Origin of the sequence: Lentzea rhizosphaerae (assembly GCF_042649515.1) — a bacterium.
In the GTDB taxonomy this organism is placed as follows: domain Bacteria; phylum Actinomycetota; class Actinomycetes; order Mycobacteriales; family Pseudonocardiaceae; genus Lentzea; species Lentzea aerocolonigenes.
On sequence record NZ_JBHRZI010000021.1, the window covers coordinates 1 to 111011 of the forward strand.

Below are 111011 nucleotides of genomic sequence, written 5' to 3' on the forward strand. Positions count from 1 at the left end.
CCAACGAAGTGCGCAAGTTCGGCGAAGACCTGCTCTACCGCCTCTACCAGAACGACCCGGAACCCCGAGACCCCGAGCCCGCGCCGCCCGGCAACGAACACATCATGCGGTGGAAGAACGGACGGCTGGAGATCCGCGCGAAGCTCGACAAGGTCACCGGCGCCAAGTACGAGGCACTGATCGACCCCTTGGCCAAGCCCCGCCCGAACACCGCCGACGAGGGCCCGGACCTGCGCACCCGCGAGCAACGCGAAGGCGACGCCCTCGCCGAGCTGATCGACCTGATGCTGCGCGCCGACCAACTGCCCGAACACGGCGGCGAACCAGTCACCCTGACCCTGACCATGCCCTACGACGACCTCGCCAACCAGGTCGGCCACGCCACCCTGGACAACGGCGACCGTGTCCCGGCCGAGCAGGTGCGTCAGTTCGCCTGCAACGCGGGGATCATCCCCATGGTCCTGGGCGGCGCGGGCCAGCCGCTCGACATCGGCCGCAAAACCCGCACCTTCCCCGCCGCAATCCGCCGGATCCTGGTCACCAGAGATCGAGGCTGCGCCTTCCTGGGCTGCGGCAGACCGCCACGGCAGTGCGACGCCCACCACATCCGCCACTGGGCCAACGGTGGAGATACCTCCGTCGACAACGCCGTCCTACTCTGCCGCCACCACCACACCCTCATCCACCAGAGCAAGTGGGAAGTCAAGCTGGTCACCGGCATCCCGACGTTCTACCCACCGACCTGGCTCGACCCGCAACAAAGACCCAGACGCAACCTCATCAACACCGCCTAACCACGGCCACGCGGTGGCGATGAAGGCCGCCAGGCTACGGGGCGATGTTGATGAAGCCCGCCTGGCTGCGGGTAGGCAGGCTGGTGAAGACCCGTCCTGGCCACGGCGAGACGGCCTGATGAATGCTGCCTTGGTCACGGCCAGGTGCCTCCAGGCGCCTCGTACGCGGCGACGCCCAGGCCGGACAACGTGCCCGCGAGCCGCCAACGCCTGACCGCGACGAGGCACCCGCGCCAACGCTGACTGACCGGCGGCTGCGTGGGCGGTGGCCGTTTCTTCCTCCTGTTGCGCTACCCGTGCAGCGCGCTACTCCTGCCGCGTGGGGGCAATTCCGCGAACGTAACCCGCGGGGACAATCTCTCGAAGGAAACTAGTGAGGTCAACCCGCGAAGGTTAACCTGCGGGGCAGCAACCCGGTGAGTCAATCCCGCAGGGTCACATCTAGCGCAGCTAATCGCCCGAACCCGATGTCGAAGCCGAAGGTAAACGGGAATGGCGTAGGCAAGCCGAATCTCCCGCAGCAACGCTGGCAATGGCGAAACCAAGCACCCCCATCAACCGCGATGGCGAAGCCGAGCCGGACAGGGTAATGCGAACGCGGGCAAGCGGTAATGACGAAAGCCGAACAACCCAACGCAACCACGCACGCTTGCGATTGGGGCTTGACTTTGGGAGCGAGGTGCTACGCTGGTTGGATCGGCCGGGCTCCTTATGCCCGGCTTTTCAAGGCCGATGAGCGCCTCGCAAGGGCCCCGAAGTCAAGCCCCAATCGCAATCGTCGCGAAGCGACGATGAAATGACCCGGCTCGTCATACGACCCAAAGCACCACCAACGCAAGGCGACCCGCCCGCGCTGCAACGCAAGCCGGCCCGCGCCCCAAACCTGAGCATCATCAAAAGCCTCAGCAACGTGGCCAACCCCGCGCCGACCGTAACCGGTTCCATGCACCTCAAGGGCTTCTGGTCGCGCCAAAAACCGCCCACCATGTCAAGTGGACCAACTATGGGAGCGCTCCCTCACAACCGCCCTGACAAGCGCAGATACTCCCAAGTTCATCCCCTTGAACAGGTGGTCCAGACCAGTTAACGTGCTCGCCATCACGTTCCCCCTGCACGTGAATGGAGCACCATGAAGAAGTTCCGCTGGCAGTTGCTGACCGCCGCGCTGGCGATCGCGACGGTGGCCGGAGGCGTTCTCGCCGCTCCGGCCAGCGGCGCGACGGGCGTGACGGCGGCGTTCACGAAGACGTCGGACTGGGGCACCGGGTACGAGGCCAAGTACACGATTTCCAACAGTGGTGGGTCTGCGCTCACTTCGTGGACCGTCGAGTTCACGTTGCCGAGTGGGCAGGCGATCGCGTCGCTGTGGGACGGCAGTTATGCCGCGAGCGGGCAGAACATCACCGTCCGCAACACCTGGAACGGCAATGTGCCCGTTGGTGGCACGGCTAGCTTTGGCTTCACCGTGCGCGGTTCGGGTGGCAGCCCGACCAACTGCAAGATCAACGGGGGGTCGTGTGACGGTGGGCAACCGCCGACCACGACTACGACGACTACCACCACCACCACGACGTCGAACCCGCCGTTGCCCGGCAACGGTCGTGGCGCGCCTTACCTCTACCTGGGTTGGGGCAACCCGCAGAGCGCTACTCAGGTCATGAGCTCTACCGGCGTCAAGTGGTTCACCCTCGCGTTCGTCCTGTCCGGCGGCGGGTGCACCCCGTCCTGGGACAGTCAGCGTCCGCTCACGGGTGGGGTCGACCAGCAGACGATCAACGCCATTCGCTCGGCCGGTGGTGACATCGTGCCTTCGTTCGGTGGCTGGAGTGGCAACAAGCTCGGGCCGAACTGCTCCACGCCTGAGGCTTTGGCCGGCGCGTACCAGCAGGTGATCAACGCTTACGGGCTCAAGGCGATCGACATCGACATCGAGAACTCCGACGAGTTCGAGAACACGACCGTCCAGGACCGGATCATCACCGCTCTGCGGATCGTCAAGCAGAACAACCCCGGCATCCAGACGATCGTCACGTTCGGCACCGGCACCACCGGGCCGAACTTCTACGGTGCGCGGCTGATCGACCAGGCCAAGGCGTTGAACGCGAACATCGACGTGTTCACGATCATGCCGTTCGACTTCGGCAGCTCCAACATCCGCACCGACACCATCGGTGCGGCCACGGGGCTGAAGAACAAGCTCAAGTCGACCTTCGGCTGGAGTGACGCCGAGGCGTTCAAGCACGTCGGCATCTCCGGCATGAACGGGTTGTCCGACCAGCGCGAGCTCACCACCGTCGACGACTGGACGGCGATTCGCGACTGGTCGAAGTCGAACGGGCTGGGGCGCCTCGCGTTCTGGTCGGTGAACCGCGACCGCGGCGGCTGCGACGGCCAGGTGTCGGCGAGCTGCTCGGGCATCCAGCAGGCCGACCTCGCGTTCACGAAGGTCACGGCCGGTTTCTGATCGACCACCAGCCGTCAGCGCCATTTAATCGGTGGCGCTGACGGCTTAGCCTTGTCCCATGCGACGACGACGACGTTGATCTTCAACTGATCTTTCCCGAACCGCGACGGCGTTCGCGTGGTGCACGCACGTCGTGCCGATCTACGCGCTGTACGCGTTGTTCTTCGACGAGAGCGGTCTGTCGGACGCTCAGATCTCGGTGCTGCTCGCCATCTGGTCGGCCACCGCCGTGGTCTTCGAGGTGCCGTCCGGCGCGATCGCGGACCGGTTCTCGCGGCGAAACTCCCTGGTCGCCGCCGGTGTGTTGCAGGCGCTGGGCCACGCCGCCTGGGTGGTGTTCCCGTCGTTCTGGGGTTTCGCGGCCGGTTTCGTGCTGTGGGGCCTCGGTGGAACGTTGACGTCGGGCTCGTTCGAGGCGCTGCTGTACGACGGGCTGGCGGCCAACGGTGACGAGGAGCAGTACGGGCGGCTCAACGCGCGGATCGACACCATCGAGCTGATCTCGCAGGTTCCGGTCGCCGTCCTCGCCACCGCGTTGTTCTCCCTCGGCGGCTACGAGTGGGTCGGCTGGGTCTCCGTCGCCATGTGCCTCGCGTCGTCCGTGGTCGCGTTGCGGTTCCCGGAACCTCCGCGCGAGTCGGAGGATCACGAGAGCTACTTCGCCACGCTGCGCGCCGGGCTCAAGGAGTCCGTGCCGATCAAACGCGCGGTGATCGCGGTGGCGCTGGTGTACGCGATCGACGCGTTCGAGGAGTACTTCCCGCTGCTGGTCCAGGACTGGCACGTGCCGACGGTCTGGGTGCCGCTGGCGACGATCGGGGTACCGCTGCTGGGTGCCGCCGGTGCGTCCCTGGGCGGCCGGTTGCCGTTCCGCGGCTGGGTTCTGTTCGCTTCCGGCGTGCTGTTGATCGTGGCGGCAGCACTCGCCGTACCGGTCGCGATCGTCCTGTTGGGACTCTTCTACGGGCTCTACCGGTTCGTGCTGGTGCACGTGGAAACCGAGTTGCAGCACCGGATCGAGTCCGACGCGCGGGCGACGGTGACGTCGGTGGCGGCGATCGGGTCGGAGTTCGTGGCGTTCGCGATCTACGGGTTGTGGGTGCTCGGCTCGGCGGTGGCGGTCGGGGTGCTGATCCTGGTGGTGGCCTTGGTGATCTGGCGGAGGTGATCGGCGTCGCGGGCGTGGACCAGCAGCCGGTCGGGGTTCAGGTCCAGCGCCACCGGGAGGTCGTCGAGGTGAGCCAGCACGCCGACGCGGGGACGTGCGGCCAGGGAGCGGTACCTGGCCACCTGCTCGCTCCGGCCTGCGAACACGAACAGGCCGTCGCCGTGCTCGGCCGCCAGCTCGGCGATCTCGGGGGAGCGGGTGCAGGCGTGCCAGAGGTACGGCCTGTTGTGCCACAAGGATTTCAGCGCCTGGTAGTGCTCGATCGTCAACGGCAGCCCGTACTCGATCTCCTTGCCGAACCAGCCGAACACCTTCGCCGTGTTCCCGCGCCCGAGCACGAGGTCGGTGCGGTGCGGTGCGAGGAGGTCGAGCGTCGCGTACTCGGCGGCGAGCCTCGCGGGATCGTTCGTGGTGATGAGCGTGGTGGCGGTGGAGAGCAGGATGGTGGTCGTCCTCGCCGCGATGTGGGCGAGAACCGTGGCGGGGCACGACGAGTTGTAGGGCGGGTTGTGGTGCTCGCCGACCGCGAAGACGTCGAAACCTGCGGCCTCGGCCTCGATCGCCAGGGTGACGATCTCGGAGGGTTCGAGGTCGCCCGCGGTGAAGACACCGATCTGCACGTCGTTCAGTGTGCTCGCCGCAGCCGGATCGTCCAGAGACAGCCCAGCAGAGCGATCCCACCACCGGCGGCCAGCGCGGCGGAGGTCGAGACGTTGGCGACGAGACCGAGCAGGATCGGTCCGCCGCCGAGCCCGAGGTCGAGGAACGCGCTGGCGGTCCCGGATGCCGCACCTCGTTGGTGCGGTTGCGCCGTGGCGAAGATGGCGGCGAAGAACGCGGGCGTGCTGAACGTGACGCCGACGCCGAGCACGACGCTGCCCGCGATCAGCAGGTGCGGGACGGCGGTGAGGGCCAGGCCGGCCGCGATGACGGCCAGGGCGATCGCGCCGAGCCTGAGGGGCGGCACGCGGTCGGGGACCTTCGCGAAGACCAGGCGGCAGACCACGACCGTGGCGCCGTAGAGGAACAGCGGCAGGCTGGTGTTCTCGTAGCCGATCTCCTGAGCCCGCAGCGCGGAGAAAGCGAGGAAGCCGCCGGCGGCCGCGAGTGACGCGCCGAGGGCGGCGCTCGGCCCGACGGCGGGGCGGTGGATCAGCTTTGTGGACGCGGCCTGCCCCGGTGTGCCGGTCTCGCCCATCGGGAGCACGGCGAGGGCGGAGGCCAGGCACAGTGCGGCGGCGGCGAACCAGGCCGTGGCGAACGATCGTTGCGCGAGGACCTCGCCCAGCGGCGGGCCCGCGGCCAGACCCAGGTAGAGGCCCAGTGAGTTGAGGCTGAGCGCTTCGCCGAGGCGGTCGGGCGGGGCGATGTCGACGAGTGCGGCGAACCCTGCGACGAAGAACGCCGCTTCCGCAACGCCCAGCAGGAGCCGCAGGGCGATGACCGCGGGCAGGTCGGTGGCGAACGCGGTCAGCGCGAGCCCGGCGGCGGCGAGGGCGGCGCCGCCGAGCAGGAGCGGTCTTCGCCCGAGGCGGTCGGTGAGCCGGCCTGCCAGCGGGCGGAGGAAGAGCGCGGAGATCGCGAAGGCACCGAACGCGACGCCCGCCGCGGCCTTGGTGCTGTGCAGCGGCCCCGTGACGTACAGGGGCAGGGTGTGAACCGCGATGCCCACCGCGGTGAAGTAGCCCAGGTCAGCGGCGGTGAGCAGGGCGAAGCGCGGGGTCAGCAGGCGCGCCATCGCACCAGGGTGCGCTACGCGGTGCTGTTCCGCACCTCAGACAGGAACGCTGCGAACGACCTCAGGCCGGGGTGCAGCGCGCGGAGGCCCTCGACGTCGACGGGCGGTTCCGCGCGGCCGTCGAACACCTTGCGCAGTTCCGGGTCGTTCACCTGGATCCGCGCTACGACGGACGCGCCGGGAACGCTCGCCGCCGGGTTCCGAGTCACGGCGCGGACGTCCCAACCCGCCGCGACGAGGTGCCGCGTGACTGCACCGCCCTGCTTTCCGGTCGCGCCGGTGACCACCACGGTCTTCATTTCTGCCCCCAGAAGGTTTTCTGCAAACTATCCGATCTCGGTCCAGTGCGGCCACCTGGCCGATTCCGCAGGCCCCGGTGTAACGGCAAGATCTTCCGATCAGATCAAACGGCACAAGCCGGACATCACGGAGGCCGCCGTGCTCATCGCTCAGATCTTCCTCCCCGTGGCGCTGGGCCTGGTCATGTTCGGCCTGGGCCTCACGCTCACGACCGCCGACTTCGCCAGGGTCGCGAAGTATCCCAAGGCTGCGGCCATCGGGCTGGTCTGCCAGATGATCGTGCTGCCGGCGATCTGCGTCGGGCTGGTGCTCGCGTTCGGGATCAAGGGCGTGCTCGCGGTCGGCATGATGTTGCTGGTGGCCTCGCCGGGTGGTGCGTCGGCGAACCTCTTCAGCCACCTCGCCGGCGGGAACGTCGCGCTCAACATCACGCTCACCGCGATCAACTCGGTGCTCGCCGTGTTCACGCTGCCGCTGGTGGTCGGGCTCAGCACCGCCTACTTCCTGGGCGATCAGGCGGCGCTCGGGTTGCAGCCGGCGAAGTTCCTGCAGGTGTTCGCGATCGTGCTGGTGCCGGTGGCGATCGGCATGTGGGTCCGCAGCAGGTACGAGGCCTGGGCGTTGAAGATGAACAACCCGGTGCGGATCGCCTCGGTCGTGGTTCTGGTGCTCGTCATCGTCGCGGCGATCGTGACGGGGTTCCAGCAGCTGGTCGACAACATCGCGACGCTCGGGCCGGTGGCGCTGCTGCTCAGCATCCTCAGCCTGACGGTCGGGTACTTCGTGCCCAAGGCGTTCAAGGTCGAGCGCGACCAGGCGATCGCCAGCGCCATGGAGATCGGGATCCACAACGCCACGATCGCGATCACGCTGGCGCTGACGGTGCTGAACGACGAGGCGATGGCGATCCCGGCCGCCGTGTACGGGGTTCTCATGTACCTGCCCGCCGCGGTGGCGGCGCGGTTGTTGTCGCGGAACCAAAAGAGGTTGCACACGCAGCTAGGTTGATCGTGACATGCGTTCAACCACAACCATCACAGCGGCCCTTCTCGTTGCCGCAACAGCACTTCCCGCCCACGCCGCGGGAACCACCGTCCGCACCGACACAGGATTCGTGTCGGGCACCGTCACCAACACCCAGCGCACCTTCCAGGGCATTCCTTTCGCCGCACCGCCCACCGGGGAGAACCGGTGGCGTGATCCGCAGCCCGCGCAGCCCTGGCAGGGCGTCCGCAAGGCCACCGCGCCGGGTCCGCGGTGCGCGCAGGACGAGGGGTTCGGCAGTCCCGCCAGCGACAGCGAGGACTGCCTGTACCTCAACGTCACCACACCGGACAAAGCACGGAACCGGCCGGTCATGGTCTGGCTCCACGGCGGCGGCTTCACCAGCGGCGCAGGGTCGGACCTCGGCGCGGACCAGTTGGTGCGCAACGGTTCCGTCGTCGTCACCGTCAACTACCGGCTCGGCGCCTTCGGCTTCTTCGGCTACCCGGGACTCGAGGGCTCCGGCGCGTTCGGGCTGAAGGACCAGCAGAAAGCCCTCGAATGGGTCCAGCGCAACATCAGAAGCTTCGGGGGCGACCCGCACAACGTCACCCTCTTCGGGGCGTCGGCGGGTGGCCTGTCGACGTGCGCGCAGCTGACCTCGCCGAGGACGAAGGGCCTGTTCCACAAGGCGATCATCCAGAGCGGACCGTGCCAGCTCGGGCTCCCGGCGGGGGAGAACCGGGTCCAGCACACGTGGGCGGCCCGCACGGACGTCGAACAGGCCGGAGCGAAGGCACCGCACGGGTGCACGGACCTGAAGTGCCTGCGCGGGCTGAGCGTCCAGCAGGTCAAAGCCCTGACACCGCTCTTCTCGTCACCCGCGTACGACACGGAAACGTTGCCGGACAACCCGATCACGGCGTTGCGACAGGGTCGCTTCCACAAGATCCCCGTGCTCGCCGGCACCACACGTGACGAGCTGACGGTCTTCGTCGCGGTGTTCTACCCGCCGCTCGACGCCGCCGGGTACGAGCAGGTCCTCACTGAGAGTTTCGGTGCCGCGAAGGCGAAGCGGGTTCTCGAAGCCTACCCGCCGGCCGGTGGCGACGAGCGGGTGCCGTTGTCGGCGGCACTCACGGCGATGACCTCGGCGTGCACGACCGACGAGCTCAGGAGCCAGACCGGGGCGTACGGCTACGAGTTCGCCGAACCCGCACCGCCGATGATCTTCCCCGGCATGCCGGAGTTCCCGTACGGCGCCTACCACGGCTCGGAGCTGCCGTTCCTGCTGAGGTACGGCAACGTCGAGCTCACCGCCGCGCAGCAGGAGCTGTCGGACGAGATGGTGCGGGCGTGGACCCGGTTCGCGCGGACCGGACGTCCCGGCTGGGCACGCCAGGACGTCCGGCTGTTCGCGACCGGGCAGGTCGCACCGACGGACCACCGGTGCGACCTCTGGTCCTCTTAGGACAGTTCACCCCGTTGCGGCGCGCGTCCGTGCGACTTGCCGGGCGCGCGCACGCCGTTCACCGTCGAGGTGTCGAACGCGAACGTGATCACCGCGGTGGCGATCGCGTCGGCGTTGACGTCCAGAGCGGTCAGGTTCAGGTTCGCCCTGGTGTCACACGGCTGGTGGTAGCACGGGTCGAAGGCGACGCCCGCGGTTCCGCCGTACAACGCGGCCTGCTGCGCCGTCTTGATGCCTTCGGCGCCGGTGAACAGGCCGCCCGCCGGGATGTTCACCGCGATGAACGGACCGTAGTCCGAACGCCCGGAGAACTCGGTGTCCTCGAACGGCAGGCCGCGGTCGGCGTAGAACTTCTCGAAGACGTCCTCGATCTGCGCCGACCCCGGCGGGATCGGGACCGGTGCGGTGCCGCTCGAGTCGTCGCCGTCGTAGACGCCGAAGAAGTGGTTCGGCGAGCCGACCATGTCGAAGTTCAGGTACAGCGCGATCTTGTCCTGCTCTGCCGGTGACAGGTTCGCGACGTAGTGCTCGGACCCGAGCAGGCCTTCCTCCTCCGCGCCCCACCACGCGAAGCGGACCTTGGCGTTGGTCTTGACCTTCGACATCTGGATCGCGGTCTCCAGCAACGCCGCCGAGCCGCTGCCGTTGTCGTTGATGCCGGGGCCGTCCTGGACGCTGTCGAGGTGCGCGCCGGCCATGACGACGTTGTTCGCGTTGCCGTACTGGGACTCGGCGAACACGTTCCACGCGGTCCTGGTCTCCTCGGTGAAGTCGACCTTCACCCGGACAGTGGCGCCGGGGGTCAGCACGATGAGCTCCTCGGCGGCGGCGTAGGTCGCGAACACCACGGGAATCGCGAGACCCGGCGTGTCACCGATCGGCGTGACCAGGCCGGTGCGGCCGGGCTGGCCCTCGTTGAACAGGATGACCGCTGACGCACCCGCGGCCTGCGCGTTCAGCACCTTCACGTTGAACCCGCACGTGCCGCGCTGGAGCATCGCGATCTTGCCGGGCGTGAACCCGGCGAAGTCGGCGGCCTCGCAGCCACTGGTGCTGGTGTTGGGCGCCGGAGCGGGCGGGACGATCACGTCGACGGGCTCGATGACGCCGGTGACGTCGCCCTCGAACGTCGGGGTGAAGCCGTTGCGGTTGAAGTCGGTGTCCCGCGCGAAGATGCGGGCGACCGGCGCGATCCGGTCGAGCCGCGAGTTGTCTTCCACGTACGGGAAGTCGAAGGCCTGCACGGTCGGCGAGTAGCCGGCCGCGTTCAGCTGCCCCACCACGTAGTTCACCGACACCTGGAACCCAGGACGTCCGGCCGCGCGGTCGCCGTGCGTGTCCGAGATGGCCTGGAGCGCGTCGAGGTGCCGCAGCACGCCGTCGAGCGTCACGGCCTTCGTGAGCTTGGCCGGGGAGTTGTTGCTGGGATCAGCGAGTGCTGGGCCGGTCACGGCGAGTGGCAACGCCAGTGCCAGTGCCGAGAAGAGCGCGAGACGTCTGCGCCGATAGCGTTGGGTCATCGGTGTGCCTCCATGCGTCCATCGCCGCCGAATGCATCCCCTGAAGTCCTTCGCTGTCCGATGTGTCCTGTGTTACACCCTTTGCCACTGGAGGTGGGTGTTTGTTCCGGTTGCTGGAGACCGCCGTCCGCGTCGAACCCCTGGAAGGAGAAGGGCTCACCAACGTCCTGCACCTCGTGACGCTGGCCGACGGGCGCAAGGCCGTGCTGCGGCAACCGAAGGTGGCGCGCGACCTGCCGAAGTTCGTGGTGCCCGGCGCGCCGGAGATCCTCGCGCACAACGGACGTGGTGACGTGCTCGTCGAGTACGTCGAGGGCAGGACGCTCGCAGACGCCCTGCCGGTGTCCGAAGAGGTCTGGCTGAGCATCGGCCAGGCGTTCCGGAAGATCCACCGCGTCGGCCTGCTGCACAACGACGTGAACCTCCACAACATCATCGTCGGCGACGGCCGGGCCACACTGATCGACTGGGACAACCCCGGCCAGGGCAACCCGCTCGACGAACTCGCGGCCTTCGAGGAACATCTCTACCTGCACGGAGCCTCGCTGCCGCAGGCGTTCTGGACCGGGTACGGCTCGATGCCCGACCCGAACCTGCTGCGCGTGCACCGGATCGCGGGCTGCATCGGGTGGCTCGCCAGCGAGGACTGGCGGGAGTGGGAGGGCGACGGCACGTTGCCGGAGCGGAAGAAGACGATGGTCCGGAACTGGCGCAAGCTGCTCGCGGCGTGGCTCGCCGACCAGCTCCGGACCGACCTGCTAACGGCTGAGGTTGCGGTACTTCAGCACGGACAGCGGCCAGAACACCGCCACGAACAGCGCGGGCCACAGCACGGCCAGTAGCAGCGAGTGCTGCGCCGCCCACGAGTCGCCACCGACACCGGGGTTGCCGAACAGCTCACGTGCCGCCGCCACGGTCGACGACAGCGGGTTCCACTCCGCCACCGCGCGCAGCCAGCCCGGCATCAGCTCCGGCGAGACGAACGTGTTCGCGAACATCGTCAGCGGGAACAGGAACATCCACGACGCCTGCGCCGCCTCCGGCTTCACCAGCAGGCCCAGGTAGATGCCGACCCACACCAGGGCGAACCGCAGCCACAGGAACAACGCGAACGCCACCAGCGCGTTCAGCAGCCCGTCGTGGAACGACCAGCCGATCACCAGGCCGCACAGCGCGAGCACCAGCAGTTCCAGCGACGAGTTCACCAGGTCCGCGATGCTGCGCCCGGCCACCACGCCGGTCTGCGACATCGGCGAGGCGCGGAACCGGTCCGTCACGCCTCGGTCGGCGTCCATCGACACCATCATCAGCGTGGTGCCGACGCCGAACGCGATGGTCTGGCCGAACATGCCCGGCAGCAGGAACTCGATGTAGTCGCCGCCACCGAAGACGTTCATCGCGCTGCCGAACACCAGCCCGAATATCAGCACCGAGATGATCGGGTAGGCCAGGTTCGCGAACACCCTGACCGGTTCGCGCAGCCAGTGGATCAGGTCGCGCTTGGCCACGACCCACGAGTCGATCGCCGCGTACCTCACGCCGGCACCTCCGAAGCCTTGTGTCCCGTGATGGCCAGGAAGACCTCGTCGAGCGTCGGCCTCCGCAGCGCGATGTCCTCTGCTTCCACGCCTTTCGAGGCCAGCGCCGACGTCACCCGCGTCAACGCCGCCACCCGGTCGGCGACCGCCGCGCTCACCCGGAACCCGTCGGCGTCCACCTCGGCGTCCGGCCCGAGCACGTCCCGCACCAGCGGCAGCTCCTCCGCGGTGCGGACGACGACCTCGATCCGGTCGCCGCCGAGCTTGGACTTGAGCCCCTCCGGCGTGCCCTGTGCCGCCACCTTGCCGGTGTCCAGCACGACGATCTGGTCGGCGAGCTGGTCGGCCTCGTCGAGGTACTGCGTGGTCAGCAGCACCGTCGTCCCCTCGGCGACGACCCGTTTCACCTCGCGCCACACCTCGCCGCGGTTGCGCGGGTCGAGACCGGTCGTCGGTTCGTCCAGGAACAGCACCGACGGCCGCATGATGAAGCTCGACGCGAGGTCCAGGCGCCGGCGCATGCCGCCCGAGTAGTGCTTGGCGCGCTTGTCCGCCGCGTCGGTGAGCCCGAACTGCTCCAGCAGCTCATCGGCCCGAGCCGAGGCCTGGCGCTTCGAGAGGTGGTAGAGCCGACCCCACATCACCAGGTTCTCCTTGCCGGTCAGCACGTCGTCCACCGTCGACTGCTGACCGTTCAACGCCACCTGCCGGCGCACCGCGGGCGCCTCGCGCACCACGTCGTGGCCCGCGACCTCGGCCCGTCCGCCGTCCAGGCGCAGCAACGTGGCCAGGATGCGCACCGCCGTCGTCTTGCCCGCGCCGTTCGGGCCGAGCAGCCCGCACACCGTCCCGGCGGGCACGGCCAGGTCGAACCCGTCGAGCGCCGCCTTCTTGTCGAACCTCTTCCGCAGGCCTTCCGCGAGCACCGCGTGTCCCACGAACTTCACCCCCGTGGATTAACTGCTTACGTTGTACACAGAGTGTACGTTGTACACGGTTCTAGGATTCACAGGCAAGGAGTTTGTGAAGAGGGGGCTGCGTGAAGCAGAGCGACCGGGATCGGAGCATCCGCCTGCTGTGGGAGGCGCCGGCCGAGCCGACCAGGGGGCCCAAGGCGGCGCTGAGCCAGTCACGCGTCGTCGAGGCGGCCATCAAGGTGGCCGACGCCGAGGGGGTCGACGCGCTCACCATGCGCCGGGTCGCCGAGACGCTCGGCAACACCGCGATGTCGCTGTACCGGCACGTTCCCGGCAAGGCCGAGCTGCTCGACCTGATGGTCGACGCGGTCTGGGGTGAGACCGACCCGGCCCCGGCCGGTCCGTGGCGCGAGGGGCTCGAGTTCTTCGCGCGGCAGATGTGGGCGATGTACCGCGCGCACCCGTGGATGCTGCAGCTGACGACCTCGCGGCGGATGCCCGGCCCGCAGGCCATGACCAGGATGGACGCCGCGTTCGCCGTGGTCTCCGAGCTCGGCCTGCGGTCGGAGGAGATCGTCGCGGTGGTCACGACGGTCGCCCAGTTCGTCGACGGCGTCGGCAGGACGATGGCGGACCGCGTGCAGGCCGAACGGGAGACCGGTGTGTCGGAGGAGGACTGGTGGAACGGCCGTGAGGCGCTCTGGGAGCACTTCACGCCCGAGCGGCTGCCGATGATGACCCACATCTGGAACTCGGGCGGCTTCGAAAGTCCGCTGGACGAGTTCGAGTTCGGTCTGGCGCGGGTTCTCGACGGCCTCGCGGTGTTCATCGACGCCGAGGAGCGACCGCTGGTTCGTCGAGAGACGTGCCTGTAGCCATTCGAGACACCTTGAGTCGTCCGATCGAGTGAAAAGCGCTGCTCAGGGCGGTACTCGCGGGTAGTTGCACGGTTACGTAATGCCATTGTTATCGGCAATCAGAATGAACTCGTTCGCGGGCTGAACCAAACACTCCTATCTGCGCGTTTTCCTTGTGACACCGTTTCGCCGCGGGGGTCGAATCGGGACGACGAGGAGGTCGTATGACAGCTGGCGCGCACGACGCGGTCACCCTTGGCTGCTACGCGCTCGGCGTTCTGGACGCGCACGAGAGTCTTGGCGTGGAGCAGCACCTGAGGGGCTGTCCGTCCTGCCGTGAGCAGGTCGCCGACTTCCATCGGATCCGCATGGCGCTCGACGACATGCCTCGTGAGGCATTCCTGCACGAGCGCGAAGCCGACCTGCCCATGCCGTCGGAACTGGTGCTGCAGCGAGCGCTGCGGCAGATCAGGCAGGAATCGGTCATCCCGCAGCCGCGGGTGGCCGACCAGAGCCCGAGAGCCAGTCCGCGGCCGGTGGAAGAACTCCCCGAACCGCAGCACGCCAAACCCCGGCGCTGGCCGGGATACCTCGCCGCCGCGGCTGTAGCCGCGGTGGTCGCGTTCGGGGGTGCTGCAGTGTTCATGCAGAACCAGGGGCCGGGCACCAGCGTCGCCTCCACCCGCACGGGTGAGGCGACGGCGGGCGGGATCAAGATGGTGGCGGAGATCGCGCCGTCGTCGCAGGACCGCTACCTGTTGACCGCGAACATCGACGGTCTGCCCGCAGCGCAGAAGTGCAAGCTGATCGTGATGGGTACGGACGGCACGAGGACCGAGGCCCACGTGTGGACCACGACCGAGAAGCAGCGGGTCGACGGTTCCCAGATGCGGGTCAACGTCAGCGGGTCGACCGACAAGGTGAAGTCGATCTCGGTGGAGAGCGCGGACGGCAAGACGTTCGTGGTGGCGAACCTGTAGGGGACGGAAACACCAGAAGGGCCCGGATTCGGTCAGAATCCGGGCCCTTCTTACATTGATGTAATTCTAAAGAGCCTGCAATGTGAGCCAGCCGCCGACGACGATGACCATCGCGGCTGTGCCCACGGGTGCGTAATGAGACAGGACGCGCGTGGCACGTCCGTCCAGGAATTTCTCGACGCGTTCACGGGCCTTCACGAGCACCAGGCCGACCGCGGTGAGGGTGGCGGCCATGCCGAATCCGTAACCGACGACCAGCAGGACGCCGAACCACGTCCGGCCCAGCGCCATCGCCCCGAGGAGGACGACGAGCGCGGAGGGTGACGGGACGAGACCGTTGGCGGCGCCCATGCCGATCAGGCTCGCGCGGCTGTACCCGTGCCCATGACCATGACCGTGCCCATGACCGTGCCCATGACCGTGACCGTGCCCATGTCCGTGCCCATGACCGTGACCGTGCCCATGTCCGTGGCCATGTCCGTGTCCGACGCCGGCCAGTGCCGGTTCGCGGGTCGTCGACAGGGCCGAGCGCAGCAGCATCACGCCGATCACCGTGATCAGCACGCCGCTGACCAGGCCGAGCCAACGCAGGACCGACTCACCGGCCAGCGCGCTGGAGGCGCTGATGACGAGGCCGAGGACCAGCACGCCACCGGTGTGCGTGGCCGTGACCGACGCACCGACGATGAACGCGTCCCTGGGCCTGCCCTGACGGCCGGCCAGGTAGGCGGCGATGAGCGTCTTGCCGTGACCGGGCAACGCCGCGTGCGACGCACCCAGCAGCAGCGAGAGCAACAACGCCAAAAACCCGAGCCACGGCGTGAGTTCGTCGCTGCCCAGGATGTCGTTGAGCTTGGCCGCCGTGACGCTGAAGGACTGGACGGGGGAGCCGGAGGCCTTCTTCGGCTCGGACCCGCTGCCCGGTTCGGCGTTGAACGTGACCGAGCGGACGTCCAGCGGGTTGCTGAGCAGATCCTCCGGGTACGTCCGCAGCTCGTCGCTGATGCTCTCGGTCGGCACCTGCGAGTTCGTGAGCCTGATCCCGCTGCCGGCGGCGGTGATCTCACGCCAGCCGACCCGGTCCGAGTTCGACTCGTCGTGGAACTCCAGGCGCGCGGGCCGGTCGAGGTCCACCTTCGCGGTGAACTCGCAGACCAGCCTGGTGGTGCTGAGATCCGCCTGACCCGTCGGGTGCTCCTTGGTGGCGTTCGAGACGGTCCAGCTGATCTGCCTGCCGTCCACCGTGGACCTGTCGGTCCTCGACACCTCGTCGCACCACTGCCGGGCGTCGCGGGTCTTCAAGTTCTCCTGCAGCGTCGGGATCTCTGCCACGTCGACCACGGATCTCAGATCGATCCGGTCCGGGTGCAGGTGCAGCCCGTGGTAGTGGTTGACGCTGAAGTTGCCCAGCGGGTGGGCGGACGCCTCGCCGTTGATGAAGAAGATGCCCGCCAGCAGGAGGGCCACGACCAGGACGGGCCGCACGACCCAGCTGGACAGGCTCACCGGCCGCCTCGCAGCTCGGCGAGCTTGCGGCCGGCCTTGAGCGCCTGCAACGGGGAGAAGTTCGCGTTCAGCCGCAGCGCCTGCACCAGCGCCTCCTGCGCCTCCGCGACCCTGCCCAGCGCGGCCAGGATCATCCCGCGGTGGTAGGAGAACGTCGCGTTCTGCCAGCCCAGCGCGTTGGCGCGGTCCGAGTACTCGAGCGCCTCGGCGTCGCGGCCGTTCATGTGCAGGGCCCACGACATCGCGTCGGCCACGAACACGCTCTGCCGGCGGCTCCACTCGGCCTCCGCCCGGCGCAGCGCCTGCATGCCGTCACCGCGGTCCGCGGCCACCAGCGCCGCGGCCAGGTCGTCGGACGCGCCCTGCGACTCCATCAGCCGCTGCTGCTCCGAGAGCACGTCGTACTGCTTGGCGGCCTCTTCGGTCCTGCCGTTGGCCTCCAGCAGCTCCGCGTACTCCTGCAGGTACTGCGGCAGGGGAGCGCGGGACACCAGCCTGCGGTAGTCCTCCAGCGCCGCCGGGGCGTCGCCCCGTGCCGCCGTGACCTTGGCCATGCCTTGAGTGAGAGTCATGTCGTCTCCTCTTGCCGCCAGTCCCTGCTCGTAGTGCTGCGCGGCTTCGTCGAGCCTGTTGTGGTCGAACGCGAGTTCACCCAGCCGGTAGCGGCAGAACGCGATCTCCTCGGGCGTCGCGGCAGCGGTCAGCGCGCGCTGCATCGCATCGCGAGCGCCGTCGACGTCACCGTGGAGCTCGAAGTGGAAGGAGGCACGCGCGAACGACGCCGTGTTGGGTTTGAGGTCGAGCATCTTCTGCACCGCGTCCTGGGCACCCGCGTCGTCGCCGAGCTGCGTCAACGCGTCTGCCAGCACGCCGTACGCCTCTGCCGAGGACGGCAGCGCGGCAATTGCCTTCGTCGCCCAGTCACGGGCGGCGTGGAAGTCGTGACGGGCGTTCGCGAGCGTGCCCATGCCGATGGCGGCCAGGCCCGTGTCGCCCGCGTTCTTGAGCGCGCCCTCGGCCTTCGCGTAGTACGAAGGGTCTGCCGTCACGCGCGCGAGCTCCACATAGGACGCACCCAGCTGCGCCCAGGAAGCCTTGTCCTGCGGCAGGCTGTGCAGGCGCTGCTGGAGCTGGTGCACCACGCGGTGCATCTGGTTCTGCTGCGCCACGGCCGGAACAGGGGGCGCGCCCCCGGCCCTGCTGTCGGCAGGACCGGAGGCGGCGAGGTGGGCAAGCGCCGCGGTGACCAGGAGAACCACCGCGACGGCCTGCCGTTGTTGGTACTTCACTTCGAGTGCGACCCGTACTTGCGGATCTGCTGCTGACGCTTGCGCCACAACCAGAAGCCCGCGCCGAACACGAACGCCGAGCCCACCGCGGTGGTCATCGCCATCGGGTCCAGGCTGCCGATCTTGCCGACCGGGTTCACCGCGACGTTGGCCGTGTTGCCCGAAGCGTTGACGGCGGTGCCGTTGCGGGGCAGGCCGACGTACGGGAAGTTCGCCTCGAACGGCTGGTCGTTCGCGTCGACCTTGTCACCCGTGGCGAGCGCCTCGACGATCTTGCCGGACGCCGCGGCACCCTCCACCGCCTGCACGGCGATGTCCACCACGTCGTCGGTGAGCCGGCGGCCGTTCGGGAAGCCCTGCGTGTCACCGGCGAGCAGGCCGAGACGGTTCGGGTTGGCGTTCGGGTTGATCGACATGTTCAGTCGCAGCATCTCGGACGGGCGGAACTGCCTCTGGTCCACGTCGGCGTTGTTGACCTGCGAGTTCAGGTCGGCGTTGATCTGCCCGCCGAGCTTCTTCGTGATGCCGGTCAGGAAGATCTCGGCCAGGTCGTCGCGCTGGCCCTTCGGCGCCGGGATCTTGTAGATGGCCTCGATCAGCTTCGGCAGCTCGGGGTTGACGACCCGGTCGACGAGCTCCTTGACGCCGGCGTCCTGGTCGGGACGCAGGCCGTTGAACGCGTCCTTGAGGCCCGCGGGGGCCACGACCTCGTTCACCAGCGGGTTGCCCAGCCGTGAGACCTGCACGAAGTCACCGACGGCCTCGGCCTTGCCCGGCGACAGCTTCAGCGTGCGGCGCTGCGTGGTGCTCCAGATGCCGATGTTCGGGTTGCGGTTCGCGTCGTTCTTCACCGCGAGCGCGTGCTTGGGCAGCTGGATCGCGATGGTGTTGACGTTGTAGCCGCGCAGCGTGTCCTGGCCGACCTCGCTCAGGTTGCCGCCGTAGAGCAGGTCGAACACCCTCAGGTCCGCGAAGAACGCGTCCTCGGACGGGCCGACGTAGACCTTGCCGCCGCCGGGGATCTGCACGATCGCCTGGTCGCGCAGCTTCTTGAAGTCCGGCATGGAAGCGGGTCCGTTGGGCGACGGTGCGACCGGGGCGTTGTTGACGAGCTTGACCTTCTGGCCGTTCTCGTAGATCGCCTCGAGGTCGTAACGCTGGCGGAACAGCAGGTTCTCGTCGTCCAGCGACTCCACGACACCGTTGGTGTACAGGAACGTGTTGTTCTTGCGGCGGTCGTCGTTGTGGAACTGCCAGCGCAGGACGACGTCCGGCTTCGCGTCACCGTCGTTGTCGATGTTGAAGTCGTACTGCGCGTCCTCGGCGAACGGGAAGAAGTTGGGGCCGCCGTTGGGCTCCTGGAACCCGGACCAGTTCCCGACCAGCGTGACCGTGTCCTTGTGGTCGGGGCTCACGAACGCGTACAGGTCCGTGTTGTCCACGGCCGGGTCGCCCGCGATGAGCGGGGCCTCGCGGTGCGACGAGGCGGTGGCGTTGGTACCGCCGAACATGGCCGCGTTGAGCAGTGTGGCGGCCACCAGCGCGGCCGCAGCCACCTGGCCGCGCCGACCGCTGAGGACGTGCGGTGATGACATTGTCTGGGACCTTTCGATGTGCGCGTTCAACGGCTCGGAAAAGTGATCAAGCACTGTGCATCAGCAGCGACGGTTCGCTGGAGTGGCTCGGATGGCTTGCGTGTTCGGTGGTCCACCTCGCTTGGGTGAAGTCGCGAATGCCTTCGACGAGCCGGTCGACGTCCTGTTCGGGACGCACGACCAGACGCGCGAAACGGCTGTTCATGCCGAGCTTGTTGCCGCACTCGCGGATGAAGACCTGGTGCCGGGACAGCAGGTGGTCGCGAAGCTCCCGACCGTCCACGCCGCCACCGAGCTTGACCAGCAGGAAGTTGGCCTGCGAGGAGTAGACGGTCAGGTCGGGGAGGCGGGAGAGCTCCATCCCCATCCGGTACCTGTCCCGTGACAGCAGACGCAGGCTTTCCGCGTACTCCGCCTCGTGCTCGGCGAGCATGAACACGACGGTTTCCGCGAGAGAATTGAGGTTCCACTTCGGCAGCGTCTGGCGCATCTTCCCGGCCAGACCGGGATTCGCGACCAGATAACCGAAGCGGATGCCGTGCAACCCGAAGTTCTTGCCGAGGCTCTTCAGCACGACCACGTTCGGCCGGATCGACGCCTCCGCCGCGACCGACGGGTTCCGCTCGACCTCGACGAAGTCGATGAACGACTCGTCGATCACGACCAGGTCCAGGTCGGCGAGCTCGTCCATGAACCGGACGATCTCCCGCCGCGGCAGGTAACCGCCGTCGGGGTTGTTCGGGTTGCAGATGACCGCGACCTTGCTGCCGCGGGCACGGATGAACTTGATGTACTCGTCGACGTCGAGCTCGAAGTTGTTGCTCTCCTGGAGCAGGAACATGTCGACGCGCTTGTTGCTCTCCATCGGCTGGTCGGTCCAGCGGCCGAACGTCGGGATCGGGATCGCCACGCTCTCGTGGATCCACATGTGGTCCATCCACGTGATGAGCTCGGTCGACCCGTTCGACATGGCGATCGTCGCCGGGTTGAGCCCCAGGACGGTGCTGAGCTGCTGCGCGATCTTGGACGAGTCGCTCGGGTAGAACTTCAGGACCGCTTCGAGGTTCTTCGAGAGCTCCTCGAACATCTCGGGCGTCGGGAAGTACGGGTTGCACGGGATGCAGAAGTCGACGAGTTCACCGGCACCGGTCCGCGACAGCTCGAAGTAGGACGGGCTGTGCGCGGTCTGCTGGAAAAGACCCGAGTCCACACCGTGCCGCACGCGATCACTCCATCCCTCGGTCCGCTTCCGACACCGGGGCATACGTGCCGATGTTCATCACGGTTCACGGGTGCGCATCGGGAAGGTCTCGACCAGGTCACGCACCGCAACCCGAGTGACGTTCGCCGCCCGGCGGTCGTTCGGAGCAGTGCGCATTCCTGCCCGGGAAGGCTCTGACCGGCGGCTGGACGGGTACCCGAGGGTGTACCGGGACCGTCGCGGAGCGCAGTCGTCACCGCCACTGCGGGCGTCCTGCCCAGGATTGTCAGTGCAGGCAGATACGCTGCTGGCAGTCCGCACACGACCAGGGAGAAATACCCGTGACCGCAGAGACCCTGTACGGGGCCGACGACCTGACGCACCTCGAAGGACTCGAGGCCGTCCGCAAGCGGCCAGGCATGTACATCGGGTCGACCGACAGCCGGGGCATCAACCACCTCTTCAGCGAGATCGTCGACAACTCCACCGATGAAGGCGTCGCGGGCCACGCGACGAAGATCGTGGTCACGCTGCACGCCGACGGCAGCGTCCAGGTCGACGACGACGGCCGGGGCATCCCGACCGACGTGCACGCGAAGTCCGGTCTGTCCGGTGTGGAACTGGTGTTGACCAAGTTGCACGCAGGCGGCAAGTTCGGCGGCTCCGGCTACAAGACCTCCGGCGGCCTGCACGGCGTCGGCGCCTCGGCCGTGAACGCCCTCTCACACCGCTTCGACGTGCTCGTGCGCCGCGGCGGCAAGGTCCACGAGATGTCGTTCGCCCACGGCGTCCCCGGCGTCTTCGACGGCCCTGGCCCGAAGGCGAAGTTCACCCGCCAGGGCGGCCTTCAGGTCACCGGCAAGATGAAGCGCAACGAGTCGACCGGCACGTCGATCCGCTACTGGTACGACGCCCGCTACTTCGAGAACAACGCGGCGCTGGACGTCGAGACCGTCCGCATGAAGCTGCGCAACACGGCGTTCCTCGTACCGGGCGTGACGTACGTGCTGCGGACCGCTTTGGAAGACCAGATCTCCGAAGAGGTCTTCCACTACCCGCACGGCCTGACCGACATGGTCGAGTTCCTGGCGCCTTCGGGTGATCGGGCGGTGTCGGGAACTCTGGTCATCACCGGCTCCGGCACCTACTTCGAGAACGCCGCCGACGAGAACGGCGTGATGCGGTCCAAAGTGGAGCGATCCGCCGAGATCGAAGTCGCGTTGCGGTGGGGCACCGGCTACGAGCGCACCGTCGAGTGCTTCACGAACACGATCCGCAACATGCACGGCGGTACGCACAGGCGTGGCTTCGACCGCGCTGTGCTGAAGGCGGTGCAGGACGCGATCTCCAAGACCCGAGGGCTGCTCAAGCCCAAGGAGGAGATGCCGACCCTGGACGACGTGCTGGAGGGCATGACAGCCGTCATCCACGTCCGCATCCCGGAACCGCAGTTCACCTCGCAGACCAAGGACGAGCTGTCGACCGCGGGCATCACGAAGGTGCTGCAGGGGATCGTCGACGCACAGGTGCGGGCGTGGACCGAGGACCGCAAGACCAAGGTCGAAGCGAAGACCGTGCTGCAGAAGGTCGTCGACGCGTCGCGCGTCCGGTTGACGCAGAAGCAGCAGAAGGACGCGGCTCGGCGGAAGACGGCGCTCGAGGGTGCGGCGATGCCGGCCAAGCTCGTGGACTGCCGGACGACGGGTGTTTCGCGTAGCGAGCTATTTCTCGTGGAAGGCGACAGCGCCCTCGGAAGTGCGAGAATGGCTCGCGTTTCCGAGTACCAGGCGCTGCTCCCGTTGCGCGGCAAGATCCTCAACGTCCAGAAGGCCTCGCTGGCCGACACGTTGCGCAACGCCGAGATCGCCTCCATCGTCCAGGTCCTGGGCGCCGGCACCGGCCGCACGTTCGACATCTCCCAGATGCGGTACGGCCGCGTGATCCTGATGGCCGACGCGGACGTCGACGGCAGCCACATCCGAACGTTGCTGATCACGTTGTTCGCCAAGTACATGCGCCCGGTGATCGAGGACGGGCGTCTGTACGCCGCCATGCCCCCGTTGCACAAGGTCATGACTCGCGGGCGCAACGCCGAAACGCACTTCACCTTCACCCAGCGCGAGATGGAGAAGAAGGTCGCGCAGCTGGAGAAGGCCGGCAAGCAGGTCGTCACGCCGGTGCCGCGGTTCAAGGGTCTGGGCGAGATGGACGCGGACGAGTTGTGGGAGACCACGATGAACCCCGCCAGCCGGTCGGTGCGTCGCATCACCATGGACGACGCGGAGGCCGCCGAGGAAGCCCTCGAACTGCTGATGGGCGAGAAGGTCGAGCCGCGCCGCAACTGGCTCGTCGAGTCCGCCGCACGGGTCGACCAGTCGGCCATCGATCTCTAAGCCTCACGGAAAGAGCTGGAAGACAGTCATGGCACGCCGCAAGGGACCCACGACCAAGGTCGACCCCGCCGCGTTCGACCGGGCCGGCGCCACGGTGCTCGACAACTCGCTGAAGACGGAGATCGAGGACTCCTACCTGGAGTACGCGTACTCGGTCATCCACTCGCGGGCACTGCCGGACGCGCGGGACGGGCTGAAGCCGGTGCACCGTCGCATCCTCTACTCGATGCACGAGAACGCGCAGCGCCCGAACACTCCGTACGTGAAGTCGTCACGCGTTGTCGGCGACTGCTTCGTGCGCGGCGCTCTCGTGTCGACGCCGGAGGGGTTGCGTCCGATCGAGGACATCGAGATCGGCGATCTCGTGCTCGACGGCCGCGGCACACCGGTGCGGGTGAGCGAGGTGTACGAGAACCCGGTTTCCGACCTCGTGCGCATCACCTGGTCGAACGGCCGCACGATGCTCGTCACGCCGGGGCAACGGTTCCGGACCGTCGAGTCAGACCTCTCGATCGGCTGGACCGCGGCGGCGGACCTGGTGGGCAGGCAGACGATCGCTTACGGCGCGGACAGGCAGGCCGGTCTTGCGTCCGACGGAGGCGACCTCGGTGCTTACGTGCAGGGCCTCCTCGTCGCCGAGGGGTTTGCCGTCGACCGCAAGCGTGCCGCTGACGGGCGGGTGCGCATCCACATGTGCGATGTCGAGCCGCTCGACGTGGCGCACGGCTGGGCGATCCTCAACGACGTCAACGTCACGCGTGGTAAGCGCGTCGCGAAGAACCCGAAGCACAAGGATCAGCACATCCTCACGTTCGCGCGTCACGAGGCGTTGCTGGAGGTCGCGACACCGCGCAGCGACCGCAAGGTCGTCCCGTCGAGCGTCCTGGCTGACCGGTCCGCGTGGGCTCCGTTCATCGCCGGCTTCTTCGACGGCGACGGCTACGTGCGTAAACAGAACCGCGAGATCGTGCTGGTCAGCACGAGCCAGAGGTTGATCGACCAGCTGCACGGCATGCTCGCGGACAGAGGCATCCACGGACACCATTGGTCACGGGTCAGCACGACCGGGCACAAGACGTTGCTGGGCCTTTCGATCACGGGGCGGGACGCCGCCGCGCTCGCACTGGCGCTGCTGCCCTGGACGAAGGTCGGTCACAAGCAGGACGGTCTGCGTCAGGTGCTGTCCATCGGCTACCGCTACGGCGGCAAGCAGGGCAACGACCGGTTGCCGTGCGCACCGGTGATGGCGGAGTTCTCGGCTGCTCATCAGGGAGGCGGCTGGTTCCGCGACGTCGACGGTGTGGCGTTCCGGGCGTCGTTGGGGGCCGACGTCCGTTACGGCAAGGATCGCCACGGCAAGGCGCTCGCCGAGCGTTTGTTCCCGCTCGGGCGTGCCCACGAGAACGGCTGGATCGAGAAGCTGCACCGGATCGGCTCGCCGGTCGCCGCGCACCTGGAGGCGTTGTCCGGTTTCAGCTTCCTCGAGGTGACGTCGGTCGAGCCCGTAGCACCGGACACGACCTACGACATTCAGGTCGAGACCGAGGAACACGCCTTCGTCGTTGACGGCCAGGTCGTGCACAACTGCATGGGCAAGTACCACCCGCACGGTGACACGGCGATCTACGACGCGTTGGTCCGCCTCGCGCAGGACTTCAGCCTCAACGAGCCGTTGATCGACGGCCACGGCAACTTCGGCAGCCCGGACGACGGACCGGCGGCCAGCAGGTACACCGAGTGCCGGATGTCGCTGGTCGCCATGCAGCTCGTCAGCGAGCTCAACGAGGAGACGGTCGACTTCCGGCCGAACTACGACGGCTCGCTCGAAGAGCCGTCGGTGCTCCCGGCCGCGTTCCCGAACCTGCTGGTCAACGGCACGTCCGGCATCGCGGTCGGCATGGCCACCAACATGATCCCGCACAACCTCCGCGAGGTCGTCGGGGCAGCGCGCTGGCTGATCACGCACCCGGACGCCGACCTCGACAAGCTGATGGAGTTCGTGCCGGGGCCGGACCTGCCCACTGGCGGCATCCTGCTGGGCCTCGACGAGGTCAGGAAGGCCTACGAGACCGGTCGCGGTGTGGTCCGCATGCGGGCGAAGGTCGAGATCGGGCCGCTCGAGGGTTCCCGCGGGCGTCAGGCCATCACGGTCACCGAGCTGCCGTACGGCGTCGGGGCCGAGCGGATCGTCGAGAAGATCACCGACGAGGTCAACAAGTCCAAGCGCCTCACCGGCATCGCGGACGTCAAGGACCTGACCGACCGCGAGAACGGCATCCGGCTCGTCATCGAGTGCAAGGTCGGTGTGAACCCGCAGGCGCTGCTCGCGGACCTGTACCGGCTCACACCGATGGAGCAGTCGTTCGGCATCAACAACCTGGTGCTGGTGGACGGGCAGCCGCAGACGCTCGGTCTCAAGCAGCTGCTGGAGGTCTTCCTCAAGCACCGCTACGAGGTCGTCACGCGGCGCACGAAGTTCCGCCGCCGCAAGCGCGAGGAACGCCTGCACCTGGTCGAGGGTCTGCTCAAGGCCCTGCTCGACATCGACAAGGTCATCAAGCTGATCCGGGGCAGCGAGAACGCCGCTGCCGCCAAGGACGGCCTGATGAAGCAGTTCAAGCTGTCGGAGATCCAGGCCTCCTACATCCTCGACACGCCGCTGCGCCGGCTCACCAAGTACGACAAGCTCGAGCTCGAGAACGAGCAGGACAAGCTGAACAAGGAGATCGCGGAGCTGACCGCGATCCTCGACGACGAGAACGTGCTGAAGAAGCTCGTCTCGCAGGAGCTCGCGAACGTCGCCAAGGAACTGGGCGGCGACCGCAGGACCAGCCTCATCGACGGTGACCTCAAGGAGGTGCTCGCGGCGTCGAAGCCGGCGGGGCCGCTGGAGGTCGCGGACGACCCGTGCCAGGTCATCCTCAGCGCCACCGGGCTCGTCGCGCGGACCGCGGCGGAGTCGGAGGAGGTGTCCGAGGGCAAGCGCCGGGCGGGGCGGGTGAAGCACGACGCCGTGGCCGCGGTGGTGCACTCGACCGCGCGCGGTCAGGTCGTGCTGATCACGAACCTCGGGCGTGCGTTCAAGACCGACGTGCTGCCGTTGCCGGTGCTGCCGGAGCAGAGCGGGACCGTCAGCCTCAGGGGCGGTATGGCGGCGAGTGAGCTGGTGCCGCTGGAGAAGGGCGAGAAGGTCGTCGGCATCGCGCCGCTCGACCCGAAGGACTCTCCCGGCATCGCGCTCGGCACGAAGCTCGGCACGGTGAAGGTGTGTGTGCCGGAGTGGCCGGTGCGGTCGGACGAGTTCGAGGTCATCACGCTCAAGGACGGCGACGAGGTCGTCGGCTGCACGTGGCTCACGGACGGCAGCGAGACGCTCGCGTTCGTCAGCTCGGACTCGTCGTTGCTGCGCTACGACGCGAAGCTGGTCCGGCCGCAGGGCCTCAAGGGCGGCGGCATGGCGGGCATCAACCTGAGCGGTGACGCGCACGTGGTGTTCTTCGGGGCGATCCGCACGGACGACGACGAGCACGGCGAGCCGATGGTCGTCACGTCGTCCGGGCAGAGCGTCAAGGTCACGCCGTTCAGCGAGTACCCGGCGAAGGGCCGCGCGACGGGTGGTGTGCGGTCGCAGCGGTTCCTCAAGGGCGAGTCGCACCTGGTGCTGGCGTGGATCGGCAGCAGGCCGGCGGGTGCGGACGACAAGGGGTCGCCGGTCGAGCTGCCGGACGTCGACCCGCGGCGGGACGGCTCCGGCCACGCGCATCCGGGTCCGGACGTCATCGGCCACCTGATCGAGAGGGACTAGCGCGACGCCGGCGAGGGCTTCGGCCGACGCCCTCGCCGGCGAGCGTCAGAGGAGGCAGAACGCCGCCGTGGCGTCGTCGCTCCGCTTGTAGCGCGGCCACCGGGAGCCCTGGGCGTTGGCCGCGCCCGCCGCTCACCTCATCCGTTCACGGTCTCCGCGCTCCGCACCAGCAGGTCGAGCGCCCGCCGCCGCTCCGTGAGCTCCCCGAGGTGCCGCCGCACCAGCTCCCGCTGCGCCGCCACGTCCGCCTCGGCCCACGCCCGCAGGAAACCCGACTCCACCTTGCACCGGACGTCCACGAGCGCCGCCCTGCGTTCCGTTCCAGAGGGGCGCAGGCCGTTCCTGCGGTCCTCTTCCGTCAACGTGCGGTGGGCCGCGATCCGCTTCTCGCCCCAGTGGTAGTACGGCGCCTCGACCGGGTCGTCGTAGTCGAGTCCGGCTCGGGCGGTGCACCGGTGCCACGCTTGCGCGGCCTGCCGCACCGCGGGCTTGTCGCGGGATGCTCGCCAGGCCTCGTCGTCCAGGCGTGGCAACGGGTTGGTGGTGGGCTCCGCGAGGGCGCGGTTCGCGGAGCCCAGGCAACCGCCGTCGGGGCCGTCGTTGAGAAGGGAGTGGAGGCGGGAACGAGGATCGATCTGGAGTTCCCACGGGATGACGCGCACCGGCGGCTTGTCGAGCGAGTAGCCCCACTCCCACGCGGTGTGCCTGGACGCAAGGCCGTACCGGTCGTCCTGGGGTGCGCGCATCCTGCCGGTGGGGAACGGGGGCAGGTCGGCGCCGAGCTGTCGCACGCACCGTTGGGCCATCAGGTACTTCGCCCGTGCGACGACCACCATCTCGTGCTCGCTGAGGTCGTACGCGTCCAGCGGATACGCCACCGCGTCGAGGTCCATGTCGTCGGGAAGGACCTGCTGCTTCTCGCCGCAGAGGCAGAGAAGCAGCAGGACGATCACCGTGAGGCGGGTCAACACACCAGGTAGGCCCGTTCGTTGCGGTCGTTCTCCCACCACGCGACGTTGCGGACGCCGGTGAACGGCTCCGTCTGGTACACCACCGTCGAACCCTCGTAGACCTTCGTGTAGGCGCCGCCGACCTGGTTGTCCCAGTACGAGCTGGCGTTGCGGCGCACCACGCCGGTGAAGTCGTGCCAGCCGCAGCGCGCCCAGCCCTGGTAGCGGCCCTGGCAGTCGGAGTGCTGGTAGAACAGCACGAAGCCGGGGTCCGGGTTCACCGTGCAGGCGAGCGGTGCGGCGGACTTCTCCTCAGCGGCGCCCGCCACGGCCGGTGCGAGCAGGCCCAGTGCCGCGGCGGCGGCGAAGGCCAGCGCGAGCATTCGGTTCCTGGACAAGACGAGTCCCCCTCGTTGGTGTCGGATCAGCGCCATTGCTGCGTGCCCACGCCGCCGACGCAGTCCCACTGCTGGGCGCGGGCGCCGTTGAACGTCTGCGAGTCGGCGATCTCCAGGCACTTGCCGCTGTTGTGGTTCACCCACGTCGTGGTGAAGTCCAGCGCCGCCGGTCGGCCTGAGCGGTGGGAGCCGCCAGTGCCGCCGTGATCGCGATCGCCGCCAGCGCCGTCCAGAGTCTTCGCATGATCAGTTCCCCTCAGTTCGTTGTGGTCACACGACTTCGAGACCGACGTCCTTCGGACACCGTCTGTCTAGTGCGATCGGGTTGTCTTCGTTCGGTCTCCGGATGCTGAACGACAAGGAGTGAACAATGCGAGAGGGATCCGACACTGGGGAGGTCGTTGGTGCCACGGGGAGAACGTCCGCTGGATCCGGGGGACACGCCGCTGCTGCGGTTCGCGGCGGATCTGCGGAGGCTGAGGGAGAAGGCGGGAGGTCCGCCTTATCGCGAACTGGCCCAGCGCGCGCACTTCTCCGCGGCTGCCCTGTCCGATGCGGCGAGCGGGCGGAAGCTGCCGAGCCTCGACGTGACGGTGGCGTACGTGCGCGCGTGTGAGGGCGATGTCGAGTCGTGGGAGCAGCGCTGGCACGAGATCACCGCCGAGTTGACGGCGCAGACTCCGCCGCCCGAGGACGATTCTCTCGCGCCGTACCTGGGGCTCGGATCGTTCCAGCGCGAGGACGCCGACCGGTTCTTCGGACGTGAGCGGCTCGTCGAGGAGCTGCTGGACACGTTGTCGCGCACCAGGTTCGTCGCCGTCTTCGGTGCGTCGGGCTCGGGCAAGTCGTCGCTGTTGCGCGCGGGTGTGCTGCCCCGCCTGGAATCCGCGGTGCTGGGCACGCCGGGGTCGTCACCGGTGCGGGAGTGCGCCCGGTGGCTGGACGAGATCGGCGGGCCGGACGCGGTGCTCGTGGTGGACCAGTTCGAGGAGATCTTCACGCTGTGCCAGGACGAGGAGCAGCGGGCGGAGTTCGTGGCGATGCTGACCGGTGCGCCGTGCCGCGTCGTCATCGGGGTGCGGGCGGACTTCTTCGCGCACTGCACAGGTTTTCCCGAGCTCGTCGACGCGCTGCGCGACGGCCAGGTCACGGTGGGGCCGATGACCGCGGCCGAGCTGCAGCGCGCGATCGTGCAGCCCGCCGTCCGGGTGGGGTGCGTGCTGGAGAACTCGTTGCAGGCGACGATCGCCGCGGAGGCGACCGGTCAGCCCGGTGTGCTGCCGCTGTTGTCGCACGCGCTGCTGGAGACGTGGCGGCGAAGACGCGGGAACACGTTGACGCTGAGCGGTTTCCAGTCCGCGGGCGGTCTCGCGGGCGCGCTCGCCCAGACGGCCGAACAGATCCACAGTGGACTGACGCCGCGCCAGCAGGTGCTCGCGAGGAACCTCTTCTGCCGGCTCACCGCGGTCGGCGAGGACATCGGTGACGTCAAACGGGTCGTGCCGCACGACGAGCTGGACGACGACCCGGACGTCGGTGTCGTGCTCGAACGCTTCACCGCCGCACGGCTGCTGACCGCGGGCCGCGACGGCGTCGAGCTGGCACACGAGGCGTTGCTGCGGCGCTGGCCGAGGCTGCGCGACTGGCTCGCGGAGGACCACGAGGGACTGCGGCTGCACCGCAGGCTCACCGAGGCGGCGCAGGCCTGGGAGTCGCTGGGGAAGGACCCCGGCGCGCTGTACCGGGGCGTGCGGCTCGCGCTCACCCGCGACTGGGCGGCCGGCCACGCGGACGTCCTCAGCACGCGGGAGCACCAGTTCCTGCACGCCAGCGCGACGGCGGAGCTGCGCCGGGCCCGTCGTTCGCGCCAGCTGGTCGTGACCCTGGCTGTCCTTCTCCTGCTCGTCGTCGGTGCGGCGGGTTACGCCGTGCACGCCGAACGCACGGCTGCACGCCAACGGGACGTGGCGCTCTCCCAAATCGTCGCGGGCAAAGCGGACGCGTTGCGCCGCTCGAACCCGATGCTCGCCGCGCAGCTCAGCCTCGCGGCCTACCGCCTCGCGCCCACCGACGAGGCGCGCACGAGCCTGCTCGAGACGTTCCCGCTGCCGTTCGCCCGGCTGCGCGGCCACGCCGGTCACGTGAACACCGTGGCGTTCAACGGAGTCGGGAGCATGGTCGTCACGTCGAGCCACGACGGCACCGCGAAGCTGTGGGACGTGGCTCAGCAGAAGGAGATCGCGACGCTGACCGGTCACCGCGGCACCGTGAACGCGGCGGCGTTCAGCCCGGACGGCCGCACGGTGGCCACGGCGGGCTGGGACTACACGGCGCGCCTGTGGAACTCCGACGACCGCGCCGGCCGCGCCGTGCTGAGCGGCCACACCCGCGAGGTCAACGCGGTGACGTTCAGCCGCGACGGCACCCTGGTCGCGACCGCGAGCACCGACCGGACCGCGAAGGTCTGGAACGCCCGCACCGGCGAGGAGGTCACCACGCTGCGCGGCCACGCGGACGGCCTCGTCTCCGTGGCGTTCGGCGCGGACAACGACGTGGTGGCCACGGCGGGCTGGGACCGCCGCGCCGCCGTGTGGCGCCTGTCCGACCCGGAGCACCCGGTGTTCCTGACGGCTCACACGGCGCCGGTGGTGTGGCTCGCCTTCAGCCCGGACGGCAAGCTGCTCGCCACCGCGGGCCAGGACGGTCTCGTGGTGCTCTGGGACACCTCGGACCCGCGGACCCCGCGCCAGCTCAGCACGATCAGCGGCCACGACGGGATCGTCCGCTCCGTCACCTTCCGCGGCGACGGCCGGATGCTCGCCACGGCGGGCGTCGACCAGACCACGCGCCTGTGGGACCTCGCGGACGCCCGGTGGCCCAGGCGGATCGCCACGTTCACCGGCCACGGCAACGCCGTCGTGTCGGTCGCGTTCGGCCCGGACGGGAACACGCTCGCGACCGGCAGCGACGACGGCACCGCGCTGCTGTGGAAGGTGCCCAGCCGGCCGCTCGCCGACGTGGACGAGGCGGGCAGGTGGGTGTGCGAGACGGCGCATCCGGTGATCACGCGGGCGGAGTGGGACCGCTACTTCCCAGGTCTGCGCTACGAGCCGCCCTGCACGTGACGCGCCTGCTCGACCACAAGAGCGCGGCGCCGTCGTGATCGCCACCCACGAGCAGCACGTCGCGCAGCGCTGCGACCGGCTGGTGCGGATGCGTGACGGCCAGGTCGTCGGCGACGTGGCCGTCACGCCGGGCTCACCCGGCCTGCTCGCCGACGCGGTCGAGCTGCGAACCTGAGTCGCCGTCCCCGGCGCCGTACCGTGTGGACGCGTTGCCGGACTGTCCACGCTGGACCAGGTCTCACTGTCCTCGCGACTCGGTCCGCCGCAGGACGCGGTCGAGCAGCTCGGCCTCCTCGCGGCCTTCCTCGTCGGAGGACGTGAGCGCGAGCAGGAAGGCGATGATGACGCTGAACCCGGCGCCGCTGATGATCAACGACGTGATCAGTTCCTCGGAGTTGCTGACGGCGACAGGGGCGAGCTCGTCGATCTGGATGTTCATGGCGTGCATGCCGGTGTAGTGCATGCCGGTGACGGCGAGTCCCATCACCAGGGAGGCGCCGAGGACGGCGAGCGGGCCGCTGACGTTCCTCGTGAACCACAGGGCAGCGGTGGCGGCGACCACGGCGATCGCGATGGAGAGCGCCACGACGACGAGGTCGTAGGTGATCTCGCCGTTGATCACGATGGCCGACATGCCGGTGTAGTGCATCGCGGCGACGCCCAGGCCCGTGACGAGTCCGCCCGCCGCGAGTGTGCGGAGGCGTTCGTCGCCCCGGCGGAGGGTGAGGAACAGTCCCGTGCCGACCACCAGCACGGCGACGACCATGCTCAGCAGGGTGATGGGGATGTCGTAGGCGACCGTCGTGCCCATCCACGTGCCGAGCATCGCGGTGAAGTGCATGCCCCAGATGCCGAGTCCGCCGATGGACATCGCGGCCACCGCGAGCCATCCGTTGCGTGCCGCGCCGGCCGCGTTCCGTGCGCGTTCGCTGGAAAGGAGGCCCAGGGCTGAGCCGATGCACGCGATGATGTAAGCCGTGATCGGCGTGAACGTCCCCATGTCCATGCGGGGATGGAAACATTGCAAATCTATGTGACGCAAGACCTTTGTGGACACTTGTCGCCGGAACAGCGGTGATACGAATGTCGTATGCGTCAGGTGTGTCGCGCAACGTGAATGAGAGGCCCAGGTGTTCATCAAATTCGATGCAGCCGACGGTGAGGCGCTGGCCGACTTCCTCGCCGGTGAACGCTGGCCGTTCCACACGATCGAAATCGTCGAACGTGCCGATGTGCTGAAACGGGTCGCCGACGGTTACTACGACGACGAGACGTACTGGATTGAAGCCGACGGTGAACGGGCCGGGATCGTCCGGCTCTTCGACCTCGAGGACGAGACACCGATGTTCGACCTGCGGATCGGCGAACGGCACCGCGGCAAGGGGCTCGGGCGCGACGCCGTCACGTGGCTGACCGACCGGTTGTTCGGCGAGTTCGCTCACGTCGAACGGATCGAGGGTACGACGCGACAGGACAACGTGGCGATGCGGCGGGTGTTCCGGCGGTGCGGATACGTCAAGGAAGCGCATTACCGCAAGGCGTGGCCGGACGCGTCGGGACACAAACACGACTCCGTGGGATACGCGATTCTGCGCCGCGACTGGCAGACCGGTGAGACCACGGTGCCGGACTTCCACGACGAATAGCCGGGCGGAGATTCTTCGGGTGTCTCCGCCCGGCCGTTCGCGAGAACGTGCGAAAGATTTCTACTCGGTTCGGGCGCTCAGCACCTTGGCCTCGGCGATGATGCGTTCGGCCTCGTCCAGAGCGACGTTGCGCAGTTCCGCGAGCGCGCGCATCGCCTCGGCCCGGCGGGCCGACATCGCGAGGCGGAAGTCCTCGCGGATCTGCTCGCGCTTCTGGGCCGCCTCCTCGTCGAGCTTGCGGGCGCGCTGTTCCGCCTCTCCGACGATCATCAGTGCTTTGAGCTGGGCGTCTCTGATGACTTCCCGGCGTTCTTCGTCGGCCAGGGCGACCATCCGGGCGAGCCGTTCCGGCAGGCCCTTCGGGTCGATCGGGGTCAGGCAGATGCGGTGCAGGCCGTCCTGCAGGCCGGCGTTCTCCTCCTGGACCGAGATCAACCTGCTGGCCAGGGCTTCCGCCCTCGCCTCCGAGGCGTCCCGGTCGGCGGTGACCAGGCGAAGCTCGGCTTCCAGTTCGGCGACGTAGTCGTCCACCTCGTCACGGTCGTAGCCGCGCCACCGCAGCCCGAACCACGTGCGGAGCGGAACGAGCTCAGTCCTGCTGTCGACACTCACTTGCCGTCTCCTCTGCCTCCCGCGAGTCAGTCTTGACAAGGTGTACGTACGGGGTGCGGCATCGGTTCTAACGGGTTCACCAGGCACAATGTGTGCGTGAACAACAAACTGTGTCCCTGCGGCACCGGCCAGTCCTATGTGGACTGTTGTGGTGCGCTGCACTCCGGAGCCCGCACGGCGGCGACCGCCGAGCAGCTGATGCGGTCGCGCTACAGCGCTTTCGCCGTGTCCGATGAGGACTACCTGCTCAGGACGTGGGCCTCGAAGCACCGGCCGGCGAGCGCCGGAATCGACGCTGGTGACCGGTGGTTGAAGCTCGAAGTTCTGGCAACTGAGAACGGCGGGCTGCTGCAGAACGAGGGCGTCGTGGAGTTCCGCGCGCACTACGTCGGGGGTGTCGTGCACGAGCGCAGCAGGTTCATCCGGGAGAACGGCCAGTGGGTTTACGCGGAGGCGCTGTGATGAAGGTGCTCAGCCGGTTCAACGGCCCGCCCGGAATGGGCAACGGCGGATATTCGGCGGGCCTGCTCGCCGCGCACGTCGACTCGCAGGCGGTCAGTGTCCGTTTGCGCAAGCCCGTGCCGCTGGACCGGGAGATGGAGGTCCGCGACGGGCAGCTGCTCGACGGGGACGTGGTGATCGCCTCCGCCGAGCCTGCGACGCTCGACCTCGACGTTCCCGCCGCTCCGACGCTCGACGAGGCCCGCGCGGCCGCCGCGAAGGTGCCGTGGCGCGACAAGCACCCGTTCCCGACGTGTTTCGGGTGCGGGCCCGGTCGTGAGGACGGCATCGCCGCGCTCCTGGGGCCGCTGGACGGCCGCAGCGAGTGGGCGGGCGTCTGGCGGCCGGGTGACGTGCTGCCGAACGACGGGACGAACGTGCTCCCGGAGATCGTGTGGGCGGCGCTGGACTGCCCGTCCGCGCAGCCCGTGGCCCCGGACGGCGGGCCCGCGTTCGTGCTCGGCACCTTCGTCGCCCAGGTCGAGCGTCCGGTGGAACTGGGCGTGGACCACTTGCTCCTTGCGTGGGAACTTGGCCGCGATGCTCGCTTGGCGTACTCGGCATCAGCAATCATCGGCCCTCACGGAGTGTGTGGACGAGCGCGCGCCGTGTGGGTCTCGATCGGATGAGATCAAATAACCCGACTGGGTGACATGAGTGCTGCGCGGCTTGGTAGCGTGCACCCCCGTTGCCCGATTAAGCCGAAAGGGCGAGTGAACGGGATGGCACGGAGGTGATCAGGCGCTTGATGGGCCGACGTGCCGCCGCCCATGGCGACCAGCAAACACAGACCCAGAGTTCGGAGCCGCTCACGAACACGGATCTGTACCCCGTCGAGCAGCCCCCGGCAGCGGTGGTGCCGCAGCCGGAGCCACTGCCCCAGCGAACGCCGTTCGCGGCGAGCTTCGTCGGGGCGACGCTCGTTGTTTCCGCACCTGAAGGCCCCGGCCAGGCCGCGACGGGCCTCGCCCGCACGCTGCCGGTCGACCGCGGCAGGACCGTGGTCGTCGTGGACTTCCCGAGCGGTGACCAAAGCACTTTCTGGCCCCACGTCGTGAGCGCGCTCAGCGGCCGCGGGCCCATCCGGCTCGCGGTGTCGCACGCGGGCACGATGCGGCCCACCGCGCCGGCGCAGTGGCTGGCCGAGCAGCTCCAGGCCGAGGTCGTGGCCCCGGACGGGATGCTGACCACGGTTCCCGGAGCCGCGTTCGTCGTGGGCACCCAGGGCTACGGCAGCTGGGTGAGGTTCCAGCCGAACGCGTCGCCGATGCCGTTCGGCCGCCGCTTCCCGGTGCCGCAGTGGGAGGCGATGGACCCGAACTCCCCGTGGCCGACGGGCGAGATCGGCATCTCCGAACCGATTCCCGCCGGGCTCTGGCTGCGCGCTCAGCAGCCGCCGTTCGACCCGGCGGCCCAGGACTCGCGCCCGATCGTGGCACTGCCGTGCCGGGAGAACGTGCTGACGGTCGTCGTCGGCGGGCCCGGCCAGTCGGCGATCCCCACCGACGAGGTGTGCCGCCTGCTGACCGCGCTGCCCCAGGCGGCCCGGTCGCGCGTGCGGCTGGTGCCGTACGGCATCGACTCCGGCCTCGGCAGGCTCGTCGCCGACCAGCTCGGCGAACCCATCGCGATGTTCACCGGCCTGCCGGTCGGCAACCTGCGCACCGGTGGGCCCGCGGTGATCGCGGTCGACCCGCGCGGGCAGCAGACGTGGCGGCCGTTCGTAACCGAGGTGCTGTGCACGCCGAACGAGGGTGTTCCGGTCGTGTCCGGCTATCGCGCTCCCGTGCCAGGACTCGCCGAGGTGTCGCCCGGTGTGTTCTCTCTCGGCGACGGCGTCGTGCTGGAGGTCGTCCCCTCCGGTCTGTGGGTGCGTGAGCAGGACGAGCCGTACAACGCGGCAGAAGTGCGCTCTCAGCCCGTTGACCCGGAGTGGGCACGCCTGACCGTGGGCACGCCTGGACGCACCACGCCCGGTGCGGTCGCAGTGCACGGTGCTGCTCTCGTGGAACGTCTTGAGCCCGAGGTGCGCAAGCTGCTGCGTCTCGTGTTCTGCGACGCCACGGTGTCGGCACCTCCGCCACCGCCCCCGACCACCCCGACCGGCACCCCCGCTCAGGTCGCCTCGGCGTTGAGCGCGGCCGCGCACGCGTTGGCGGCGCGCGACTCGGACAGCGGCGGCGGCCTGTTCACCCCGGTCATCCCGGCGGAGCCCGAGCCGGAGTTCGAAAGACCCGCGTTCGTGAGCATGGACTCCGGTCCGGCGATCGCGACGGTGACGTCGCACGCGCTGGACGACCCCGACGAGGCCGCGTTCCCGTCGTCCGACCCGGACTCGAGCCCCGTGCGCTTCCGGGTGGACGGCCCGCTGCCGTTGCAGCCGCTGGCCATGTGGGAGATCCCGCCGGAGGACAACGGCGAACGTGAGACGGTTCTGCCGGACCACAGCAGCTCGGACGCGGAACGCGACACGGTCCGACGCGCGCTCGGTGAGCGTTACAGCTCGCACGCGGCCACGGTCTGCCGGTTGCTGGCCCAGCGTCCCGACGCGGAGGAGGACCCGGCCGCGTTCGAGGCCATGGTCACGGACCTGACGGCGTTGCTCGCGTGCGTGTCGCAGGACGAAGAAATGGTCGTCGACACGCTCCGCATGGGGCGCCTCGGGCGGTTGCGCCCGTACGTCGCGTGCATCGTCTCCGGCCTGAACCGCCTGCCGGTGCACAACGGCGTGGCGACGGTGTGGGGCGTGACCGGTCCGACCGGCCCGCGCCGCTACCGCTCCGGTGACGTGCTGGTCGAGCACGGCCTGCTGGACGCCGTCGCGAACCCGTCCCAGCGCATCGAGGGCGTCACCGAGTACCTGCTGTGGTCGGTCACCGGCCGCCGGGTCGAGGTGGCGGACCGCGTCGCCGTGGCCACCGAGGAACGCGTGATCTTCGCGCCGGGCACGCCGTTCCGCGTGCTGGCGGTGGCCGAGGCCGAGGGCGATCACCCGCAGCAGGTGCTGCTGCAGGAGATGGCCGGTGCCGCGGCGGACCAGGAGATCGCGGGGCTGCGGCCGAGCGTGCTCTCCCAACTCGAACGGGCGGCGGCGAACCTCCGCGTGCTGCCGGTCTCGCACCAGGTGTCGGTGCAGGCCTGAACGTTCACCTCGGCATCCGGTACGCCCGACCGCCGGTCGGCCCGCTGCGCCTCCACCCTCCGGTGGACAGCGACGGCGAGCCGGCCGGCGAGTTCGGTGACGCGCACACCCTCAACGTCTGGTCCGCGGTGGACGGTCCGGCGCCGGTGGTCCTGTGGGTCCACGGCGGCGCGAACACCGTCGGCTCGTCGTCCCAGCCCGAGTACGCCGGCGACGTCCTCGCGTCACACGGAATCGTCTTCGTCAGCTGCAACTACCGGCTCGCGGTCGACGGATACGGTGCCCTGGAAGGGGTTCCGCACAACCGCGGGCTGCTCGACGTCGTGTCGGCGCTGCGCTGGATCCACCGCAACATCAAGCGCTACGGTGGAGATCCCGGCAACGTCACCGTCGCGGGACAGTCGTCGGGAGCGCAGACCGTCGCGAGCCTGATGGTCATGCCCGCCGCGCGAGGGCTGTTCCACCGCGCCATCGCACACAGCCTCGCGGGCAGGTTCTTCACGCCGGCCGAAGCGGTCGAGGTGCAACGGGCCGCGGACCCGGAAGTCGTGCTGTACCAACCGATCGTGGACGGCGACTCGTTGCCGCGCTCGCCGTTGGAAGGCCCGTACGACGTGGATCTCCTGGTGTGCCACACGGCCGACGAGGACCCCGATCTCTTTCAACGGCCCACCACGCGGCTCGCCGACGAGCACGGACGCGCGTTCCGGTCGATCTACGCCAGAACACCTGCCCACCACGGCGCGGACGTGCCGGACATGTTCCGCGGCGACATCGCGCAGGCGTGGGCGAGGTTCGCCCGCGACGGCGACCCCGGCTGGCCGCGGGAAGAGCTGAAGCGCTGGGTCAGCTCTCCGTCGTGAGGCCGAGCGTGCCGTCGAGCTTCGGCACGCACGCGCCGTCGCGCTTGTCGGTCGCCAGGAACTCGGTGAGGCAGCGGCCGATCTGCGCGTGACCGCGGGCGTTGGGGTGGAACGACTCCTGCAACGCGTGCGAGCCCCGCTTCTGGTCCTTCAGACCGGCCCAGTCGACGGACAGCCGCGTGAACCACTCCGTCTCCGGCTTGTCGCCACCGACGCACGCCTCGTGGCCCTCACCGGCGCGGGAGAGGTCGAGGAACCGGGCGTTGACCTTGTCCGCCGCGGCGCGCAGCCCGTTCGACAGCTCCGGCACCGCCTCCTCGACGACCCATTCCAGGTCGGTCGTGCGCAACGGGCAGCCGGACAGGTTCTGCAACGAGCGCGGCATCTTCGGCGAGACCGGCGCCGCGTACGACTGCACGACGAGCTGGTACGACGAGTCGAGGTAACCGGAGTCGCGCATGGTCTGGCGGATCGCGTTCAGCGTGTTCTCGACCTTCGGAACCATCCGCCGCACGCGTTTCGTCCACTCCGGCGCCACGGCCGACGTGCAGTCGCTGCGCTTGCCCCACGCCTCGAAGCACTTGTTGAGGATCTCGGAGAACCTCGGGTCGTCGTTGGCGCCGATGGCGACCACGACCGCGACGACCCGGTTCGAACCGGCGATCTTGCGCAGCTGCGGCAGCTGTTCGTTGCGCAGCTTGTCGGAGTTCGCGCCGGAGCACGCCAGGTTGATCTTCTGGTCGGCCTCGACGACGGTCTTCATGATCTCGGCGTCACGAGACCGGTGGCACCAGTTGCCGCCGTCCTCGCCGTCGGTGCCCGGCTCGTAGGCCCCGGCACCCTCACCGGACATCGTGCTGTCGCCGAGCGCGACGACCGCGGTTCTCGACTCGCGGTCGGGATCCGAGGGCGGTGGAAACGGGTGGTCGCTCACGACCAGCAGGATCGTGAGCAGTCCGATCGTCACGAGGGAGAGCACTTTCCGCATCGCGGGCCAGTTTACCGGTGCCCCATCACCCCTGTTCGCCGAAGCGCACGCGGGGCGCCCGCGTGCGCTCGAAGCGAACGAAAGCTCCCCGCGTGCACTTCGGCGGTGGCCGAATCCGAGGGAGTTATGTCGTTGCCGCCACCACTCCGGATGGGGAAAGTGGAGGTGTGGGGAATTTGAGGGAAGTAGTCGTGGTCGGTTACGACCGCACGGCGCTGCTGGATCTGGCGGGCCCGATCGAGGTGTTCCAGGCAGCGAACCACCGGGAACCGCGCTACCAGGTCACGGTCGCCACGCTCGGGGGAGGACCGTTCACCGCCACGGCCGGGGTGCGCGTCGAGGCCGGTGCCGACCTGCGCACGCTGGACCGTCCGATCGACACGCTGCTGGTGGTCGGCGGCTGGGGGTACGACGAGGCCGCGTCCGACCCGGTGCTCACCACGAACCTGCGGCGGCTCGCGCTCAGGTCGCGCCGGGTGGCGGGCGTGTGCACGGGTGCCGTGGTGCTGGCCGGGGCGGGGCTGCTCAAGGGCAAGAAGGCGACGACGCACTGGGCGTTCACCGGCGAGCTGGAGAACCGCGGGGTCGAGGTGGAGCCGGACGCGATCTTCGTGTGCGACGGGCAGGTGTCCACGTCCGCCGGGGTGACGGCGGGCATCGACCTCGCGCTCGCCATGGTCGAGCAGGACCACGGGCCGGCGCTCGCCCGCAGGATCGCGCAGTACCTGGTCGTCTTCCTGCAGCGTTCGGGCGGCCAGTCGCAGTTCAGCGTGCACACCCGCGCGAAGCCCGTGCGGGACGGTTCGCTGCGGGCGTTGCTCGACGACATCCACGCCGACCCGACCCGCGAGTGGACGGTGCCGGTCATGGCGCGCAAGGCGATGATGAGCGTGCGGCACTTCGCCCGCGTCTTCTCGCGCAACGTCGGTGTCTCGCCCGCTCAGTACGTCGAACGAGCCCGCGTGGAGGCCGCCGCCGACCGGCTGGCGAGCACCGGTGACTCGCTGGACCTCGTCGCCCGTCAGTCGGGGTTCGGTTCCGCCGAGACCCTGCGCCGGGCCTTCCTGCGCGTGCTCGGCGTGTCGCCGGGCAGCTACCGCGCCCGTTTCCGGACCACTGGGGTTGCCTGATGGAAGCCACGTTCGTGCTCTACCCGAACATGACCGCGCTCGACTTCGTCGGCCCGTACGAGGTGATCGGCTCGGTGCCGGTCGTCTCGACGCGGTTCGTAGCGGCGACGCTCGATCCGGTGAAGTCCGACAACGGGCTGTCCGTCGTGCCGACCGACACGTTCGCGTCGCTGAAGTCGACGGACATCGTCGTGGTGCCGGGGTCGAGTCACTGGCGCGAGCTGCTGAGGGACTCCGGCGGTGTCGTCGAGTGGTTGCGGGAGGTCCACCCGACGACGAAGTGGACGACGTCGGTGTGCACCGGGTCGACGTTGCTGGCCGAGGCCGGGCTGGTGTCGAAGGCGACCACGCACTGGGCCGCGCGCGAAGACCTTTCCGTGCGCGGGGTCGAGGTTTCCGATGACCGGGTCGTGTTCGACGGCAAGGTCGTCAGCGGGGCGGGTGTGTCGGCGGGCATCGACATGGCGTTGCGGCTGGTCGAGGCCGAGTTCGGCGAGATGGTCGCGCAGGCCGTGCAGGCGGGGATCGAGTACGACCCGCAGCCGCCGCGCGCCTACGACTCCATCCCGCCGGAGGTCATCGACGGTCTCAAGGCCGCGTTCGAATCACGTCAGGTGAGGCCTGACTGAACGGCGAACACGACGAGCTGGGCGCGATCGCGTGCGCCCAGCTTCACCATCGCCCGCGACACGTGCGTGCGCACGGTCGCGGGCGAGATCACCAGCACGGCCGCGATCTCGTCGTTGGACGCGCCGGACGCGACGTGCCGCATGATCTCCCGTTCGCGCTCGGTCAGCTTGTCCAGGTGCGGCACGGGCCTCGCCGACGCGCCCGACGCGAACCGGTCGATCACCCGGCGCGTGACGGACGGCGAGAGCAGCGACCCGCCGTCGGCCACCACGTGCACGGCGCGCAGCAGGTCGGTCGGGTCGGAGTCCTTGACCAGGAACCCGGACGCGCCGGTCCGCAGCGCCTCGAACACGTACTCGTCGAGGTCGAACGTCGTGAGCACGACGATCTTCACCTCGGCGCACGCGGGATCGGCCGAGACGCGGCGCAGCACCTCCAGGCCGTCCATCAACGGCATCCGGATGTCGAGGAACACCACGTCCGGCTTCACGGACTGGATGAGCGACAGTGCTTCGCGGCCGTCGGCGGCCTCTCCGGCGAACTGGACGCCGTCCTCGGTCTCGATCAACGTCCGCAGTCCCATCCGGACCAGCGGCTGGTCGTCGGCCACCACCACGCGAATCATGAGGGCAACGGTATCCGTGCCGTCACCGCGAAACCGTGCGATCCGTCGACCTCGAGCGTGCCGCCCAGCGCCTCGGCCCGTGAACGCATGCCGGTGATGCCGTGGCCTTCCGTGAACCGGCCGGGCGAGCCCGTGTCGGTCACCTGCACGACCAGTTCGCCGCGCACCGCGTACACCTTCACGGACGCGGTGACGCCGGGGGAGGAGTGCCGCAGCACGTTGGTCAGCGACTCCTGGACGATCCGGTACACGGCCAGCTGGTAGTTGTCCGGCAGCTCCAGCTCGTCCACCTCGACCGACACGTCGAGCCCGGCCTCGCGCATCCGTGCCGCCAGTGCGGGGACGTCGGCGAGCGAGATCGTGGGCGTGAGCGGGGCTGATCCGCGCAGAGTGTCCAGTTCGGACCGCAGCCCGTCCAGCGCCTCCTTGCTGGTGTCGCGGATCGCCTCCAGGGACGCGCGGGCCTTCGCCGGATCCTTGTCCAGCACGTACAACGCGACGCCCGCCTGCATCGCGATGACGCTCAGCCCGTGGCCCACCACGTCGTGGACCTCCTGGGCGAGCCGCAGCCGTTCGGAGATCACGACCCGCTCGCGGGTGTCCACAACGGACTTCTTGCGCAGCCTCATCAGCACACCGGCCGCGACCGGCAGCAGGATCCAGCCCGCCGACCACGTGATCCACGACGTCACCGAGTCGTTCCACCACGGCAGGATCACCAGCGCGTACAGCAGCGCGCTCGCCGCGGCCAGCTCGACGCTCGCGTACACCGCCACCGCGTACATCGCCGCGACACCGCTCATGAGGATCGGCCCGAACGGGTAGTGCAGTGCCAGGTAGACCGCGATGGAGACGGTCGTGATCCCGACCGTCCACAGCGGACGGACCGAGCGGAACAGCAGACCGGAGGCCGCCACGGTGATGAGCACGTAGGCGAGCACGTCGAGGCTCTCCGCGCCCTGCAGGCGTGCGGCGAACCGCGTTCCCGCCAGACCGAAGAACAGCAGCGCCACGGTCAGCGTCACGTCCTGCCACTTGATCCGCATGGTGCTGACGATACGACCGGGGGCGTACGCAGATGTGCGTATCTTCACGACGCTCCGGAGCGGACGACCACGCGGCTTGCCGGGAACACGATTGGTCCCATGATCGTGACGACGGAGAAGCTGACGAAGCGCTACGGCGACCGCGCCGTGGTGGACGAGGTCAGTCTGTCCGTGCGGCGGGGCGAGGTCTACGGGTTCCTCGGTCCGAACGGCGCGGGCAAGACGACCACGATCCGCATGCTGCTGGGGCTCGTGAAGCCGACCAGCGGTTCGGCCCAGGTCCTCGGTGAGGCACCGGGCACCCCCAGCGCGTTGCTCAAGGTGGGGTCGCTGATCGAGGGGCCGGGTTTCTACCCGTACCTCTCCGGCCGCGACAACCTGCGCGTGCACGCTCACCGCAGGGGCGTCGACAGGACGCACGTCGAAGCGGCGTTGGAGCAGGTGGATCTGACCGCCGCGGCCGGGGAGAAGTTCCGCCGGTACTCGCTCGGCATGAAGCAACGGCTCGGTGTGGCCGCGGCCCTGCTCGGCCGGCCGGAACTGCTCATCCTGGACGAGCCGACCAACGGCCTCGACCCGGCGGGCATGGCCGACATGCGGGACCTGGTGCGTGCTTTGTCCGCACAGGGACAGACGGTGCTGCTGTCGAGCCACCTGCTCGGCGAGGTCGAGGAGATCTGCGACCGCGTCGGCGTGATCTCGCAGGGCCGGCTCGTCGCGGAGAGCACCGTCGAGCAGCTGCGCGGTGACACCGTGCTGCTGATCCGCGCGGACCCGATCGAGAAGGCGCACGTGCTGGTCGAGGGCAGTGCGCTGCACGGGGACGTGCTGCACGTGCGGGAGACGGACGCGGGTGCTCTGGTGCGGACGCTGGTGCAGGCCGACGTGGACGTGCGGGAGGTTCGGCCGCTGCGCCGGACGTTGGAAGAGGTCTTCTTCGAGATGACGGGAGCGGCGTGATGGGCAGCGTGAAGGCGGAGCTGCTGCGGTTGTGGAAGTGGCCGGCGACCTGGGTGATGATCGGCGTCTGGCTGGTGATGACGCTGACGTTCGGCTACGTGTTCAACTACCTCGCGTTGAACGGCGGCACCAACACCCGTGACCTCTCGCAGCAGCAGCTGATCAGCGCGATGCAGCCGGAGAACGTGGGCGCGGCGGTCGTGCGCGGCCTGCCGATGTTCGGCGGCGCGATCATCCTGGTGCTGGCGGCGTTGGCGGTGGGCAGCGGTTACGGCTGGGGCACGTGGAAGACCACGTTGACGGCCGGCCCGCGCCGGGTCTCCGCGATGGCGGGCACGCTGGGTGCGTTGGGGATCATCGTCGTGGTCCTGGTGGCGCTGACGTTCGTGGTCGACCTGGGAGCGGCCGTTGTCGTGGCGTCTGTCGAGGGCTGGGACTGGAGCCTGCCGGGCTTCGACGCGGTCAAGGCGCTGGGCGCGTCACTGCTGATCGCCGCGATGTGGACGGGCTTCGGGGTGTTCCTCGGCGTCGTCACCAAGGGGCCGGCGCTGTCCGTCGGGCTCGGGCTGATGTGGGCGATCGTCACCGAGAACCTGCTGCGCGGCGTCGGCTCGCTCCTCGGGCCGGTCGAGTCGCTGACCGAGGTCCTGCCCGGCGGTTCGGCCGGAAACCTGGCCGGCGCGGTCGGCGGGTCCGGTGCGCCCGGCGTGCTGAACGACCTGAGCGGCACCACGGCGGCTTTGTTCCTCGTCGGGTACGTCGTCGTTTTCGTGGGCGCGGCGACGCTTCTGAAGGTGCGCCGCGATCTCGTGTAGGACCACGGCGGCCCAGGTGATGCCCAGCACGACCGCGACTCCGGTGGGGTAGTCGCGGTCGTGCAGTCCAGGGTTGACCGGTCCGCTGTACTGCCGCCACAGCAGGGGTGTGGCGAGGACGGCGATGATTCCCGTGACGGTGAGGCCGATGCCGACGGAAGCGCGCTTGACGACGAACCCGGACGCGCCGACCAGTGGTGCGATCAGGAAGTCGTGCAGCACCACACCGCCGCCGAGCCAGATCAGCAGCTCGACGGTGAGCTGGGGCAGGAGCAGCCACGCGCCCCAGGCCGCGAGTCCGACGCCGACCGCTCCGAGCAGGATCCTCACAGCACCTCCAACGACGTGACCCACTTGGTCTGCAGGACTCCCGGCCGGTTCGGCGCGATGAGCCGGCACGGATAGCCGTGGTCGAGGCTGAGCTCCTCGCCGTTGAGCCTCAGGGCGAGCAGAGTCAGCGGATCCTGGGCGAACGCTTCCGGCAACGTGGTCGCGCGGTACAGCCCGTCCTTCTCGAGCGACTCGACCCGCACGTCACCCCTGGCGTTGATCAGCTCGGAGATCCGGACTCCCGTCCACGTGGCGTTCTGGCTCCAGCCCTCGACGCACGCGATGGGCAGCTCGTGGGTGGTCTGCGGCATGGCTTGGAGTTCTTGCAGGGAGTAGCTCTTCTCGCCGACCTTCAGACGCCAGTCCGGTGGGACCGAGATGTTCGCGGCCTTCGCCGTGCGGTTCACGGGCAGGTCGCCTTCGTTGCGCCAGGCCAGCACGGAGATCTTGCGCAACCACGGCACCGTGACACCGGCCGTCGCGACGACCGCGACACCCGTCGTGAGCGCGGTGGTGCGCAGGAAAGCGCGACGGGACAGGATGGTCTTCGTTTCGGGCTCGGGTTCGAGGGACCGGCGGATCAGCGGGATCTTGACGGCGACGTGCAGGAGCAGCGCGCCGATGGCGATCCACGCGACCGCGTAGTGGGCGGTGGGGAAGTAGAACGACCACGGGTAGTTCTGCGCGGCGTTGAACAGCCCGGTGACGAGCTCGAAGAACGACGCGGCGATGAGCACGAAGATCGAGCCGCGCTCCAGGGCGTGGGGCGAGGACTTGATGAGCGGCCGCTCGAACAGCTTGGGGTAGACGCTCCACAACTTGGCCAGCAGCAGGGGAATCGACGCGACCCCGGAGATCACGTGCACACCTTGCGTGACGCGGTAGAGGTCGACGGGCCGGGTCGGCCACGGCCAGTCGTGCTGCACGCCGTGACTGAGCAACCCGGTGACGAAGCACAGCCCGAACGCGACGCCGAGCCAGGTGCCGACCCTGCTCGTCACGCCGGTGTGGTGCGCGGGCGCCCGGAACTTCACAACTTCTCCCAGCACGCGAACCACCGCCCGGCACGCACCTGCTGCCACAGCGGGAAGAACCCGTCCGCGGGCACCGAGTCGGCGTCGCTCCAGGCCCACGGGAACCACCTGCTGCTGGTGCCACCGGTCCGCACCCTCGCCTGGCCGATCGTGAGCCCGGATCCGGGCTGCTCGACCTCGACGACGACGGTCCCAGTGGGCTTGAGCAGGTGCCTGATGCGGTCCATGAGCGCGGCCGGGTCGCCACCGATGCCGATGTTGCCGTCGGCGAGCAGAACGTGGTGCCACCGCCCCTCGCCGGGCAACCGGCCGAACACGTCCCGTCGGATGGCGATGCCGCCGCGCGCGGTGGTGCGTCGGATCGCCTCGCCGGACACGTCCACGCCGAGAGCCTGGACGTCGCGGGTGAGGAGCGCGGCCACGAGCCGGCCGGGACCGCAGCCGACGTCGAGGGTGGGGCCGGTGCAGGCGTCGAGGAGGACGTCGTCGCCCTCGTCGGCGTCGGCCTGCCAGCGGGCGACGCTGAGTGGGCGCGGGGTGGTGCCGGGGAGGTCGAGCCAGCTGGGGAGGCCTTTGAGGGCCTGGTCGAACATCATCGCGTCACCGCCGGTGTCCGCGCCCCGATGTCCGCCAGCGCCGCCGCGAACCGTCCACCCGGCACCAGCCCGGCCACCGCCACCGCGTCCGCCATCGTGTCCACATCGGACAGCGTCGGCAGCGTCCGCACCTCCATCCCGAGCAACGCCTCCAGCGTCCGCACCCCGGTGTCCGCCCGCGACATCGGGACGTCCCGCAACACCGCGGCCCGCAACGGATCTCGCAACCCGAGCGCCCACCACCCGCCGTCCTCCGCGAACCCCAGCGCCGCCTCCTCGAACGACGCGCACGACGACAGCAGCGAGGGCGTCACCTGGGGCGTGTCCATCCCGATCTGCAGCACCGGCATCCCGAACCGCGCCACGTCGGCGTGGGCCGAAACCAGCCGTTCCGCGAACGTCGAGCCCCGCTGCGGGATCACCACGCACTCCGCCAGCGCCTCCCGGACGTCCGGACGCCGCACCACCCCGGCCAGCGCCACCACCGGCACCGCGCCGGGCGTCGACAACACGGCCGAGAGCGTGTCGAGCAGCGAGGCCGCCGCCACGTCCGCAGCCTCCTCCAAAGACAACGGCGGGCACAGGCGCGTCTTCACCTGACCCGGCACCGGCGACTTGGCCATGACCAGCACGACGAACCTCATCGCAGCACCCCCGCCATGTCCCGCGCCGCCCGCAGCGTGCCGCGCACCGAGCCCGACACCTTCGAGCGCGTGCCGGCGGCCCGGGGGCCGTAGGTCACGTCGACCTCGCGCACGCGCCAGCCGGAGGAGGCGGCGCGCACCAGCAGTTCCAGCGGATAGCCGAACGCGCGGTCGCGCACGTCCAACTCGAGCAACGCGGAACGACGGCACACCCGCATCGGCGCGATGTCGTGCACGTCCAGTCCGCGGCGGCGCAGCAAGCCCGAGATCACGGCGTTGCCCGCTCGTGCGTGCCACGGCCAGACGCTCGCGCTCACCGGAACACGGCGGCCCGCCACGAGATCCGCGTCGGCCAGCAACGAGGCCATCTCGGGCAGCTCGGACAGGTCGAGTGAGCCGTCCGCGTCGGCGAACGCCACGACATCCGAAGTCGCCGCGAGCAGGCCCGTGTGCACGGCGGCGCCGTAGCCGCGCTTCGGCTCGTGCACGACGAGGGCGCCCAGAGAGGCGGCGATCGCGGGTGAGCCGTCGGAAGACCCGTTGTCCACGACGATCGCGCGGCAACCGGAAGGCAGGGTGGCGAGGACCGCGGGCAGTGCGGCGGCCTCGTCCAGGCAGGGCAACACGACATCCATGGATCCACCCTGGACCACGGGAAAGTGTTGTGGTGCTTACGGAATTGTGACGCACGAAAGAGTTCTTACGATTGTCTTGCCCAGCGCGCGAACACCGCGACGACCCCCTAGGTTGGGCGCGGTGCGTCTAGTTCTCGCGGGGTTGCTCGTCGCTGCCGCCGCCGTCGTCGGGCTGATCGTCAACGCTCACCACCCCGGGCTCCTCTTCGCGTCCGCGGCACCGATCTTCGGTGACTGGCAGCCGCACGTCGGTCCCGGCACCCCCGCCGCGGTCCTGATCGCGTTCCTGGTCGTCGCCAAAGGACCCGAGTTGGCGCAGCACCGGTTCGCGCTGCCGATCGCCTACCTCGCCTCGGTGGCGTGGACGTTCTCGCTGGCGATGATCGACGGCTGGGGGCACTTCGTCACCAGGCTCACCACCGTGGACGAGTACCTCCACGAGGTTCCCGAGATCACGGACATTCCCGCCGTGCTCAACGGGTTCACCAGTCGCATCCTCGACTTCCAGCCCGACTCGTGGACCACTCACGTCTCCGGCCACCCGCCGGGCGCGCTGCTCACGTTCGTCGCGCTCGACCGCGTCGGGCTTCAAGGCGGAGCCGCGGCGTCGATCTTCTGCGTCCTGGTCGGCGCACTGGCCACCATCGCGATCCCCAAGGCGATCAACAACAACGCGGTGCTGCCGTTCCTCGTCCTCTTCCCCGGCGCGGTGTGGGTCGGCGCGTCGGCGGACGGCATGTTCATGGGCGTCGCGGCCGTCGGCATCTACCTGCTCACCAGGTGGCCGCTGCTCGGCGGCGTCGTGCTCGGCTGGTGCCTCTTCCTGTCCTACGGCCTGGTGCTGCTCGCCCCGCTCGCGATCGCGGCGATGTGGGGTGACGGCGGGCGTGCGCTCGGTCGCCGCATCGCTCTGGCAGCACTGGGCGCGCTGGCGGTCGTGGCGGTGTTCGCCCTCAACGGGTTCTGGTGGCTCGACGGCTACGAGCTCGTCAAACTCCGCTACTACCAGGGCATCGGCGCCACCAGGCCGTACTGGTACTGGGTCTGGGCGAACCTCGCCGCACTCGCTCTGGTCATCGGCCCGGCGGGAATCAAGGGCCTGCACAGGAACAAGTGGGTCGTCGGCGCCGGCATCGCGGTCCTCGCCGCCGACCTGTCCGGCCTGAGCAAGGCCGAGACCGAACGGATCTGGCTGCCGTTCGCGGTCTGGCTCCTCGCCGGCACCGCGAAACTGGACAAGAGGTGGCTCACCGCGCAGGCGCTGACCGCCCTGGCGGTGAACCACCTCGTGCTCACGAACTGGTGACCGGCTCCCGCTGCGAGGAGAAGGCGAAGTCGCGCACACCCTCCGTGAATCCGACCTGAGCCTCGAAACCCAGCACGTCCAGCGCCTTCGCGGGCGACGCCACGACGTGCCGGACGTCGCCCGGCCGCGCGCCGCCCACGATCTCCGGCGTCGGGCCGTCGCACGCGTCGGCCAGTGCGAAGGCCAGGTCGCCGATCGTGTGGGGCGTGCCGGAGCAGATGTTCACGGCCTCGAAGCCTGGCCGCGGTGAGGACAGAGCCAGCACGTTGGCCCGTGCCACGTCGGTGACGTGCACGAAGTCGCGCCGCTGCCGGCCGTCCTCCATCACGCGCGGTGCGACGCCGTTCTGCAGCGCCGACCGGAAGATCGACGCCACCCCGGCGTACGGGGTGTCGCGCGGCATCCGCGGGCCGTAGACGTTGTGGTAGCGCAACGCCCACACGCTTCCGCCGGTCTGCCGTGCCCATGCGGACGCGAGGTGCTCCTGCGCCAGCTTCGTCGCGGCGTAGGTGCTGCGCGGCTCCAGCGGAGCGTCCTCGGGCACCAGCTCGGACACGACGAAGTCACCGCAGAAGCACCTCGGCTCGTACATGCCCCGCTCGACGTCGGCCGCAGTCCGTTCGGCGCGCACGATTCCGTGGGAGAGGCAGCGGTACCGGCCCTCGCCGTACACGACCATCGACGACGCCAGCACCAGCCGTGACACGCCCGCCCTGTACATCTCGGCGAGCAACACCGCCGTGCCGAGGTCGTTGTGCCGTGCGTAGGAGGGCGCGTCGAACGGATCGACACCGTGCCCGACCATCGCCGCCTGGTGGCACACCGCGTCCACAGTGGACAGCAGCGGCCGGAGGACGTCGGGTGAGGTGACGTCGCCGATCGTCAGCTCGTGGTCCAGTGTGGGAACGATGCCGTGCGCCTCGGGCAGCAACGCGTCGAGCAGCACGCAGTCGTGGCCCTGTGCGGCCAACTCGTCCGCGACGTGCGACCCGATGAACCCGGCCCCGCCGGTGATCAGTATTCGCATGGAAACGACCGTAGGACCACGAGCGGCCGCAACCGGCTAGCCGTCAGAACTCCGTAAGACCATTTCCACCACGAACCGGGAGCCGTTCGGCGAACGGTCCTCCACCCACACCCGGCCGCCGAGCCGGTGCACGTGCTCGCGGACGAGCGCGAGCCCCAGGCCGCTGCCCGTGTCGTCGCCCCTGCTGCCCGCCATCACGCCGCGCGCGAACCGTTCGAAGATCTGCTCCCGCAACGTCTCGGGCACTCCGGGCCCGGCGTCCTCCACCTCCAGCCGGACCGCGTCGCCCAGCACCCGCACGGACACCAGCACCGCTCCACCGGCGTGCCGCTCGGCGTTGTCGAGCAGGTTCGTCAGCACCCGGTCGAGCCGCCGCCGGTCACCCAGCACGACGGCGGGCTCGAGCTCCAGCGGCACGTCCGCACGGGTCGCGATCACGTTGCGCACCAGTGCGTCCAGGGCGATCTCCTCCGGTGGAGGGTCGTCGATCTGGTCGGCCCGCGAGATCTCCAGCAGGTCCACGACCATCCGCGCGAACCTGTCGACCTCCGACGTCAGCAGCTCCAGCGCGGTCCCCGCCGTGCCGGGCAGGTGCTCGCGACGCCGGCGCAGCACCGCACCCGCGTTGACCATCGTCGTCAGCGGCGACCGCAGCTCGTGCGAGACGTCCGAGGCGAACCGGGCGTCCCGCAACGCCCGTTGCTCCAGCGCCTGCGCGGTCGAGTTGAACTTCGCCGCCAGGGCCGCGAGATCCGGGTCGTCCTGGTCGGGCAGCCGGGCCCGCAGGTCGCCACCGGCGATCCTGCCCGCGGCGCAGCTCAGCTCCGCCAGCGGTTTCAGCGCCCGCTTCGACGTCCACGACCCCAGCGCCGCGCCGAGCAGCGCGGACCCGATCGTGCCGGCGATCAGCACCGCGCTGAGGAACGCGAACGTGCGGTTGAGCTGTTGCAGCCCGAACAGCTCGACGTAGACGGCGTTGCCCGCCACCGGCAGCGCCACGGCGAGCATCGGCACCCCGTCCACGACGATCCGATCCCGGGCAGGCGGGTGCTCGACCAGCGCGGCGGGCAGCTGCGACGGCTCCACCTTGCGGCCCGCGGTGACCAGGTCGTCGGGGCTGAGCAGCAGGATCGACGAGTCAGGGCCGGTGGTGAGCCCGGTCAGCAGCTCGTCGAGTCCCGGTGAGGACAGGGACTTCTCGACCAGCCGCACGTTGACCTCGGCCTGCCGCGTCGCGCTGGCCTCCCGCTGGCGCAGCATGTAGCCGGAGGCGAGGTTCCACGTCGCGAACGCCAGCACGCTCGTCACGATCAACAGCCCGAAGCCGAACGAGAGGGTGACCCGGCAGCGCAGCGTGAGGCTCACGAGCCGATCCGGTAGCCGCTGCCGCGCACGGTGAGCAACAGCGCGGGGTCGTCGGGGTTGGCTTCAATCTTGCGGCGCAGTCTCCTTATGTGCACGTCGAGCAGTCGGGTGTCACCGAAGTAGTCATATCCCCAAACCTTTTGCAGCAACTGTTCCCTGGTGACGATTCGGCCGCCCGCACCAGCGAGTTCCAGCAGCAGCCGGAATTCGGTTCTGGTGAGATGAACGCGTTCGCCCGCTCGGTGCACGAGCCCTTCCTGCGGACGGATTTCCAGATCGCCCACCCGAACGGCTTCACGACCGGGGCCGCGCCTGCGCAACAACGCGCGGATTCGCGCCGCGAGAACGCTCGCCATCAACGGTTTCGTGACGTAGTCGTCGGCTCCCGCCTCCAGTCCGGCGATCATGTCGCGGGCGTCGGTCCGCGCCGTCACCACGATGATGGGCAGGTCACCGCGGGCCCGGAGCGTCCGCACGACCTCCAGCCCGTCCATGCCAGGCAGCGTGAGGTCGACCAGGACCACGTCGAACGACTCGGTCTCCAAACGCGGTAACGCCTCTTCACCCGAACCCGCCTCGTCAACGGTGAAATCCTCGTCGGACAAGGCGAGGCTCAACGCCTGCCGGATTCGCTCGTCGTCCTCGACCAGCAGGACCCTTACGCACACAACGACTCCACTGTGTGAGAGCCGCGGCGACGGCGTCTCACACAGTGGAGTGAAAGTCGATCAAAAGCAAGAACGCTTCGGCTCAGAATGTGGTTAGCGTGACTTTGGCCGAACGCGGGTTGGGTTCGTGGACAAGTGACTCGAACGCGCCGACGTCATCGAACGCGAACCCGTACGCCTTCCCGTCCACCATGTTCTGGTGCACGATCCGGGAGAAGTGGTTCGCGGTCGAGCGGGTGTAGAACTCGCTCGCGTTGTAGGTCGGCTGGGTGTGCAGGTACCCGAGTGTCGAACGGTTGAGCGCGGCGCACAGCGAGCGGGAGATCGCGCCGACGTCGTTGTTCGGAGCGGCCAGCCTGCCGTCGCAGTTGAAGACGTCCCGCGTCGACGGCTGCTGGAACGACGCGACCTGCTGGCCCGCCGTGTTGGTGAAGTTGAGGACGCCGCCGCTGGTGCGGCCGGTGAACTTGCGGTTCGGCTCGTTCTGGTACGGCACGACGGTCAGCGGCGTGTTCTGGTACGTCGACCAGGCGCTGCTGACGTAGTTCGCGAAGTACGAGCTGGAGAACACGCCCGCGTCGAGCCCCTTGCTCGGGTTCAGCACCCGCAGCCGGGTGCCGTCGGAGCGCGTGTAGATCAACCGCGACCAGTCGCCGCCCAGCTGCTGGTGCTGGTCGAAGATCCGGTTGCGGCCGCCGGAGACGAGTTGGCCGGTCTTCTTGGTCGCGCCCGCCTGGGACGTCGCCTCGACCGCGTGCGGGACGGAGAACATGTCCACCTGGGAGCTGTTCAACCACAACCCGCCGCCGTTGTAGGTGAACTCGCTCCAGTCGAACAGGATGTCGCGGTTCGGGTCGCCCGCGGCCCACGGCGCCGGTTGCACCAGTCCGTTCGGCACCAGGCCGAACTTCAGCTTGTCCCGGAAGGACATGTAGAGCCGGCCGCCGGCCAGGTTGATCGGGATCTGCAGGGTGCGGCTCGCGCCGTTGGCGGGGCCGGGGATCGAGACGTCCGGCGCGGGTGACGGCGGAACCGTCCCGCCGGACCAGGGGGTGAACTGGCCGCTGGCGTTGACGTACCCGAGCCGGCCGCCCATCTCGCCGAACACGTACAGGTGAACCGCGTCGCCGCGGCCGGAGTTGTTCGTGACGGTGAGCGGGAGCAGGTTCGGGGGAGCGGCTTGAACGGGTGGGGACAACGTTGTCAGCCCAAGTAGGGCCGATGTCGCGAGCAGCAGGAGCTTGCGCATCGACTATCTCCTCACTGAGACAGGGGCGTGAGAGCGCTCCCATGGTCAGCGTGATCGTGTTGATATGTCAAGAATGGTTCTCATGCGCGCACTGACGGTGGATCTTGCACATCCTGGTTCCTTGTCGTTGACCGAACTGCCCGATCCGGAACCGGGACCGGAAGACCTGCTGGTCGAGGGCCTCGCGGTCGGCATCTGCGGGACGGACCGCGAGATCGTGCGCGGCGAGTTCGGGGTCGGCGGAACTCTCGTGATCGGACACGAGTCTCTCGGGCGGGTGATCAGCGGACCGGGGTTCGAACCGGGCTCGCTGGTCGCCGGAGTGGTCCGCAGACCCGACCCGGTCCCGTGCGTGGCGTGTGCGCGCGGGGAGTTCGACATGTGCCGGAACGGGCAGTACACCGAGCGGGGGATCACCGGGCTCGACGGTTACGCCTCGACGTTGTGGACGGTGCCGGCGTCCTACGCCGTCGGTGTCAGCTCCTCGACCGGTGTGCTCGTCGAGCCGGCCTCGGTGGTGGTCAAGGCCTGGGAACGGCTGGACCAGCTGGCGCTGTTCGGGTTCGACAGCGTCCTGGTGACGGGCGCGGGACCGATCGGGTTGCTGGCGGCGTTGATCGGCGTGCAGCGCGGCTTGGACGTGCACGTGTTCGACCTGGCGGTGGACGGGCCGAAGCCGGACCTGGTCGAGGCGCTGGGCGCGACCTACCACCGCTCGCTGCCCGATCACCAGGTCGTGATCGAGGCGACGGGAGCGCCGAAGCTCGTCGCCAGGCTGCTGGGCCGTGAGCTGGTGTGCCTCACCGGCGTGCCGTCCACCGAGGTCGTGTCCGCCGATCTCGGGCAGGCCAACCGGGACATGGTGCTGCGCAACGGGATCGTGTTCGGGACCGTCAACGCGAACGTGCGGCACTACCGGGAGGCCGCGGCCGTGCTGGATCGCGCGGACGACGACTGGCTGTCGGCGATGATCACTCGACGAGTTCCGCTGGAGTCCTGCCGGGAGGCTTTCGAGCAACGGCCCGATGACGTGAAGGTGGTGCTGGAGCTGTGATCGAGCCGGGAGACCTGACAGCGCACCATCAGGTCTCCCGGCTGGGTCAACGCCGGCGCGGTTCCCTGCCGAACGGCAGCTTCGGCCGTTCGAGCTCAGGAGCCTTCGGGATCGGCATCGTCACCGGCTCGTCCACCGTGATCGTGATCGGTTCGCCGTGGTGCCGGGTCTTCAGCTCGGTCCCGTCCACGATCCGGTAGGTGGCCTCGGTCTCGCACACGTCGATCGAGATCCTGGTGCCCTGGAAGGCCATCCGGAACGAGAACCGCGTCAGTGAGGCCGGCAGCCGCGGCGCGAACGTCAGCTCACCGCCGTGGTCGCGCATGCCGCCGAACCCGGCGACGAGCGCCATCCACGCCCCCGCCAGCGAAGCCATGTGCAGGCCGTTGTTGACGTTGTCGTGCAGGTCGTGCAGGTCGGTGAACACCGCCTCGACGAGGTAGTCGAACGCCAGGTCGAGGTGCCCGACCTCCGCGGCCAGCACCGCCTGCGTGCCCGCCGACAACGACGAGTCGCGCACGGTGCGGGCCTCGTAGTAAGCGAAGTTGCGTGCCTTGTCCGCGTCGCTGAACGCGTCACCGCGCACGTGCATCGCGAGCACGAGGTCCGCCTGCTTCACGACCTGTCTGCGGTACAGGTCGAAGTACGGGAAGTGCAGCAGCAGCGGGTACTTCTCCTCAGGCGTGTTCTCGAAGTCCCACTCCGCGTGCTTGGTGAAGTTGTCCGCCTGCGGATGCACCTTCAGCATCTCGTCGTAGGGGATCGCCATGGCGTCGGCGGCCTTGCGCCAGGCCCGGATCTCCTCTTCCGTCGCGTCGCTCGGGTTGCGTTCCGCGGCGTCGGCGGCGGCCCACAGGTTCTGTTGCGCGATCAGGTTCGTGTAGACGTTGTTGTCCACGATCGCCGAGTACTCGTCCGGGCCTGTCACGCCGTCGATGCGGAACCCGTCGTGCGGGTCGTGGTGTCCGAGCGAGAGCCACAACCGTGCGGTCTCCACGAGGATCTCGGTGGCTTCGTCGCGGTCGAAGCACTCGTCGTTCGTGGCGTTGAGGTACTGCTGCGTTGCGTAGGCGACGTCACCGGAGACGTGGAACGCGGCCGTGCCCGCGGGCCAGTACGCGCTGCACTCCGCGCCGTTGATGGAACGCCACGGGAACGCGGCTCCCTTGAGCCCCAGCACCTTCGCGCGGTCGCGTGCCTTGTCCAAAGTGGAGTGACGCCACCGCAGTGCGTCGCGGGCGGCGTCCGGGACCGTGTAGGTGAGCACCGGGAGCACGAACATCTCGGTGTCCCAGAACGCGTGACCGTCGTAGCCGGGTCCGGTGAGGCCTTTTCCAGGAATGGCACGGGTTTCCCCGCGGGCACCGGCCTGCAGGATGTGGAACAACGCGAACCTGATCGCCTGCTGCAGCTCGTCGTCGCCCTCGATCTCGATGTCCGCGACCTGCCAGAAGTCGTCGAGGAACTCACGCTGCTCCTGCACGAGCCCGTCCCAGCCCGTCTGGCAGGCACCGGCGAGCGCCGCCTCGACCTGGGCTCGCAGCGCCGGGGTGGAACGCTGGCCGGACCAGCCGTAGGCGAGGTACTTGGTGAGCCTCAGGCAGCTGCCGGCGGGCACGTCGACGGCCGCGGTGAAGCGCGCGAGGTCTGCCTCGGCGCGGATCTCCGTGCGCGGGTCCTGGTGGCCGCCGTGCTCGCCGACGCAGATCTCGTGGTCCATCGCGGCAGCCATGCGCAGGCCGGACACCTTGGTGTGGTGGCACAGCACGGCCCGCGACTTCTCGGCCATCGTGAAGTCGTTGATCAGCGGGGCGTCCAGCGCGGCCGCGACGCGGGGATCGTTGGTGCGGTGGATGGTCGGCTCGTTGGCCAGCAGGTCGGACTGGACGACGAGCTGCAGGTCCTCCTCCGGCTCGACCTCGTAACGGATGGCTGCGACCGCGCGCTGTGTGAACGACACGAGCCGTTCGCTGCGCACGGTCACACGCCGGCCAGTCGGCGACTCCCAGACCGTGCGGCGGCGCAACGTGCCGGAGCGGAAGTCCAGCGTCCGCTCGTGCTCGACCGCGTTGCCGTAGCGCATGTCCAGCGGTTCGTCCTCGACCAGCAACCGGATGATCTTGCCGTCGGTGACGTTGACGACGGTCTGCCCGGCCTCGGGGTAGCCGTAGCCCGCCTCGCCGTACGGCAGCGGGTGCTCCTCGTAGAAGCCGTTGAGGTACGTGCCGGGAAGACCTCTGGGTTCGCCCTCGTCGAGCGTGCCGCGCATGCCGATGTGGCCGTTGGACAGGGCGAACGTGGACTCGGTGCGGTGCAGCTGGTCCACGGCGAGACCCTGCCAGCGCAGCTGCCACGGTTCGATCGCGTAGCTCATGACAGGAGCTCGTCGAGCTCGTCGACGACCACGTCGGCGCCGTTGGTCTTGAGAGCTTCCGCCTGGTTGCCGCGGTCCACGCCGACCACGAACCCGAACCCGCCCTTGTGGCCCGCCGCGACACCGGCCAGCGCGTCCTCGAAGACGGCGGCGTTCTCCGGTGCCGTCTTGAGCCTTCTCGCGCCCTCGATGAACGAGTCCGGTTCCGGTTTGCCGTGCAGGTTCGACGCGACGATCACGTTGCCGTCCACCAGAGCGTCCACGTAGTCGAGCAGATCGCCCGCGCGCAGCACGCGCATGGCGTTGGCCGACGACGTGACCACGCCGATGGGCAGACCCGCCCGGCGCGCTGCCTGGAGGTAGCGCACCGAGCCGGGGTACGGCGTGATGCCCTGTTCGTCGATGATCTGGTTGACCAGTTCGTTCTTCTGGTCGCCGATGCGGCGGATCTCTTCCTCCGGCGGGGTGAGGCCGCGCGAGGCCAGGAAGCTGCGGACGCCGTCGTAGCGCGGTTTCCCGTCCACGTGGGCGAGGTAGTCCTGCTCGCTGAACGGCTGGCCCATGCCCTCGAACGTCTGCCGCCACGCCTGGCGGTGCAGCACGGCGGTGCTGGTGAGCACACCGTCGAGGTCGAACAGCAACGCCGTGATCTTCTCCGGGATGCCGAGGCTCATGCTTCGATCATGCACCCGTGTCGCCGACATCGCTGCGCTCTTCTTTGAGGCGTTCGTCGAGAGGACGGGGATGTGCCTGCTCGTACTCGGTCATCCCGTACTTGTTGGACTCGGCCCAGCCCTCTTCGGGCTCGGTCTCCAACGGGTCGTGCTTGAGGTTGTCCTCGTCGAGGGCCTCGAAGCTGTCGGTGTCCTGCGGGACGTACGCGCCACGTTCTTCACTCATGTCCTGGCAGTACCCAGTTCGGCGCTATCCGATGCTTTGGCCGACGAGCGAACCGATCGCGTAGGTGACGCCCATCGCGATCAGCCCGCCCACGACGTTGCGGACGACCGCGCGCCGCTTGCCCGCACCGCTGAGTTTCGCGCTGAGGAAACCGGTCAGTGCGAGGGTGAGGACGGCGGCGACGACGGTCACCGGGACGCGCAGGCTGGTCGGCGTCAGGATGATCGCGGCGAGGGGGAGCAGGGCGCCGATCGTGAACGAGATGAAGCTCGCGATGGCGGCGCCCCACGGGTTCGTGAGCTCGTCCGGGTCGATGTGGAGCTCGGCCTCGGCGTGGGCGGCCAGCGCGTCGTGCTTGGTGAGCTGTTTCGCCACCTCCTGCGCGGTGTCCGCGTCGAGGCCCTTGCCCTCGTAGATCTCCGCCAGTTCCTCGAGCTCCTCCTCCGGCATCTCCCTGAGCTCGCGGCGCTCCTTCGCCAGGAGTGCCCGTTCGGCGTCGCGCTGGCTGCTGACGGAGACGTACTCGCCGGACGCCATCGACATCGCGCCCGCGAAGAGACCGGCGAGGCCTGCGACCAGGATCTGTGCCCTGTCCGTGGTCGCGCCGGCGACGCCGACGACGAGGCTGGCGGTGGACACGATGCCGTCGTTCGCACCGAGGACACCTGCCCGCAGCCAGTTCATTCGATCGCCGGTGACCTCGTCGTGGGGCTCGTCGTGCGTCATTTTCGCAGGCTAACCTGGGGATCGTGCTTTCGTGGCAGACCACGCCGCTGAGGGCGGTGGACGTGCCGGTTCCTTCACCGGCTCCTGGTGAGTTGCTCGTGCGGGTGCTCGCCTGCGGTGTGTGCCGGACGGATCTGCACGTCGTGGACGGCGATCTGCCCGTGCACCGTGCTTCGGTCGTGCCGGGACATCAGGTCGTTGGTGAGGTCGTGGTCGCGGCGGGGGATTTCGTCGTTGGCGAACGGGTGGGAATCGCCTGGTTGCGGCACACCTGCGGAAGCTGCAAGTTCTGCGTGCGCGGGGACGAGAACCTGTGCCCGTCGTCGCTGTACACCGGGTGGGACGCGGACGGTGGTTACGCCTCTTATGCCGTTGTTCCTGCTGCCTATGCCTTGCGGCTGCCTTCCGGGTACTCGAACGAGTCGCTGGCGCCGTTGTTGTGTGCCGGGATCATCGGGTATCGGGCGTTGAAGCGTGCCGAGGTGCCACCGGGCGGGCGGTTGGGCATCTACGGGTTCGGCGCGTCTGCTCATCTGACCTTGCAGGTGGCCGTTGCGCGCGGGTACGAGGTGCACGTGGTGACCCGGACCGCTGCCGCGCGTGCTCTGGCCTTGTCGTTGGGGGCGGCTTCGGCCTCTTCGTCGGCGCCGCCGGTGTTGCTGGATTCGGCTGTGTTGTTCGCGCCGGTAGGGACGTTGGTGCCTCCCGTGTTGGAGGCGCTGGACAGGGGCGGGACGCTGGCGATCGCCGGGATCCACCTGTCCGACGTGCCGGTGCTGAACTACTCGCGGCACTTGTTCCAGGAACGGCAGATCCGGTCGGTCACGGCGAACACCAGGGCCGATTCCGCCGAGTTCCTGGCGTTCTGCGGTTCGCACCGGCTGGAGGTCGCCGTGCAGCCCTACCCGCTGACCTCGGCGAACCTGGCGCTGTCGGACCTCAGAGCCGACCGAGTGACCGGTGCCGCTGTGCTGATCGGGTGAGTTTCCCCTGGTCAGAGATCAGGTGTTCCATTTTTGTCAGACCCCCGTGGCAGCATGTCGAACAGATGTTCGTGTGTGCTACAGGGAGGTCAGTCAGATGCAGATCGAACCCCGTCGCTGGCCGGGCCGCGTGGTGCCGTCCACAGACGCCGACGTGGACGTCGCCGTGGAGTCCCTGTGCGTGCGCGCCTCGTGGCCGGACGCCGACCGCCGCTGGGTCCGCCGCCTGCTGGAGCCGTGGTTCGCGGCAGGCTGGAGCGTGGACGCCCTGCTGGTGGCCGTCGACACCAAGCCGGACGGCACCCGCCAGGGCAGGCCGCGCTCCCGAGCCCAGGTGGCCCACGAGTTCCTCCGAGCCCGCCTCCGCACCTGGACAGCAGACGGCGCCCGCCTGGCCCGCCCACCCTTACCAGGCGTGACCCTGGGCGAGTGGTACCGCGTGAACCGCCGCAACGCCGCCCTGCACGCCCCCCGCCGAGGCGCCGGCCTGACCTCGGAAGGCGAACGCGCCCGCGCCGAATCCCGAGCCCTGGCCCACCGCCGCGACCCGGTGGAACGCAGCCGCGAAAAGGGCCGCCGCCGCCAGGAGGTCCTGGACAGCCTGTTGGTGCCTGGGCAGGAGGTGCCGTCGTTCGCCGACTCGTGGCGCCTGGTGGCGGACCTGATCCCGGTGCAGCGGGTTTGTTCGGCTTGCGGGCACGTGAGGAGCGAGGTGTCGAGGCCGGCGCACCGGGTGGCCTAGGCGGGGTTGGCGCGGCGCCGGTGGGGGTTGGCTCGCGGTGCGTTGGCGGTGCGTCGGGCCGCGGTGGTGCTGTTGGCGCGTGATGCGCCGGCGGCGTTTCGGGCTGCGGTGGTGCTGCTGGCGCGCGGGGTGCGGGCCGCGCGTGGGACGCGGTCGTGTGGTTGGCGCGACGTGTGGCGTGCGAGCGGTGGGCCCGGGCGGTGCGATCGACGCGTGGCGTGGCGCGCCTGGCTTGGCGTCCCAGCCCAGCCGGAGCACGTCTGCCCGACCTCCCAGACAACCGGGATGGCGGCCCACAGCGCACCTGACCACATCCCAGGCGGGCGCTGCGCCTCCGAGCACGTGAGGCCGACCTCCCCGGCGGCCAACCCTCTCACCTGCGTCAACGCCGCCGTCCCCGCCCAATTGCCGGCGAATTCGGCGAGCGGCGGTTGAACTCGGCCCAGGTCGGGAACACGGAACGAGTTTCTTGTTTCCTGATGAAGGGGCCGACATGCTCGAAGTGACGCCGATGGCTGCTGAGGTCATCAACGAGCTGACGTCACAGTCAGAGGGCACCGACGACGGCGTCGGCCTGCGCTTCGCCCTGGCCGCCGAGCAGAACAGCCAGACCGCTTTGGAGCTGTCGCTCAGTGAGCCGGTCGATGGCGATGAAGTGGTGGCGGCTCCGGCGGGGGCCAAGGTCATCATGGAACCGGCTGCCGCCCAGTACCTGGAGGACAAAGTCCTCGACGTGCGCCAGGACGCCGAGGGCAACCCCGCCTTCGCGATCGCTCGCCAGGAGGGGCCCGACAGCCCGAACGGGCAGGTCGGCTGAGGGCCGGACGCGGACCAGACGTGCGGAACGGGCCGGCCCCTGCGGTGGGGCCGACCCGTTCTGGCATTTCGAACGACGGCGTTTCCGAACGGCGTTCCAAAGGACTCGCCACCGACATCCGAAGCGTGCCCGACGAACGGGCTGATGAGGCGAACCTCAGGGAATCGTCAGCACCTGTCCGGGGTGGATGAGGTCGGGGTTCGAGATCCCGCTCGCCGAAGCGATCTCGCCGTACCTGTTCCCGTCACCGTAGAAGCGCTCGGCGATCGCCCACAACGTGTCGCCACCCTGCACGGTGTAGGTCTGCACGGCCGGAGCAGCCGGAGCAGCCGGCGCGGGCTCCTCGACAACCGGCGCGGCGGCCTCGGGGACTGCCTGCGGGGACGCGGTGTTCGTGCCCGACGCCCACTTGGCGCTGCCGTCGCCCGCGATGATGACCAGGTTGCGGTCGTCCTGCAGCACCAGGCGCGAGCCGTTGTTGCCCGCGGTGTTGGTGGCCCACACGGCGTTGTTGTCGCCGGTGTAGAGCACGAAGTTGCCGTCGTCCTGCAACGCGGCGCGCACGGCTCCCTTGCCGTCGGTGCCGCTGGCCCACACCGTGCCGGTGTCTTCCGACAGCACCAGGTTGCCGTCGGACTGCAGGGTCAGCATGTAGCCGTTGGCGGTGGTGAGCTGCTGGCCGCGGGTGAGTTCCTGCCCGGCTTGCAAGGTGTCCACTGAGACGCTCCACTTCGGACGATGACGGTGCCGAAGCGGAACCTAGCCAAGCGCCGGACACCTCGCCGGGCCGCGAAGGCACGTGCACCCGCTGGAGTGAAAAGCGAAACGCCCCCTGCCCGGAGGCAAGGGGCGTTCACCAACGAAGAACGTCAGCCCTCGATGCGGCGGATCACGGAGATCGGACCGATCGAGTTGATGTCCGCGATCCTCACCGGCACACCCTCGGTGGACGCGTGCACGGCGCGCACGTTGTCCACGGCCATGGCCACGTGGGACTGGCTCGAGTAGTAGACGATGATGTCGCCGGCCTTGACCTCGGCGCGCGAGACGGGGCGGCCCGCGGCGGCCTGGGCGTAGCTCGTGCGGCCGATCGACACGTTGGCCGAGCGGTACGCGGCCTGGATCAGCGAGGAGCAGTCCCAGGTGTCCGGGCCGTTGGAGCCGTACACGTACGGCTTGCCGCGCTGGGCCAGTGCGAACTCCAGTGCCTTACCGGCGGTGCCGGGCGGGACCAGGATCGTCGACATGTCGCCGGCGTTCTTCAGCGAGTTCTTGGTGGCCGCGCTCAGCGAGTTGTACTGGTTGCGGGCCTCGTCCAGCTGCTTCGCGAGGTCGGCCTTCTTCTGCTCGATCTCGCCGAGCAGCTTCTTCGAGGCCTCGGTGGCCTCGTTGGCCGTCTTCGTGGCGTTGTCGGCCGCGTTGACGGCGTCGGTGAGCTGCTTCAGGGCCTCGGCGTTGTCGGCCGCCAGGATGTTGATGGCCGACATGCGGTTGAGGAAGTCCTGCTGCGAGTCGCTCACCAGCAGCGCGGACAGCTGGCTGAACCGCGCGCCGGAGTTGGTGGCCTCCGTGAGGACGTCGACCTGGCCGCGGAGGGACTCCTCGGCCTTCTGAGCCGTGGCGAGGTCGCCCTTGGCCTTGTCCAGTTCACGCTGCTTGGCCTCGAGGTCGCCCTGGGCCTTCAGGTGGTCCTGGTTGAGCTGAGATGCCTTCTCGGACAGCTCGTTGTACTTCGCGAGCGCGTCAGCAGCAGAAGGCTGTGCGTTGGCCGGGGTCGTGGGGAGAGCGGCCGCGACGACTGCTGCCGTCGCTACGAGCGCTCCACGCACGGTGCGGCGCGAGGGTTGCGACACCACGTCGCGGGTCCTCCTTTTTCCTGGCAGTCGCCCCCGCGAGAACTACTGCGCGTAAGGCGACAACCTTGGCGTGTGCCCCGAGTGGGTTAACTGCTGGGCCGAAGGTCTCGGACAGGTTACGGAACGACCTGATGTTCGTCTACCACCGGGTCCTCAACAGTTCACCGATCAGCACGCTCTCACAGACGTCTACGTCGGTTTATCGCGGGGTGGGAGAGAAGCGTCACCCAACGACCCGACGAATCACCGAAATGGGGCCGATCGAGTCGATGTTCGCAACTTTCACGGGGATGCCCTCGGTGGACGCGTGCACCGCTCGGACGTTGTCCACGGCCATCGCCACGTGCGACTGACCCGAGTAGTAGATGATCAGGTCACCCGGCGCGACCTCGCCGCGGCTCACGCCCCGGCCGATCTTCGCCTGGTCGTAGGTGACGCGGGGGATGGACACACCGGCGGAGCGGTACGCGGCCTGCACCAGCGACGAGCAGTCCCACGAGTCGGGGCCGTTCGACCCGAACACGTACGGCTTGCCCTGCTGGTTGAGCGCGAACTGCAGCGCCGTACCCGCGGCGCCGGCGGGCGCGTTCACGGTGACCTTGGGGCCGGAAGCCGCCAGCGTCTGCTTCTGCGGCGCCGACAACGACTGGTACTTCGTGCGCGCGGCCGTCACCTGCTGGTCCATGGCCGTCTTGCGCTCGGTCACGTCCGCGACGAGCTTCTCTGCCGCGGCGGCCGCGGCAGTGGCGTCGGAACGGGCCTTCTTCGCCGCGTCCAAAGTGGCGTTCATCCGCGACACCGCGGCGTTCTGGTCGGTGGCGATGATGTTCATCGCCTGCATCCGCTCCAGGAAGTCCTGCTGGGACGTCGACGTCAGGAACGCCGACAGGTTGTTGAGCCGCGCGCCCTCGAACGACGCGGTGGTCAGCACGTCGACCTGGCCGCGGTACTGCTCGGACTCGGCCAGCGCCTTCTTCTCCGCCTCGGTCGCGATGCCCACGATCGCGTTCGCCTTCGCGAGGTCACCCGTGGCCTTGAGGTGGTCCTGGGTGAGCTTCTCGGCGTGGTGCGTCAGCTCGGTGTACGTCTTGAGCGCCTCGTCGGCTGGTTGCGCGTGCGCCGTTGGCATCGACACCACGGTCGCGGCGACCACGGCGGCCATGGCGGTTGTCCTTGCAGCACGTCGGCCGGGCACGCGGCCTCCTCAAAAGTCGGTATCGGCTTCTGAGGAGGCCTACGGCCGAACGGCTGACCGGGTTCAGTCGGATCAGGCGGCCCGGTGAGCCTCGACACGGGACGCCAGCTTCTTCAGCGCCCACGCACACCCGAGCCCCACCGACGTGAGAGCGAGCCAGGGCACCCACGGCACCCCCGCGCGCGCAGCGGTGTCGAACGCGATTCCGGTGAGCAGATTCCCGAGCAGGATCCCGACGCCCACGACGGTGTTGTACAGGCCGTAGTGCGTGGCCACGAGCCGGTCGCCCGACAGCGACACGATCTCGTCCATCTCGAACGGGAACACCACCATCGTTCCCAGCGCGAGCAGTGCCGCGGACATGATCAGCCCGGCCCAGCCGCCGAGGATCGCGGGCAGGAACGCGAGGCCCAGCACCAGCATCCCGAACACCAGCGACCGGTCCGGCCCGAACCGTTCGCGCGCCCACGCCGTCACCCGCATCTGGCCGGCCACCGCCAGCACGCCCGACACGGCGAACAACACCGCGGTCAGCACCGCCGACCCCGACGCGAGCGGCAACGCCAGGTAGACCTGGAACGACAGCACGTACGAGCCGGTCATCGCCAGCGCGAACAGCACGAACCGCCGGTTGCCCGCGACGACCCGCCAGTCCGCCAGCACCGAGTTCCCCGACGACGACCCGGCCCGCGGCGGCAGCGACCGCCACTGCAGCACGGTCAGCACCAGGAAGACGAAGGCCGCGACCAGGCACGTCAGCCGGAAGTCCACCGCCGTCAACGCGAGCCCGACCAACGGCCCCACCAGGATTCCGGTCTGGTAGAAGACGTTGAACAACGCGAAGGCCTCCACCCGGCGCGGGCCGGCGTCGGCGGCCACGTACGCGCGCACCGCCGGGTTGAACAACGCTCCCGCGAATCCGGTCAACGCCGAGGCGATCACCAACGCGGGCAACCCGTCCACGAGACCGAGCAACGCGAACCCGCCGGTCCGCAACGCGCACCCCGCCACGATCAACGGCTTGTACCCCAAGCGATCCGCGAGCGTCCCGCCGATCAGGAACATGCCCTGCTGTGCGAAGTTCCGCACTCCCAGGACGAGTCCGACGGCCCACCCGGCCAGTGCGAGCGTCACGGACAGATGAGAAGCGAGGTACGGCATCAACATGTAGAAGCCCACGTTGATGCTGAACTGGTTGAGCAGCAACAACTGCACGCTGTGGTCGAACGAGCGGAACTGCGCGATCACGCCGTCACCGCCAGAGGGTCCACAACGGACCGGCACATCGTCCACGACAGCACTTCGCGTTCCCGCAACGAAGAGATCTCCAGCGGCTCCATTGCCGGTGTGACGTCCAGTAACCCGTGCGCGGCGCAGTACTCGTCGCTGAACACCGTGTCGAAGTACCGCTGCGGCCCGTCCGGGAACACCGCCGCGATCCTCGTGCCGGGAGCGGAGGTCCTCGCCAGCCAGGAAGCCACGAGCGCCACGGCGCCCACGCTCCAGCCGCCGCTCGCGTAGTGGCGCGAGGCGAGCGCCCGGCACGCCCACACCGCCTCGCCGGGGTTCACCCAGTGCACCTGGTCGAACGCCGGGTAGTCGACGTTGCGCGGGAAGATGCTCGACCCGAGACCGCGCATCAGCCGGGTGCGCGCCGGCTGGCCGAAGATCGTCGACCCGATCGTGTCCACGCCGACCAGTCGCAACGACGGGAAGTGGCGGCGCAACACGGAAGCCACCCCGGCGGAGTGACCGCCCGTGCCCACCGCGCACACCAGCACGTCGACGCGGCCGAGCTGCGCGGCCAGCTCGTGGGCCAGTGGCGCGTACCCGGCCACGTTGTCCGGGTTGTTGTACTGGTCTGGGCAGTAGGCGCCGGGCAGTGAGGCCAGCAACGCCGCCACGCGTTCGCGCCGCGCCTCCTGCCAGCCTCCGGTCGGGTGCGGCTGCTCGACGAGGTCCACCGTCGCCCCGTAGGCGCGCAGCATGCGCCGGATGATCGGCTCCAGGCCGGGATCGGTCACCAGCGTCACCGGGATGTCGTGCACGACTCCGGCCAGGGCGAGCCCGAGACCGAGCGTGCCGCTGGTCGACTCGACGACGTGGCCGTCCGGACGCAGGTCACCGCGCTCCAGAGCGCGGCCGATCATGTGCAGCGCGGCGCGGTCCTTCATGCCACCGCCGGGGTTGGCGGATTCGAGCTTCGCCCAGAAACCGGACGACGAGGTGCGGGAGAGCTCGTCGATCCACAGCACGGGCGTGTTGCCGACGATGCCCGCGGGAGTGTTGCGGTCGAGCACAGGAACAGACATGGGGGAGTCCCTCAGAAGAAAGTGTCGTAGGCCGTCGCTAGAGCGCGCGTCAACGCGGCAGGACCGAAAAGTCCTGCCACGGCACGCAAAAGGCGGTCGGCCTACGTTCGAGAGACGCCGAGGTCGAGCAGGATTGTTCGTCCCGAACGGGACGGCCCTGGACGCCACGGACACGAGCGTGCCGTCGCGTCGGGACGTGCGGCGGGCACGTCGTGCACGTCCGGGGCGGTGAGGGAGGCGGCGCCCGCCTGGACCGCGGCCTGCACGGGCACGGTGGCATCCGCGTGGTGCGTGTCGCCGTGGTGGCAGAACTCCGCGGAGATGCCGGGCACGAACGCGCCGTGGTGGGAGGGCTCGGGCGGGCACGCCGGGTGGAGCGCGAACACCGCGATCAACATGAGTGCGACGACGACGGTGAAACGACGCCCTGTCGTCAACTGGTTCCGCACGGTGACCAACCTACCGGTGTTGCGGATCTTGTAAAGCCTCTTGCTAGGTTAGGTAAAGCTAACCTCAGGAGGTGGACAATGCGCAGGACAGTCGCCGCGGTTCTGCTGCTCGGCCTGGTCGCCGGGTGCGGTGGGACCGCTCCGTCGGAGCAGCAGGGCGGCCAGTGGTCGTTCAAGGACGACCGCGGCAAGGAGGTCACCGCGCCCAAGCGTCCTGAACGCGTCGTCGCGCAGGTGTCCGCCGCGGGTGCGCTCAAGGACTACGGTGTCAACGTTGTCGGCACGTTCGGGCCGCTCAAGCGCCCGGACGGCAGCACCGACCCGGAGGCGGGCAGCGTCGACCCGAGCCAGGTCACCGACATCACCGGGCCCGGCTACGGCGAGATCGACTTCGAGAAGTTCGCCGCGCTGAACGCCGACCTGGTCGTCGCCGGCTACTACCCCGAGGTCACCGGGCTCTGGCACCTCACGGCCGAGTTCGAGGAGAAGGTGCTCAAGGTCGCCCCGACCGTCGGCATCGGACAGTCGAAGATCCAGCTGCCGGACGGGATCAAGCGGTTCCGCGAGCTCGCCGAGGCCCTCGGAGGTGACGTCGAGTCGGCGAAGGTGAAGGCCGACGAGGAGGCGTTCACCAAGGCCGCGGACCGGCTCAAGGCCGTCGGCGCCAAGATGACGGCCGCGAACCAGAAGATCCAGGTCGTCGGCGCCGACCCGAAGCTCTTCTACGTCGCGGTGCCCGCGCGCAACCCGGACCTCGACTGGTACGCGAAGGAGCTCGGCCTGCCGCTGCTCACGCCGGAGAAGCCCGACACCGAGGGCGGCGGCTACTTCCAGTCGCTGTCGTGGGAGAACTCCGGCACGTACAAAGAGCACGTGATCATGTGGGACACCCGTCAGCACGTGCTCAACCCCGAGCAGATGAAGGAGGGCCACCCGGTCTTCCAGGCGCTGCCCGCCGTGCAGGCCGGCCGGTTCGTGGAGTGGAACGCGGTCGCCCCGCTGAGCTTCGCGTCCTACGCCAAGATCATGAACAAATTGGCTGACCAGCTCGAACAGGTGTTGGCACGATGACCGTGTGCTGACGCTGCTGAAGGAGAACGGCCCGTTGCGCGTGCTGAGCACCGCACGGGTCGTTTCCGTTCTCGGGGACGTGCTCAGCCTGGTCGTGCTGATGCTGCACGTCGAGTCCGTCGCCGGGAAGGCGATCGCGGTGGCGGCCCTGCTGCTCGTCGGCGACTTCGCGCCCTCGCTGCTGAGCCCGTTCACCGGCGTGATCAGCGACCGGTTCGACCGCCGCACGGTGATGATCACCTGTGAGCTCGCGCAGGGCGTGCTGCTGGCGGTCATCGCGCTCACGTTGCCGCCGTTGCCGGTCCTCCTGCTGCTCGTCGGCGTCCGTGCCGTGCTCGGCCAGATCTTCCTGCCCGCCTCCCGTGCGGCGGTGCCGTCACTGGTGAGCGACGACGACCTCGGGCAGGCGAACACGGTGCTGGGCTTCGGTTCCAACGCCGCCGAGGCGCTGGGGCCGTTGCTCGCCGCCGCGCTCATCCCGCTGGTGGGCCTGCGCGGCGCCCTGCTCGTGGACGCCGTGTCGTTCGGGCTGTCGGCGCTGTTGCTGCTGAAGCTGCCGAAACTGACCGGGCCGGCCGGGTTCGGCGGATCCCTCTTCTCCGACGCGCGGGCGGGGCTGGGCGAGATCTGGCACAACCGCGCGTTGCGGATCATCTTCCTCGGGTTCTGCGGCGTGGTGGCGTGCACCGCGATCGACGACGTGGCGATCGTGATGCTGACCAAGGACGTGTTCCACGCCTCCGACAGCGCGGTGGGGCTGCTGCTGGCGTCGGTGGGAATCGGTCTGCTCGCGGGGTACCTGTCGCTGGCCAGGGGAGCGGCGCGGGCGAGCATGGTCGTGTTGCTGGTGGCGGGATTCGTGATCAGCAGCGCCGGCAACCTCCTCACGGGCGTCGCCTCCGGTGTGGCGCTGGCGTTCGTGCTGCAGACCGTGCGCGGGCTCGGCATCGCGGCGATGGACGTGGCGCACAGCACGTTGATCCAGCGGCTGGTGCCCGGTGACCGGACGGGCAGGGTGTTCGGCAACTTCTACGGCGGAATCGGTGTGGCGGCAGCGGTTTCGTACGTCGGCGGTGGTCTGCTGCTGGACGCGGCCGGGCCTCGGCTCACGTTCCTGCTCTGCGGCGGTGCCGGGGTTTTGGTGGCGTTGTGGGTGGTTGCCGCTTCACGCGCAAGAGGTGTTGAGTGGAAACCAGCCTCTTGAGGGGAGAAGGCGATGTGGGGGAAACGCATTGCTGTTCTTGCTGTTTCACTGTTGTTGACCGGTTTGACCACGTTCGTCGCGCACGCCGCCACCGGGGTCGTGCCCGCGTCGACGTCGTGGACGTCCGCTGACCGCGGCTGGGTGCTGGGCCTCGACACCCTGTGCCAGACCGCGAAGTGCCCGCAGCTCGTGCGCACGCTCGACGGCGGCAGCTCGTGGACGCGGGTGAAGACCCCGGCGCTGGCGGTACCGGAAGCCGACCGGCTGCGGGTGCTCTTCGCGAACGACGCGGCCGGCATGGTGACCGACGGCGAGCAGCTGTTCGTCACCAGCAACGGCGGCACGCGCTGGGAGTCGTCGGCCGTCAAGGGAATCGTTGGGGCACTGGGGTTCGACGACTCCGGGTTCCTCGCGGTGATCTACGACGGCAAGTCGTCGCGGCTGTACCACCGCGAGCTGTGGTTCGGCACGTGGCAGCCGGTGCCGGGCGTCGAGGTCACCGGCCAGGCGTCCGGCTCGATCGCGCCGGGCCACGTCTCGCTGGCGCGGTTCGGCGAGGAGAACCGGTACTGGACGCGGTCGCCGGCGGGCTGGCTGGAGGAGCCCGCGCCGTGCGACGTCTTCGCGGCCACCCGGCTCGGCACGGTCGGCACCGACCGGTATGCGTTGTGCAGCTTCGATCCCGGCTTCGGCAACATGACCAAGGAGCTGCGCAAGTCCGACGGTGGCCCGTTCACGACCGTGAGCGTGCCGCCGCGAGAAGGCATCACGACGGGCTTCGCGGTCTCACCGGAGGCGCCGCTCGTGGCCGCCACCGGGCGCGACTGGTCGTTCGTGCACCGCGGTTCCGGCGAGAAGTGGAGCACGCCGCTGACGCTCGGCGGGCCGCCGTTCGAGGACTTGGCGTTCTCCGACGCGCGGCACGCGACGTTCGTGCGCGGCGGACCCGGCCAGGAGTTCGCCGAGGTCTACCGGACCGATGACGCCGGACTGAGCTGGAAGCCGCTCAAGATCTAGGGTCGATCTCGGTGCTGATCTCCGAGACGTGGGCGCTGACGATTCGCCAGCCGGCGGGCATCCGCACCCACGTCTGGCTCTGCCGGCCCACGACCGGCCGGCCGGGGTAGCGGAACAGGGTGGTCACCACGGCGGTGCCGGTGCCGAAGGTGGTGATCCGGGTGTTCTGGATGTTCCGGCCGTCGAGCGGTCCCTGGGTGGCGCGCCACGCGCGGAGCTCGTCGATGCCCTGCTGGTGGTCGGCGATGCCGAACCGGACGGTGGCCGGGCTGGCCCAGAACGACTCGTCCAGCACGGCGTGGTCGCCGGCCAGCAGCGCGGCTTCGTAGCGTGCGAAGGCCGCCGACACCTCGGCGTGCACGGCTGGTTCGTCGACAACGGGGCCGGTGGTCCCGTTGCCGACGACCCGGTCGGTGGTGTTCATGAGGCGGATGCCGCGGGCTTCGCGTCGATCACGTCCGTGGCGGCTGGGTGCGGCTCGGCGTCGGACGTCGAATCGCCGTGGAACAACGCGAACGCCGCACAGACCACGGCGAAGAACAGGTAGCCCAACGCGACCTGACCGCCGCCCGCGTTCCAGCCGATCTGCGGGGCGTGGATCAACCCGACGAACGACAGCACCGCGCCGGCCGCCGCGTAGCCGGCGGCCCACCAGAACTGCTTGTCGATGAGGAACGCGGTGATCGCGCCGAGCACCAGTCCTGCCAGGATGGCGCCGTCGCCGAGCAGGTGCAGGCCCTGGTAGACCACGCCCGCGCTCTCCAGGGCGGGTTCACCGACCTCGGCCGCGCTGGTGCCTGCCGCCGACAGCACGTTGTCCATCTGGCCGGTCGCCCACGCCGCGACGTTGGGGATGATGGCCATGACCACCGCCACCGCGTGCGGCCGCGGTACGACGCGGAACGCCTGCGCGCCGATCAGCAGGCCGATGTACAGCAGGATCGGCACGATCGCCGGCACCGGCAGCAGCGCACTGAGCAGACCGAACAGGCCGCCGAAGCACAGGAGTGCGATGACGACGCCGGTCAGCATCGAGTACGCCGTGCGGCCGCCGACCTCCTTCCACCCCGGGTGTCCGATGTAGACAGCGGGTGGGAACGGCGAGCCGAGCGCCGAACCGACGATCGCGCCGATGCCGTCGGCCAGCAGCACGCTGCGCAGGTTGAAGTTGTCGCCTGCGGCAGCGGCACTCTCCACGTTGGTCATGCCCTCGGTGAAGTTGTAGATGCCCAGCGGGATGGCGGTGGCCAGCAGCGGGCCGATCTCGGACAGGCCGCGCCACAACAGGTCGAACTGGAACGACGGCAGGCCGGTCACGACGTCCCTGGCGGCCGCGGACACGTCCGCGGGGTGCATGTAGCCGCCGATCCAGCCGATGGCGGTGCCCACCGTCAGCGCGGCCAGGCCGATCGGGATGCCGAACGGCAGCTTCACGCCGGCGAAGAAACCGATGAGCAGCAACGCGAACACCGGTAGCGCGATCCACGCGGCCGCCCACATCTGGCCGGCCGGACGCATCGAGATGAACGCGATGGAGATGCCGGCGAGCGTGCCCAGCATCGCCGCCTGCGGCGTGAACCTCCGGATGTAGGGGCCGACGAACGCACCGGCCAGCACGATCAGTCCGATGATGAACGACCACGCCAGGCCTGCCTGCCACGCCCTGACCGGGTCGTTCGTGCTCAGGTACACCGGCAGCATGATCACGAACGTCACGATGAACATGTGCGGCACGCTGGGCCCGTAGGGCATGGCGGTGACGTCGGTGCGGTTCTCCTTGTGGGCCAGGCGTCTGCCGAGCCAGGCGTAGTACACGTTGCCGATCAGCAGCTGGATGCCCAGGGCCGGCAGGATCACCCCGTACACGTCGCCCGACGAGATCTTCGCGACGCCCAGGCACAACCCGGTGAGCACCAGCACGTTCACCAGAACGTTGAAGCCGAGCCCGAAGAACGCGTTGAGGTCACCGCTGACCCACAACGGCAGTTTGAACTCGGAATCGGAGCGACTGCGGGCGCGCGCGAGGATGGACATGACCTGTTCCTTCCGCGGGTCTCAACGGGCCGGGGTGGCAAGAACGGAAATCGCGGCGATGTAGGCGGACGACGGAGCGACCCAGCCGAAGATGCCGCCCTGTGCGGAGATCATGGCCAGACCGGCGTCCTGGAACTCGGGGAAGTACGAACCGACGCAGTCCGACAGCACCAGGCATTCGTAGCCGCGGTCGTTGGCCTCACGGACGGTGGTGTGCACGCAGACCTCGGTCGTCACGCCGGTCACCACCAGAGAGGTGATTCCTGCCTCGGACAGCACCGTGCCGAGTTCGGTGCTGTAGAACGCGCCCTTGCCCGGCTTGTCGATCACCAGTTCGCCGTCGGCGGGCGCGAGCTCGTCGATGATGCCGTGGCCGTGTTCACCACGGATGAGGATGCGGCCCTTGGGACCGAAGTCGCCGATGCGCATCGACGGGCGACCGCGCTCGAGTTTGGCCGGTGGGCAGTCGGACAGGTCCGGCAGGTGGCCCTCGCGGGTGTGGATCACCGTCATGCCGGCGGCACGCGTGGCGGCGAGGGTCTGCTGGAGCGGAGCGATGACCCCGCGCAGCTGGCTCACGTCGTTGCCGAGCGTTTCGCCGAACCCGCCCGGTTCGACGAAGTCCCGCTGCATGTCGATCACCAGGAGCGCGGTTGTGGTCGGCTCGAACAGAAACGACGTGGGGTCGGCGTCGACCGTCAGGGGAGTGGTCATCGGCTCTCGGGCCCTTCGTTTTCGCTCTACTCGTCGAGTGTGGTCGCCTCGATCACGGCATCGGAAGTGGCCACGGCCCCGAACACGCCGCCCTGCATCGTCACCATCTTCAGCGCGGCCGCGTGGTTGCCCGGATCGGTCGCGCCGGTGCAGTCGGACAGGATCAGGCATTCCAGACCGCGGTCGTTGGCCTCGCGCATCGTGGTGTGCACACACACGTCGGTCGTGATGCCGGTCAGGATCAGGTGGCTGATCGCGTTGGCACGCAACACCAAATCCAGGTTGGTGGCGTAGAACGCGCCCTTGCCCGGCTTGTCGATCACGACCTCGCCGGGCGCCGGCGAGACCTCGTCGACGATCTCCCAGCCCGGTTCGCCGCGCACCAGGATGCGCCCGGCCGGCCCCGCACTGCCGATCTCCGCGCCGATCCGGGCCGAACGCCAACGCTTGTTGGGCGGCAGGTCGGTCAGGTCCGGCAGGTGACCTTCCCTGGTGTGGATCACCAGCATGCCCACGTCGCGGGCGTGGGCGAGGAGCTTCTGCGTGCCGGGCAGGCCCGCTCTGGTGAGTTCGAGGTCGTAGCCCATCCGCTCGACATAGCCACCAGGTCCGCAGAAGTCGGTCTGCCAGTCGATGCACAGCAGGGCGACCCTGTCGATCGGCACCACCGTGTCGTAGGGCCAGGAGTAGGGATCTGCCTTAACCGGTCCTATCCGCGCGGTCATAGTTGACGATTGTCGACCGTCTGATTTCCAGCGGGACCGTTGTGAGTTACGTCTCAGTTACCAGCCTGGTGGTCGCTCAACTCACGCAGCGCGACATTCAGGTCGCCGTGCCCTCAACCGGTCTGGACGTCGAGATCCGGGACGGGCGTTCGGGCAGCGCCACTGGATACCCTGGGCGCATGGAGCCTTACGCCCTGGGGATGCTCGACGTCGGCGACGGCAACCGGATCCACTGGTACGTCCTCGGCAATCCGGACGGCAAGCCCGCCGTGCACCTGCACGGCGGGCCCGGCGCTCCGGCGAAGTACGCGGGCAAGTCGTTCGACCTGCAGAAGTTCAGGGTCGTCGTGTTCCACCAGCGCGGCTGCGGCAAGAGCACACCGCACGCGAGCGACCCGGCCGCGGACATGAGCGTGAACACCACGGACCACCTGATCGCGGACATCGAGAAGCTGCGCGAGCACCTCGGCATCGAGAAGTGGTTGGTGTACGGCGGTTCGTGGGGCAGCACGCTCGCACTCGCCTACGCGCAACGGCACCCCGAGCGCGTCACCGAGATGATCCTGATCGCGGTCACCACGGCGTCCGAGCGTGAGCTGGACTGGTTGTACAAAGGTGTTTCCCGGTTCTTCCCGGAGGCGTGGGCCCGGTACAGCGCGCACGTCGCCAACGCGCCGGACGTGGTGCGCGCCTACGCGGACCTGATGGAAGACCCCGTGGCGCGCGACCAGGCTGCCGTCGAGTGGACCCGGTGGGAGGACACGGTTCTCTCGTTCGAGGACTTCGGCACACCGCACATGTTCAGCGACCGCCCGACGGACGACCTCATCGCGTTCGTGCGGATCTGCGCGCACTACTACGCGAACCTCGGTTTCGTCGACGACCTGCTGGGCGACGCCGGCAAGCTCGCAGGCATCCCGGCCGCGTTGATCCACGGCCGGCGCGACATGAGCTGCCCGGCCGACACCGCGTACGCGTTGGCACAGGCGTGGCCGGACGCCGAACTGACCCTCGTGGACGACAGCGGCCACAAGGGCAGCCCCGCGTTCAACGAGGCGATCCAGGCCGCGGTCAGGAGGTTTTCCCCGTGACGCAACGCAAACCGCCAGGGATGGGCTTCGAGTCGTGGATCGACAAGCAGATCCGCGAGGCCCAGGAACGCGGCGAGTTCGACGACCTGCCGAGCGCCGGCAAACCGTTGCCCGGCGCGGGCGAGGTGCTCGAAGAGGACTGGTGGATCAAGAAGAAGGTGCGGGAGGAAGAGGGCACTGCAGGGTTGCCCCCTTCCCTGGTCCTGCGCAAGGAGGCCGAGACCGCCAAGGCCCGTGCCCTGGCGGCCGGGACCGACGACGAGGCGCGCGCGATCATCGGTGAGATGAACGCGAAGATCCTCGACGCGTTGCGGAAACCGTTGTCCGGCCCGCCTTTGAACCTGATGCCGTTCGACGTCGACGAGTTGGTGCGTGAGCGGAAGGGGACCCCACGCACCCCGTGATCAGCTGGCGTTGACGTCGATGCAGGAGTAGAACGCGTTCGAGGTGTCGCCGATGTTCCAGATGGCGAGCACCTTGTGCCGCCCGGCCGACCCCAGGTTGACGTTGTGCGAGACGGTGGCGGGCGGGATCTGGTTGTTGCCGCTGAACGTCGCGACCTTGCGCCCGTCGACGAAGTACTCGTAGTCGCGGGTGCGGTGGCGCGCGGTGAAGGTCCAGTTGAACGTCACCGTGCGGCCGACGCCCGCGACCTTCCACCCCTTGTTGTCGTTGTTGAGCACGGCGAACTGCTGAAGGTTGGCGTTGCAGCTGCGCAGACCCTTGGGACCTTCGACCGACTGCGGTTCGTACTGGATGGCCCCGCAGTCTTTGACGGTGCCGCGGGCGCACTGCGCCTGACGGCTCGCGGGCGAAGACACGTAACCGTGCGCGAACGCCGTGCCGGTGGGGAGAGCCACGACGAGCAACGGTGCAGCGAGCACGCCGGCCATGGCGGCCGCGGTCCTGCGTCGAATCTTCATGTGACTTCCTTTGCCTTGATGTGCGTACTTCCCGGACATCGCGGCGGCGATTGAAGGTCTAGACCATACCGCGCGTAATCAGGGCGCCACAAGACGTGTCGGGCAGATCAGACAGGGAAGTGCCCTGTCCAGCCGAACATTGCGGTGTCCAGGGCAAGTCTGCGGTGCTTGCTGCGGCGTCCGAGCTGGTTTGCGGGCCGCCACACGTTCTGCCTGAAGTTGGCGCATTCTCAACAACCGCGTTGGTTCCTTGCCAACGGCCTGTAGCGCCTGTACGCAGCCCCAAGGTCAGGGCAAGCATGCCGCGACCTTGGGGCCACCCGTGTGCCACGCCGTAGTCAGGCGGCCTCCAGGACGAAGAACATGAAGCTCAGGAAGGCCCCGGAGGGGAACCTCGCCATCTCGTCGGGAAAGAGTTCGTGGGCTTCCGGCGCCGGAGGCGGCTCGCTGATGACGGCAGTGCGGAAGCCTGCTGCGGTGAAGGCATCGGTCATCGCGTGCAGCGGCCGGTGCCAGTAGGTGAGCACGGCCTTCTGGCCGTTGAAGTCGTACTCGTCGGACCACTTGGTGGTCGCGAAGTAGTCAGTCTCGCGATGCACCATCTTGAGGAGGATGGGGTGGTTGACGACCACGATCAGCCGGCCACCGGGCTTCAGCACCCGCCGCAGCTCAGCCAGAGGTGCGGTCCAGTCCTCCAGGTAGTGCAGCACCAAAGCGGCGACGGCGTCGTCGAACGCGCCGTCGGGGTACGGCAGCGGGGCCGTTATGTCGGCGACCCGCAGGTCCACGTCGTCGCCGAGCCGCTGCCGGGCCAGCTCCACCATCTTGGCGCTGCGGTCGAAGCCGCTCACGACGGCTCCCCGATCACGTAGCGCCACGGACACAGGACCAGCACCGCAGCCGGCGTCGAGAATTCGTCGACCGGCCACGTCGCCGGCCAGGTCCACGATCGCGGGCCGGACGTAGTAGGCGTTGAGGAGGCTGGTCTCGTTCTCGGCCGTGTACGCCTCGGCGAAGCCGTCGTAGTCGTTCTCCACGGCCACATCGGCGATGACGGCGGAGCTCTCGGGAATGGCAGGCATGTTTCCCATACTGCCCAGTGATCAATCAGGGCGCCAGGAGATCATCTTCCCCCTCTTGCAGGATGAAACCGCCAGGGCTCGCCGAAGACCAGATCGAACTCGCGGGCGAGGACTGAGCCGGGGGCGATGTCCCGGCGGGAGCCTTGTCCAGGGTCTTGACCATCCCCATCGGAGGCTGCAAGCCGATGTCGGGGTCGTGGCTAGGGTGCACAGGCATGGATGCCGCCGATCTCGACTACCGGGCCCGGACCTTGTCCGGCTGTATTCCTCCACCCCTGGTCTCCCGGCTTCTTGAGCTCGGCCATGGGGAAGAAGTGGAGTTCCAGGCCGGCCGTGGGGAATGGTTCTGTGCGCGTGAGTGGGCACGGTTGCTCGGTGACCAAGGGCGGCAGGCCGAGGCGTTGGAGGTGCTCGCGCCCTACGTCGCCACGGGCTGGTGGCCGGCCGCCCAGGCCCACGCGGAACTACTGGAGAGCTGGGGGCGGGCAGAGGAGGCAATCGCGCTGGCCCGGCCGTACGCAAAGGAAAGGCTCCCGCTGGAGTTCTTCGCGCGGCTGCTGGCCCGGCACGGACACCAGGACGAGGCGCTCGTGTTGCTGAGCGCCGGAATCGAAGACTGGTTCCTCGCCACTGCTCTGGTAGAGGTTTCCGAGGGGGCGGGCAGGGACGACGACATCGCTGCGCTGCTGGCCGCGCGGATCCCGCCCCAGCACCGATGCGACGGTCCCTGGTGCTGCCGAGGCCTCGACCCGGACACGGCAATCGGCCTAGTTGCCGCGATCCGCGAGCGCCAGGGCCGCATCGACGAAGCGATCGCCCTGCTGCACACCCGGCAGCACATCACCTCCGTGAACAACAACGACCAGTTGGCCGACCTGCTGGCGAGGCACAACCGGATCGAGGAGCTGCGTGAGTACGCGGCGTCCGAGTACCACGGGCACGCTGCGCAGCGCCTGGCCGAGGTGTTGGAGGAACGCGGTGATGTGGAAGGCGCGATCGCCGTGTACCGGCAGCCGGGTGACTCGCCGGCCCGTCAGTGTCACGGTTCGGTCCAACTGGCGCAGCTCCTGGTCAGGTGTGGCCGGGGCGACGAGGCGATCGAAGTGATGCGCGTGCTCGCGGACTCTCCCGGTGGAGCGGAGGACTGGATCGTCGACACGCTGTGCACCCTGTACACCGACCATGGCCGCGCCCGGGACGGCCTGGCCTACCTCGACACCCTCAAGGCGCGCCGCGACGGCGAGGAAGAGTGGGACTTCTTCAGGATGAGGCTTCCGCTCCTGGCCGGCTGCGGCCTGCTCGATGAAGCACTCGAGCTGGCGCGGGTGCACCCCGAGGGCAACACCTGGTACGCGGCCTGGATCATCTCCGACCTGCTCGCCGAGACCGGCCGGATCGAGGAGGCTGTCGCGGTCCTGGAGGCACACGCCCCCGCCAACAGCCGCTCTCTGGCAGGCCACCTCATCGAGCTCGGCCGAATCAAGGACGCTGTCGCAGTCCTTCAGCAGCGCAAGTCCGAGCCGGTCGTGTCCGTCTGGACCGGCACTTTCTCCACCGAACCCCCGTTCTGACACCGCCCTCCGGGCCACACCCGTCGGCGGGACCACGGTGCTCAGTCCGGAAAAGACATCTTCGCGCGGACAGGACGAGGAAGTGCCCTGTCCGGACCAGGGCGGTGGTGTTCGGATCTGGACCGAGGTCACCCCGACCAGTCGGCTGGCTTACACCTCGCTCGTCGACTTCGTCCCGGACCACGAGCCGTACGAGTTCCTCACCGTCGTCACCCTGACCGCCACCGCCGACGGCACCGAGGTCGTCATGGAGGTCGAACCGCTGCACGACGACGTCTGGACCGGCCGGCTCGTGCAGGGCCGGCAGAACGAACTGGCCAACCTGGAGCGGGTTCTGTCCCAGGGCGCCACGGCGAGTTGACCGCACGCCGAGCCGGTCCATCTCGGCCTCAGGCGGTCGTGACTTCCTCTCCCTCGAGCTTCTCCGCGGCCTTGGCCAGCCGCCGCTTCACGATGAAGACGCCGGCCACGCCGGCCACCACGGCGATCGCCAGGCCGGCGTAGGAGAAGCCCTTCAGCCACTTCTCGGCCACCACGCCGAGGTAGTAGACGGCCGCGGCCGTGCCTCCCGCCCACACCACGCCGCCCAGCGCGTTGGCCACGAGGAACTTGCCGTAGTTCATGTGCAGGGAACCCGCGAGCGGGCCCGCGAGAATGCGCAGCAGTGCCACGAACCGGCCGAAGAACACAGCCCACGCGCCGCGTTTCTGGAACACGCGCCGGGCGTGTTCGAGCTGCGTTTCGCCGAAGTGCTTGGGGAATTTGCGGCCCATCCAGGCGAACAGTCTTGGGCCGCCCCGGCGCCCGATGAGGTAGCCGAAGTTGTCGCCGATGATGGCGCCCGCGCTCGCCCACACGCCGATCCACAACGGGCTGAGCTGGTCGTGCTGCGATGCCATCAGGGAGGCCGTGACCAGCACGATCTCGCCTGGGAGCGGGATGCCGAGCGATTCGAAGCCGATCACCAGGCCGACGATCGCGTACACGAGCAGGGGTCGGATGGCTTCGAGCCACTGTTCGATCGGCACGCGGCAACACTACCGTCGCCCGTGTGAACGAGCTCGCACTCGCGGTCGTCGCCGGAATGGTCGCCACGGTCCACCCGTGCGGATTCGCGATGCTGCCCGCCTAATTGGCACTGGTCTCGCGGGACAGCACGAGCCGGGCGTTTCTGTCCGGTTTGGTAATGACCGCCGGATTTGTCACGTTCTTCGGACTGTTCGGTCTTCTGGTCACGCCGATCGCCACGACTCTGAAGCGCTATCTGCCGTTCGTGACGGTGGTGATCGGGCTCGGCAGGGTCGTGGCCGGGGTGCTTTTCGTGGCAGGGAAGTCGATCTACCTGCGGCTGCCGCAGCTGCGGTCCGCGCCGAAGAGCCCGTGGTCGATGTACGGCTATGGCATCGCGTTCGCCATCGCCTCTCTCGTGGCGATCGCGGGGCGTGGTGGCTGAACCGGAGGAGGCGCAAGGCCGTACGCCCAGACAGGAGGTGAGGAGCCCATGCGCTTCCTCGGAGTGCTGCTGGGAATGGTGTTGCTGCTCACGGGATGCGCCGACAAGGCGCCGCCCCCGGAGAAGTTCCAGTTCACCGCGAAGACCTTGGAGGGCGCGGAGTTCCGCGGCGACAAGCTCGTCGGGCAGCCCGCCGTGCTGTGGTTCTGGACGCCCTGGTGCCCGTCCTGCAACGCCGAGGCGTCCAAGGTCGCAGGGATCGCGAAGAAGTACGACAAGATCCAGTTCGTCGGCGTCGCGGCACAGGACCAGCTCGACGCGATGAAGAAGTTCGTGGCGGATCACCAGATGAGCGGCTTCCCGCACCTGGCCGACCTCGACGGTTCCGTCTGGAAGCGGTTCGGGGTGACCGCGCAGCCCACCTTCGCGTTCGTGCGCGAGGACGGTTCGGTGGAGCTCCTCACCGGCGCGCCCACCGAGGAACAACTGGACCAACGCGTGTCCGCTTTGATGCCAAAGGCTTGAGACACCACGCCCTTTCACGAAAAAGTCCCTGTGCTGTAGGGACCAATGCCCGGTTCGCCGATGCGCGCGAGTTCGTATCGTCGGACTCGCCGCGCGGCGCTGCCGCGCGGCGTTGAGGAGGCAGGTGTCGATGGACTACATCCAGGTTTCGCTCGCGGAGGCCATTCCCGAGCAGGCCAGGGACTACGCGTCGGCGCGGATCGGCTCGCTCGACCGGTACGCCCCCGAGCACGTCGACTTCGCCTGGGTCAACCTGACCTCGGACAAGACCGTGATCCACGCGTACGCCCGGCTCGACCTCAAGTGGGTCGAGGTGCAGGCGTACGCGGAGGCCAACACCGTGACCGAGGTGATCGATCTGCTGCGCGAACGCGTGCGCCGGCAGCTCGTCTCCATGCACAACTGACCTCGGTGAACTGAACCCGCCACCTGCGGAAGACCGGTGGTGGGTTCACCGCACCCTCTGCACGGTCCCGCGCGTCGAACAGCCCGTCCTCGGTCACGTCGAGCACCGTGTCGTGCTGCCCGGCGAACGACAGGCCGGGCAGGTCCTCCGCGGTGGCCGACGACCGCACCGCCACCGGTCCGCCGAGCGCCCGGAACGCCTCCAGCAGGCCCTCCATCGACCGCTCCCGGTAGGCGCGGGTCGTGAGGTGGAACCCGTCGGGCACCGGCAGACCGGCCTGTTCGAGCCTGGCCAGCGACGCGCCCTTGCCGCCGGCGGCTGCCAGGTCGGCTCGCGAGTCGTCGAGCGGAAGGATCAACGGGACCATGTCGCCACAGTTGTCGAAACGGGCCACCCGCGTTCGTACAAAGGGCGAAAGGAGTCCACGATGACCCAGAAGACCTCGCAGAAGTACCTGCTCAGCATCTACCAGCCCGACGGTGAGGCCCCTCCGCCCGAGGTCCTCGACCCGATCATGGCGAACCTGGCGGCGTTGAACGAGGAGATGCAGGCCAAGGGCGCCTGGGTGTTCGCCGTCGGCCTGCACCCGCCGTCGACCGCGACCGTGCTGACGGCGAAGGACGACGACGTGCTGATGACCGACGGACCGTTCACCGAGGGCAAGGAGCACATCGGCGGCTTCACGATCATCCAGGCCGCCGACCTCGACGAGGCGCTGGAGTGGGGGCGCCGGCTCGCGACGGTGCTCGCCCCGCTGTCGGTCGAGGTCAGGCCGATCGCGTTCGGATGATCGACGAGATCTTCCGCGCCGAGTACGGCCGCGCGGTGTCCGTCCTGACCCGCCTCCTCGGCGACATCGACCTCGCCGAGGAGGCGGTGCAGGACGCCTTCACCACGGCCGCGCAGCTGTGGCCGGTCAGGGGCGTGCCACCGGCACCGGCCGGCTGGATCATCACGACCGCCCGCAACCGCGCGATCGACAGGCTGCGCCGGGAGAGCAGGGGCCGGGAGAAGCTCGCGGAGGCGGCGCTGCTCCAGCACGGACCGGACGCGGAGGAGGTGCAGGACGTGCCCGACGACAGGCTGCGCATGATCTTCACCTGCTGCCACCCGTCGCTCACGCTGCAGGCCCGGGTCGCGTTGACGCTGAAGCTGCTGGGCGGATTGACGACCGCGGAGATCGCCAGGGCGTTTCTTGTGCCGGAACCCACGATGGCGCAACGGATCGTGCGGGCGAAGGGCAAGATCCGCGCCGCCCGCATCCCGTACCGCGTGCCGCGCGACGCCGACCTGCCCGACCGCCTGAAGGCCGTGCTCGCCGTCGTCTACCTGATCTTCAACGAGGGCTACCTCGGCAAGGAGTCCCTGGAGGCGGAGGCGATCCGGCTCGGCAGGGTCCTCGCGCAGCTCATGCCGGACGAACCGGAGGTGTGGGGCCTGCTGGCGTTGATGCTGCTCGTCGCGTCACGGCGGCAGGCGCGGCTGCGCGACGGCGAGATCGTCCTGCTCGCGGACCAGGACCGTTCACTGTGGAACGCGGAGATGGTCGCGGAGGGCCAGGACGTCGTGCGCCGCTGCCTGCGCTGGAACCGGCCCGGCCCGTACCAGCTCCAGGCGGCGATCAACGCCGTCCACAGCGACCCGCCCACCGACTGGCACCAGGTCGTCGCGCTCTACGACCAGCTGATGGCGATCGCGCCGAGCCCGGTCGTGGCGCTGCACCGGGCGGTCGCGACAGCAGAGACCAGCGGCCCGGCGCACGCGTTGCGGGAGGTCGACGCACTCGACCTCGACCGCTACCACCTCTTCCACGCCGTGCGCGCTGATCTGCTGAGCAGACTCGGCCGAGATCCGACAGTGGCGCTGGAGGCCGCACTCGAACGGGCGGAGCACCCGGCCGAACGCGACCTCCTGCGGCGACGGCTACGCCTTGCGGCGGCGGACCAGCAGAACCGCGCCGACGAGCACGACCAGGACCACCACGATCCACACCCAGGCGGGGACGCCTCCGGATGAGGCCGGCGTGGTCGACGGGGGAGCGTTCGTCACCGGCGCGCTCATCGTGACCGAGGACGTCGGGGCCGCCGTCGAGGACGAGGTCGCGGTGAGGGCCACGGTGAAGGTGAAGGTGCCGGAGATGACGTCACCGTCGTCGGCCTGAGCCCTCCACGCGACCGTGTGCGCCCCGGCGTGCGCGGGCGCGCCGTCGACGACCGCGGTGATGGTCTTGTCGACGGCGTGCGCCTGGCTGACCGGCCACTTGGCACCGTCGGGCCCGGAGATCGTGATCGCGTCACCGTCGGGCAGGCTGACGACGTCGCTGAACGTCAGCTCGACCTTCTTGGGCGGTGCGTCGATGGTCGCGCCGGACGCCGGGTTGCTGCTCTTGAGCTCGGCGTGGGCCTGCGCGGGGACGGCGATGGCCGTCGCGGCGAACAGTGCCAGCACGAGCGCGCTGAAGAAACGCCTCACGTGGGCGCAGAGTACGGGGTTCCCTGTCGGATTAGACAGGTTCGTTGCCTGTCGGCACGGCGGCGCCTTCACTGACCGGCATGCACGACTTCCTACGCGTGCTCTACGACAACCACCGGCACAGCCTGCTGAACTACGCGACCGGCCTGACCGGAGACCGGGCGGCGGCCGAGGACGTCGTGCAGGAGACCTTCCTGCGGGCGTGGCGGCACCCCGAGTCGTTCGGCGACGGAACCTCCGCCCGCGGCTGGCTCATCACAGTGGCGCGCAACGTCGTCATCGACAGGGCACGGGCGCGGACGGTCCGGCCGCACGAGACCGGTGAGCACGAACCGGAACCGGTGCCGGACCACGCGCAGCGGGTGGTCGACGCGTTGGTCATGGACGCCGTGCTCGCCTCACTGTCCTATGAACACCGACGGGTGCTGACCGAGCTCTACTACAACGGGCGCACGTACACGGAGGCTGCTGTGTGTCTGGGCGTGCCGACCGGGACGGTGAAGTCGCGGACGCACTACGCGTTGTGCGAGCTACGGCGTGCGTTGCAGGTCGGACCCCGGCGCGTGTGACCGGTACGAACGTTGGTTGGTTTGGTCGCCGATGCACCTGGGTAACCCGCGCCCGAACTGATCAACTGACCGAGGAGCGGTTTGGCGCGCGACCAGGCAGCGAGGACGGGTGAGCCGGCTCATCTGCCCCTGGGCAGGCAACGGCCGAGTCTTGCGACCGTCCGGCGCTGGGTGCGGCTCGAGCTGACGGGAGAGGACGCCGACTGCGTCGCGGACGTGCTGTTGGTGGTCAACGAGCTCGTCAGCAACGCCTACCGGTACACCTCCGAACCGTCGTTCCTGCGCGTCGTCGTGGAGAGATCCAAGATTCGTGTCGAGATCGCGCACGACGCCCGCGCGCACCCGCCGTTGCGCAAGATCTCCCGACCGCAGCGGGGATATGGCCTGGTCCTGGTCGCGCGGTTGTCGGACCGGTGGGGTGTCGACAGGGCGCACGGCGGCACCGTGGTGTGGGCCGATCTTCCCCGGGAGCTCTGATTCCAGTTCGGTGGGTTTCGATCTGCGTTCCAGTGGGTACGGATCCTGCTGCCTTGAACCACCAGGGCACGGGGAGATGCTGATGGGTATTGCAGGACGGTCCAGCGAACGATTGGACCTCGTCCTACCGGAGGGGGCCATGCCGCTCGCGGAGGTGCGGGCGGAGGTGCGCCGTCTTCTTCGAGACATGCACGAGAACGTCGTGGTCGACGTGATGGTTGTGGCCACGGAGCTCGTGAGCAACGCCTACCACCACGCTGCCCCGCCGCGCCGTGCGCGCATTCTGTGCCTTCCGGAACGTGAGGTCGTGCGGGTCGAGGTCGACGACGGAACGCCCGGCCGGTTCCCGCAGTTGGGACGGATGGGGTTCCTGGGGCGGCGGCAGCGCGGTTTGTTGCTGGTCAACGGTCTGGCGCAGGTGTGGGGACACAACCGGTTCCCGGACCTGAAGACCGTGTGGGCGGACGTGTCCTCGGTCAGGTGAGGGTCTTCACGACGTAGGCGGCGGCCTCCGCGAGGAGTGCCTCGTCGTACTTGGCGTCCGCGGCGGACTTGCTGGACATGAGCGCGACCAGGATCGGCTCGCGGCCGGGTGGCCAGACGACGGCGATGTCGTTGAGGGTGCCGTGGTCGCCCGTGCCGGTCTTGCTCGCGACCCTGCTGCCCTGCGGCACGCCCGCACGGACGCGCTTGGCTCCGGTGACCGAGCGTTCGAGCAGGTCGGTGAGGAAGTCGCGCTTGTCCTGCGGGAGGGCGTCGCCGAGCACGAGCCGCTGGTAGTCGGTGCCGAGCGAGCGCGGGGTGGCGGTGTCGCGCGGGTCGCCGGGTGTGGCCTCGGTGATGGCGGGTTCGACGCGGTCCATGCGCGTCTCGGTGTCGCCGAGCTCGCGCAGGTACTTCGTGAGCTCGGCCGGGCCGCCGAGGTCACGCAGCAGCAGGTTGCCCGCCGTGCCGTCGCTGTAGCGGACCGCCGCGTCGCACAGGTCGCGCAGCTTCATGCCGGTCTGGACGTGCTGCTTGGTGATCGCCGAGCTCTTCATCAGGTCGGCCTCGGTGTAGGTGACGACCGTGTCGAGGTGCGTCATCGGGTTGCGGTGCAGGATCGCGGCCGCGGCCAGGCCCTTGAACGTCGAGCAGAACGCGAACCGTTCGTCCGCCCGGTGCTCGATCGTCCGGCCGGAGTCGCTCAAGGCGTAGACGCCCAGGCGTGCGTCGAACTTCTTCTCCAGCTCGAACAACGCGTCGTGCCGCACGGGCGCGGCACTGGTCGTGGTGGTGGTCGGGGCCGGAGCGGTGGGTCGGGTTGTGGCGCAGCCGGCGAGGGGGAGCAGGGCGAAGGTTTTCAGAACTGTGCGTCGGTCGGTCACTCTTCCACGTTATTGGATCTTGGCGTGGTCTGGTCCAAGGCGGGCGCCGTCACGCTCCGCTGGCACGCTGGGCGAAGGAGAGGCCAGCGTGATCGGCCCGTGGGAGGTGCATCGTGAGGTGCGCTCGTGGCCGTCCACGCGGACCTGCAGCGGGCCGAGGACGCCGAACTCGATGGTGAGCGGGCTGTGCGTCACTCCACCAGCCGGATCCCCGGATGGCGAGGCCGGTCGAACAGCGTTCCCGCGGGGATGCCGAGGTACGCGGGACTGGAGATGATCGGGTCCACGGCCGCCGCCAGGCCGGGACTCAGCCACGGCGCCGGCTGTCCTCTGTGCTGGGCCGGGTAGCTGACGGTGACCATCAGTTCCCGGTTCTTCTCCGGCTGGAACGGGTCGGGTCGCGCGGAGTCGACGAGGTGAGCGTCGAACGTTCCGACCGGGAACGGTCCGCTGAGCTGCGGTGACACCAGGGGCGACGCGGCCAGGGCGGCCGCGAGCAGGAGCTGCATTGTTGATCTACCCCCTTCGGGCGCCAGCCTCGCAGGCGCCCACTGAGAGGGTGCTGAGAGCTTGTGGCGGCGGTGATCGGGTGCCATGTTGGTCGTTGACGTACCGGCTGGTCCTCTGGGTGGGGAGATCACGGATGCGGCGAACGACGACGTTCGGGCTGCTGGCGGCGTGCAGCTTGTTGGCGGGATGTCTGGGGCAGACGCAGCAGGGCGATCAGGCGAGAAACGCCGACGCCAAGGAGATCACCCTGACGATCGTCGCCAACGCGGCGGCGGGCGGGAAGAACGCGCGCGGCGCGAACTGGTTGCAGAACTGGGTGATCCCGAAGTTCACCGAGCAGCAGAAGGCCAAGGGTGTCACGGCGACGATCAAGTTCGAGCAGAACGGCGCCGGCGACGAGGACTTCAAGACCAAGGTGGCGCTGGACCTCAAGACCGGCGGTGGCGGTGACATCATCGAGATCGACGGCATCTGGCTCGGCGAGTTCGCGCAGGCGGGCCAGATCAAGCCTCTCGGTGACGTCGTCGGCAACACCGACTGGGACGGCTGGAACCAGATTCCCAAGGCGGTGCAAGGGCTCGGCGAGTTCGACGGCAAGCGGTACGGCGTGCCGATGGGTACCGACGGGCGGGTGCTGTTCTTCAACAAGAAGCTCTTCTCGCAGGCCGGGTTGCCCGCGGACTGGCAGCCCCGGTCGTGGCAGGACGTGCTCGACGCGGGTGCTCGCTTGAAGGCGTTGCCTGGAGTGACACCGATCCAGCTCAACGCGGGCACGGCGATGGGTGAGGCCACGACCATGCAGGGCGTGCTGCCCGCGTTGGCCGGTACCGGCAAGCCCGTCTACGAGAACGGGAAGTGGCAAGGGGACTCGGCTCAGCTCAAGGACGTTCTGGGGTTGTACCAGAAGATCTACGGCGGCGGGCTCGGCGATCCCGTGCTGCAGCAGGAGGCGAAGGGCCGCGACCGGTCGTTCCAGCTGTTCAGCGAGAACAGGATCGGCATTCTGCTGGAGAGCGACTACTTCTGGCGCTCGGTGACGGAACCGAAGAACGGCGTGGCGAAGATGGCCGACCGCGACACCGCGCTGGGCTGGGCTCTGGTACCGGCCCGTCAGGCGGGTGCGGGTGTGGGCGGGCAGGACTTCGTGAGCATGTCCGGTGGCGGGGTGCGGGTGATCAACCCGAACACCAAGTATCCCAGGCAGGCCTGGGAGTTCATGCAGTTCCTCAACTCCGCGGAGGCCGTGAAGGAGTCGCTGGCGGGCACCGCGCAGCTCACGCAGCGGCAGGACGTCAACGACCAGGTGCTCAAGGGTGACCCGATGCTCACGTTCATCGCGGAGAAGGTCCTGCCGATCACCCGGTACCGGCCCGGCCTCGCCGACTACCCCAAGGTGTCGGCGGCGTTGCAGCAGGCGACCGCGGACGTGGTGGCGGGCAAGAGTCCTGACGACGCCGCTCGCGCATACCGCGAGGCTCTGGTGAAGGCCGTAGGCGAGGGCAACGTTGGATAGTGGCGTCTGCAAGTACCACCAACTGCGAGTTGGTGGTACTTGCAGACGCCCCGACCACGGGCGGTGCGATGGATAGTTCGGGGCTCGGCGTCCGGCGCGCGGTCGGGTTCGTGGCGCCGGCGCTGGTGCTGATCGGGGTCTTCCTGGTCTTCCCCGCGCTCTGGACGCTGTACATCGGCATCACGAATTACCAGCTCACCGGGCCCGCGGCGGCGAACCCGCGGGTCGTGGGGCTGGACAACGTGGTCAACGCCGTGCGCGACCCGTTGTTCACGAACTCGGTGTGGCTGACGGCGTTGTTCGTGCTGGGGTCCGCGGTGGTGGGACAGAACGTGCTGGGCTTCGGGCTGGCGTGGTTGCTGCGCACGGTCCGGCCGGTGCTGCGGCGGACCGTCGAGGGGCTCGTGCTGCTGTCGTGGATCCTGCCGGGCACGGTCGTGGCGTACCTGTGGTTCGCCGTGCTGAGCCGCGACACCGGCACGCTGGGCCTGCTGCTCGGCTCGCCGCAGACGGCCTGGCTGGTGCAGTACCCGATGACCAGCCTGATCATCTTCAACGTCTGGCGCGGCACGGCGTTCTCGATGCTGCTCTACACCTCGGCGCTGGCTGCGGTGCCGCCGTCGCAGCTGGAGACCGCGCGGCTCGCCGGTGCGTCGGGCCGGCAGACCGTGCGGGACGTGGTGTTCCCGCACATCCGCGGGCACGTGCTGACCAACACCCTGCTGATCAGCCTGTGGACGGCCAACGACTTCACGCCGTTCCTGCTGACCGCCGGCGGCCCGAACCACCAGTCCGAGGTGCTGCCCGTGCTGATCTACCGGCAAGCGCTGGAAAGCGGGCAGCTCGGCTACGCGTCCGCGATGTCGATGCTGCTGCTGGTGGGCAACCTCGCCATCGCGCTGGTGTACCTGAGGTTGCTGCGGAGGCGGGCATGAGTCCTCTGTGGATGGTGCGGCGGATCGGCTTCTACGTGCTGATCGCGGTCGTGCTGGCGTTCTTCGCGGTGCCGATGCTGTGGCTGGCCTCGGCACCGTTCGACTCGAAGCCCGGACTCGGCCTGCGCTGGCCGGACTGGACTTTTGCCAACGTCGTGGCGACCTTCGACCACCCGTACGCGCTGACGTCGCTGGTGAACTCGTTGGTGTTGTGCGTGATCGCGACCGTGGTGACGACGGTGCTCGCGGCGCTGGCGGCCTACGCGTTGTCACGGGTGCGGATTCCGGGCCGCGACCTGCTGCTGTACCTGCTGTTGCTGCTGTCGTCCGTGGTCACGGGCACAGCCGCGATGGTGCCGATCTTCGTGATGATGCTGCAGCTCGGCCTGATCAACTCCCAGTTCGGCACCGCGCTGGTGATCGCGGGCGGCATGCTGCCCGCGGCCATCTTCATCCTCAAGGACTTCGTGGATGCCGTGCCGCGCTCGTACGAGGAGTCGGCGCGCGTGTTCGGCGCCTCACCGCGGCAGGTGCTCGGCCACGTCGTGCTGCCGGTCGCGCGGCCCGGTGTCGCGACCATCTTCGTCTGGGCGTTCGTCAACGCCTGGGGCAACTTCCTGCTGCCGTTCCTGCTGCTGCGCGACGTCGGCCAGCAGCCGGCGGCGGTGCTGCTGCGCACCCTTTACGACGAGGGCGGCAGCGCCAACCTGACAGTGATCCCGGTGTTCTCGTTGCTGTACTCGATCCCGGTCGTCGTGCTGTACCTGTTCGTGAGCAAGCGGTACGGGTTCCGATTCCACGGAGGCATCAAGAGCTGATGGCGGGCATCACGATCGCCGGTCTCTCCACCGTCTACCCCAACGGGGTGCGGGCGGTGGACTGGCTGGACCTCGAGATCTCCGACGGCGAACTGTTCGCCCTGCTCGGCCCGTCGGGCTGCGGCAAGACCACTTTGTTGCGCACCATCGCGGGCCTGGAGGGCGCCTCCGGGGGCTCCGTCCGCATCGGCGCGCGCGACGTCACCCGGCTCCAGCCCGGTGACCGCCGGGTGGCGATGGTGTTCCAGGACTACGCGTTGTTCCCGCACATGACGGTGGCCGAGAACATCGCGTACCCGTTGCGGGTGCGCGGCGCCGCGAAGTCCGTGCAGCAGGAGACCGCCGTCCGCACGGCAGGCGGCCTGAGCCTGGGCGGGTTGCTGGACCGCCGACCCGGCCAGCTGTCGGGCGGGCAGCAGCAACGCGCGGCGCTGGCCCGCGCGGTCGCCGCGTCGGCGGAGGTGCTGCTGCTGGACGAACCTCTGTCCAATCTGGACGCCCGGTTGCGGTTGGAAGCCAGGACGTTCCTCAAGAAGCTGCAACGCGAGCTGGAGCTGACGACCGTCTTCGTCACGCACGACCAGGCCGAGGCGCTGGCGCTGGCCGACCGGATCGCGGTGATGGACGAGGGTCGCATCCGGCAGATCGGCACACCGCGCGACGTCTTCCAGCGGCCCGCCGACACGTTCGTGGCGAACTTCATCGGCTCGACCCCGATGAACCTGGTGCCGCGCGGGGACGTCGTGGTCGGTGTTCGCCCGGAGTACCTGTCGCCTGCGTCCGAAGGTCTTTTCACCGGTGTTGTGTCCATTGTGGAGAACCTTGGCGTGACGTCGTTGGTGACGCTGGACTGCGGCGAGGACCAGATCGGCTACGTAGTGCCGGAGGACGCCGAACCCGCCGTGGGCACGACCGTGACGGTGGACGCTCCCGCTGCCCGCGTTCTGCGCTACGACAAGGAGACCGGCCTACTCGTGAGGTGACCCGATGTTCCAGACCGACGGCTACGAGACGCACGACCGCCTGTTGACTTCTGCGAAGTTCGAGGCGCTGGCGTCCTTCTTCGAACGCAAGCTGGCGGCGTTGCCGGCGGGGGAGCGCCCGGAGCACATGGACGTGCCGCACCTGACCGACCCGGCGCTGTTCGAGTGGCTGCTCGACGCCGACGTGCTGGACCTGGTCGAGTCGCTGATCGGCCCGGACATCGCGCTGTTCTCGTCCCACTTCATCTGCAAGCCGGCGGGTGACGGCAAACCCGTGCCGTGGCACCAGGACGCCCACTTCTGGCGCGACACCATCTCACCGGCGGGCGACGCGATCACGGTCTGGCTGGCCATCGACCCGTCGACGACCGAGAACGGCTGCCTGCGCGTGATCCCCGGCAGCCACCTCGCACCCGTCGAGCACCAGGGCAACGCGGACTCGTTCTTCAACCAGGAGACGTCGGTCGACGAGTCGCGCGCCGTGGACGTGGAACTGGAGCGAGGGGCGTGCAGCGTCCACTCGGCCATGCTGGTGCACGGCAGCCCGCCGAACCGGAGCTCGCTGCGCCGCTGCGGCTACACCATGCGGTACATGCCGACGACGGTCCGGTTCTTGAAGGGCGGCTCGCACAAGATCTACCTGGCGCGCGGACGCGACCACGTGGGCAACACCTACGCGCCGGTGCCGTGATTCGTCAGTGGTCTGGTCCAGCTTGATCGATCCTCCACCTTGACCGGCCACTGAGGCACCCATAGCGTGAGGTGGAAAGCGCTTTCCGACCAAGGGGGCTCGGTGGAACCGGTTTCGGGAGACCGCTGGAGGGGCCTGCTGGAGCGAACGTGGCGCCCGGCCGCGCTGCTCGTCGCGTGTCTCGTGATCTGGCACCTCGTCACCGTCACCGGCCTGGTCGAGGCCTACCTCGTGCCCTCGCCGGCCAAGACCTTCGACCTGCTCGTCGACAAGTGGTCGTACCTCTGGGGCCACACCTGGGTGACGACCTACGAGACGATTCTCGGGTTCGTCGTCGCGGGTGTCCTCGGCGTGCTGGTCGCGGTCGCCATGGTCTACTCCAGGACGATCGAGAGCACGGCGTACCCGATCCTGCTGTTCGCGCAGGTCATCCCGAAGATCGCCATCGCGCCGCTGTTCGTGGTGTGGCTCGGCTTCGGCTTCGAGCCCAAGGTGGTCGTGGCCGTGCTGATGGCGTTCTTCCCCGTGGTGATCTCGACGGTCACCGGGCTCAAGTCGGTCGACACCGAGATGCTCGAGCTCGCGGCCACGATGGGCGGCGGCCCGGTCAAGACGTTCGTGAAGATCCGCTTCCCGGCCGCGCTGCCGCACCTGTTCGCGGGGCTGAAGGTCGCTGTCACGCTGGCCGTCACGGGCGCCGTCGTCGGGGAGTTCGTCGGGTCCAACGAGGGCCTCGGGTACGTGATCCTGCAGGCCAACGGCAACATGGACACGCCGATGCTGTTCGCGGGCCTGATCGTCATCTCGGTCGTCGGCATCCTCCTCTTCCTCCTGCTCGACCTCGCCGAACAGCTGCTGCTGCCGTGGCACGCCAGCAGGCGGGGCGCCGCCGTCACAACCCTTCTGGCGAAAGGTGGGACATGAAAAGACTGCTCGCAGGCCTCCTTCCCGCGGTGCTGGTGGTGGCCGCCTGCGGTGGTGGTGGTCAGGCGGAGTCCGGCGGTGAGGCAAAGGAGGTCACGCTGACCCTCAACTGGTACCCGTACGGCGAGCACGCGCCGTTCTACTACGGGGTCAAGCAGGGCATCTTCGACAAGCACGGCATCAAGCTCAAGATCCAGGCTGGCCAGGGCTCCGGCAAGACCGTGACGGCGACCGGCGCCGGGCAGACGGACTTCGGGTGGGCCGACACGTCCGCGCTCGCCACGGCCGTCGAGCAGGGTGTGCCGGCCAGGAGCATCGGGGTGTTCCTGCAGACCACGCCCGCTTCGGTGCAGTTCTTCGCCGAGAAGAACATCAAGAAGCCGGAGGACCTCAAGGGGATGTCGGTGGCCACAACTGCGGGTGACGCGCTGACGAAGACGTTCCCGGCGTTCCTCAAGCAGAACGGAATGCAGGAGTCGGACGTCTCGATCCAGAACATCGACCCCGCGGGCAAGATGGCCGCGGTCATCTCCGGGCGCACCGACGTGCTGCTGGGCTTCGCGTCCGACCAGGGGCCGACGATCAAGGAGAAGTCCGGCAAGGACGTGGGGTACCTGCGGTTCTCCGAGTTCGGGCTGAACTACTTCAGCAACGGGTTGCTCACCAGCAAGACGATGCTGCAGAAGGACCCCGAGCTGGTGCGGAAGATGGTTGCGGCGACGCAGGAGGCGTGGGCCGCGGCGGAGAGGGCACCGGAGGCGGCGGCCGAGTCGATGAAGGGCGCGGCCGAGCAGTTGCCGTCGCCGACGGTCGTGCTGGAGCAGTTCAAGACGACGTTGACCCTGCTGCACACCGATGCCACCAAGGGCAAGGCGCCGGGCGTCAACGCCGTGGAGGACTGGAAGAAGACCATCGACACGTTCCAACGGACCGGCATCATCGGCAAGGCGTCCGAGCCCTCGGCGTACTGGGAAGAAAGCGTGGCTCCGAAGGGATGAGTGCCGTCGCGATCACCGACGTCTCCGTGCGCTTCCAGTCGAAGCGCACGGAGACCACCGCGATCGGGCACGTTTCGCTCGACGTCGCGCCCGGCGAGTTCGTGTCCATCGTCGGCCCGTCCGGCTGCGGTAAGTCGACGCTGCTCAAGCTCGTGTCCGGACTGCTGAAGCCGTCGTCCGGCTCGGTGACGCTGCTCGGCGAGCCGGTGCGCGGGCCGCGGCACGACATCGGGTTCGTGTTCCAGCGGGCGGCGTTGCTGGAGTGGCGTTCGGCGCGGCGCAACATCCTGCTGCAGGCCGAGATGCGGGGCATGAGCTCCGCGGCGGCAGGCAAGCGGGCCGACGAGCTCATCGAGATGACCGGGCTCTCGGGGTTCGAGAACGCCCTGCCGCACGAGCTGTCCGGTGGCATGCAACAGCGCGTGGCGTTGTGCCGCGCGCTGCTGCACCGGCCGCGTGTCCTGCTGATGGACGAACCGTTCGGCGCGCTCGACGCGTTGACCCGCGAGCAGATGAACGTGGAGCTGCACCGGGTGTGGCGGGAGACCGGCACGACGGTGCTGCTCGTGACGCACTCGATCGCGGAGTCGGTGTACCTGGCGAACCGGGTGGTGGTGCTGACGCAGCGGCCCGCGTTGGTCAAGGAGGTCATCGACGTCGACCTGCCGGCCACCAGGGACTACTCCGAGACGATGGCTCGCCAGGAGTTCGCCTCGGCGACCGCGCACATCCGTGATCTGCTGGGCGCGGTGACAGAACACGATTGATCATGACAGGACGTGACAGAACTCTTGTGACACCTGTCACCGGTGGGTAAAGTCTGGCAAGCCGCCGCGTGGTAAGCGCTTTCCGAGCTGATCCACGAGGTGGTGGGATGTCCAGGAGGTCGTTCCCGATCATGGCCGCCGCCGTCGCGCTGACGGCGGCCTCACTGGTTCCGCAGGCGGCCGCGCAACCCGGCCCGGTCGCCGATCCGCTCCCGGCGCCCGCACCGTCCGGGATCGGCGTGCAGCTGCGGGAGATCGCGCGGCTGCCGCAGTCGTCGACCACGCCCGCCGCCGGTGACAGCAGGCTCAAGCAGCACAACCGGATCAACTACCTGGGCGAGGTCCCGGACGGTTCCGGCAGGTTCTTCGTGCCGGACATGAACGGCAAGCTCCACACGCTCGGCCGCGACGGCAGTGGGCAACGCACGTACCTCGACGTCCGGGCCGCGATCGGCGCGAACTTCCACAACCACCAGGGACTCGGCAGCGGGTTCGGGTTCGTCGCGTTCCACCCGGACTTCAAGCGCAACGGCAGGTTCTACACCGCGCACACCGAGGCCAAGGACGCGTTGAAGAACCGCAAACCTGATCTGCCGTCGCCGTCGAACGCCGTGGTGCACGGCGTGATCACCGAATGGACCGCCACGAACCCGGCGGCCTCGACGTTCACCGGCGCTCGGCGCGAGCTGCTGCGCGTCGGGTTCGCCATGTACCTGCACGGATTCCAGGAGATCGGCTTCGGCCCGGACGGCCTGCTGTACCTCGCGGTGGGAGACGGCGGCATCGGCTACCGCTCGGACGTCCCGCAGGACGTGAAGGTGCCGCAGGGCAAGATCCTGCGCATCGACCCTGCAGGAACCAACAGCGGCAACAGGAAGTACGGCATCCCGCCCTCGAACCCGTTCCTGGGCAGGCCGGGTGCGCTGGCCGAGCTGTACGCGATCGGCGTGCGCGACCCGTACCGGTTCAGCTGGGACAACGGCAGGATGTTCCTCGGCCACATCGGCGAGAAGGTCGTCGAGTCGGTCTACGAGATCACGCCGGGCGCCAATCTGGGCTGGGGGCAGAGGGAAGGCCATCTCACGTACCGGCGCAACGATCCCAAGTGCCAGCTCTACCCGTTGCCCGCCGACGACGCCAAGTTCGGCTACACCTACCCGGTGGCGGGATTCGACCACAACCGCCCCAACGGCGGCTGCGGTGACAGCGGGAACGCGTTGATCGGCGGGTTCGTCTACCGCGGCACGGCGATTCCCGCGTTGCAGGGCAAGTACGTCTACGGCGAGGGCGTGAAGGGCCTGCTGTACTACGCCGAAGAGAAGGACATGCGGGCCGGTGCGCCGATCGCGAAGACGTTCGAGCTCGCCGTGCACGACTCGGCCGGCAAGCGCACGACCATGCGGGAGCTGGCCGGCAAGAGCCGTGTCGATCTGCGGTTCGGCACCGACGCCGCCGGCGAGCTCTACGTGCTGGCCAAGGCGAACGGCAAGATCTGGAAGGTCACCGGGACGGTCCAGACCCTCGAAGCCTGCGACTCCGGTGATGACGTCGTCAGGGACGTCACGGCCGCGAGCGACTGGAAGCCCGTCACGCCGTCGCGCTGGCGGTTCCCCGGCACCGAGGTCGTGCTGTCGAAGGCGGGGGCGGCGCGGCCGGGTCCGCGACGGCCCAACGAGTACGCGGTCGTCACCAAGGGGCCCGCCTTCGGCAACGTGGTCGTCGACGCCCAGGTGCGGCTGGACACGCCTGTCTCGCAGAAGGACCGCGATGTCGTGATCGTGTTCGGGCACCAGTCGGACACGCGCTTCTACTACGTGCACCTCTCGTCGGACAACAAGAGCTACCCGCACAACGGGATCTTCCTCGTCGACAACGCCGACCGGCTCCGCATCGACGACCAGTGGAACGGCTCCACCGGTGCCCCGCCCGCCGTGACGGACATGAAGTGGCACCGGGTCCGGATCACGCACTGCGCGGACACCGGCGTGATCGCGGTGCACCTGGACGGCTCGTCGCAGCCGTTGATGACGGCGAGGAACACCGTGCTGAAGTCGGGACGGGTCGGGTTCGGCTCGTTCGACAACGTCGGCCGCGTCGCCGACCTCAGGATCACCGGGAAAGCCGCGACAGCGGAGACGACGGCGTCACCGGAGGTGTTCCCCGGCATCGCGTCCGCTGTCGTCAACCACTACGACTTCGAGCACCCGTCGGCCTCCGATCCGAAGAAGGAGGACGACATCGGCCGTGCAGACTCCCGCACGCCGATCACCCTGGTCAACGGGGGCGCGGCCATGCGCACGGCGGACGGCGCGTTCCCGGGCTCGAAGACGTCGTTGCAGCTCAAGCAGGTGCGGCCGAGCACCAAGAGCAACGACGACTGGAAGGCCGGCGTCTACAGCTCGTCCGGTGTCGCGTCGATGAAGGCGTTCGGCAAGGCGCGCGGCATCTCGGTCATGACGTGGGTGAAGATCACCGGGGAGGCGCCCGCGCGGAACTCCAACTCGTCCGGGAGCTCGGACTTCTACGGCGCGATCGGCATCGCGGGTGTGCTGTCGGGGAACAGCGACGGGCATGCCGCGCGAGCGTTGCTGGAGACGGAGAACCACGACGGCGCGATGCGGCTGATCGCGCTCGGCCGCCGGATCGACGGCGGCGACAAGCAGTTCTTCGTGGCGAACGCCGACTGGAAGACGTTGCTACCACCCGGCAAGTGGGTCTTCCTCACCGGCACGTTCGACTTCGACAACGGCACGATCGGCCTCTACGTCGACGGCAGGCCGGTGGAGGGTTCCTATGCCGTGAAAGGTGATCCGTGGAAGGTGATCGGCGCGCCCGAGCCCGATCTGACGTCCGCCACGAACCCTCGCGGCATCAAGATCGGTGGCAGCCACCCGCAGAACAACCGCGAGGTCAACGCGTGCAACTGCCGGTTGGACGGCCTGATGTTCCTGGACCGCGCGGTGTCGGCGGAGGAGGTGCGCGCGCAGTACGACTGGGTCACCAGGGGCAGTGGGTTGTAAGTCCCTTGGCAGCTGGGTAGATTTCGATTGCCGCCGCGTTGGAAAGCGCTTTCCGCTGCCGTGCTGCCACGGCCTGACCCACGGGGTGGTGGGGATGTCCAGACGGTTCTTTCGGCTCGCTGTCACAACATTCGTGCTCTCAGCGCTGTTCGTGCCCATCGCGTCCGCCCAGCCGGACGCGCCGATCGCCGACCCGTTGCCGACGCCGGGCGCCTCCGGGATCGGCCTGGAGCTCACCGAGGTCGCGCGGCTGCCGGAGTCCAAGCCGGTGCCACCGCCGACCGACAGCAGATTAAAGCGCTACAACCGGATCAACTACCTCGGCGAGGTGCCCGACGGTTCCGGGCGGCTGTTCGTGCCCGACATGAACGGCAAGCTGTACCTGCTGGACCACGGGGTGCAGCACGCGTTCCTCGACCTCGGCGCGGCCGTCGGTCCCGACTTCCACTCCCACCGCGGGCTGGGCAGCGGCTTCGGGTTCGCGGCGTTCCACCCGAACTTCAAGCGCAACGGCAAGTTCTACACCGTGCACACCGAGACCGGTTCCGCGCTCACGTCCAAGAAGCCGGATCTGCCGTCACCGGCCGACGCGCAGGTCCACGGTGTGATCACCGAGTGGACCGCGTCGGATCCGGTCGCTGACGTCTTCTCCGGCACCCGCCGCGAGATCCTGCGCGTCGGCTACGCGTCGTTCATCCACGGCTTCCAGGAGATCGGGTTCAACCCCACCGCCCGGTGGTGGGACGAGGACCACGGCCTGCTCTACCTCGCGTCGGGTGACGGCGGCATCGGTGTCTCGACCACCGTGCCGCAGGATCTGGCGCTGCCGCAGGGAAAGATCCTGCGCATCGACCCTGCCGGTCGCAACGGCGTGAACGGCCAGTACGGGATTCCGCGCTCGAACCCGTTCGTGCGCAAGGCAGGCGCGCTCGGCGAGATCTACGCGTACGGCATGCGCGACCCGTACCGGTTCAGCTGGGACGCGGGTGGGTCGCACAAGATGTTCCTCGGTCACATCGGCGAGAAGGCAGTCGACTCGGTCTACGAGGTCCGCAAGGGCGCCAACCTCGGCTGGAGCGAACGGGAAGGGCTCTGGGAGTTCCGCCGCGGCGACCCGTCGTGCGGTGTGTTCCCGCTGCCCGCCGACGACGCGAAGTACGGCTACACCTATCCCGTGACGGCGTTCGACCACAACCGGCTCGCCTCGTCGCGGCCGTGTGCCGACAGCGGCAACGCGTTGATGGGCGGGTTCGTCTACCGCGGCACGAAGATCCCGTCGTTGCGCGGCAAGTACATCTACGGCGAGGGCGTGAAGGGCCTCATCCACTACGCGGAAGAACGCGAGATGCGCACCGGCAGGACGATGGCCGTCACGCGCGAGATGATGGTCTACGCCGACGGTCAGCTGACCACGCTCAAGGCGCTCGTGAACGACCCGAACCGCGTCGACCTGCGCTTCGGGCAGGACGCCGCCGGTGAGCTCTACGTGCTGGCCAAGGCGAACGGCAAGATCTGGAAGGTGACGGGTGCGCGCACCTTCGCCTCCTGCCGCACGGGCCACGACTTCGTCACCGGCACCGGATCCGCGCGGTCGTGGGCACCGGTGACCCCGGAGCTCTGGCAGTTCCCCGGCCGCGAGGTCGTGCTGGCGCAGCCCGGAGTTCAGCGTCCCGGCCCCCGGCGGCCGTTCGAGTACGCGGTTCTCTCGAAGGGGCCCGCGTTCGGCTCGGTGCAGGTCGACGCGCAGGTACGGCTGGACACGCCGGTGTCGGAGCCGAACCGGGACGTGATCATCGTGTTCGGGCATCGCTCGGACACGGAGTTCTACTACGCGCATCTCTCGTCGGACAACAGGATCTATCCGCACAACGGGATCTTCGTCGTCAACAACGCGGACCGGCTGCGGCTCGACCACCAGTGGGACGCCGAACGTTCCGTCGGCGCCGCCCCCGCGGTGACGGACACCGAGTGGCACCGCGTGCGAGTCAGGCACTGCGTCGACTCGGGCGAGATCGCGGTGTACCTCGACGGGTCGCCGCACCCGTTGATGACCGCCGTGGACAGGACTTTCTCCTCGGGCCGCGTGGGTTTCGGCTCGTTCGACAACATCGGCAGGCTGCGCGATCTGCGCGTGCACGGCAAGGGAGTCGCGCGATGAGACGACCGCTGGTTCTCGGTGTGGCTCTTGCCTTCTGCGCCGGCCTGGCCGCACCCGCCCAGGCCACGTTCGGCACGGTGCTGCCGACCTTGTACCGCAACCTGGTGGCGTACTACGACTTCGAGCACCCGATGCGCGGGAACGCGGCTCTGGAACAGGACCGTGGCCGCTCCGGCACCGCGCTGTCGCTGATCAACGGCGGCGCCGCCATGCGCGTGCGCGACGGCGCGTTCCGGCGCAGCCGCACCTCGTTGCAGCTCAAGCAGGTCAACCCGACGACCGCGGGCAACGACGACTGGAAGGCGGGCCTGTACAGCGAGACCGGGGTGCCGACGCTGCGGCCGTTCAACGGCGCGCGCCAGGCGTCGATCATGGGCTGGGTGAAGATGACGGGCCAGAACCCGGCCCCGAACTCGAACTCGGCCAACCCCGACGACCTGTACGGCGCGATCGGCCTGGCCGGCGTGCTGTCCGGCGACTCGAACGGCCACGCGGTGCGCGCGTTGCTGGAGCTGATCCAGGTCGACGGCGAGCTGAAGCTCGTCGCGCTGGCCCGACGTGTCGACGGCGGCGACTCGCAAACGTTCGCGGCGGCTGAAGAATGGAAGAAGCTGTTGCCGGACGGCGAATGGGTGTTCCTCGCGGCGACGTTCGACTTCGACACCGGCGCTATGGCTTTGTACCGCAACGGGAAGCCGTTGATGGGCCGGTACGTCGTGGCGGGTGACCCGTGGAAGCTCGAAGGCGAACCGGAACCGGACCTGGCGTCGGCCACCGACCCGCGCGGGATCAAGATCGGCGGCAGCTACCCGCAGAACACCCGTGAGGGCAACGCGTGCAACTGCCGCGTGGACAGCCTGATGTTCCTCGACCGGGCCGTGCGGCCGTGGGAGGTGGCGGCGCAGCACCGCTTCACGCGGTAACGTGGAGTTGTTGGTCAGCAACGTGTCTGGGGGGACAGTGCAGGAACTGCGTTCGAACGGCGGCTTCACCGGCGACGTCGCACTGCTCCGGTGATCAGGTCTTCGAGTTCCGCGAGTTTCGCGGCGTGACGGGTGGTGCGCAACAGACCGGCCGCGCGCCGCCAGACCGTGCGGGCCTGGTCGGTCTCGCCCAGCGCGCGGTGGACCTCGCCGAGCATGCGCAACGACTCCGCCTCGTGGTGGCGGTCACCGAGGCCGCCCCACACCGCGGCGCTCGCGCGGTAGTGCTCCGCGGCCTCGGTCAGCCGGCCCGTGTGCTGGTAGATGAAGGCCAGATCCTCCAAGGTGGACGCTTCCGCGGCGCTCTGGTGGCGCAGGGCGCGGCACATCTCCAGCGCCCGCCGGCAGAGCGGGAGCGCCTCGGTGAAGCGGCCGAGCTTGGCGGTGTGCCAGCCGACGGCGTTCAACGCCTCTGCCTCACGGGCGGTGAAGCCGGAGGCGCGGAAGAGCTCCAAGGCCTTGGTCGCGTGCTCCAGAGCGCGTTCGTGGTCGCCGAGCTCGGCCCACGCCACCGTGATCGACCGGTGGGTGTGCGCGCGTTCGTCGAGGTCGTCACCTCGCTCGACGATCGCGAGCGCCGCGTGGAGGTGGTCGAACGCCTCCGGCAGGTGCAGCCGGGCGCACGCGTCGCCGAGCAGCCGGTGTGCCCTGCCCAGCAGGACCGGGTCGCCGAGAAGCCGCGCGGCCGTCAGCCCTCGTTGCCACGTCTCGCGCTGGCTGTCCATCCGGTCGGTGCGGTAGTGGTACGTGTTCAGCACCCAGGCCAGCTGCCAGACGCGGGTGTGCCAGCCGTGGCGTTCGGCTGCCTGCTGGGCGTCCAGCAGACCGGCGTGCTCCGCGCCGAACCAGGTCAGCGGGTCTGCTCCGGTCAGCGGACGGCATCCCGCGGCGGGCGCGGCCAGCTCGATCGGCGGGATGTGCGGGGCCAGTGAGGTCGCCAGGGGCAACGCCGTGTGCAGGTAGAAGTCGACCAACCTGCGCAGGGCGTCGGTGCGCGTCCGTTCGCCGACGTGCGCCAGCGCCTGTTCCCGCGCGTACAGCCGGACGAGGTCGTGCATCCGGTACCGGCCGTCGGCGGACCTGCTGACGAGACTCGCGGCTTCCAGCTCGGCCAGCGGCCGCCGCCCGGCCGCGCTGAGCGACTCGACCGCCGCCGCGCTGAGGTCGGCGCCGGGCGCGAGTGCGAGCAGACCCGCCAGCAGGTTCGCCTCCGGACTCAGCGCCTGGTACGACCAGGACAGGACCGACCGCAGGCTGACCCCGCCCTCGTCGGTGTCGAGCGCGTCCAGCCGTGCCGCCCGGTCGCGCAGCTCGTCCGCGATCCACCTCAGCGGCACGTCCGGGCGCACGCAGGCGCGCGCGGCGATGATCGCCAGCGCCAGCGGCAGGCCGGCGCAGTGTTCGACGATCGTGGTCACCGCGTCCGGCTCTGCGGACAGGCGGGTCTCGCCGAGCCGGGTCGCGAGCAGGGCACGGGCCTCGGCGCCGGACAACACGCCGAGCGGGACCGGCACCGCGCCGTGCGTCGCGACGAGACCGGTCAACGCGAGCCGGCTGGTCACCACCACGGCGCAGGAGCCGCCACCCGGCAGCAGCGGCACCAGCTGGTCCGATCCGGCGGCGTTGTCCAGCACCAGCAACAGCCGCCGGTCCGCCGTGACGCTGCGGTAGAGCGCGGTCCGCTCCTGCTCGTCGGCCGGTACCGAGTCACCGTCGACGCCCAACGCGGCGAGGAACGCGCGTTGGACGTCCGCGGGCCGCATCGGGTCGGCGCCGGGACCGAAACCGCGCAGATCCACGTGGAGCTGGCCGTCGGGGAACCGTTCGGCCTGCTCGTGAGCCCAGTGCAACGCCAGTGCGGTCTTGCCGGTGCCGCCGAGCGCCGACACCACCACGAGTGCGGCCGCGTCCAGGAGGGCCAGCTCGCGGGCGCGGCCGGTGAACCCGGTGGGAGCAGGCGGCAACTGGCGCGGCACGGGCCGGTCCGCCGACGGCCTGCCGCCCGCCGCGGCGAGCAGTTCCTCCTGCTCGCTCTCCTGCAGCCCGAGTGCCTGCGCGAGCCGCCGCACCGAGGTGAGTTGGGGATTGGTGCGCCTGCCGGTCTCGACGCCGCGGATCGTGCTGACCGACACCCCGGACCGGGCGGCGAGTGCCTCCTGCGTCAGCCCGGCACGCCTCCGGTGGTGGCGGACGAGGGCGGCGAATTGATCGGCCACCGTTCCAAGTTAGCGGTCCGACCGTTCACACGTGGCCGGTTCGTGACCTGGTCGCGGAGATCACGCCCGCCCCAGGATGAGAAGGGTTTCTACGAGGGGAGATTTGTCATGACGGAGTTCACGGCCCAGCTCGAGCACGCCTTCGGCGTCGCACCGAGCGGGGAGACCGGCCTGCTGATCGACACGTTCGACGGCGCCGGCGTCGGTGTCGGCGGGCACGTGCGCTGGACCACCACCCGCGCCGAGGTCGTCGGGAGCATCTGCCGCTCCAGCGCCACCGGCGCCACTCGCTTCTCCATCTGCTCCACTCGCCCCGCCGGTCAGGCGTGACGTCGCGACACATCGGGTTCAAGCGGCACCTGCGTGCCGAGGTGGTACCGGGCGACGCGGTGTACGTGTTCTCAGAAGAGGACACCACCGCGTTGCGCGGCCCCCACGTCGAGGCGCTCGCCCCGCTGCTCGACGGCAGCCGGGACCTGGCCGCGGTGCGTCGCGAGCTCGACGCCTCACCCGAACACTCAGCCGGCCTGCTGACCCAGCTCGCGCAGGCCGGGCTCGTCGGCGTGCGCACGTCCGGCTCCGCCTACTGGGATGCGCTGGGCCTCGAACCCGCCGGGTCGCCCGACGTCGACGTCATCTCCCTCGGTGTCGATGCCGACCTGCCCCCGATCTCCGAGGGCGACGGCGCGCTGACCGTGGTCCTGGTGTCCGACTACCTGGTCGACGGTCTGTCCGAAGTGGACGACAAGCTTCGTGCTGCCGGCCGTCCGTGGCTGCTGGCCAAACCCGTCGGCGCCAAGGTGTTCATCGGCCCGTTCTTCACGCCGGGCTCAGGTCCGTGCTACCACTGCCTCTCCCACCGGCTGTGGGCGAACCGGGCTGCCGAGGCCCACGTGAGCTCCGCTCTCGGCCTGCCGGGTGCGGTACCCCGCCCGCCCGTCGTCTTCGAGCCGTTGCAGGCCGTCGCGCTCAACCTGGTGGCCCTGGAGGCGGCCAAGTGGGTCGCCGGTCACCGGTACGACGGTCAGCGGGCCGTGTGGACGTTCGACAGCCGTGACCTCACGGGCAGACGGCATTCCGTCTCCGCTCGTCCGCAGTGCCCTTCCTGCGGTGACCCGGCCCTGGTGAGCGAGCAGGCCCGCCGTCCCGTGGCGTTGACCTCCCGGCCGAAGGTGCACACCGCAGGCGGTGGACATCGTTCCTCGACGCCGGAAGAGGTGCTGGCGGCCTATCGCCACCTGGTCAGCCCGGTGACGGGAGTGGTGAGGGACGTCGTCCGCGACGACCGCGGCCCGGCGTTCTTCAACGCCTTCCTGTCCGGCCCGAACCTCGCACTCGGCAGCCGCGGCGCGGCCCACCTCCGGTCCGCCCTGCGCTCTCAGAACGGCGGCAAGGGCGTCACGGCGCTGGACGCGGAGGTCGGCGCGTTGTGCGAGGCGCTGGAACGGCACAGCGCCCACGCGGACGGCGACGAGGCACGGGTGCGCGGCAGTTACCGTTCGCTTGGCGCGCAGGCGATCCACCCGAACGACGTCCAGCTGTACGACCCGCGCCAGTTCGTCGACCGCGCTGCGTGGAACGCCGCGCACTCGGACTTCCAGCACGTCTGCGCTCCGTTCGACGAGGACGCCGAGATCGACTGGACGCCCGTGTGGTCGCTGACCCGTGGCGAACACCGGTTCCTGCCAACGGGTCTGCTCTACTTCGACGCGCAGCCCGACGAGCGGCTGATGGCGGACTCGAACGGCAACGCGGCCGGGTCGTCACTGGAGGACGCGGTCCTGCAAGGAATGCTGGAGCTCGTGGAACGCGATGCCGCCGCGTTGTGGTGGTACAACAGGACTTCACAGCCGCCCGTCGACCTGGCGGGCGAGGAGTGGATCGATGCGTTCCGGTCCGTGCACGCGGGTCTCGGCCGCGAGGTGTGGGCGCTCGACCTGACGTCCGACCTCGGCGTGCCCGTGGTGGTTGCGTTGTCCCGGCACACCTCCGGCGAGCGCGAGGACATCATCATGGGCTTCGGCGCCCACCTCGACCCGGCGCTGGCGTTGCGGCGCGCGCTGACCGAGGTGAACCAGATGATGCCCTCCGTGCTGGCGGGCGGCTGGGGAGACGACCCGGACCTGCAGCACTGGCTCTCCACCGCCACGGTGGCGAACCAGCCCTACCTGCTGCCGTCGGGGCCACCGGTCCAGCACCCGTCCACGGCTTCCGACGACCTGTTGACCGACGTGCTGGACGTTCAGGCACGCCTGGAACAGGCAGGGCTGGAGGTGTTCGTGCTCGACCAGACTCGGCCGGACATCGGGTTGCCGGTCGTGAAGGTGATCGTGCCGGGGCTGCGGGGGTTCTGGGCGCGGTTCGCGCCGGGGCGGTTGTTCGACGTGCCGGTGCGGCTCGGCAGGGTGGCCGCACCGACGCCGTACGACGAGCTGAACCCGATTGCGATTTTCCTCTGAGCCGTCAGAGGGTGGCGATCTTCACCGCCTTCGCCATCGCCTCGAACCCCTTGTCGCCGGGGTGCAGGTGGTCGCCCTGGTCGTAGTCCGGCCGGATCCGCTGCGGGTCCGCCGGATCACGGATCACCGCGTCGAAGTCCACGACGGCGTCGAAGTCCTTGCTGGCACGGATGAACGCGTTCACGGCCTGCCGCACCGACTCGAGCTCCTCGGTGTAGCTGTTCCAGCCCTTGAACGGCGTGATCGTCGCGCCGATCACCCGCAGCCCGCGGTCGTGCGCCCTGGACGCGATCTGCTTCAGCGCTGCGATGATCTTCGCCGGGTCGGTTTCGTGCGGGGTCTGCTGGATGTCGTTGATGCCCTCGAAGACGATGACCGAGCGGACGCCGGACTGGGTCAGCACGTCGCGGTTCAGGCGGGCCAGGGCGTTGGGGCCCGCCCACTCGCCGTCGCGCAGGAGGCGGTTGCCGCTGATGCCCGCGTTCAGCACGCCCATGCGGGTGTTGATGCGGTCGGCGAGCTGGTCGGGCCAGCGGAGGTTGGCGCCCCACGTCGAGTTCGCGCCGTCGGTGATCGAGTCGCCGAGTGCCACGACGCTGCCGCTCAGGGTGGAGGAGCGGACGTCCACGCCCGAGACGAAGTGCCAGTTGGTGGTGCGTTCGCGGAAGGCGGCGGCGGACTCCTCGGCCGTGTGGTTGCCGTCGCGGGTGAAGTACGAGTTCTGCATCGCGAGGTTGTGGAAGGTGACCGGGCCGCCCGGCTGCGGGGTGTAGACGCTGACCAGCAGGTCCGAGTCGGCGGGGACGGTCAGCGCCACGCCGTCGCTGACCACGTCGGCGCCGGCAGGGGCGGTGATCGACTGCGCGCCGCCGAACGTCAGCGTGCGCATGGTGCCGGGCAGCGCGAGGGGTGTGTCCGGGCCGGCCGCGCGGGCCACGGTGACCTGGCCGAACACCACGGGGGTGCGGCCGAAGGCGTTGGACAGCCGGACGCGGATCTCTCTGCCGCCGGCGCTGACGTGCACGATGTTGCGGATCGAGCAGTTCGGACAACCGGTCTCGGTGCCCACGCCGGAAGAGGGGGCTGCGGCCCAGGTGCCGACCCATCGGACGGGTGCGGCGTGCGCGGGAGAGGCCGCCGCCACGAGCAACGCCACTGCCAGCAGAAAGCGTTTCATGTCCTCGACCTTGGCAGCGCTCTCACACGGACGGTATCCGCCGATCTTCGGATCTATGCTGCACGGCGTGTGGGATGGAGACGAGTACCAGCGCAGGTTCGACTCGCTCGCCGAGTCCGGGATGGACGTGCACGGTGAGGCGACGTTCGTGCGCGCGTACGAGCCGAAGACCGTGCTGGACGCGGGCTGCGGCACCGGGCGCGTGGCGATCGAGCTGGCCAGGCACGGCGTCGAGGTCGTCGGCGCGGACCTCGACGAGTCGATGCTCGGCTACGCGCGGCAGCACGCGCCGGACATCACGTGGGTGCGGTCCGACCTGGCCGAGCTCGACCTGCGGCGCACGTTCGACGTCGTGGTCATGGCGGGCAACGTGCCGCTGTTCACCGCGCCCGGCACGCAGGACGCGCTGGTCGCGGGCGTCGCGAGGCACGTGGGGATGCTGCTGGTCGCCGGGTTCAGCCTGAACCGCGGGTACACGGCGCAGGAGTACGACGAGCACTGCGCGCGGGCCGGGCTCCGGCTGGTCGAGCGGTTCGCGACGTGGGACCGCGAGGAGTTCCGGGGCGGCGACTACGCGGTGTCGGTGCACGCGGTGTAGGCCTTCGTCGCCGCCTCGACGAACGCCCTGGTGAGCGGATCGTCCTCGCGCCACGCGATGACGACGGGGCTGGGTGGCATGTCGGTGAGCGGCACGACTTTCAGCTCGTCCAGGTCGTGACCGAGCGGCGTGAGACCGACGGATCCGTTCCACAGCACCGACTGCACGCACTCCTGGATCCCGCGCACGGTCGGGCCGCGGCGTGGTTCGCCGCCGTGCCAGTAGTTCCGCCAGATCTCGTCGGTGCCGTCCGGGAACTGGAACCACTCGCGGCCGGCGAGGTCCGCGGTGGTGAGGTGTTCGCGGTGTGCGAGCGGGTCGTCCGGACGCAGGACCGCGCCGACCGGGTCCTGGCGCAGGATCCGGGTCTTCAGGCCGGTCTCGTCGAACGGTCCGCGCGTCAGTGCGACGTCCACCTGGCCGGTGCGCAGGCCGCAGGTGGGGTCGGTCAGGTCGGTCTCGCGGATGCGGATCTCGACGCCCGCGTGCTGTTCCCGGAACGCGGCCGCCACCCTCGCGGCGCCGTGGTCGGCGAGCATGCCGACGGTGAGTGTCCGGCGCGCGAGCTTGATGCGGATGCGGTCGGCGTGGTCCAGCATCGCCTTCGCCTCGTGCAGCAGGACCTGGCCGGCGTCGGTGAGCGTGACGCCGGCGGGGGAGCGGTGCAGCAGCGTGGTCTTCAGGTCGGTCTCGAGGTGCTTGATCGCCCGGCTCAGCGGTGGCTGGCTCACGTGGAGCCGTCGCGCGGCGCGGCCGAAGTGGAGTTCCTCGGCGACCGCGACGAAGTAACGCAGTGTCCGCAGCTCCATGATCAGGCACGATACTCGTGCGGTATCGGGCTTGCGCACTCGGTCTTGGACGGACCGCGTGCTCTGGCGGTGGAGTGGGGGCATGAACCTCCCAGATCCTCTTGTCCGTGTCTCCGGCGCCGTCGAGGTGGCCGCCGACGTGCTGGTGATCCCGAACAACCACGTGGGGCTCGTGCCCAACATCGGTGTTGTGTGCGGCACCGAAGCCGTCCTCGTCGTGGACACCGGACTCGGCGCGGACAACGCCGCCGAGGTGCTCGCGTTCGCGTCGGAGGTGGCGAGAGGACGGCGGCTGCTCCTGACCACGACCCACTTCCACCCGGAGCACGCGTTCGGCGCCTCGGCGTTCCCCTCGTACCTCGTGAACCGTGCGCAGGCGGATGAACTGCGGCACAAGGGATCCGGCTACCTGGAGATGTTCCGCGGCTTCGGCGGCGCGGTCGCCGACCGTCTCAGCGGGACGGAGGTGCCCGTGCCGGACGAGGTGTTCGACGGCGTGCGCACGCTCGACCTCGGCGGGCGCGTGGTGGTGCTGCGGCCGACCGGGCGCGGGCACACGGTGGGGGACCAGGTGGTCGAGGTGCCGGACGCCGGCGTGCTGTTCACCGGCGACCTGGCGGAGACGGGACAGTTCGCGATCTTCCCGTGGTTCCCGCCGCACGACACCGACGTGTCCGGGGTCGGGTGGATCGGGGTGATGGACCGGCTGATCGCTGCTGGGCCTCGTGTTGTCGTGCCTGGACACGGGACGACGGGTGGTCCTGAGGTGCTGGAGGGCGTGCGGGACTACCTGCGCGAGCTGCGGGACGAGACGTGGCGGCGGCGGGACTCCGCGATGGAGGTCGAGGACATCGTGGCGGAGGTGCGGGCGGTGCTGGTGGAGCGGCATCCCGAGTGGGTGGGGCAGGAGTGGATCGAGCTCGGGGTGGGGTGCCTCTGTTCTGAGGTTGATGTGCGCGATAGCTTCAGTGTTGACTAAAGGTAGTCCTCTCCGAGGTGGGCCCGGATCACCTTCTTCGGCACGCACATCGTCCAGGCGCCGATGACGAGCTCGGTCATCTCCTCCACGTCCAGCTCCGCCATCGACGCGTGCACCCACTGGAACCGCATGTCCGACTGGCTCGGGAACGCGAACTTCACCGGGTCGCTCGCCACCAGCGCCTCCCGTTCCTCGCGCGGGTAGCCGAAGCCCAGCACCGTCTCGTCGCGGGACAGGGCCGCGTAGACGATCTGCCCCACGCGGAACTTCACGCGGTCGCGGATGAGGTGTTCGGTGGTGCGCGGCAGTGACAACGCCACGGTGCGGACGTCGGCGACGGTGACCATCGGGCAATCCTCCGCTTTGCGAGCCGTTTGGTCCACTAATTCAGTCTGAAACGGACAAAAAGTTCAAGAACGGCAATGCGTCACCATTCATTGTTGCAATTCATTTGCAAGTGTTGTGACCTGCGGTTATCGCGTCCCGATGGCCAGTTGAGACGAATAGAACCCTTTGCGATGAGAGCGTTGCCACACTCCTGTTTCCCTTTTCACTCGATCGGGTGAAAAGTGGCGCAATGAACCTAAGACGGTCCCTTCCGGCTCTTGTTCCGCTCGTGCTCACCGCGACGTTCTTCGCGGTCGGCACGGCTGAGTCGGGGACACCGAAGCAGAGCCCCGTCAACGTCACGCCCGGCGCCATCCGGTTCGATTCGCACGCGCCCAAGCTCGACGTCGACTACGGGTCCTCTGCGCTGGAGTTGAAGTACATCCGCAAGGACGTGGACAAGACCGACGGGTGCACTGTCCGCAACCACGAGGAGACGGAGGAGGCCGACGTCCAGCCCGGCGCCGGTCACGTCACCGTCGCCGGCACCCGGTACGACCTGGTGCAGTTCCACTTCCACACGCCGTCGGAGCACAAGTTCGGCGGCCGCAACACGCCGCTCGAGATGCACCTGGTGCACCGCAGCGCCGAGGGCAAGCTGCTGGTCGTCGGCGTTCCGCTGGTCGTCGGCTCGCACTCGGTCGTGGACGACGTGCTGGCGAAGCTCGCGCCCGAGTGCGGTGACGCGGTGGAGATCGAGCCGATCAACCTCAACCGGTTGCTGCCGCCCGACCACGGCACGCTGCACTACACCGGCTCGCTCACCACGGCTCCGTTCACCGAGGGCGTCGAGTGGTACCTCACCAGCCCGCAGCACGTGACGGCCGCGACCATCGCGCGCTTCCAGGGGCTGTTCACCGCGGGCAACGCCCGTGAGGCGCAGCCGCTCAACGGCCGGACGCTCGTGGAGGTCCCGCGGATCTGAGCGACGCACTGACGGAAGGCCGGTCCCGCGTGCCGGGGCCGGCCTTCTGCGTGGTACCCGGTTCTGTACGACCTGTTGGTGGTAGTTGGCGTGATCTGTAAGCGATTACATCAGCAGTTTTCTACTACCAACCCGTTCCTTGGCGGCTGTCCGCGCACGGCGTTCAACCTGGGCAACCGCCGGTGGCGTCTGTGCTGTTGGAGCGCCGTGTGAGCAGGCGCACCGGGTCGAAGGCTTCTGAAGCGCGTCAGAACGCCCGTAAAATCGTTCCGGTAGCTAACTAACCCGAGCCATGGGGATGCCTTGAACACCACCCGCGCCATGACCGCTCTCGCGCTCGGCGGGTTCGGCATCGGTACGACCGAGTTCGCCACGATGGGGCTGCTGCCGCAGATCGCGGAGACCTTCGGGATCCCGGACTACGAGGCGGGGCACGCGATCAGCCTCTACGCGGCCGGGGTTGTCGTCGGCGCGCCGTTGATCGCGGTGCTCGGCGCCAAGTTGCCGCGCAAGGGTCTGCTCATCAGCCTCATGCTCGCGGTTGCGCTGGGCAACGGGTTGTCGGCCGCTGCTCAGGACAAGACGTTGTTGTTGGTGGCCCGGTTTGTTGCTGGGTTGCCGCACGGCGCGTTCTTCGGCATCGCCGCTGTTGTCGCTGCCACGCTCGTTGCTCCTGAACGGCGGGGTACGGCGGTTGCGCGCGTGATGGTCGGTCTGACCGTGGCGAACCTTGTGGGTGTACCGCTGGCAACGGCCGCGGGGCAGCAGATCGGCTGGCGGACGGCCTATCTCGCGGTCGCGGTGATCGCCCTGGTCACGGCTGCGGCGATTGCGGCGTGGGTGCCGGTGGTGGCAGAGGCCGAGGACGCGTCGATGAAGGGTGAGGTTCGCGCGTTCGGTCGTCCGACGGTGTGGTTTGCGATCTTCACCGGCATGATCGGCTTCGGCGGCATGTTCGCCGTGTACTCCTACGTCGCGCCGCTGACGACCGAGGTCGCGGGTCTGCCGGCGAGCGCGGTGCCGTGGATGCTCGCGGTGTTCGGGCTCGGCATGACGCTCGGGGCCACGTTCGGCGGCCGGTTCGTGGACCGCTCCGCGATGGGCTCGGTGTTCGGCGGCCTGGTCGCGGTGTGCGTGATTCTCGTTCTGTTCGGGCTGACCGCTGCCAACCCGGTGTTCCTGTTCGGGCTGCTGTTCCTGCTGGGCTTCGTCATCCAGATCCTGGCGGCGGCCCTGCAGATCAGGCTCATGGACGCCTCGCCGGACGCGCCGTCGCTCGCGTCCTCGTCGAACCACTCGTCGCTCAACGTCGCCAACGGCGCGGGCGCGTGGCTCGGTGGCCTCGCGATCGCGGCGGGCTGGGGGTACACCTCGACGGCGTGGGTCGGTGTCGGGCTCTCGCTGGCCGGGCTCGCGATCGCGGTGGCGTCGGTGCTCTACGAGCGGCGCGCCTTGGCCCGTGTCACGACGAACCAGACGAGGGCGATGGCCAGCGCGGCGAGCACCGCCGTCGAGACCCAGCCCAGGTAGCGGTCGATCAGCTCGTAGTTCTCGCCGAGCGCGTACCCGGCGAGGATCAGCGCGGTGTTCCACAGCAGGCTGCCGGCCGCGGTGTAGAGCGTGAACTTCGTGATCGGCATCCCGGACACCCCGGCGGGGATGGAGATCAGGCTCCGCACGACCGGCACCATGCGGCCGACGAACACGGCCGCGTTGCCGTGCTTGTCGAACCACTCGTCGGCTTTGTCCACATCGGACACGGTGACGAACGGCAGCTTGTCCGCAACCCGCCGCAGCCGCTCCAGCCCGAGCCACGCGCCGAGGCCGTACAGCGCCAGCGCGCCCACGACGGAACCCGCCGTCGTCCACAGGATCGCGGCGACCAGCGAGATCTTGCCCTGACCGGCGGTGAACCCCGCCAGCGGGAGGATCACCTCGCTCGGCACCGGCGGGAACACGTTCTCCAGCGCGACCGCGAGGCCCGCGCCGGGTGATCCCAGCGCCTCCATCAGCTCGGTGATCCACTCCATGGTTGTCGAATTACCCGTTTTGCCCGGCCCCTCAACCTCCGGGTGGAGACGGATCTCCACCCCGCCTGCGGTTCTCGGTCCACGCGCTGACCTGTCCGGATTCCTGGCGTTGAAGCCATGACGGGAACTGTTGAGATCGTGCTGATCGCCGCGGCGATCAGCTACGTGCTGGGGCGACGGTTGATGGGGAGCCCGCGGTCGGCAAGCAGGGCTCCGG

General features: G+C 69.0%; 110 protein-coding genes. 58 read left to right on the top strand and 52 right to left on the bottom strand.

The annotated features are described in order from the left end of the window. The 3 genes from ACFOWZ_RS25185 to ACFOWZ_RS25195 form a co-directional block, all read left to right on the top strand. A partial coding sequence (locus ACFOWZ_RS25185) for an HNH endonuclease signature motif containing protein (RefSeq protein ID WP_382376340.1) occupies positions 1 to 794 on the top strand: 794 nt, incomplete at its 5' end. A 1129-nt stretch (positions 795 to 1923) separates the two neighbouring features. Further along, a complete protein-coding gene (locus ACFOWZ_RS25190) occupies positions 1924 to 3258 on the top strand; it encodes a cellulose binding domain-containing protein (protein WP_382376341.1) in 1335 nt (444 codons plus the stop codon). Between the two features lie 133 nt (positions 3259 to 3391). Continuing rightward, positions 3392 to 4426, top strand: coding sequence for an MFS transporter (locus ACFOWZ_RS25195; RefSeq protein WP_382376342.1), 1035 nt, complete (start codon positions 3392 to 3394; stop codon positions 4424 to 4426). On the opposite strand, the gene ACFOWZ_RS25200 is transcribed toward ACFOWZ_RS25195, so the two are convergent. The 3 genes from ACFOWZ_RS25200 to ACFOWZ_RS25210 are packed head-to-tail and all read right to left on the bottom strand — an operon-like array spanning position 4345 to position 6463. Continuing rightward, complete coding sequence (locus ACFOWZ_RS25200) at positions 4345 to 5046, bottom strand: LLM class flavin-dependent oxidoreductase (protein ID WP_382376343.1); 702 nt, start codon at positions 5044 to 5046, stop codon at positions 4345 to 4347. The genes ACFOWZ_RS25195 and ACFOWZ_RS25200 overlap by 82 nt on opposite strands. 5 nt (positions 5047 to 5051) lie before the next feature. Next, positions 5052 to 6164 carry an MFS transporter gene (locus ACFOWZ_RS25205; protein WP_382376344.1) on the bottom strand — a complete coding sequence of 371 codons (1113 nt, stop codon included), beginning with the start codon at positions 6162 to 6164 and terminating at the stop codon, positions 5052 to 5054. Positions 6165 to 6178: 14 nt separating this feature from the next. Next, positions 6179 to 6463, bottom strand: a complete 285-nt coding sequence (locus ACFOWZ_RS25210; protein WP_382376345.1) for an NmrA family NAD(P)-binding protein — start codon at positions 6461 to 6463, stop codon at positions 6179 to 6181. Positions 6464 to 6602: 139 nt separating this feature from the next. Between ACFOWZ_RS25210 and ACFOWZ_RS25215 the strand changes: the two genes are divergently transcribed. Continuing rightward, positions 6603 to 7472, top strand: a complete 870-nt coding sequence (locus tag ACFOWZ_RS25215; RefSeq protein WP_382376346.1) for a bile acid:sodium symporter family protein — start codon at positions 6603 to 6605, stop codon at positions 7470 to 7472. A gap of 7 nt (positions 7473 to 7479) precedes the next feature. Continuing rightward, positions 7480 to 8919, top strand: coding sequence for a carboxylesterase/lipase family protein (locus ACFOWZ_RS25220; RefSeq protein WP_382376347.1), 1440 nt, complete (start codon positions 7480 to 7482; stop codon positions 8917 to 8919). Here the strand turns inward: ACFOWZ_RS25220 and ACFOWZ_RS25225 are convergent. Beyond that, entirely contained in the window at positions 8916 to 10439 is a 1524-nt protein-coding gene (locus ACFOWZ_RS25225; RefSeq protein WP_382376348.1) for a M28 family metallopeptidase, read from the bottom strand. The two genes, ACFOWZ_RS25220 and ACFOWZ_RS25225, sit on opposite strands and share 4 nt — an antisense overlap. 101 nt (positions 10440 to 10540) lie before the next feature. On the opposite strand from ACFOWZ_RS25225, the gene ACFOWZ_RS25230 reads away from it, so the two are divergent. Next, positions 10541 to 11281 carry a lipopolysaccharide kinase InaA family protein gene (locus ACFOWZ_RS25230; RefSeq protein ID WP_382376349.1) on the top strand — a complete coding sequence of 247 codons (741 nt, stop codon included), beginning with the start codon at positions 10541 to 10543 and terminating at the stop codon, positions 11279 to 11281. On the opposite strand, the gene ACFOWZ_RS25235 is transcribed toward ACFOWZ_RS25230, so the two are convergent. Together ACFOWZ_RS25235 and ACFOWZ_RS25240 are read right to left on the bottom strand one after the other, a co-directional pair. Continuing rightward, positions 11198 to 11977: an ABC transporter permease gene (locus ACFOWZ_RS25235; RefSeq protein ID WP_382376350.1), complete on the bottom strand. Its 780-nt coding sequence runs from the start codon at positions 11975 to 11977 to the stop codon at positions 11198 to 11200. The two genes, ACFOWZ_RS25230 and ACFOWZ_RS25235, sit on opposite strands and share 84 nt — an antisense overlap. Beyond that, positions 11974 to 12924 carry an ATP-binding cassette domain-containing protein gene (locus tag ACFOWZ_RS25240; protein ID WP_382376351.1) on the bottom strand — a complete coding sequence of 317 codons (951 nt, stop codon included), beginning with the start codon at positions 12922 to 12924 and terminating at the stop codon, positions 11974 to 11976. Before ACFOWZ_RS25240 ends, ACFOWZ_RS25235 begins: the two co-directional genes overlap by 4 nt. 92 nt (positions 12925 to 13016) lie before the next feature. Between ACFOWZ_RS25240 and ACFOWZ_RS25245 the strand changes: the two genes are divergently transcribed. Both ACFOWZ_RS25245 and ACFOWZ_RS25250 read left to right on the top strand, forming a co-directional pair. After that, entirely contained in the window at positions 13017 to 13769 is a 753-nt protein-coding gene (locus ACFOWZ_RS25245; protein WP_382376352.1) for a TetR/AcrR family transcriptional regulator, read from the top strand. 206 nt (positions 13770 to 13975) lie between these two features. Continuing rightward, positions 13976 to 14731 (top strand): anti-sigma factor family protein, encoded by a 756-nt coding sequence (locus ACFOWZ_RS25250; protein WP_382376353.1) that lies wholly within the window; start codon positions 13976 to 13978, stop codon positions 14729 to 14731. A gap of 66 nt (positions 14732 to 14797) precedes the next feature. Here the strand turns inward: ACFOWZ_RS25250 and ACFOWZ_RS25255 are convergent, their stop codons facing one another. Genes ACFOWZ_RS25255 through ACFOWZ_RS25270 form a run of 4 tightly spaced genes read right to left on the bottom strand, consistent with a single transcriptional unit; the run spans position 14798 to position 20343 of the window. Next, a complete protein-coding gene (locus ACFOWZ_RS25255) occupies positions 14798 to 16237 on the bottom strand; it encodes a nickel/cobalt transporter (protein WP_382376354.1) in 1440 nt (479 codons plus the stop codon). After that, positions 16234 to 17526 (bottom strand): tetratricopeptide repeat protein, encoded by a 1293-nt coding sequence (locus tag ACFOWZ_RS25260; RefSeq protein ID WP_382376355.1) that lies wholly within the window; start codon positions 17524 to 17526, stop codon positions 16234 to 16236. Before ACFOWZ_RS25260 ends, ACFOWZ_RS25255 begins: the two co-directional genes overlap by 4 nt. Continuing rightward, positions 17523 to 19121, bottom strand: coding sequence for a DUF4331 domain-containing protein (locus ACFOWZ_RS25265; RefSeq protein ID WP_382376356.1), 1599 nt, complete (start codon positions 19119 to 19121; stop codon positions 17523 to 17525). The genes ACFOWZ_RS25260 and ACFOWZ_RS25265 overlap by 4 nt, the downstream gene beginning before the upstream one ends. 46 nt (positions 19122 to 19167) lie before the next feature. Beyond that, entirely contained in the window at positions 19168 to 20343 is a 1176-nt protein-coding gene (locus ACFOWZ_RS25270) for a pyridoxal phosphate-dependent aminotransferase (protein WP_382376357.1), read from the bottom strand. A gap of 320 nt (positions 20344 to 20663) precedes the next feature. Here ACFOWZ_RS25270 and ACFOWZ_RS25275 point away from each other — a divergent pair, with 320 nt between their 5' ends. Together ACFOWZ_RS25275 and ACFOWZ_RS25280 are read left to right on the top strand one after the other, a co-directional pair. Further along, positions 20664 to 22715: a DNA gyrase/topoisomerase IV subunit B gene (locus ACFOWZ_RS25275; RefSeq protein ID WP_382376358.1), complete on the top strand. Its 2052-nt coding sequence runs from the start codon at positions 20664 to 20666 to the stop codon at positions 22713 to 22715. Positions 22716 to 22743: 28 nt separating this feature from the next. Continuing rightward, complete coding sequence (locus ACFOWZ_RS25280; protein WP_382376359.1) at positions 22744 to 26520, top strand: DNA topoisomerase (ATP-hydrolyzing); 3777 nt, start codon at positions 22744 to 22746, stop codon at positions 26518 to 26520. A gap of 137 nt (positions 26521 to 26657) precedes the next feature. Here the strand turns inward: ACFOWZ_RS25280 and ACFOWZ_RS25285 are convergent, their stop codons facing one another. Genes ACFOWZ_RS25285 through ACFOWZ_RS25295 form a run of 3 tightly spaced genes read right to left on the bottom strand, consistent with a single transcriptional unit; the run spans position 26658 to position 28008 of the window. After that, positions 26658 to 27491: a hypothetical protein gene (locus tag ACFOWZ_RS25285; protein ID WP_382376360.1), complete on the bottom strand. Its 834-nt coding sequence runs from the start codon at positions 27489 to 27491 to the stop codon at positions 26658 to 26660. Continuing rightward, positions 27485 to 27868 (bottom strand): hypothetical protein, encoded by a 384-nt coding sequence (locus ACFOWZ_RS25290; protein WP_382376361.1) that lies wholly within the window; start codon positions 27866 to 27868, stop codon positions 27485 to 27487. The genes ACFOWZ_RS25285 and ACFOWZ_RS25290 overlap by 7 nt, the downstream gene beginning before the upstream one ends. Before the next feature lie 26 nt (positions 27869 to 27894). Continuing rightward, positions 27895 to 28008, bottom strand: coding sequence for an RICIN domain-containing protein (locus tag ACFOWZ_RS25295; RefSeq protein WP_382376362.1), 114 nt, complete (start codon positions 28006 to 28008; stop codon positions 27895 to 27897). Positions 28009 to 28272: 264 nt separating this feature from the next. On the opposite strand from ACFOWZ_RS25295, the gene ACFOWZ_RS25300 reads away from it, so the two are divergent. Beyond that, a complete protein-coding gene (locus ACFOWZ_RS25300; RefSeq protein WP_382376363.1) occupies positions 28273 to 30993 on the top strand; it encodes an nSTAND1 domain-containing NTPase in 2721 nt (906 codons plus the stop codon). A 34-nt stretch (positions 30994 to 31027) separates the two neighbouring features. Beyond that, positions 31028 to 31168 (top strand): hypothetical protein, encoded by a 141-nt coding sequence (locus ACFOWZ_RS25305; protein ID WP_382376364.1) that lies wholly within the window; start codon positions 31028 to 31030, stop codon positions 31166 to 31168. A gap of 63 nt (positions 31169 to 31231) precedes the next feature. Here the strand turns inward: ACFOWZ_RS25305 and ACFOWZ_RS25310 are convergent, their stop codons facing one another. Beyond that, positions 31232 to 31999 carry an MHYT domain-containing protein gene (locus ACFOWZ_RS25310; protein ID WP_382376365.1) on the bottom strand — a complete coding sequence of 256 codons (768 nt, stop codon included), beginning with the start codon at positions 31997 to 31999 and terminating at the stop codon, positions 31232 to 31234. 124 nt (positions 32000 to 32123) lie between these two features. Between ACFOWZ_RS25310 and ACFOWZ_RS25315 the strand changes: the two genes are divergently transcribed. Continuing rightward, entirely contained in the window at positions 32124 to 32639 is a 516-nt protein-coding gene (locus tag ACFOWZ_RS25315; protein ID WP_382376366.1) for a GNAT family N-acetyltransferase, read from the top strand. A 60-nt stretch (positions 32640 to 32699) separates the two neighbouring features. Here the strand turns inward: ACFOWZ_RS25315 and ACFOWZ_RS25320 are convergent, their stop codons facing one another. Beyond that, positions 32700 to 33251, bottom strand: a complete 552-nt coding sequence (locus ACFOWZ_RS25320) for a DivIVA domain-containing protein (RefSeq protein ID WP_382376367.1) — start codon at positions 33249 to 33251, stop codon at positions 32700 to 32702. Positions 33252 to 33341: 90 nt separating this feature from the next. On the opposite strand from ACFOWZ_RS25320, the gene ACFOWZ_RS25325 reads away from it, so the two are divergent. From ACFOWZ_RS25325 to ACFOWZ_RS25340, 4 genes are all read left to right on the top strand, one after another. Beyond that, positions 33342 to 33713: a YchJ family protein gene (locus ACFOWZ_RS25325; RefSeq protein WP_382376368.1), complete on the top strand. Its 372-nt coding sequence runs from the start codon at positions 33342 to 33344 to the stop codon at positions 33711 to 33713. After that, positions 33713 to 34381, top strand: coding sequence for a hypothetical protein (locus ACFOWZ_RS25330; protein WP_382376369.1), 669 nt, complete (start codon positions 33713 to 33715; stop codon positions 34379 to 34381). The genes ACFOWZ_RS25325 and ACFOWZ_RS25330 overlap by 1 nt, the downstream gene beginning before the upstream one ends. A gap of 119 nt (positions 34382 to 34500) precedes the next feature. Continuing rightward, the gene (locus ACFOWZ_RS25335; protein ID WP_382376370.1) at positions 34501 to 36894 is read left to right on the top strand and encodes a hypothetical protein; all 2394 of its coding nucleotides are present in this window, start codon (positions 34501 to 34503) and stop codon (positions 36892 to 36894) included. Positions 36895 to 36956: 62 nt separating this feature from the next. Next, entirely contained in the window at positions 36957 to 37757 is an 801-nt protein-coding gene (locus ACFOWZ_RS25340; RefSeq protein WP_382376371.1) for a carboxylesterase family protein, read from the top strand. Here the strand turns inward: ACFOWZ_RS25340 and ACFOWZ_RS25345 are convergent. Then, positions 37741 to 38745 (bottom strand): GDSL-type esterase/lipase family protein, encoded by a 1005-nt coding sequence (locus tag ACFOWZ_RS25345; protein ID WP_382376372.1) that lies wholly within the window; start codon positions 38743 to 38745, stop codon positions 37741 to 37743. The genes ACFOWZ_RS25340 and ACFOWZ_RS25345 overlap by 17 nt on opposite strands. Positions 38746 to 38921: 176 nt before the next feature. Between ACFOWZ_RS25345 and ACFOWZ_RS25350 the strand changes: the two genes are divergently transcribed. Further along, complete coding sequence (locus tag ACFOWZ_RS25350) at positions 38922 to 39875, top strand: GlxA family transcriptional regulator (RefSeq protein WP_382376373.1); 954 nt, start codon at positions 38922 to 38924, stop codon at positions 39873 to 39875. After that, positions 39875 to 40504 carry a DJ-1/PfpI family protein gene (locus ACFOWZ_RS25355; RefSeq protein WP_382376374.1) on the top strand — a complete coding sequence of 210 codons (630 nt, stop codon included), beginning with the start codon at positions 39875 to 39877 and terminating at the stop codon, positions 40502 to 40504. The genes ACFOWZ_RS25350 and ACFOWZ_RS25355 overlap by 1 nt, the downstream gene beginning before the upstream one ends. Here ACFOWZ_RS25355 and ACFOWZ_RS25360 read toward each other — a convergent pair. Both ACFOWZ_RS25360 and ACFOWZ_RS25365 read right to left on the bottom strand, forming a co-directional pair. Continuing rightward, the gene (locus ACFOWZ_RS25360; protein WP_382376375.1) at positions 40486 to 41130 is read right to left on the bottom strand and encodes a response regulator; all 645 of its coding nucleotides are present in this window, start codon (positions 41128 to 41130) and stop codon (positions 40486 to 40488) included. The genes ACFOWZ_RS25355 and ACFOWZ_RS25360 overlap by 19 nt on opposite strands. Further along, the gene (locus ACFOWZ_RS25365; protein WP_382376376.1) at positions 41127 to 42176 is read right to left on the bottom strand and encodes a sensor histidine kinase; all 1050 of its coding nucleotides are present in this window, start codon (positions 42174 to 42176) and stop codon (positions 41127 to 41129) included. The genes ACFOWZ_RS25360 and ACFOWZ_RS25365 overlap by 4 nt, the downstream gene beginning before the upstream one ends. Positions 42177 to 42275: 99 nt before the next feature. On the opposite strand from ACFOWZ_RS25365, the gene ACFOWZ_RS25370 reads away from it, so the two are divergent. Beyond that, the gene (locus ACFOWZ_RS25370) at positions 42276 to 43136 is read left to right on the top strand and encodes an ABC transporter ATP-binding protein (RefSeq protein ID WP_382376377.1); all 861 of its coding nucleotides are present in this window, start codon (positions 42276 to 42278) and stop codon (positions 43134 to 43136) included. Continuing rightward, a complete protein-coding gene (locus tag ACFOWZ_RS25375) occupies positions 43136 to 43951 on the top strand; it encodes a hypothetical protein (RefSeq protein WP_382376378.1) in 816 nt (271 codons plus the stop codon). Before ACFOWZ_RS25370 ends, ACFOWZ_RS25375 begins: the two co-directional genes overlap by 1 nt. 326 nt (positions 43952 to 44277) lie before the next feature. Here the strand turns inward: ACFOWZ_RS25375 and ACFOWZ_RS25380 are convergent, their stop codons facing one another. Genes ACFOWZ_RS25380 through ACFOWZ_RS25395 form a run of 4 tightly spaced genes read right to left on the bottom strand, consistent with a single transcriptional unit; the run spans position 44278 to position 47190 of the window. Further along, a complete protein-coding gene (locus ACFOWZ_RS25380) occupies positions 44278 to 45330 on the bottom strand; it encodes a molybdopterin-dependent oxidoreductase (protein ID WP_382376379.1) in 1053 nt (350 codons plus the stop codon). Continuing rightward, positions 45312 to 45911 carry a class I SAM-dependent methyltransferase gene (locus ACFOWZ_RS25385; protein WP_382376380.1) on the bottom strand — a complete coding sequence of 200 codons (600 nt, stop codon included), beginning with the start codon at positions 45909 to 45911 and terminating at the stop codon, positions 45312 to 45314. Before ACFOWZ_RS25385 ends, ACFOWZ_RS25380 begins: the two co-directional genes overlap by 19 nt. Beyond that, positions 45908 to 46555 carry a TIGR04282 family arsenosugar biosynthesis glycosyltransferase gene (locus ACFOWZ_RS25390; RefSeq protein ID WP_382376381.1) on the bottom strand — a complete coding sequence of 216 codons (648 nt, stop codon included), beginning with the start codon at positions 46553 to 46555 and terminating at the stop codon, positions 45908 to 45910. The genes ACFOWZ_RS25385 and ACFOWZ_RS25390 overlap by 4 nt, the downstream gene beginning before the upstream one ends. Next, positions 46552 to 47190 carry a glycosyltransferase family 2 protein gene (locus ACFOWZ_RS25395; protein ID WP_382376382.1) on the bottom strand — a complete coding sequence of 213 codons (639 nt, stop codon included), beginning with the start codon at positions 47188 to 47190 and terminating at the stop codon, positions 46552 to 46554. The genes ACFOWZ_RS25390 and ACFOWZ_RS25395 overlap by 4 nt, the downstream gene beginning before the upstream one ends. 121 nt (positions 47191 to 47311) lie before the next feature. Between ACFOWZ_RS25395 and ACFOWZ_RS25400 the strand changes: the two genes are divergently transcribed. Beyond that, positions 47312 to 48496 carry a hypothetical protein gene (locus ACFOWZ_RS25400; RefSeq protein WP_382376383.1) on the top strand — a complete coding sequence of 395 codons (1185 nt, stop codon included), beginning with the start codon at positions 47312 to 47314 and terminating at the stop codon, positions 48494 to 48496. Here the strand turns inward: ACFOWZ_RS25400 and ACFOWZ_RS25405 are convergent. From ACFOWZ_RS25405 to ACFOWZ_RS25420, 4 genes are all read right to left on the bottom strand, one after another. Continuing rightward, a complete protein-coding gene (locus ACFOWZ_RS25405; RefSeq protein ID WP_382376384.1) occupies positions 48483 to 49523 on the bottom strand; it encodes an NAD-dependent epimerase/dehydratase family protein in 1041 nt (346 codons plus the stop codon). The genes ACFOWZ_RS25400 and ACFOWZ_RS25405 overlap by 14 nt on opposite strands. A gap of 36 nt (positions 49524 to 49559) precedes the next feature. After that, complete coding sequence (locus ACFOWZ_RS25410; protein WP_382376385.1) at positions 49560 to 50888, bottom strand: HAMP domain-containing sensor histidine kinase; 1329 nt, start codon at positions 50886 to 50888, stop codon at positions 49560 to 49562. Beyond that, a complete protein-coding gene (locus ACFOWZ_RS25415) occupies positions 50885 to 51556 on the bottom strand; it encodes a response regulator transcription factor (RefSeq protein ID WP_030473059.1) in 672 nt (223 codons plus the stop codon). Before ACFOWZ_RS25415 ends, ACFOWZ_RS25410 begins: the two co-directional genes overlap by 4 nt. A gap of 82 nt (positions 51557 to 51638) precedes the next feature. Beyond that, the gene (locus tag ACFOWZ_RS25420) at positions 51639 to 52805 is read right to left on the bottom strand and encodes a beta-1,3-glucanase family protein (protein ID WP_382376386.1); all 1167 of its coding nucleotides are present in this window, start codon (positions 52803 to 52805) and stop codon (positions 51639 to 51641) included. An 82-nt stretch (positions 52806 to 52887) separates the two neighbouring features. Between ACFOWZ_RS25420 and ACFOWZ_RS25425 the strand changes: the two genes are divergently transcribed. After that, on the top strand, positions 52888 to 53859 hold the full coding sequence (locus ACFOWZ_RS25425) for an alcohol dehydrogenase catalytic domain-containing protein (RefSeq protein ID WP_382376387.1): 972 nt from the start codon (positions 52888 to 52890) through the stop codon (positions 53857 to 53859). A 46-nt stretch (positions 53860 to 53905) separates the two neighbouring features. Here the strand turns inward: ACFOWZ_RS25425 and ACFOWZ_RS25430 are convergent, their stop codons facing one another. From ACFOWZ_RS25430 to ACFOWZ_RS25445, 4 genes are read right to left on the bottom strand one after another with little or no spacing between them, the layout of a single operon-like run. Continuing rightward, entirely contained in the window at positions 53906 to 56233 is a 2328-nt protein-coding gene (locus tag ACFOWZ_RS25430; RefSeq protein WP_382376388.1) for a glycoside hydrolase family 65 protein, read from the bottom strand. Further along, positions 56230 to 56907, bottom strand: a complete 678-nt coding sequence (locus tag ACFOWZ_RS25435) for an HAD family hydrolase (protein ID WP_382376389.1) — start codon at positions 56905 to 56907, stop codon at positions 56230 to 56232. Before ACFOWZ_RS25435 ends, ACFOWZ_RS25430 begins: the two co-directional genes overlap by 4 nt. A gap of 7 nt (positions 56908 to 56914) precedes the next feature. After that, entirely contained in the window at positions 56915 to 57133 is a 219-nt protein-coding gene (locus ACFOWZ_RS25440; protein WP_382376390.1) for a hypothetical protein, read from the bottom strand. Positions 57134 to 57157: 24 nt separating this feature from the next. Next, a complete protein-coding gene (locus tag ACFOWZ_RS25445; protein ID WP_382376391.1) occupies positions 57158 to 57859 on the bottom strand; it encodes a VIT1/CCC1 transporter family protein in 702 nt (233 codons plus the stop codon). A 23-nt stretch (positions 57860 to 57882) separates the two neighbouring features. Between ACFOWZ_RS25445 and ACFOWZ_RS25450 the strand changes: the two genes are divergently transcribed. The 3 genes from ACFOWZ_RS25450 (at position 57883) to ACFOWZ_RS25460 (ending at position 60401) form a co-directional block, all read left to right on the top strand. Next, positions 57883 to 58842, top strand: coding sequence for a zinc-binding alcohol dehydrogenase family protein (locus tag ACFOWZ_RS25450; RefSeq protein WP_382376392.1), 960 nt, complete (start codon positions 57883 to 57885; stop codon positions 58840 to 58842). Between the two features lie 97 nt (positions 58843 to 58939). Further along, entirely contained in the window at positions 58940 to 59584 is a 645-nt protein-coding gene (locus ACFOWZ_RS25455) for a hypothetical protein (protein ID WP_382376393.1), read from the top strand. Between the two features lie 493 nt (positions 59585 to 60077). Then, complete coding sequence (locus tag ACFOWZ_RS25460; RefSeq protein ID WP_382376394.1) at positions 60078 to 60401, top strand: iron-sulfur cluster biosynthesis protein; 324 nt, start codon at positions 60078 to 60080, stop codon at positions 60399 to 60401. A 156-nt stretch (positions 60402 to 60557) separates the two neighbouring features. Here ACFOWZ_RS25460 and ACFOWZ_RS25465 read toward each other — a convergent pair whose 3' ends face one another. From ACFOWZ_RS25465 to ACFOWZ_RS25490, 6 genes are all read right to left on the bottom strand, one after another. Continuing rightward, entirely contained in the window at positions 60558 to 61118 is a 561-nt protein-coding gene (locus tag ACFOWZ_RS25465) for a LysM peptidoglycan-binding domain-containing protein (protein ID WP_382376395.1), read from the bottom strand. 152 nt (positions 61119 to 61270) lie between these two features. After that, positions 61271 to 62257, bottom strand: a complete 987-nt coding sequence (locus tag ACFOWZ_RS25470) for a C40 family peptidase (protein WP_382376396.1) — start codon at positions 62255 to 62257, stop codon at positions 61271 to 61273. 223 nt (positions 62258 to 62480) lie between these two features. Then, positions 62481 to 63419, bottom strand: coding sequence for a C40 family peptidase (locus ACFOWZ_RS25475; protein WP_382376397.1), 939 nt, complete (start codon positions 63417 to 63419; stop codon positions 62481 to 62483). A 105-nt stretch (positions 63420 to 63524) separates the two neighbouring features. Beyond that, positions 63525 to 64700, bottom strand: coding sequence for an MDR family MFS transporter (locus ACFOWZ_RS25480; RefSeq protein ID WP_382376398.1), 1176 nt, complete (start codon positions 64698 to 64700; stop codon positions 63525 to 63527). Further along, on the bottom strand, positions 64697 to 65764 hold the full coding sequence (locus tag ACFOWZ_RS25485) for a PLP-dependent cysteine synthase family protein (protein WP_382376399.1): 1068 nt from the start codon (positions 65762 to 65764) through the stop codon (positions 64697 to 64699). The genes ACFOWZ_RS25480 and ACFOWZ_RS25485 overlap by 4 nt, the downstream gene beginning before the upstream one ends. A 101-nt stretch (positions 65765 to 65865) precedes the next feature. Continuing rightward, positions 65866 to 66213: a hypothetical protein gene (locus ACFOWZ_RS25490; protein WP_382376400.1), complete on the bottom strand. Its 348-nt coding sequence runs from the start codon at positions 66211 to 66213 to the stop codon at positions 65866 to 65868. 78 nt (positions 66214 to 66291) lie between these two features. Between ACFOWZ_RS25490 and ACFOWZ_RS25495 the strand changes: the two genes are divergently transcribed. From ACFOWZ_RS25495 to ACFOWZ_RS25505, 3 genes are all read left to right on the top strand, one after another. Next, entirely contained in the window at positions 66292 to 67284 is a 993-nt protein-coding gene (locus ACFOWZ_RS25495) for an ABC transporter substrate-binding protein (protein WP_382376401.1), read from the top strand. Positions 67285 to 67288: 4 nt separating this feature from the next. Beyond that, positions 67289 to 68488: an MFS transporter gene (locus tag ACFOWZ_RS25500; RefSeq protein ID WP_382376402.1), complete on the top strand. Its 1200-nt coding sequence runs from the start codon at positions 67289 to 67291 to the stop codon at positions 68486 to 68488. Between the two features lie 63 nt (positions 68489 to 68551). Further along, positions 68552 to 69505, top strand: coding sequence for a hypothetical protein (locus ACFOWZ_RS25505; protein WP_382376403.1), 954 nt, complete (start codon positions 68552 to 68554; stop codon positions 69503 to 69505). Here ACFOWZ_RS25505 and hpxZ read toward each other — a convergent pair. The 4 genes from hpxZ to biuH are packed head-to-tail and all read right to left on the bottom strand — an operon-like array spanning position 69495 to position 72978. Further along, positions 69495 to 69929, bottom strand: a complete 435-nt coding sequence (gene hpxZ / locus ACFOWZ_RS25510) for an oxalurate catabolism protein HpxZ (protein WP_382376404.1) — start codon at positions 69927 to 69929, stop codon at positions 69495 to 69497. The two genes, ACFOWZ_RS25505 and hpxZ, sit on opposite strands and share 11 nt — an antisense overlap. Continuing rightward, a complete protein-coding gene (locus tag ACFOWZ_RS25515; RefSeq protein ID WP_382376405.1) occupies positions 69926 to 71539 on the bottom strand; it encodes a regulator in 1614 nt (537 codons plus the stop codon). Before ACFOWZ_RS25515 ends, hpxZ begins: the two co-directional genes overlap by 4 nt. A gap of 21 nt (positions 71540 to 71560) precedes the next feature. Beyond that, positions 71561 to 72253 carry a cysteine hydrolase family protein gene (locus tag ACFOWZ_RS25520; protein ID WP_382376406.1) on the bottom strand — a complete coding sequence of 231 codons (693 nt, stop codon included), beginning with the start codon at positions 72251 to 72253 and terminating at the stop codon, positions 71561 to 71563. A gap of 26 nt (positions 72254 to 72279) precedes the next feature. After that, positions 72280 to 72978 (bottom strand): biuret amidohydrolase, encoded by a 699-nt coding sequence (gene biuH / locus ACFOWZ_RS25525; protein ID WP_382376407.1) that lies wholly within the window; start codon positions 72976 to 72978, stop codon positions 72280 to 72282. A gap of 179 nt (positions 72979 to 73157) precedes the next feature. Between biuH and pip the strand changes: the two genes are divergently transcribed. Then, on the top strand, positions 73158 to 74069 hold the full coding sequence (pip, locus tag ACFOWZ_RS25530) for a prolyl aminopeptidase (protein ID WP_382376408.1): 912 nt from the start codon (positions 73158 to 73160) through the stop codon (positions 74067 to 74069). Continuing rightward, positions 74066 to 74473 carry a DnaJ family domain-containing protein gene (locus ACFOWZ_RS25535; RefSeq protein WP_382376409.1) on the top strand — a complete coding sequence of 136 codons (408 nt, stop codon included), beginning with the start codon at positions 74066 to 74068 and terminating at the stop codon, positions 74471 to 74473. Before pip ends, ACFOWZ_RS25535 begins: the two co-directional genes overlap by 4 nt. Here ACFOWZ_RS25535 and ACFOWZ_RS25540 read toward each other — a convergent pair whose 3' ends face one another. Together ACFOWZ_RS25540 and ACFOWZ_RS25545 are read right to left on the bottom strand one after the other, a co-directional pair. Further along, positions 74474 to 74992 (bottom strand): lytic polysaccharide monooxygenase auxiliary activity family 9 protein, encoded by a 519-nt coding sequence (locus ACFOWZ_RS25540; protein ID WP_030472258.1) that lies wholly within the window; start codon positions 74990 to 74992, stop codon positions 74474 to 74476. It lies immediately after the preceding gene. Between the two features lie 338 nt (positions 74993 to 75330). Further along, complete coding sequence (locus ACFOWZ_RS25545) at positions 75331 to 76074, bottom strand: class I SAM-dependent methyltransferase (RefSeq protein WP_382376410.1); 744 nt, start codon at positions 76072 to 76074, stop codon at positions 75331 to 75333. Between the two features lie 215 nt (positions 76075 to 76289). Here ACFOWZ_RS25545 and ACFOWZ_RS25550 point away from each other — a divergent pair, with 215 nt between their 5' ends. Then, a complete protein-coding gene (locus tag ACFOWZ_RS25550) occupies positions 76290 to 77645 on the top strand; it encodes a tetratricopeptide repeat protein (protein ID WP_382376411.1) in 1356 nt (451 codons plus the stop codon). Positions 77646 to 77727: 82 nt separating this feature from the next. Further along, positions 77728 to 78006 (top strand): hypothetical protein, encoded by a 279-nt coding sequence (locus ACFOWZ_RS25555; RefSeq protein WP_382376412.1) that lies wholly within the window; start codon positions 77728 to 77730, stop codon positions 78004 to 78006. Positions 78007 to 78034: 28 nt separating this feature from the next. Here the strand turns inward: ACFOWZ_RS25555 and ACFOWZ_RS25560 are convergent, their stop codons facing one another. Continuing rightward, positions 78035 to 78673: a DedA family protein gene (locus ACFOWZ_RS25560; RefSeq protein ID WP_382376413.1), complete on the bottom strand. Its 639-nt coding sequence runs from the start codon at positions 78671 to 78673 to the stop codon at positions 78035 to 78037. 158 nt (positions 78674 to 78831) lie between these two features. On the opposite strand from ACFOWZ_RS25560, the gene ACFOWZ_RS25565 reads away from it, so the two are divergent. The 3 genes from ACFOWZ_RS25565 to ACFOWZ_RS25575 all read left to right on the top strand — a co-directional run bounded on the left by ACFOWZ_RS25565 (position 78832) and on the right by ACFOWZ_RS25575 (position 80029). Then, entirely contained in the window at positions 78832 to 79098 is a 267-nt protein-coding gene (locus ACFOWZ_RS25565; protein ID WP_382376414.1) for a hypothetical protein, read from the top strand. 48 nt (positions 79099 to 79146) lie between these two features. Further along, positions 79147 to 79623 carry a redoxin domain-containing protein gene (locus ACFOWZ_RS25570; protein ID WP_382376415.1) on the top strand — a complete coding sequence of 159 codons (477 nt, stop codon included), beginning with the start codon at positions 79147 to 79149 and terminating at the stop codon, positions 79621 to 79623. Positions 79624 to 79753: 130 nt separating this feature from the next. Continuing rightward, positions 79754 to 80029, top strand: a complete 276-nt coding sequence (locus ACFOWZ_RS25575) for a hypothetical protein (RefSeq protein ID WP_382376416.1) — start codon at positions 79754 to 79756, stop codon at positions 80027 to 80029. Here the strand turns inward: ACFOWZ_RS25575 and ACFOWZ_RS25580 are convergent. Further along, positions 79923 to 80396 carry a PEP/pyruvate-binding domain-containing protein gene (locus tag ACFOWZ_RS25580; protein WP_382376417.1) on the bottom strand — a complete coding sequence of 158 codons (474 nt, stop codon included), beginning with the start codon at positions 80394 to 80396 and terminating at the stop codon, positions 79923 to 79925. The genes ACFOWZ_RS25575 and ACFOWZ_RS25580 overlap by 107 nt on opposite strands. Before the next feature lie 60 nt (positions 80397 to 80456). On the opposite strand from ACFOWZ_RS25580, the gene ACFOWZ_RS25585 reads away from it, so the two are divergent. Together ACFOWZ_RS25585 and ACFOWZ_RS25590 are read left to right on the top strand one after the other, a co-directional pair. Continuing rightward, positions 80457 to 80819: a YciI family protein gene (locus ACFOWZ_RS25585; protein ID WP_382376418.1), complete on the top strand. Its 363-nt coding sequence runs from the start codon at positions 80457 to 80459 to the stop codon at positions 80817 to 80819. Further along, positions 80816 to 82045: an RNA polymerase sigma factor gene (locus tag ACFOWZ_RS25590; protein ID WP_382376419.1), complete on the top strand. Its 1230-nt coding sequence runs from the start codon at positions 80816 to 80818 to the stop codon at positions 82043 to 82045. Before ACFOWZ_RS25585 ends, ACFOWZ_RS25590 begins: the two co-directional genes overlap by 4 nt. On the opposite strand, the gene ACFOWZ_RS25595 is transcribed toward ACFOWZ_RS25590, so the two are convergent. After that, the gene (locus tag ACFOWZ_RS25595; RefSeq protein WP_382376420.1) at positions 81953 to 82501 is read right to left on the bottom strand and encodes a copper resistance CopC family protein; all 549 of its coding nucleotides are present in this window, start codon (positions 82499 to 82501) and stop codon (positions 81953 to 81955) included. The genes ACFOWZ_RS25590 and ACFOWZ_RS25595 overlap by 93 nt on opposite strands. An 80-nt stretch (positions 82502 to 82581) precedes the next feature. Here ACFOWZ_RS25595 and ACFOWZ_RS25600 point away from each other — a divergent pair, with 80 nt between their 5' ends. From ACFOWZ_RS25600 to ACFOWZ_RS25610, 3 genes are all read left to right on the top strand, one after another. Continuing rightward, a complete protein-coding gene (locus tag ACFOWZ_RS25600) occupies positions 82582 to 83070 on the top strand; it encodes a sigma-70 family RNA polymerase sigma factor (RefSeq protein WP_382376421.1) in 489 nt (162 codons plus the stop codon). A gap of 81 nt (positions 83071 to 83151) precedes the next feature. After that, complete coding sequence (locus tag ACFOWZ_RS25605; protein WP_382376422.1) at positions 83152 to 83547, top strand: ATP-binding protein; 396 nt, start codon at positions 83152 to 83154, stop codon at positions 83545 to 83547. Between the two features lie 139 nt (positions 83548 to 83686). Further along, positions 83687 to 84031, top strand: a complete 345-nt coding sequence (locus ACFOWZ_RS25610; protein WP_382376423.1) for an ATP-binding protein — start codon at positions 83687 to 83689, stop codon at positions 84029 to 84031. On the opposite strand, the gene bla is transcribed toward ACFOWZ_RS25610, so the two are convergent. Together bla and ACFOWZ_RS25620 are read right to left on the bottom strand one after the other, a co-directional pair. Beyond that, complete coding sequence (gene bla, locus ACFOWZ_RS25615) at positions 84024 to 84914, bottom strand: class A beta-lactamase (protein ID WP_382376424.1); 891 nt, start codon at positions 84912 to 84914, stop codon at positions 84024 to 84026. The two genes, ACFOWZ_RS25610 and bla, sit on opposite strands and share 8 nt — an antisense overlap. Before the next feature lie 191 nt (positions 84915 to 85105). Continuing rightward, positions 85106 to 85423, bottom strand: coding sequence for a hypothetical protein (locus ACFOWZ_RS25620; protein ID WP_382376425.1), 318 nt, complete (start codon positions 85421 to 85423; stop codon positions 85106 to 85108). A gap of 134 nt (positions 85424 to 85557) precedes the next feature. Here ACFOWZ_RS25620 and ACFOWZ_RS25625 point away from each other — a divergent pair, with 134 nt between their 5' ends. The 11 genes from ACFOWZ_RS25625 (at position 85558) to ACFOWZ_RS25675 (ending at position 99154) form a co-directional block, all read left to right on the top strand. Further along, on the top strand, positions 85558 to 86937 hold the full coding sequence (locus ACFOWZ_RS25625; protein ID WP_382376426.1) for an extracellular solute-binding protein: 1380 nt from the start codon (positions 85558 to 85560) through the stop codon (positions 86935 to 86937). A 68-nt stretch (positions 86938 to 87005) separates the two neighbouring features. Beyond that, complete coding sequence (locus tag ACFOWZ_RS25630; protein WP_382376427.1) at positions 87006 to 87872, top strand: carbohydrate ABC transporter permease; 867 nt, start codon at positions 87006 to 87008, stop codon at positions 87870 to 87872. After that, on the top strand, positions 87869 to 88690 hold the full coding sequence (locus tag ACFOWZ_RS25635; protein ID WP_382376428.1) for an ABC transporter permease subunit: 822 nt from the start codon (positions 87869 to 87871) through the stop codon (positions 88688 to 88690). The genes ACFOWZ_RS25630 and ACFOWZ_RS25635 overlap by 4 nt, the downstream gene beginning before the upstream one ends. Then, complete coding sequence (locus ACFOWZ_RS25640) at positions 88690 to 89673, top strand: ABC transporter ATP-binding protein (RefSeq protein ID WP_382376429.1); 984 nt, start codon at positions 88690 to 88692, stop codon at positions 89671 to 89673. The genes ACFOWZ_RS25635 and ACFOWZ_RS25640 overlap by 1 nt, the downstream gene beginning before the upstream one ends. A 4-nt stretch (positions 89674 to 89677) precedes the next feature. Then, on the top strand, positions 89678 to 90364 hold the full coding sequence (locus tag ACFOWZ_RS25645; protein WP_382376430.1) for a phytanoyl-CoA dioxygenase family protein: 687 nt from the start codon (positions 89678 to 89680) through the stop codon (positions 90362 to 90364). A 102-nt stretch (positions 90365 to 90466) separates the two neighbouring features. Further along, positions 90467 to 91288: an ABC transporter permease gene (locus ACFOWZ_RS25650; protein ID WP_382376431.1), complete on the top strand. Its 822-nt coding sequence runs from the start codon at positions 90467 to 90469 to the stop codon at positions 91286 to 91288. Further along, positions 91285 to 92286: an ABC transporter substrate-binding protein gene (locus ACFOWZ_RS25655; RefSeq protein ID WP_382376432.1), complete on the top strand. Its 1002-nt coding sequence runs from the start codon at positions 91285 to 91287 to the stop codon at positions 92284 to 92286. Before ACFOWZ_RS25650 ends, ACFOWZ_RS25655 begins: the two co-directional genes overlap by 4 nt. Further along, positions 92283 to 93053, top strand: a complete 771-nt coding sequence (locus tag ACFOWZ_RS25660) for an ABC transporter ATP-binding protein (RefSeq protein WP_382376433.1) — start codon at positions 92283 to 92285, stop codon at positions 93051 to 93053. Before ACFOWZ_RS25655 ends, ACFOWZ_RS25660 begins: the two co-directional genes overlap by 4 nt. Positions 93054 to 93160: 107 nt before the next feature. After that, positions 93161 to 96073, top strand: a complete 2913-nt coding sequence (locus tag ACFOWZ_RS25665) for a PQQ-dependent sugar dehydrogenase (RefSeq protein WP_382376434.1) — start codon at positions 93161 to 93163, stop codon at positions 96071 to 96073. Positions 96074 to 96206: 133 nt separating this feature from the next. Beyond that, positions 96207 to 98231, top strand: coding sequence for a PQQ-dependent sugar dehydrogenase (locus ACFOWZ_RS25670; RefSeq protein WP_382376435.1), 2025 nt, complete (start codon positions 96207 to 96209; stop codon positions 98229 to 98231). Further along, positions 98228 to 99154, top strand: coding sequence for a hypothetical protein (locus ACFOWZ_RS25675; protein ID WP_382376436.1), 927 nt, complete (start codon positions 98228 to 98230; stop codon positions 99152 to 99154). The genes ACFOWZ_RS25670 and ACFOWZ_RS25675 overlap by 4 nt, the downstream gene beginning before the upstream one ends. 65 nt (positions 99155 to 99219) lie before the next feature. On the opposite strand, the gene ACFOWZ_RS25680 is transcribed toward ACFOWZ_RS25675, so the two are convergent. After that, complete coding sequence (locus ACFOWZ_RS25680; RefSeq protein WP_382376437.1) at positions 99220 to 101430, bottom strand: ATP-binding protein; 2211 nt, start codon at positions 101428 to 101430, stop codon at positions 99220 to 99222. 108 nt (positions 101431 to 101538) lie between these two features. Here ACFOWZ_RS25680 and ACFOWZ_RS25685 point away from each other — a divergent pair, with 108 nt between their 5' ends. Then, positions 101539 to 101760, top strand: a complete 222-nt coding sequence (locus tag ACFOWZ_RS25685; protein ID WP_382376438.1) for a hypothetical protein — start codon at positions 101539 to 101541, stop codon at positions 101758 to 101760. Beyond that, complete coding sequence (locus tag ACFOWZ_RS25690; protein ID WP_382376439.1) at positions 101757 to 103889, top strand: TOMM precursor leader peptide-binding protein; 2133 nt, start codon at positions 101757 to 101759, stop codon at positions 103887 to 103889. Before ACFOWZ_RS25685 ends, ACFOWZ_RS25690 begins: the two co-directional genes overlap by 4 nt. Before the next feature lie 4 nt (positions 103890 to 103893). Here the strand turns inward: ACFOWZ_RS25690 and ACFOWZ_RS25695 are convergent, their stop codons facing one another. Further along, positions 103894 to 105066, bottom strand: coding sequence for an SGNH/GDSL hydrolase family protein (locus tag ACFOWZ_RS25695; RefSeq protein ID WP_382376440.1), 1173 nt, complete (start codon positions 105064 to 105066; stop codon positions 103894 to 103896). Positions 105067 to 105133: 67 nt separating this feature from the next. On the opposite strand from ACFOWZ_RS25695, the gene ACFOWZ_RS25700 reads away from it, so the two are divergent. Beyond that, a complete protein-coding gene (locus ACFOWZ_RS25700; RefSeq protein ID WP_382376441.1) occupies positions 105134 to 105664 on the top strand; it encodes a class I SAM-dependent methyltransferase in 531 nt (176 codons plus the stop codon). Here the strand turns inward: ACFOWZ_RS25700 and ACFOWZ_RS25705 are convergent. Continuing rightward, on the bottom strand, positions 105637 to 106473 hold the full coding sequence (locus tag ACFOWZ_RS25705) for a LysR family transcriptional regulator (protein ID WP_382376442.1): 837 nt from the start codon (positions 106471 to 106473) through the stop codon (positions 105637 to 105639). The genes ACFOWZ_RS25700 and ACFOWZ_RS25705 overlap by 28 nt on opposite strands. An 82-nt stretch (positions 106474 to 106555) precedes the next feature. Between ACFOWZ_RS25705 and ACFOWZ_RS25710 the strand changes: the two genes are divergently transcribed. Continuing rightward, entirely contained in the window at positions 106556 to 107452 is an 897-nt protein-coding gene (locus ACFOWZ_RS25710) for an MBL fold metallo-hydrolase (protein WP_382376443.1), read from the top strand. Here ACFOWZ_RS25710 and ACFOWZ_RS25715 read toward each other — a convergent pair. Next, positions 107449 to 107799 carry an MmcQ/YjbR family DNA-binding protein gene (locus ACFOWZ_RS25715; RefSeq protein ID WP_382376444.1) on the bottom strand — a complete coding sequence of 117 codons (351 nt, stop codon included), beginning with the start codon at positions 107797 to 107799 and terminating at the stop codon, positions 107449 to 107451. The genes ACFOWZ_RS25710 and ACFOWZ_RS25715 overlap by 4 nt on opposite strands. Before the next feature lie 230 nt (positions 107800 to 108029). Between ACFOWZ_RS25715 and ACFOWZ_RS25720 the strand changes: the two genes are divergently transcribed. Beyond that, the gene (locus ACFOWZ_RS25720; protein WP_382376445.1) at positions 108030 to 108764 is read left to right on the top strand and encodes a carbonic anhydrase family protein; all 735 of its coding nucleotides are present in this window, start codon (positions 108030 to 108032) and stop codon (positions 108762 to 108764) included. A 321-nt stretch (positions 108765 to 109085) separates the two neighbouring features. Continuing rightward, positions 109086 to 110294: an MFS transporter gene (locus ACFOWZ_RS25725; RefSeq protein WP_382376446.1), complete on the top strand. Its 1209-nt coding sequence runs from the start codon at positions 109086 to 109088 to the stop codon at positions 110292 to 110294. Here ACFOWZ_RS25725 and ACFOWZ_RS25730 read toward each other — a convergent pair. Beyond that, positions 110201 to 110794, bottom strand: coding sequence for a DedA family protein (locus ACFOWZ_RS25730; protein WP_382376447.1), 594 nt, complete (start codon positions 110792 to 110794; stop codon positions 110201 to 110203). The genes ACFOWZ_RS25725 and ACFOWZ_RS25730 overlap by 94 nt on opposite strands. Positions 110795 to 111011: the final 217 nt, after the last annotated feature.

Bases quoted from the DNA above. Each gene is read 5' to 3' on its own strand.
- ACFOWZ_RS25435 (WP_382376389.1), bottom strand. From the start codon at position 56,907: ATGAGCCTCGGCATCCCGGAGAAGATCACGGCGTTGCTGTTCGACCTC.
- ACFOWZ_RS25630 (WP_382376427.1), top strand. From the start codon at position 87,006: ATGGATAGTTCGGGGCTCGGCGTCCGGCGCGCGGTCGGGTTCGTGGCG.
- ACFOWZ_RS25335 (WP_382376370.1), top strand. From the start codon at position 34,501: ATGGGCCGACGTGCCGCCGCCCATGGCGACCAGCAAACACAGACCCAG.
- ACFOWZ_RS25330 (WP_382376369.1), top strand. From the start codon at position 33,713: ATGAAGGTGCTCAGCCGGTTCAACGGCCCGCCCGGAATGGGCAACGGC.
- ACFOWZ_RS25725 (WP_382376446.1), top strand. From the start codon at position 109,086: ATGACCGCTCTCGCGCTCGGCGGGTTCGGCATCGGTACGACCGAGTTC.
- ACFOWZ_RS25590 (WP_382376419.1), top strand. From the start codon at position 80,816: ATGATCGACGAGATCTTCCGCGCCGAGTACGGCCGCGCGGTGTCCGTC.
- ACFOWZ_RS25545 (WP_382376410.1), bottom strand. From the start codon at position 76,074: ATGCCTGCCATTCCCGAGAGCTCCGCCGTCATCGCCGATGTGGCCGTG.
- ACFOWZ_RS25705 (WP_382376442.1), bottom strand. From the start codon at position 106,473: ATGGAGCTGCGGACACTGCGTTACTTCGTCGCGGTCGCCGAGGAACTC.
- ACFOWZ_RS25515 (WP_382376405.1), bottom strand. From the start codon at position 71,539: ATGTCCATCCTCGCGCGCGCCCGCAGTCGCTCCGATTCCGAGTTCAAA.
- ACFOWZ_RS25390 (WP_382376381.1), bottom strand. From the start codon at position 46,555: ATGAGGTTCGTCGTGCTGGTCATGGCCAAGTCGCCGGTGCCGGGTCAG.
- ACFOWZ_RS25460 (WP_382376394.1), top strand. From the start codon at position 60,078: ATGCTCGAAGTGACGCCGATGGCTGCTGAGGTCATCAACGAGCTGACG.
- ACFOWZ_RS25625 (WP_382376426.1), top strand. From the start codon at position 85,558: ATGCGGCGAACGACGACGTTCGGGCTGCTGGCGGCGTGCAGCTTGTTG.
- ACFOWZ_RS25600 (WP_382376421.1), top strand. From the start codon at position 82,582: ATGCACGACTTCCTACGCGTGCTCTACGACAACCACCGGCACAGCCTG.
- ACFOWZ_RS25365 (WP_382376376.1), bottom strand. From the start codon at position 42,176: ATGCGGATCAAGTGGCAGGACGTGACGCTGACCGTGGCGCTGCTGTTC.
- ACFOWZ_RS25355 (WP_382376374.1), top strand. From the start codon at position 39,875: ATGGAAGCCACGTTCGTGCTCTACCCGAACATGACCGCGCTCGACTTC.
- ACFOWZ_RS25445 (WP_382376391.1), bottom strand. From the start codon at position 57,859: ATGACGCACGACGAGCCCCACGACGAGGTCACCGGCGATCGAATGAAC.
- ACFOWZ_RS25565 (WP_382376414.1), top strand. From the start codon at position 78,832: ATGACCGCCGGATTTGTCACGTTCTTCGGACTGTTCGGTCTTCTGGTC.
- ACFOWZ_RS25520 (WP_382376406.1), bottom strand. From the start codon at position 72,253: ATGACCACTCCCCTGACGGTCGACGCCGACCCCACGTCGTTTCTGTTC.
- ACFOWZ_RS25265 (WP_382376356.1), bottom strand. From the start codon at position 19,121: ATGTCATCACCGCACGTCCTCAGCGGTCGGCGCGGCCAGGTGGCTGCG.
- ACFOWZ_RS25250 (WP_382376353.1), top strand. From the start codon at position 13,976: ATGACAGCTGGCGCGCACGACGCGGTCACCCTTGGCTGCTACGCGCTC.
- ACFOWZ_RS25570 (WP_382376415.1), top strand. From the start codon at position 79,147: ATGCGCTTCCTCGGAGTGCTGCTGGGAATGGTGTTGCTGCTCACGGGA.
- ACFOWZ_RS25370 (WP_382376377.1), top strand. From the start codon at position 42,276: ATGATCGTGACGACGGAGAAGCTGACGAAGCGCTACGGCGACCGCGCC.
- ACFOWZ_RS25405 (WP_382376384.1), bottom strand. From the start codon at position 49,523: ATGCGAATACTGATCACCGGCGGGGCCGGGTTCATCGGGTCGCACGTC.
- ACFOWZ_RS25660 (WP_382376433.1), top strand. From the start codon at position 92,283: ATGAGTGCCGTCGCGATCACCGACGTCTCCGTGCGCTTCCAGTCGAAG.
- ACFOWZ_RS25360 (WP_382376375.1), bottom strand. From the start codon at position 41,130: ATGATTCGCGTGGTGGTGGCCGACGACCAGCCGCTGGTCCGGATGGGA.
- ACFOWZ_RS25455 (WP_382376393.1), top strand. From the start codon at position 58,940: ATGCAGATCGAACCCCGTCGCTGGCCGGGCCGCGTGGTGCCGTCCACA.
- pip (WP_382376408.1), top strand. From the start codon at position 73,158: ATGGAGCCTTACGCCCTGGGGATGCTCGACGTCGGCGACGGCAACCGG.
- ACFOWZ_RS25475 (WP_382376397.1), bottom strand. From the start codon at position 63,419: ATGGCCGCCGTGGTCGCCGCGACCGTGGTGTCGATGCCAACGGCGCAC.
- ACFOWZ_RS25665 (WP_382376434.1), top strand. From the start codon at position 93,161: ATGTCCAGGAGGTCGTTCCCGATCATGGCCGCCGCCGTCGCGCTGACG.
- ACFOWZ_RS25575 (WP_382376416.1), top strand. From the start codon at position 79,754: ATGGACTACATCCAGGTTTCGCTCGCGGAGGCCATTCCCGAGCAGGCC.
- ACFOWZ_RS25440 (WP_382376390.1), bottom strand. From the start codon at position 57,133: ATGAGTGAAGAACGTGGCGCGTACGTCCCGCAGGACACCGACAGCTTC.
- ACFOWZ_RS25420 (WP_382376386.1), bottom strand. From the start codon at position 52,805: ATGCGCAAGCTCCTGCTGCTCGCGACATCGGCCCTACTTGGGCTGACA.
- ACFOWZ_RS25710 (WP_382376443.1), top strand. From the start codon at position 106,556: ATGAACCTCCCAGATCCTCTTGTCCGTGTCTCCGGCGCCGTCGAGGTG.
- ACFOWZ_RS25720 (WP_382376445.1), top strand. From the start codon at position 108,030: ATGAACCTAAGACGGTCCCTTCCGGCTCTTGTTCCGCTCGTGCTCACC.
- ACFOWZ_RS25675 (WP_382376436.1), top strand. From the start codon at position 98,228: ATGAGACGACCGCTGGTTCTCGGTGTGGCTCTTGCCTTCTGCGCCGGC.
- ACFOWZ_RS25640 (WP_382376429.1), top strand. From the start codon at position 88,690: ATGGCGGGCATCACGATCGCCGGTCTCTCCACCGTCTACCCCAACGGG.
- ACFOWZ_RS25385 (WP_382376380.1), bottom strand. From the start codon at position 45,911: ATGATGTTCGACCAGGCCCTCAAAGGCCTCCCCAGCTGGCTCGACCTC.
- ACFOWZ_RS25585 (WP_382376418.1), top strand. From the start codon at position 80,457: ATGACCCAGAAGACCTCGCAGAAGTACCTGCTCAGCATCTACCAGCCC.
- ACFOWZ_RS25580 (WP_382376417.1), bottom strand. From the start codon at position 80,396: ATGGTCCCGTTGATCCTTCCGCTCGACGACTCGCGAGCCGACCTGGCA.
- ACFOWZ_RS25280 (WP_382376359.1), top strand. From the start codon at position 22,744: ATGGCACGCCGCAAGGGACCCACGACCAAGGTCGACCCCGCCGCGTTC.
- ACFOWZ_RS25715 (WP_382376444.1), bottom strand. From the start codon at position 107,799: ATGGTCACCGTCGCCGACGTCCGCACCGTGGCGTTGTCACTGCCGCGC.
- ACFOWZ_RS25695 (WP_382376440.1), bottom strand. From the start codon at position 105,066: ATGAAACGCTTTCTGCTGGCAGTGGCGTTGCTCGTGGCGGCGGCCTCT.
- ACFOWZ_RS25610 (WP_382376423.1), top strand. From the start codon at position 83,687: ATGCCGCTCGCGGAGGTGCGGGCGGAGGTGCGCCGTCTTCTTCGAGAC.
- ACFOWZ_RS25225 (WP_382376348.1), bottom strand. From the start codon at position 10,439: ATGACCCAACGCTATCGGCGCAGACGTCTCGCGCTCTTCTCGGCACTG.
- ACFOWZ_RS25645 (WP_382376430.1), top strand. From the start codon at position 89,678: ATGTTCCAGACCGACGGCTACGAGACGCACGACCGCCTGTTGACTTCT.
- ACFOWZ_RS25430 (WP_382376388.1), bottom strand. From the start codon at position 56,233: ATGAGCTACGCGATCGAACCGTGGCAGCTGCGCTGGCAGGGTCTCGCC.
- ACFOWZ_RS25345 (WP_382376372.1), bottom strand. From the start codon at position 38,745: ATGCGGAAAGTGCTCTCCCTCGTGACGATCGGACTGCTCACGATCCTG.
- ACFOWZ_RS25550 (WP_382376411.1), top strand. From the start codon at position 76,290: ATGGATGCCGCCGATCTCGACTACCGGGCCCGGACCTTGTCCGGCTGT.
- ACFOWZ_RS25655 (WP_382376432.1), top strand. From the start codon at position 91,285: ATGAAAAGACTGCTCGCAGGCCTCCTTCCCGCGGTGCTGGTGGTGGCC.
- ACFOWZ_RS25685 (WP_382376438.1), top strand. From the start codon at position 101,539: ATGACGGAGTTCACGGCCCAGCTCGAGCACGCCTTCGGCGTCGCACCG.
- ACFOWZ_RS25540 (WP_030472258.1), bottom strand. From the start codon at position 74,992: ATGAAGATTCGACGCAGGACCGCGGCCGCCATGGCCGGCGTGCTCGCT.
- ACFOWZ_RS25375 (WP_382376378.1), top strand. From the start codon at position 43,136: ATGGGCAGCGTGAAGGCGGAGCTGCTGCGGTTGTGGAAGTGGCCGGCG.
- biuH (WP_382376407.1), bottom strand. From the start codon at position 72,978: ATGACCGCGCGGATAGGACCGGTTAAGGCAGATCCCTACTCCTGGCCC.
- ACFOWZ_RS25205 (WP_382376344.1), bottom strand. From the start codon at position 6,164: ATGGCGCGCCTGCTGACCCCGCGCTTCGCCCTGCTCACCGCCGCTGAC.
- hpxZ (WP_382376404.1), bottom strand. From the start codon at position 69,929: ATGAACACCACCGACCGGGTCGTCGGCAACGGGACCACCGGCCCCGTT.
- ACFOWZ_RS25210 (WP_382376345.1), bottom strand. From the start codon at position 6,463: ATGAAGACCGTGGTGGTCACCGGCGCGACCGGAAAGCAGGGCGGTGCA.
- ACFOWZ_RS25220 (WP_382376347.1), top strand. From the start codon at position 7,480: ATGCGTTCAACCACAACCATCACAGCGGCCCTTCTCGTTGCCGCAACA.
- ACFOWZ_RS25730 (WP_382376447.1), bottom strand. From the start codon at position 110,794: ATGGAGTGGATCACCGAGCTGATGGAGGCGCTGGGATCACCCGGCGCG.
- ACFOWZ_RS25495 (WP_382376401.1), top strand. From the start codon at position 66,292: ATGCGCAGGACAGTCGCCGCGGTTCTGCTGCTCGGCCTGGTCGCCGGG.
- ACFOWZ_RS25620 (WP_382376425.1), bottom strand. From the start codon at position 85,423: ATGCAGCTCCTGCTCGCGGCCGCCCTGGCCGCGTCGCCCCTGGTGTCA.
- ACFOWZ_RS25395 (WP_382376382.1), bottom strand. From the start codon at position 47,190: ATGGATGTCGTGTTGCCCTGCCTGGACGAGGCCGCCGCACTGCCCGCG.
- ACFOWZ_RS25635 (WP_382376428.1), top strand. From the start codon at position 87,869: ATGAGTCCTCTGTGGATGGTGCGGCGGATCGGCTTCTACGTGCTGATC.
- ACFOWZ_RS25485 (WP_382376399.1), bottom strand. From the start codon at position 65,764: ATGTCTGTTCCTGTGCTCGACCGCAACACTCCCGCGGGCATCGTCGGC.
- ACFOWZ_RS25425 (WP_382376387.1), top strand. From the start codon at position 52,888: ATGCGCGCACTGACGGTGGATCTTGCACATCCTGGTTCCTTGTCGTTG.
- ACFOWZ_RS25310 (WP_382376365.1), bottom strand. From the start codon at position 31,999: ATGGACATGGGGACGTTCACGCCGATCACGGCTTACATCATCGCGTGC.
- ACFOWZ_RS25190 (WP_382376341.1), top strand. From the start codon at position 1,924: ATGAAGAAGTTCCGCTGGCAGTTGCTGACCGCCGCGCTGGCGATCGCG.